90 protein-coding genes and 1 riboswitch (1 of these 91 running past the window's edge) are annotated in these 115,343 nt (G+C 37.2%); of the genes, 35 read left to right on the top strand and 55 right to left on the bottom strand.

All coding sequences use genetic code 11. The annotated features are described in order from the left end of the window. The 14 genes from IEV85_RS09025 to IEV85_RS08960 form a co-directional block, all read right to left on the bottom strand. Window positions 1-335: the start of an alpha-N-arabinofuranosidase gene (locus tag IEV85_RS09025; protein ID WP_188462468.1), read on the bottom strand. The gene continues 1,219 nt to the left of window position 1, outside the view; only the first 335 of its 1,554 coding nucleotides appear in the window; it begins with the start codon at window positions 333-335; its stop codon lies off the left edge, out of view. A 251-nt stretch (window positions 336-586) separates the two neighbouring features. Then, the gene (locus IEV85_RS09020; RefSeq protein ID WP_188462466.1) at window positions 587-2,608 is read right to left on the bottom strand and encodes an alpha-L-arabinofuranosidase C-terminal domain-containing protein; all 2,022 of its coding nucleotides are present in this window, start codon (window positions 2,606-2,608) and stop codon (window positions 587-589) included. A gap of 232 nt (window positions 2,609-2,840) precedes the next feature. Beyond that, window positions 2,841-4,598, bottom strand: a complete 1,758-nt coding sequence (locus tag IEV85_RS09015) for a RagB/SusD family nutrient uptake outer membrane protein (protein WP_188462464.1) — start codon at window positions 4,596-4,598, stop codon at window positions 2,841-2,843. A gap of 26 nt (window positions 4,599-4,624) precedes the next feature. Continuing rightward, on the bottom strand, window positions 4,625-7,822 hold the full coding sequence (locus IEV85_RS09010; protein ID WP_188462462.1) for a SusC/RagA family TonB-linked outer membrane protein: 3,198 nt from the start codon (window positions 7,820-7,822) through the stop codon (window positions 4,625-4,627). Between the two features lie 25 nt (window positions 7,823-7,847). Next, window positions 7,848-9,575, bottom strand: coding sequence for a hypothetical protein (locus IEV85_RS09005; protein ID WP_188462460.1), 1,728 nt, complete (start codon window positions 9,573-9,575; stop codon window positions 7,848-7,850). 20 nt (window positions 9,576-9,595) lie between these two features. Further along, window positions 9,596-9,847: a hypothetical protein gene (locus tag IEV85_RS09000; RefSeq protein WP_188462458.1), complete on the bottom strand. Its 252-nt coding sequence runs from the start codon at window positions 9,845-9,847 to the stop codon at window positions 9,596-9,598. Between the two features lie 205 nt (window positions 9,848-10,052). Further along, window positions 10,053-14,474, bottom strand: a complete 4,422-nt coding sequence (locus tag IEV85_RS08995) for a two-component regulator propeller domain-containing protein (protein WP_188462456.1) — start codon at window positions 14,472-14,474, stop codon at window positions 10,053-10,055. A gap of 35 nt (window positions 14,475-14,509) precedes the next feature. Then, window positions 14,510-16,843: a glycoside hydrolase family 127 protein gene (locus IEV85_RS08990; RefSeq protein ID WP_188462454.1), complete on the bottom strand. Its 2,334-nt coding sequence runs from the start codon at window positions 16,841-16,843 to the stop codon at window positions 14,510-14,512. 200 nt (window positions 16,844-17,043) lie between these two features. Beyond that, the gene (locus tag IEV85_RS08985; protein ID WP_188462452.1) at window positions 17,044-18,663 is read right to left on the bottom strand and encodes a sodium:solute symporter; all 1,620 of its coding nucleotides are present in this window, start codon (window positions 18,661-18,663) and stop codon (window positions 17,044-17,046) included. 3 nt (window positions 18,664-18,666) lie between these two features. Continuing rightward, window positions 18,667-19,323 carry a fructose-6-phosphate aldolase gene (gene fsa / locus IEV85_RS08980; RefSeq protein WP_188462450.1) on the bottom strand — a complete coding sequence of 219 codons (657 nt, stop codon included), beginning with the start codon at window positions 19,321-19,323 and terminating at the stop codon, window positions 18,667-18,669. After that, window positions 19,320-21,353: a transketolase family protein gene (locus IEV85_RS08975; protein ID WP_188462448.1), complete on the bottom strand. Its 2,034-nt coding sequence runs from the start codon at window positions 21,351-21,353 to the stop codon at window positions 19,320-19,322. The genes fsa and IEV85_RS08975 overlap by 4 nt, the downstream gene beginning before the upstream one ends. Further along, a complete protein-coding gene (gene araA, locus IEV85_RS08970; RefSeq protein ID WP_188462446.1) occupies window positions 21,353-22,849 on the bottom strand; it encodes an L-arabinose isomerase in 1,497 nt (498 codons plus the stop codon). Before araA ends, IEV85_RS08975 begins: the two co-directional genes overlap by 1 nt. 8 nt (window positions 22,850-22,857) lie before the next feature. Further along, window positions 22,858-23,559: an L-ribulose-5-phosphate 4-epimerase gene (locus IEV85_RS08965; RefSeq protein ID WP_188462444.1), complete on the bottom strand. Its 702-nt coding sequence runs from the start codon at window positions 23,557-23,559 to the stop codon at window positions 22,858-22,860. Window positions 23,560-23,564: 5 nt separating this feature from the next. Continuing rightward, the gene (locus IEV85_RS08960; RefSeq protein WP_188462442.1) at window positions 23,565-25,229 is read right to left on the bottom strand and encodes a ribulokinase; all 1,665 of its coding nucleotides are present in this window, start codon (window positions 25,227-25,229) and stop codon (window positions 23,565-23,567) included. A 175-nt stretch (window positions 25,230-25,404) separates the two neighbouring features. Between IEV85_RS08960 and IEV85_RS08955 the strand changes: the two genes are divergently transcribed. Both IEV85_RS08955 and IEV85_RS08950 read left to right on the top strand, forming a co-directional pair. Continuing rightward, window positions 25,405-26,121, top strand: a complete 717-nt coding sequence (locus tag IEV85_RS08955; protein WP_188462440.1) for an NrtR DNA-binding winged helix domain-containing protein — start codon at window positions 25,405-25,407, stop codon at window positions 26,119-26,121. Window positions 26,122-26,130: 9 nt separating this feature from the next. Beyond that, window positions 26,131-26,784, top strand: coding sequence for an HAD family hydrolase (locus tag IEV85_RS08950; protein ID WP_188462438.1), 654 nt, complete (start codon window positions 26,131-26,133; stop codon window positions 26,782-26,784). Here the strand turns inward: IEV85_RS08950 and IEV85_RS08945 are convergent. From IEV85_RS08945 to tilS, 4 genes are all read right to left on the bottom strand, one after another. After that, window positions 26,776-26,994, bottom strand: coding sequence for a VF530 family DNA-binding protein (locus tag IEV85_RS08945; RefSeq protein ID WP_188462901.1), 219 nt, complete (start codon window positions 26,992-26,994; stop codon window positions 26,776-26,778). The two genes, IEV85_RS08950 and IEV85_RS08945, sit on opposite strands and share 9 nt — an antisense overlap. Window positions 26,995-27,079: 85 nt before the next feature. Then, window positions 27,080-28,000, bottom strand: coding sequence for a malate dehydrogenase (gene mdh, locus IEV85_RS08940; protein WP_188462436.1), 921 nt, complete (start codon window positions 27,998-28,000; stop codon window positions 27,080-27,082). Between the two features lie 109 nt (window positions 28,001-28,109). Beyond that, window positions 28,110-28,640: a cyclic nucleotide-binding domain-containing protein gene (locus IEV85_RS08935; protein WP_188462434.1), complete on the bottom strand. Its 531-nt coding sequence runs from the start codon at window positions 28,638-28,640 to the stop codon at window positions 28,110-28,112. Between the two features lie 54 nt (window positions 28,641-28,694). After that, window positions 28,695-30,035, bottom strand: a complete 1,341-nt coding sequence (gene tilS / locus IEV85_RS08930; RefSeq protein ID WP_188462432.1) for a tRNA lysidine(34) synthetase TilS — start codon at window positions 30,033-30,035, stop codon at window positions 28,695-28,697. Window positions 30,036-30,099: 64 nt separating this feature from the next. Here tilS and IEV85_RS08925 point away from each other — a divergent pair, with 64 nt between their 5' ends. From IEV85_RS08925 to IEV85_RS08890, 8 genes are all read left to right on the top strand, one after another. Next, a complete protein-coding gene (locus IEV85_RS08925) occupies window positions 30,100-31,728 on the top strand; it encodes an OstA-like protein (protein ID WP_188462430.1) in 1,629 nt (542 codons plus the stop codon). Between the two features lie 143 nt (window positions 31,729-31,871). Next, window positions 31,872-32,528, top strand: a complete 657-nt coding sequence (locus IEV85_RS08920; RefSeq protein WP_188462428.1) for a T9SS type A sorting domain-containing protein — start codon at window positions 31,872-31,874, stop codon at window positions 32,526-32,528. 63 nt (window positions 32,529-32,591) lie between these two features. Next, window positions 32,592-33,434: an outer membrane protein assembly factor BamD gene (locus IEV85_RS08915; protein ID WP_188462426.1), complete on the top strand. Its 843-nt coding sequence runs from the start codon at window positions 32,592-32,594 to the stop codon at window positions 33,432-33,434. Between the two features lie 6 nt (window positions 33,435-33,440). Next, window positions 33,441-33,752: a DNA-directed RNA polymerase subunit omega gene (locus IEV85_RS08910; protein WP_188462424.1), complete on the top strand. Its 312-nt coding sequence runs from the start codon at window positions 33,441-33,443 to the stop codon at window positions 33,750-33,752. An 11-nt stretch (window positions 33,753-33,763) separates the two neighbouring features. After that, the gene (coaBC, locus tag IEV85_RS08905) at window positions 33,764-34,957 is read left to right on the top strand and encodes a bifunctional phosphopantothenoylcysteine decarboxylase/phosphopantothenate--cysteine ligase CoaBC (RefSeq protein ID WP_188462422.1); all 1,194 of its coding nucleotides are present in this window, start codon (window positions 33,764-33,766) and stop codon (window positions 34,955-34,957) included. Beyond that, on the top strand, window positions 34,958-35,854 hold the full coding sequence (gene porD / locus IEV85_RS08900; protein WP_188462419.1) for a type IX secretion system protein PorD: 897 nt from the start codon (window positions 34,958-34,960) through the stop codon (window positions 35,852-35,854). It abuts the gene before it with no gap. A 68-nt stretch (window positions 35,855-35,922) separates the two neighbouring features. Next, complete coding sequence (gene recN / locus IEV85_RS08895) at window positions 35,923-37,575, top strand: DNA repair protein RecN (protein WP_188462417.1); 1,653 nt, start codon at window positions 35,923-35,925, stop codon at window positions 37,573-37,575. A gap of 629 nt (window positions 37,576-38,204) precedes the next feature. Then, on the top strand, window positions 38,205-38,876 hold the full coding sequence (locus tag IEV85_RS08890; protein WP_188462416.1) for a hypothetical protein: 672 nt from the start codon (window positions 38,205-38,207) through the stop codon (window positions 38,874-38,876). Between the two features lie 133 nt (window positions 38,877-39,009). Here the strand turns inward: IEV85_RS08890 and IEV85_RS08885 are convergent, their stop codons facing one another. Next, window positions 39,010-40,017 carry an acyl transferase gene (locus IEV85_RS08885; RefSeq protein ID WP_188462414.1) on the bottom strand — a complete coding sequence of 336 codons (1,008 nt, stop codon included), beginning with the start codon at window positions 40,015-40,017 and terminating at the stop codon, window positions 39,010-39,012. A gap of 12 nt (window positions 40,018-40,029) precedes the next feature. On the opposite strand from IEV85_RS08885, the gene IEV85_RS08880 reads away from it, so the two are divergent. After that, entirely contained in the window at window positions 40,030-40,755 is a 726-nt protein-coding gene (locus tag IEV85_RS08880) for a hypothetical protein (RefSeq protein WP_188462412.1), read from the top strand. A 692-nt stretch (window positions 40,756-41,447) separates the two neighbouring features. Here IEV85_RS08880 and IEV85_RS08875 read toward each other — a convergent pair. The 18 genes from IEV85_RS08875 to IEV85_RS08790 all read right to left on the bottom strand — a co-directional run bounded on the left by IEV85_RS08875 (window position 41,448) and on the right by IEV85_RS08790 (window position 60,572). Further along, a complete protein-coding gene (locus tag IEV85_RS08875; RefSeq protein ID WP_188462410.1) occupies window positions 41,448-41,993 on the bottom strand; it encodes a YetF domain-containing protein in 546 nt (181 codons plus the stop codon). A 97-nt stretch (window positions 41,994-42,090) separates the two neighbouring features. Then, a complete protein-coding gene (locus IEV85_RS08870; protein ID WP_188462408.1) occupies window positions 42,091-42,255 on the bottom strand; it encodes a hypothetical protein in 165 nt (54 codons plus the stop codon). Window positions 42,256-42,912: 657 nt separating this feature from the next. Then, entirely contained in the window at window positions 42,913-43,644 is a 732-nt protein-coding gene (locus IEV85_RS08865) for a CPBP family intramembrane glutamic endopeptidase (protein WP_188462406.1), read from the bottom strand. Window positions 43,645-44,110: 466 nt separating this feature from the next. Beyond that, window positions 44,111-45,361, bottom strand: coding sequence for a beta-ketoacyl-ACP synthase II (gene fabF / locus IEV85_RS08860; protein ID WP_188462404.1), 1,251 nt, complete (start codon window positions 45,359-45,361; stop codon window positions 44,111-44,113). A gap of 3 nt (window positions 45,362-45,364) precedes the next feature. After that, entirely contained in the window at window positions 45,365-45,796 is a 432-nt protein-coding gene (locus IEV85_RS08855; RefSeq protein ID WP_188462402.1) for a PaaI family thioesterase, read from the bottom strand. A 1-nt stretch (window position 45,797) separates the two neighbouring features. Next, window positions 45,798-46,352 carry a TetR/AcrR family transcriptional regulator gene (locus IEV85_RS08850; RefSeq protein WP_188462400.1) on the bottom strand — a complete coding sequence of 185 codons (555 nt, stop codon included), beginning with the start codon at window positions 46,350-46,352 and terminating at the stop codon, window positions 45,798-45,800. 148 nt (window positions 46,353-46,500) lie between these two features. Beyond that, a complete protein-coding gene (locus IEV85_RS08845; protein WP_188462398.1) occupies window positions 46,501-46,965 on the bottom strand; it encodes a hypothetical protein in 465 nt (154 codons plus the stop codon). A 60-nt stretch (window positions 46,966-47,025) separates the two neighbouring features. Next, window positions 47,026-47,784, bottom strand: a complete 759-nt coding sequence (gene qatD / locus IEV85_RS08840; RefSeq protein ID WP_188462396.1) for a Qat anti-phage system TatD family nuclease QatD — start codon at window positions 47,782-47,784, stop codon at window positions 47,026-47,028. Continuing rightward, on the bottom strand, window positions 47,781-49,112 hold the full coding sequence (gene qatC, locus IEV85_RS08835) for a Qat anti-phage system QueC-like protein QatC (protein WP_188462394.1): 1,332 nt from the start codon (window positions 49,110-49,112) through the stop codon (window positions 47,781-47,783). The genes qatD and qatC overlap by 4 nt, the downstream gene beginning before the upstream one ends. Further along, window positions 49,102-49,944: a hypothetical protein gene (locus IEV85_RS08830; protein WP_188462392.1), complete on the bottom strand. Its 843-nt coding sequence runs from the start codon at window positions 49,942-49,944 to the stop codon at window positions 49,102-49,104. Before IEV85_RS08830 ends, qatC begins: the two co-directional genes overlap by 11 nt. Continuing rightward, window positions 49,945-51,822: a KAP family P-loop NTPase fold protein gene (locus tag IEV85_RS08825; protein WP_188462390.1), complete on the bottom strand. Its 1,878-nt coding sequence runs from the start codon at window positions 51,820-51,822 to the stop codon at window positions 49,945-49,947. 487 nt (window positions 51,823-52,309) lie between these two features. Then, window positions 52,310-52,738 (bottom strand): VOC family protein, encoded by a 429-nt coding sequence (locus tag IEV85_RS08820; RefSeq protein ID WP_188462388.1) that lies wholly within the window; start codon window positions 52,736-52,738, stop codon window positions 52,310-52,312. A gap of 469 nt (window positions 52,739-53,207) precedes the next feature. Next, window positions 53,208-53,939 (bottom strand): hypothetical protein, encoded by a 732-nt coding sequence (locus IEV85_RS08815; RefSeq protein ID WP_188462386.1) that lies wholly within the window; start codon window positions 53,937-53,939, stop codon window positions 53,208-53,210. A gap of 88 nt (window positions 53,940-54,027) precedes the next feature. Then, entirely contained in the window at window positions 54,028-54,576 is a 549-nt protein-coding gene (locus IEV85_RS08810; RefSeq protein WP_188462384.1) for a hypothetical protein, read from the bottom strand. 79 nt (window positions 54,577-54,655) lie between these two features. Then, window positions 54,656-55,531: a leucine-rich repeat domain-containing protein gene (locus tag IEV85_RS08805; RefSeq protein WP_188462382.1), complete on the bottom strand. Its 876-nt coding sequence runs from the start codon at window positions 55,529-55,531 to the stop codon at window positions 54,656-54,658. 62 nt (window positions 55,532-55,593) lie between these two features. Then, the gene (locus IEV85_RS08800) at window positions 55,594-56,847 is read right to left on the bottom strand and encodes a gluzincin family metallopeptidase (protein ID WP_188462380.1); all 1,254 of its coding nucleotides are present in this window, start codon (window positions 56,845-56,847) and stop codon (window positions 55,594-55,596) included. Between the two features lie 630 nt (window positions 56,848-57,477). Continuing rightward, window positions 57,478-57,915 (bottom strand): hypothetical protein, encoded by a 438-nt coding sequence (locus tag IEV85_RS08795; protein WP_188462378.1) that lies wholly within the window; start codon window positions 57,913-57,915, stop codon window positions 57,478-57,480. A gap of 206 nt (window positions 57,916-58,121) precedes the next feature. Beyond that, a complete protein-coding gene (locus IEV85_RS08790; RefSeq protein ID WP_188462376.1) occupies window positions 58,122-60,572 on the bottom strand; it encodes a PAS domain S-box protein in 2,451 nt (816 codons plus the stop codon). Between the two features lie 481 nt (window positions 60,573-61,053). Between IEV85_RS08790 and IEV85_RS08785 the strand changes: the two genes are divergently transcribed. Next, the gene (locus IEV85_RS08785; protein ID WP_188462374.1) at window positions 61,054-61,332 is read left to right on the top strand and encodes a TIGR03643 family protein; all 279 of its coding nucleotides are present in this window, start codon (window positions 61,054-61,056) and stop codon (window positions 61,330-61,332) included. On the opposite strand, the gene IEV85_RS08780 is transcribed toward IEV85_RS08785, so the two are convergent. The 3 genes from IEV85_RS08780 to lpxK all read right to left on the bottom strand — a co-directional run bounded on the left by IEV85_RS08780 (window position 61,329) and on the right by lpxK (window position 64,919). Beyond that, window positions 61,329-61,922 (bottom strand): MiaE family protein, encoded by a 594-nt coding sequence (locus IEV85_RS08780; protein WP_188462372.1) that lies wholly within the window; start codon window positions 61,920-61,922, stop codon window positions 61,329-61,331. The genes IEV85_RS08785 and IEV85_RS08780 overlap by 4 nt on opposite strands. Window positions 61,923-61,993: 71 nt before the next feature. Continuing rightward, entirely contained in the window at window positions 61,994-63,835 is a 1,842-nt protein-coding gene (locus IEV85_RS08775) for a putative porin (RefSeq protein ID WP_188462370.1), read from the bottom strand. Between the two features lie 34 nt (window positions 63,836-63,869). Then, window positions 63,870-64,919, bottom strand: coding sequence for a tetraacyldisaccharide 4'-kinase (gene lpxK / locus IEV85_RS08770; RefSeq protein WP_188462369.1), 1,050 nt, complete (start codon window positions 64,917-64,919; stop codon window positions 63,870-63,872). Between the two features lie 406 nt (window positions 64,920-65,325). Here lpxK and IEV85_RS08765 point away from each other — a divergent pair, with 406 nt between their 5' ends. The 4 genes from IEV85_RS08765 to IEV85_RS08750 all read left to right on the top strand — a co-directional run bounded on the left by IEV85_RS08765 (window position 65,326) and on the right by IEV85_RS08750 (window position 71,053). Continuing rightward, window positions 65,326-67,788: a 3-hydroxyacyl-CoA dehydrogenase/enoyl-CoA hydratase family protein gene (locus IEV85_RS08765; protein ID WP_188462367.1), complete on the top strand. Its 2,463-nt coding sequence runs from the start codon at window positions 65,326-65,328 to the stop codon at window positions 67,786-67,788. A 138-nt stretch (window positions 67,789-67,926) separates the two neighbouring features. Beyond that, window positions 67,927-69,099: a thiolase family protein gene (locus IEV85_RS08760; protein ID WP_188462365.1), complete on the top strand. Its 1,173-nt coding sequence runs from the start codon at window positions 67,927-67,929 to the stop codon at window positions 69,097-69,099. 72 nt (window positions 69,100-69,171) lie between these two features. Then, window positions 69,172-70,269 carry a Nif3-like dinuclear metal center hexameric protein gene (locus tag IEV85_RS08755; protein ID WP_188462363.1) on the top strand — a complete coding sequence of 366 codons (1,098 nt, stop codon included), beginning with the start codon at window positions 69,172-69,174 and terminating at the stop codon, window positions 70,267-70,269. A gap of 4 nt (window positions 70,270-70,273) precedes the next feature. Further along, complete coding sequence (locus IEV85_RS08750) at window positions 70,274-71,053, top strand: zinc ribbon domain-containing protein (protein ID WP_188462358.1); 780 nt, start codon at window positions 70,274-70,276, stop codon at window positions 71,051-71,053. Between the two features lie 662 nt (window positions 71,054-71,715). Here IEV85_RS08750 and IEV85_RS08745 read toward each other — a convergent pair. Continuing rightward, complete coding sequence (locus IEV85_RS08745; protein ID WP_188462355.1) at window positions 71,716-73,221, bottom strand: DUF4301 family protein; 1,506 nt, start codon at window positions 73,219-73,221, stop codon at window positions 71,716-71,718. A 24-nt stretch (window positions 73,222-73,245) separates the two neighbouring features. Then, window positions 73,246-75,069, bottom strand: coding sequence for a glycosyltransferase (locus IEV85_RS08740; RefSeq protein ID WP_188462353.1), 1,824 nt, complete (start codon window positions 75,067-75,069; stop codon window positions 73,246-73,248). A 256-nt stretch (window positions 75,070-75,325) separates the two neighbouring features. Here IEV85_RS08740 and IEV85_RS08735 point away from each other — a divergent pair, with 256 nt between their 5' ends. The 3 genes from IEV85_RS08735 (at window position 75,326) to IEV85_RS08725 (ending at window position 80,105) form a co-directional block, all read left to right on the top strand. Beyond that, window positions 75,326-77,755 carry a glycoside hydrolase family 31 protein gene (locus IEV85_RS08735; RefSeq protein ID WP_188462351.1) on the top strand — a complete coding sequence of 810 codons (2,430 nt, stop codon included), beginning with the start codon at window positions 75,326-75,328 and terminating at the stop codon, window positions 77,753-77,755. Between the two features lie 144 nt (window positions 77,756-77,899). Further along, window positions 77,900-79,105: a glycosyltransferase gene (locus tag IEV85_RS08730; RefSeq protein WP_188462349.1), complete on the top strand. Its 1,206-nt coding sequence runs from the start codon at window positions 77,900-77,902 to the stop codon at window positions 79,103-79,105. A 1-nt stretch (window position 79,106) separates the two neighbouring features. Continuing rightward, window positions 79,107-80,105, top strand: a complete 999-nt coding sequence (locus tag IEV85_RS08725; protein ID WP_188462347.1) for a polysaccharide deacetylase family protein — start codon at window positions 79,107-79,109, stop codon at window positions 80,103-80,105. On the opposite strand, the gene IEV85_RS08720 is transcribed toward IEV85_RS08725, so the two are convergent. Continuing rightward, window positions 80,102-80,893 (bottom strand): DUF547 domain-containing protein, encoded by a 792-nt coding sequence (locus tag IEV85_RS08720; protein ID WP_229712543.1) that lies wholly within the window; start codon window positions 80,891-80,893, stop codon window positions 80,102-80,104. The two genes, IEV85_RS08725 and IEV85_RS08720, sit on opposite strands and share 4 nt — an antisense overlap. A 51-nt stretch (window positions 80,894-80,944) precedes the next feature. Between IEV85_RS08720 and IEV85_RS08715 the strand changes: the two genes are divergently transcribed. After that, a complete protein-coding gene (locus IEV85_RS08715) occupies window positions 80,945-81,685 on the top strand; it encodes a TIGR04283 family arsenosugar biosynthesis glycosyltransferase (RefSeq protein ID WP_188462345.1) in 741 nt (246 codons plus the stop codon). Window positions 81,686-81,733: 48 nt separating this feature from the next. Here the strand turns inward: IEV85_RS08715 and rimK are convergent, their stop codons facing one another. From rimK to IEV85_RS08675, 8 genes are all read right to left on the bottom strand, one after another. Continuing rightward, window positions 81,734-82,645, bottom strand: a complete 912-nt coding sequence (rimK, locus tag IEV85_RS08710; protein WP_188462343.1) for a 30S ribosomal protein S6--L-glutamate ligase — start codon at window positions 82,643-82,645, stop codon at window positions 81,734-81,736. A gap of 61 nt (window positions 82,646-82,706) precedes the next feature. Next, the gene (locus tag IEV85_RS08705) at window positions 82,707-83,906 is read right to left on the bottom strand and encodes a homoserine dehydrogenase (protein ID WP_188462341.1); all 1,200 of its coding nucleotides are present in this window, start codon (window positions 83,904-83,906) and stop codon (window positions 82,707-82,709) included. After that, window positions 83,893-84,906, bottom strand: a complete 1,014-nt coding sequence (locus tag IEV85_RS08700) for a homoserine O-acetyltransferase family protein (protein WP_188462339.1) — start codon at window positions 84,904-84,906, stop codon at window positions 83,893-83,895. Before IEV85_RS08700 ends, IEV85_RS08705 begins: the two co-directional genes overlap by 14 nt. Continuing rightward, entirely contained in the window at window positions 84,893-86,221 is a 1,329-nt protein-coding gene (locus IEV85_RS08695; protein ID WP_188462337.1) for an O-acetylhomoserine aminocarboxypropyltransferase/cysteine synthase family protein, read from the bottom strand. Before IEV85_RS08695 ends, IEV85_RS08700 begins: the two co-directional genes overlap by 14 nt. A 348-nt stretch (window positions 86,222-86,569) precedes the next feature. Continuing rightward, a riboswitch (SAM riboswitch) is annotated at window positions 86,570-86,663 on the bottom strand. A 100-nt stretch (window positions 86,664-86,763) separates the two neighbouring features. After that, the gene (locus tag IEV85_RS08690) at window positions 86,764-87,438 is read right to left on the bottom strand and encodes a lysoplasmalogenase (RefSeq protein ID WP_188462331.1); all 675 of its coding nucleotides are present in this window, start codon (window positions 87,436-87,438) and stop codon (window positions 86,764-86,766) included. A 144-nt stretch (window positions 87,439-87,582) separates the two neighbouring features. Next, window positions 87,583-87,972, bottom strand: coding sequence for a T9SS type A sorting domain-containing protein (locus IEV85_RS08685; RefSeq protein ID WP_188462329.1), 390 nt, complete (start codon window positions 87,970-87,972; stop codon window positions 87,583-87,585). 195 nt (window positions 87,973-88,167) lie between these two features. Further along, window positions 88,168-89,661 carry an NAD(P)H-hydrate dehydratase gene (locus IEV85_RS08680; protein ID WP_188462327.1) on the bottom strand — a complete coding sequence of 498 codons (1,494 nt, stop codon included), beginning with the start codon at window positions 89,659-89,661 and terminating at the stop codon, window positions 88,168-88,170. A gap of 26 nt (window positions 89,662-89,687) precedes the next feature. Continuing rightward, window positions 89,688-89,849 (bottom strand): DUF2256 domain-containing protein, encoded by a 162-nt coding sequence (locus IEV85_RS08675; RefSeq protein WP_188462325.1) that lies wholly within the window; start codon window positions 89,847-89,849, stop codon window positions 89,688-89,690. A 139-nt stretch (window positions 89,850-89,988) separates the two neighbouring features. On the opposite strand from IEV85_RS08675, the gene IEV85_RS08670 reads away from it, so the two are divergent. The 4 genes from IEV85_RS08670 to IEV85_RS08655 are packed head-to-tail and all read left to right on the top strand — an operon-like array spanning window position 89,989 to window position 93,746. After that, window positions 89,989-90,783 carry a thymidylate synthase gene (locus IEV85_RS08670; RefSeq protein ID WP_188462323.1) on the top strand — a complete coding sequence of 265 codons (795 nt, stop codon included), beginning with the start codon at window positions 89,989-89,991 and terminating at the stop codon, window positions 90,781-90,783. Between the two features lie 18 nt (window positions 90,784-90,801). Further along, window positions 90,802-91,899, top strand: coding sequence for an acyloxyacyl hydrolase (locus IEV85_RS08665; protein WP_188462320.1), 1,098 nt, complete (start codon window positions 90,802-90,804; stop codon window positions 91,897-91,899). Between the two features lies 1 nt (window position 91,900). Beyond that, entirely contained in the window at window positions 91,901-92,641 is a 741-nt protein-coding gene (locus IEV85_RS08660) for a GIN domain-containing protein (RefSeq protein ID WP_188462318.1), read from the top strand. Window positions 92,642-92,645: 4 nt separating this feature from the next. Beyond that, window positions 92,646-93,746, top strand: coding sequence for an alanine racemase (locus IEV85_RS08655; protein WP_188462316.1), 1,101 nt, complete (start codon window positions 92,646-92,648; stop codon window positions 93,744-93,746). A 30-nt stretch (window positions 93,747-93,776) separates the two neighbouring features. Here IEV85_RS08655 and IEV85_RS08650 read toward each other — a convergent pair whose 3' ends face one another. Next, window positions 93,777-95,078 carry an amidohydrolase gene (locus IEV85_RS08650; protein ID WP_188462314.1) on the bottom strand — a complete coding sequence of 434 codons (1,302 nt, stop codon included), beginning with the start codon at window positions 95,076-95,078 and terminating at the stop codon, window positions 93,777-93,779. Between the two features lie 43 nt (window positions 95,079-95,121). Further along, the gene (locus tag IEV85_RS08645) at window positions 95,122-95,709 is read right to left on the bottom strand and encodes a hypothetical protein (protein WP_188462312.1); all 588 of its coding nucleotides are present in this window, start codon (window positions 95,707-95,709) and stop codon (window positions 95,122-95,124) included. Between the two features lie 196 nt (window positions 95,710-95,905). On the opposite strand from IEV85_RS08645, the gene IEV85_RS08640 reads away from it, so the two are divergent. Genes IEV85_RS08640 through IEV85_RS08615 form a run of 6 tightly spaced genes read left to right on the top strand, consistent with a single transcriptional unit; the run spans window position 95,906 to window position 104,217 of the window. Further along, the gene (locus IEV85_RS08640) at window positions 95,906-98,338 is read left to right on the top strand and encodes a YfhO family protein (RefSeq protein ID WP_188462310.1); all 2,433 of its coding nucleotides are present in this window, start codon (window positions 95,906-95,908) and stop codon (window positions 98,336-98,338) included. 4 nt (window positions 98,339-98,342) lie between these two features. Next, a complete protein-coding gene (locus tag IEV85_RS08635; protein ID WP_188462308.1) occupies window positions 98,343-99,251 on the top strand; it encodes a glycosyltransferase in 909 nt (302 codons plus the stop codon). Window positions 99,252-99,253: 2 nt separating this feature from the next. After that, on the top strand, window positions 99,254-100,162 hold the full coding sequence (locus IEV85_RS08630; RefSeq protein WP_229712542.1) for a hypothetical protein: 909 nt from the start codon (window positions 99,254-99,256) through the stop codon (window positions 100,160-100,162). Continuing rightward, the gene (locus tag IEV85_RS08625) at window positions 100,155-101,042 is read left to right on the top strand and encodes an N-acetylneuraminate synthase family protein (protein WP_188462304.1); all 888 of its coding nucleotides are present in this window, start codon (window positions 100,155-100,157) and stop codon (window positions 101,040-101,042) included. The genes IEV85_RS08630 and IEV85_RS08625 overlap by 8 nt, the downstream gene beginning before the upstream one ends. Further along, window positions 101,039-102,199 carry an acylneuraminate cytidylyltransferase gene (locus tag IEV85_RS08620; RefSeq protein WP_188462301.1) on the top strand — a complete coding sequence of 387 codons (1,161 nt, stop codon included), beginning with the start codon at window positions 101,039-101,041 and terminating at the stop codon, window positions 102,197-102,199. The genes IEV85_RS08625 and IEV85_RS08620 overlap by 4 nt, the downstream gene beginning before the upstream one ends. Beyond that, entirely contained in the window at window positions 102,196-104,217 is a 2,022-nt protein-coding gene (locus tag IEV85_RS08615; RefSeq protein ID WP_188462299.1) for a polysaccharide pyruvyl transferase family protein, read from the top strand. Before IEV85_RS08620 ends, IEV85_RS08615 begins: the two co-directional genes overlap by 4 nt. 207 nt (window positions 104,218-104,424) lie before the next feature. Here IEV85_RS08615 and IEV85_RS08610 read toward each other — a convergent pair whose 3' ends face one another. Together IEV85_RS08610 and IEV85_RS08605 are read right to left on the bottom strand one after the other, a co-directional pair. Then, a complete protein-coding gene (locus IEV85_RS08610; RefSeq protein WP_188462297.1) occupies window positions 104,425-105,588 on the bottom strand; it encodes an FG-GAP repeat domain-containing protein in 1,164 nt (387 codons plus the stop codon). A gap of 484 nt (window positions 105,589-106,072) precedes the next feature. Then, window positions 106,073-107,428, bottom strand: coding sequence for an alanine/glycine:cation symporter family protein (locus tag IEV85_RS08605; RefSeq protein ID WP_188462294.1), 1,356 nt, complete (start codon window positions 107,426-107,428; stop codon window positions 106,073-106,075). A 264-nt stretch (window positions 107,429-107,692) separates the two neighbouring features. Here IEV85_RS08605 and IEV85_RS08600 point away from each other — a divergent pair, with 264 nt between their 5' ends. The 5 genes from IEV85_RS08600 (at window position 107,693) to IEV85_RS08580 (ending at window position 114,878) form a co-directional block, all read left to right on the top strand. Further along, entirely contained in the window at window positions 107,693-110,065 is a 2,373-nt protein-coding gene (locus tag IEV85_RS08600; RefSeq protein ID WP_188462292.1) for a TonB-dependent siderophore receptor, read from the top strand. Window positions 110,066-110,157: 92 nt separating this feature from the next. Beyond that, on the top strand, window positions 110,158-111,306 hold the full coding sequence (locus IEV85_RS08595) for a PepSY-associated TM helix domain-containing protein (RefSeq protein ID WP_188462291.1): 1,149 nt from the start codon (window positions 110,158-110,160) through the stop codon (window positions 111,304-111,306). A gap of 202 nt (window positions 111,307-111,508) precedes the next feature. Next, the gene (locus tag IEV85_RS08590) at window positions 111,509-112,327 is read left to right on the top strand and encodes a DUF3108 domain-containing protein (protein ID WP_188462289.1); all 819 of its coding nucleotides are present in this window, start codon (window positions 111,509-111,511) and stop codon (window positions 112,325-112,327) included. A gap of 14 nt (window positions 112,328-112,341) precedes the next feature. Further along, window positions 112,342-114,036 carry a 2-succinyl-5-enolpyruvyl-6-hydroxy-3-cyclohexene-1-carboxylic-acid synthase gene (gene menD / locus IEV85_RS08585; protein WP_188462287.1) on the top strand — a complete coding sequence of 565 codons (1,695 nt, stop codon included), beginning with the start codon at window positions 112,342-112,344 and terminating at the stop codon, window positions 114,034-114,036. Continuing rightward, window positions 114,033-114,878, top strand: a complete 846-nt coding sequence (locus IEV85_RS08580) for a 1,4-dihydroxy-2-naphthoyl-CoA synthase (RefSeq protein WP_188462285.1) — start codon at window positions 114,033-114,035, stop codon at window positions 114,876-114,878. Before menD ends, IEV85_RS08580 begins: the two co-directional genes overlap by 4 nt. Window positions 114,879-115,343: the final 465 nt, after the last annotated feature.

Below are 115,343 nucleotides of genomic sequence, written 5' to 3'. Positions count from 1 at the left end.
GGTCTTTCATCTTTAGGCCCAATACCATCCATCCAGTGGTAAGTATCTGCGAAACAACCACCCGGCCATCTTAAAACAGGAACCTTCAATTCCTTTAAAGCTTCAATCACATCATTTCGGACTCCAGCAGTATTAGGGATTTTTTCGTTGTTTTCACCTACATAGAACCCACCATAAATACACCTGCCTAAATGCTCAGCAAAATGTCCGTAAATATTTTTATTAATTATATGTTTTCCCTGATCTGCGTTGATGAAAACGGATGTTTTATGCTGCGCTAGTGCTATTAATGCAGTACAACTAAGGAGACAGATTAGGTAGATCTTCTTTTTCATAAATTATATTTTAAGTATGTTATTACTTCAATTTTTATTCTTGTTATTTACCAGTATTCCCGTTGAATAAAGAGTGGTCATCGTAATTCTTTACCTCGCCATTAGCCGGAAGCTTACCCACTGACTGAAATGATAAAAAGCAAGAATGAAGGGAAAAGCCTAAACTTTTCACACTTCATTCCGCCAAAACTAACAAAGTTTATCTTCCAGATATTTATTCACTAAATGGTATTTTATACCTTGTATTACTATTATTGAACTACTGTTTTTACTCGAATTACAGACAATGAATAAGGTGCTAAGTTTACAGTAAGCTCATTCCCTTTCAGGGCTATTTCCTGTTCCTCCGGAGCAATTGCTACAGGTGATTCAAATGAATTTACAACATCAGTTTTGTCACTCTTGAGCACAGTTAATCTTCCTTTTGAGGCTAAACCATCAATTCCATTTAGCTTAAATTGTGTGTTCTGTTCATCAGAGGAAGCATTTACTATTTTGAAAATTACTTCTCCTGTATTTTCGTCTTTTGCGGCTGTAGCATACAATTTCTTCTCTCCTGTTACTGGTTTACCATTTTCTGTAAGAGATAACACATGTGTTCCTCTATTAGTAGAAAAAAGCTTCTGTACGTAATAATTAGGTGTTCCGTAAGAGCTAAGGTTGTTAAACCAAATCAGGTCAGGAGTCCATTGCCAGCCTTCAGAATGAGCCATTAACGGAGCGTAGGAAGTAAGGTGAACTACCTCAGCGTTTCTTTCTAAACCGGTCATAAAAGCAGCTTCAGAAAGTGCTGTCATCCAACTATTTTTATTATCAGGGCTCGCTATAGCTACCGTTTGAGCAGCATATTCCCCGGCAAACACTTTCGGTCCATTTCTGTCATAGCTATCATATCTGTCAGCATTTTCCAAAAACCACTCCGGACTTCTATAATAGTGCTCATCTATTATTTCTGCACCCAATTTCTTGAGCTCTTTCATGCCGTAATCAAACATCTCTCCATCAGGAAAGGGTCCGCTTCCGGATACAATAATCATATCCGGGTATTTAGATTTTATAGCCGCTTCAAAAGCTTTGTACCTTTCAATGTATTGCGGCCCCCATTGTTCGTTTCCTACACCTATGTATTTCATATTAAATGGCTGAGGATGCCCCATGTCGGCACGAACTTTACCCCAGGCAGTATTAGAATCACCATTTGCAAATTCAATGAGGTCCAACGCATCCTGCACATAAGGACCTAATTCATCCATAGGTACAAGCTCTCCTGTATTAAACTGACAGGCTATTCCGCAGCTTAATATGGGCAGTGGCTCCGCTCCCATGTCTTCAGCCAGCTGGAAATATTCAAAGAAACCCAGTCCGAAGCTTTGATAATAATCTGGTGCCGGACGATGTGCAAATTCTGTGTTCCATCTATTGACAAGCGTAGTTCTGTCTTCTATTGAACCTACCGTTTTCTTCCACTGGTACCGTCTGGCTAAATTTCTACCCTCCACAATACAGCCCCCTGGGAACCTTAAAAATCCGGGATCAAGGTCATCCAGAAGTTGTACTAAATCGGCACGCATACCTTTAGGCCTATTTTTCCAGGTATCTGAAGGAAATAAAGAGATCATATCCAGATCAATTACCCCTTTCCCTTCAAATTGAATGTTCAAAACTGCCTTCATTTCTTCTGATGTTGCAGTAAAAGAAGAGGTATACTCTTTCCACTCAGAAGCATCAGGATCAATTGTTGTTTTTCCTAACACCTTTCCTGTGCTGTCAGCCAATTGAATATGCATTTTGATATCACCTGACTGATTCCGGGCCATCATAGAAAAGTTATACTGCAAATCCTTCTTTACCCCCATGCCTTTAAAGCCTTCATTCCTTAATACATATCCATTATCGGCTTTTACCTCTACCCTCAGAAAATTAGCATTGGGTTCATCAGAATCTGTTTTAATAACAGAAGCAAAACCAGATTTTTCATTCATTGAAAAGCGGTCGCTATTAGGCTGTAACCAACCAATCATCGGTAAATCAAACTCAAAAGATCTGTTTTTCACCATTTCCGCATAAATTCCACCATCTGCAGCAAAGTTGATATCCTCAAAAAATATTCCGTACATGGTGGGTTGTATGGGTGCAATGGGCTCACCATAATTAACTTGAAAAGTAACAGGGTCTGATTCTGCTCGTTTATCGTCTGACGCAGCGGTGTTACAACCATAAAAAAGTGCAGCTCCTGCCCCTATTCCTAATATGTGATTCAATATTCTCTTCATTCGTTATTATATTTCTTTATATGTCTGTTTAGCTTAGATGCCTCCCTGTCTACTTCTCGTTCTACCTATAATTCTGTATCGCCAATTGTAAGTACATTAATTGTAAGATGGAAGAACCAGATTCCTATTAAAACCAGTTTCTTCATTATTTTATTAATCTATCTGTTTAAATACAAGTGCCTCTTTAGCATACATAAAACATCTATGATAAAGAGACACTTGGTTATACAAATTATTCTAATTCTACCACTGGGTGAACAGAGTAGCCATTGGCAAAGAATTTAGTTGAGTTATCCTCGTTTTTGTTTGCCGAATTTCCTTCCAGATTTGGATTGGCATTCAGTGTACCCTGAAATATCGGGAAGTATTCATTTCCCGGAGTATAAGTATTAAATGACGAGTTACTGGCGGTAGCGGCTGTTAGCAGGTCAGTATTAGCTGTACCATCTGTTACGTAATATCCATGCTCAATTAACTGCTGAAGTCGACCTTGATCATAGAAAAATCCCCAACGAATGAGATCTCTTCCCCTACCGTTTTCACAACCAAATTCTTTAGGGCGTTCAACGTTGGCTATCTGCTCGAATAGATGATCCGCTGTAGGGAAATCAGCCAGCTGAAGATCCGGAAGAGCTACTCTTCTACGTACTTCATTGATGTAATCAATCGCTATTTGTGTAGGTCCGTTAATCTCATTTTCACACTCTGCAGCTCTTAACAAGACATCACTGTAACGCATCAGTCGTAGATTCACACCACATTGCAAACCATTTGTAATAGAAGCATAAATATTGGTTCTGGCATTGGTATGTTTGGCGATAGAAATACCACCCTGAGCATTATTGGAAAGAGGTGTTTCTGTTAATTCTTGCTGGTAAGCAACATTGGTACGTGGGTCACCATTAGGATATGCTGCAGTATTCTGATTAGTATATAGATCATATTCATCTTCATAAGTCACTAATGTCCAGTACAAGCGAGGATCTAATCTTCCATCAGTAGAGCTTTCTGCCTTAAATAGGTTATATAACCAGGGAGCTCCTGCCAGATCGCCCCAGCTTCCCAATTCCTGTGAAGCAAAATTACTTTCTATTGCGTGCCCCTGCGTTGCATCAGGACTTATATTAACCGGGGTCCACTCTTCATCTGTTCCACCAGTGCCAAAGTTCATGAATTGAACTTCAAACAGACTTTCATCATTGTTTTCTGTACTTTCTCTAAAGTTATCACCATAATCACTCATTAGTCTGTAACTACCGTACTTACCGGCAATGATATCCCGCAGTATGGGATAAGCCTCATCGAATTTATGACGGAACATCAATACACGCGCCATATAGCCCGCTGCAGCACCACTTGTAGCACGACCCAGCGCCCATTCACCCCCTTTATCTTTAGAGGGCAGCAAAGTCATGGCCATGGAAAGGTCTTCTTCAATTTGGTCTAAGACCTCCTCTTGAGGACTGTTAGCCTTATATAGTTTCTCTAAATCTGAATAATCTTCATAGTCTGTAATTAGAGGTACATCCTGATAATAAGTAGTTAAATTATAATAAGCCAAGGCTCGCAGGAAACGTGCCTGTCCGGCAATTTCATTATAGGAATCCTCAGGCATGTCCACCTCATCGATATAGGTTGTTATAAAATTAGCTCTATTCACTACATGATAATTATCTCTCCATGGCCATTGGTCACCAATATCAATAGTGCCGGGAGAGTTCAAATTATCATATTCCAAATACCACTGCTGTGAAGAATTCCATACCTCATCACCACGTACAGCATCTAAGGCATAGCCTACCCTTGCGAACGTACCTTCTAAACGAATACGGTTGTAGCAAGCAATAACTACCTCTCTAAAATCCGATTCAGATTTCCCAAAATCAGCAGTTGTTGGATTATTAGGATCCTCCACTATCAACTCATCTTTGCAGGCTGATGCAATAACAATCAAAACCAACATTGTAAGAATTATTTTTAAATTTTTCATATTGATACTAATTTTTGGATAGTTTTTTAAAATGAAAATTGAGCTCCCACTGTTAATACGCGAGGTTGTGGATATGAAGCATAATTATAGCCAGGGGTAAAAAGACCTCCGGAAAAGTCAACATTATACCCAACATACTGAGAGAATGTTACCAGGTTTTGCCCTGTTACATAAAGACGTGCATTGCTGACGTAATCACCAAACCACTTATCAGGGAAGGTATATCCTACCTGAATATTAGCAATTCTCAAATAGGATGCATTCTGAATAAAACGACTACTGAAAGCATCGTTAGTGATGTCTCCATTTGGTCTGTTCGCTACACGCGGTACCGTAGTGCTTGGGTTTTCAGGTGTCCACGCATCCAGTAATTCCACACTTTTATTCAAGGCACCATATGAACTACGTAAAGTCACATCAACAAAATCCACTGCTTTAAAACCACCGGCTCCAAATGCAAATACACTTAAGTCTATCCCTTTCCATTGGGCACCGACATTAAATCCAAAATTAAAGTCCGGTAAACCACTGCCTAAATAAGTCTGGTCTTCATTGGTTATTTGGCCATCATTATTGATATCAGCATAAGCCACATCTCCTGGTTGAGCGCCATTCTGAATAACCTTTTCTCCTTCTGAATTCACTCTGTTGAGTATCTCAGTTTCATTCTGGAATATCCCCTCGTAAACATAACCATAGAATCGGCCGATTTCTTGTCCCACCTCTGTACGAGCGTTTCCGTCAGTTCTGGGTAAATTATTCACTCCTAACTGGGTTACTTCATTATTCAGCGTAGTTAAATTGGCTGAAACATCAAATGTAACCGGACCTTCATCATGATGATAAGCTGCAGTAAACTCAAGGCCAGAGTTGACCATTGTAGATGCGTTAAAGTTTTCACTTTCATTAGTAAAACCTGCTTGTGCCGGGATAGGTATTCCGTAGTGCCCACCCAAAGTTTCTGCCCGGTAATAATCAAATGTAAAATCTACTTTACCGTTTATCATGGCAAGATCCAAACCAACATCAGTTGTTCTCCTCTTCTCCCACACTAAATATTCATTATTGAAATTTGATCTGGCCGATCCGTTCACCTTGGTATTACCAAAGCTGTAAGTATAATCCTGTCTCGCCATCACATCTACGTAGCCGTATGGTCCCAACACGGAAATATTACCCAGTTCACCATAACTACCTCTGATTTTGAGCAAGCTTATCATTGATTTTGAAACCTGGAAGAAATTCTCCTGATCAATACGCCACCCAGCAGAAACTGCTGGAAATACATCCTGATTTACCTCTGGAGTGAGTCGGCTGGAACCATCATAACGTACTGTTGCAGATAGGTAATATTTCTGATTAAAATCGTAATTCAACCGACCAAAATAAGACCATAATACAGTTTCCTCCTGGTAGCTATCCGCATTAGTCTGTAATGAATTATCTACCTGTAAAAAGTAAGGTTCCGTTAAGTTCACGCCAACAGCATTCACTGTTTCGCTGGTTTGCCTTTGGAATGCAGTACCTGCTACCAGGTTAACATGATGGAGACCAAAATTACCATCATACGTCAGAAAGTTTTCAGCCAGCGTCATACCTATACTCAAATTCGATTTGGTGAGCATCTCATTACTCTTAGTCAGGTAATTTGTTGTACTTTGAATAAATGCCGGTACAAATGTTAAAGATTTTACAGCAGTTGTGTTATATGATAAATTCAAGTCATATTCCACCTTATGGTTGCTACTTTTTACTCCAAGCATTTCAAAAAAATCAACTTTTGCATTAGCAGACCCTTGCAGACGATCAACTTTTGAGTTTCTCGTTAATATGTTATTGGTTAGCAGCACGTTGGTTATACGCAAATCACCGTGAATGTCATCATAATACGTGCCATAGCCATACGAATCATATCTGTACTGGGAGGCTGCAGAAATTCTGTCATCAAGCACCCAGGTTGAAGGATCGTATGCTTTTATAGTTGGAGGAGTAATCAAAGCAGAAGCCATTACCGGAAATTGTGCACCGTAAAGCCCCTGTACAAACTCATTCGCATTACTTAATGCCATATTATCCTGATCGCTTTTACTATAAACCAGACCTGTTTTTAAGGTGAGGAATTTCACATTCATTGTATTATTTAATCTGGCAGTATAGCGTTCCAGATTAGGTCCGGCCCCTACTATAGTACCTTCCTGATTAAAGTAATCAAGTGAAAGATTATAGGTATTGTTCTCACCCCCTCCGGAAAGGTTTAAGTGGTGATTTTGGCGGACTCCCGTTTTAAATGCTTCATCCTGCCAATTGGTATTTACTACATTCGGATCAATATAATCTTCATGATTTGGATCATAACCGTTAGGAACCTCCATACCGCTGTTGTTAAATGCCATGGTAATGTAACGACCATACTGCTCAGAATTCATTACATTATATACACCATCCGGCACTTCATCAACCCCAACATAACCACTATAATTTACTTTTAAAGGTTGATTTCTTTTACCGCGTTTGGTGGTAATAATTACCACTCCATTTGCTGCCTGGGCACCATAGATGGCAGCAGATGCGGCATCTTTAAGTATTTGTACTGATTCGATATCATTTGGTGAAAAGTCACGAATAGCATTAGTGATTACTCCATCAACAACATACAGCGGATTGGTATCTCCAAACGAACTAATACCTCTAATTCGAATCTGTGGATCTGCTCCGGGCTGCCCATCACCAGTTACTCTAACCCCTGCGACTTTACCCTGAAGAGCTGATGAAACATTCGAATTAGATATTTTTTTCATCTCATCAGTATCAACAATGGCCACAGAACCTGTAAGATCAACCTTACGCTGTGTACCATAACCCACCACTACTACCTCACTAAGCTCTGACAAATCAGCCACCATTGTGATTTCACCTAGTTGTGTTCTTCCTCCCACTTCAATTTCAGTAGTCTTGAATCCTATAAATGAAATAACAATAGTAGATTTGTCCGCTACGGATAGTGAAAAGTTTCCATCAATATCAGATACTACACCATTACTAGTACCCTTTTCCATGATTGTAGCACCAGGAAGGGGTACTCCGCCTTCCTCTACAACTCTACCTTGTACGATTGTCTCATTTTGCTGAATTATGGCCATCATAATGCTGTTGGAGCTGCCTCCTGCATATGCCATTGGTGCCAACGCCAAAAGCCCTATCAGTAATGTATATAAGTGTTTCATATTTTAATATTTTTTAGCGAGTGATTTAGTTAAGAAGCACGATGTAGGCTCCTTCAATTACGAGTGTGCAATTAAGATCAGTACTGTCCACAGTTATTCCAGTATACTCCTGAAAATGTGTGTCACCATTAGCATAAGTTACATCATAGCGTATATCAGCTGTATCATCTCCATTGTTTGTAACAGTAATTATTATATGCGAGCCGCTTATATTTGAGTTAAAGAACTCCACATCAAAACCTTCACTATTTGTAACCCAATCATTTGAGAGAGTGGCTGTGCTATATCCATCACCCCATCCAAAATTATCCATCCTCGTTACGGCATATTCAGCAGAGTTATCGGCTCTTCGAAGAATTGTACTAGGACTTTGATAAGGCAAGTTACCGGCAGAGTAACAGTACATTTCAAACATTTTACTCTCCCCTGATGATACGGTAAAATCATTAGAGAATTCTAACCACCAAGGTGTAGAAAAGTTAGAAGCCCCTACCTGACTATTTCCTTGAACAAGTGTAATAGGGCATGTAGTTGTTACTATGCTGGTTGCACCTTCATAAGCAATACCGACATTTTGTGCACCTGCCACTGCGGCAATGGAGTCAAATTCAAGATTTACATTATCCAATGTTCCACTACTACCATCGGCATAGGTTGCTGTTACAACCATTCCTTTTGGATTGAAAACGATAGAATCGCTATCAAAGAAATAATACGTAGTTATGTCCGGTAGTGTAGATACCTCCAAACCAGTTATTGCATTCACTACGTTCAGTGTATAAAAGTCTGAAACTGATTTAGTAAATACACCTTGCTTAGTTTTGTTGTAAGCTACTAATACCGTTTTTTCTCCAACAGTAGTCAAATCTGGAATTACATTGAAGGATAAATCTGCAGAGTCTATTTCAGAAGAAGAGCCATCATCATAAGTTACTGTGGCAACAGCATTACCCCAAAAGTCTTCACTACCTATCTCTACCATAGCTGGTGTTCCAGTAATATCCAGAGAAACTGGGTTAGCATCTGCTATTTCAGTTACCTGAGAAGGCACTAAGTACGCTTCTTCCATTTCAAAATAACTACCCTCAGCAACTAAAAACACATTGATAGCTGCAGTAGCAGAAACTGGTTGATTGTATGTAATAACCAGCTCAGTCCCATCAGTACCTACCGCTGTTCCTGTAATGAACGCATAGCCAGAGGAAGAGTGATCAATTTCAAGTGTTACATGAGCACCATCCATGATTGCCCTAAAATTAGCCCAATCTTCATCAGTTGGGTCTGACTCAAGATTCGAAGCATAGTTAGTGGAAATAACTCCTATGTCAAAGTCTCCATTACCCCAACCATAAGCATCCGAGCGTAATGCGAAGTACTCGGAATAACTTTCGGCCTCACGATCTCCTGCCTCATTACTAACCAACAAAACCCAATTTTTAAAGTTATCCGGACTGCCTCCATTGTGGTTAATAAACTCCAAAGTCAGTTTCTTACCTGGGGGTACAGCGAAGTAATCAGAAAAATCTGTCCACCACGGAGAACTAAAATCTTCTTCGCCAACAATTGCAGTTGAGATTTCTATAAAAGTTGTGTCTCCGGTATTTTGAGCTGCCTTAGCTGCAGCAATTGAATCTATTCTGGCTTGTAAATCGGCAGGAGCATTAATTGTAAATGGCTCCAAATCATCCTCACATCCATATGACACCATAATCAATATGCAAAAAGCATATCTTATCAGTTTAGCTATTTTCATAAAATTAGATTTTAAAGAGTTCATGCTTTTATATAAAAAGGATAGTGCATTTTGATTTCTCTTGTTATAGCTCTCGCCATAACAATATGTCTATCGACTACTGAAATGTTTTTAACACCCGTCTCAAAAATGTTGATGCTGACAAGGGGTTGTTCTATTGCTTTGAAGGGTATAGTCTTCTCAAGTACCTTCTCCAGTACTAGTGCTATAGTAAAAGAGAGTACAACCACCATTGTAACCAAGAAAAATTCTAGTTTCGTAAACGTTTGCATACATAGTAATTTTAATTAAAATTAAAGTTATATTTTAATTAGCTGCTTTGACTAATTACAGAGGCAAGGTGCACAGACAAATTAGCTATCAGGTTGACTATTGTGTAAATTTGGTGGACACATTTACACAATAGCTTTATTAGCTAATTAAGCCCATTTTAATGGCAAACGTTTGCTTTTAATTGTTAAAAAAAGCCTTTTCATACTACTTAATCATAAAATCTTTAGGGCTTTTGCCAAAGTACTTATTAAAAAGTCTCGTGAAATATTTTGGATCGTTATACCCAACGGCATAAGCTACTTCCGAAACGTTTAACTCGCCTTCTTTAAGTAATTGCTTAGCACGTTTCATCCTTAAATGATTGATAAACTCAGCTGCAGACTGATCGGTAAGTTTTTTTAGTTTTTTATGCAGTAAACTTCTGGAAATTCCCATGGTGTCAACAAACTGCTTAACACCGAATAAAGATTCCTCCATGTTCTCTTCTACTATTTTAATGGCATGCTTCAGAAATTTTTCGTCCTTGGGATTAGTAGTTGCATCATTAATTCTAAAATCAGAGACTTCAAGAAATTTCTTTCGCAGTTCTTTTCTTGATTCAATAAGGTTTATCACTCTTGCTTCTAAAAGTTCAAAATTAAAAGGTTTGGCCAAATACTCGTCAGCTCCTGTCTGTAAACCCTCAATTTGATTTTCCACTTCACTCTTAGCTGTTAACAGAATAATAGGTATATGGCTGGTGGCTAAATTATTTTTTAAGGTAGCACAGAGTTCCAAACCACCAATTTCAGGCATCATCACATCACTGATAACTAAGTCAGGCCAATGCTTAAAGGCTAAATCAATGCCTACTGATCCATTTGGTGCCTCAATTACATCATAAGTTTTATCAAACCTATGGGCTATAAATTTTCTCAAATCTGTATTGTCCTCTACTATCAAAATAGTGGCTCTTGTTCTTTCAAAAACAGAACTTACCTCCGGCACAGATTCTTCTTCGCTGTAATCATTTAAGAACTCATTCTTTAAAATTTCAACCTGTTGCGTTATGTTAACTTCGTCATCCAACTTCTCAGATAGCTCATTAAAGCTGTAATAATTCTTCAAACATGGAAATTGAATTTCGAAAGTTGATCCCTCCCCGGGCACACTTTGCACAAAAATATTACCGTGGTGCGCTTTTACTAACTCCTCGGTAAGTGCCAGGCCGATACCTGAGCCTCCTATTTTAAAAGCCTCTTCTGATTCAATCCTATAAAAACGCTTAAAAACCAGTGGCAGGTTTTCTTTACTAATACCAACACCTGTGTCCTGGACTTTAATACTGATAACTGACTTTTCCTGATCCCCTGCTTCTACATCTAGCTTAATATTAGCCTCTTCTTTTGTAAGCCCCTTTACCTCAAGGTTAACGTTACCCCCTGGATTGGTATATTTAAAGGCATTGGACAAAATATTATAAAGTACATTTTCCATATTGCCCTTATCAAACCACACTTCTTCCGGCAAACTAAATTCCTGATAAGCAAATTTGATATTCCGTGCAGTGGAAAGCGGTTCAAAAGCTTTAAAAATATTCTTACAGAAACCACTTATACTGCCCTGAGCCACTTTTAACTCCATTCTTTTTTGTTCAATTTTTCTGAAATCCATAATCTGATTAACCAGATGGAGAAGCCGTTGGGCATTTCTGTTCATGACATTAAGTGAGTTTTTTACCTCTTTGCTCAAGTCGTGTTGTTTAAGTAAATACTCAATTGGACCAAGAATTAATGTTAATGGTGTTCTAAACTCATGGGATATGTTAGTGAAGAAACTCAGTTTTAGCTGGCTCACTAACTTTAGCTTATTATTTAATTTTTTAAGCTCATTATGCTGATTTGTTATTTCCTTATTTTGATTTTCTAAAATAAGATTCTGGCCCTCAATCATCTCTTGCTTTTCTTCCAACTCATTGTTATTATTTAAGAGTTGTAAGGCTTGCAATGACAAAGCTTCTTTCTGCAGGCTAATTTTTTCAGTACGCTCTTTTACCTGCGCTTCCAAAATAACTTTCTGTTTATTTAAAGAATATGTTCTGTACCTGATGTACCCTAATATTATTCCCACTAACATTAATCCGCACAGAAACTTAAACCATAGTGTATCCCAAAATGGAGGGGCAATGGATATAACTATGGATGTAGGGGAAGTATCAAACTCTCCGTTACTACCGGATGCCTTCACTTTAAAAGTATACTCGCCGGGCTTTAGGTTGGTGTAAGTTGCATACCTCCTGCCGGAAGAAACATAATTCCATTCGTTTTCAAATCCTTCCAAAATGTAAGCATAGCGAACCATTTTGGGCTGACGGAAATTAAGTGATGAAAACTCTATCCCAAAAACTTTCTCTTTATAAGATATATTGATCTTTTCTGCAGTGTGAGGGCTTTCTTCTAAAACAACCACTCCATTATATTCTTTGTCCTGTGCTACTGACTCATTTAAGATTTTAATGTCCGTGATAGTCACCTTGCTTGATTCAAAATCATCTTTAATCCATTCAGGATAAAAAGCATCCAGCCCTTCCATTCCTCCAAAGTACAACTTACCATCTTCACTTTTATGAGTAGCGGACCAGTAATACTGATTGTTTAACAAGCCATCTACTGTATAAAAATTCCTGAAATCTTCTGTTTCCGGATCAAGACGAGAAAGACCAAAATCCGTGCTAAGCCATATGTTCTTTTCGTTGTCCTGCTCAATACCGTAAATTACCGTATTGCTGAGACCATCCTTTGTTGTAAAAGATTTAAAGTGAATAGAATTACCTTTTTTAATTAGTTTGTTGAGCCCCTGCCCATACGTTCCGAACCAAAGCCCACCTTCTGAATCTTTCAACATTGATATCACATAATTGCCACTTATAGAAGTGGTATCATTTCCGGAGCTTGTAAACACATCGATGATAGTATTTTTTGGCTCAAAAGTGCCATCAGCCGATTGCAATCGATAGAGGCCATTTCTGGTTCCCAGCCACAGGGTGTTTTTATTTTCAAAAAGTAAACAGCCTATATTTGAAATTTCAATGGTATTATCTGAGGGATTGTAAGGATGGTACTCATCCTTTTCAATGTCATATTTTACGAGCCCCCCTAATGTTCCAATCCATAAATTTCCGTAAGCATCCGCTACTACAGAGGATATAAAATTACTGGTAAGTCCTGCTTTTTCAGGTGCAGCATGACGGATAAACCTATCTGAAACTTTATCAGTTTTCGAAAGGATATTTAAACCCCAGCCCCAGGTTCCAATCCATAATCTATCGTATTTATCTTTACTAATGGTGGTTATAAAGTCGCTCGAAATACTTGCAGGATCCTCAGGATTGTTTCTGTAATGAGTAAAAACACCTGTTTCAGGATTATATTTATTCACCCCCCCACCGGCTGTGCCTATCCATAAAATGGCTTCCTCTTTAAAAACTGAATTTACCGTACTGTAACTTAAGCTATTAGAATTGTCGGGGTGGTACTCAAAATGTTCCACAACATTTTGATTGGTATTATAGAAATTAACACCTCCCCTTTCCGTACCGATCCAAACATTATTTTTATCATCCAGCAACAAGCAGTTTACAAAATCATTACTTAAGCTGTGTTTAACATTATACTCATTTTTGTAATTTGTAAATTGGTTAGTTTGCTTGTCCATCACACTTAATCCACCTAATGTGGCAATAAGTAAATTACCGGAATTATCTTCAATAATATCCATAATGGTATTATGCACTAACCCTATATTTCCATCACTTACAAATTGAATAAATGAGTTAGTGGGTTGGTTCAATTTATTCAAACCATATTCTGTTCCTATCCATATCTCTCCATTGCCGGATTCAAAAATGGAAAGTACCTGATCAGAGGAAAGACCTGAAGATGAGGTATTGAAATATTTAAAATCATTATTGTTTGAAGGAATTACTGTAATACCAGCATTGGTTCCTATCCAAATGTCATCTACAGCATCGGTAGTTAGCGTATTTACAACTGTTCCTCTTATATTTTTATCATATATACCTAAAGTATAGTTTTTAATAAGGTTTAATTCTCCTCTGGAATTTGCTATTTCAAATAAGTACACATCATCATTAGAACCTACAACTAAGTTGCCATTTGTTGTTAATGCTAGAGAGCGTATATTTTTATCCTTTAAATCAGCACCTTTTGCACGCTCATCATCTATAAAAATGAATTCTCCATTTTGGTGCAAATACACCTGCAAACCCCGGTGAGTCCCTATCCAGATATTGCCATAAGCATCTTCCAATAATGCATATATAAAATTATCGCGGATGGACTTCCCTTTTGAACTTTGGTTATCAAAAACTTCAAAAGTGTATCCATCATATCTACACAGACCATTCCAGGTACCAAACCAAAGGAAACCATGGCTATCTTGAAGCATACAATCCACCATATTTTGGGGCAGCCCATCATCTATGGTCAAATGCTGAAAACGGGTATTTCTGGTTTGACTGTACCCACCTGTATTGAATGACGCTATCAATACTACTGAGAGAAAAAGAGAGAAGAAAAACTTCTCCCACATAATTACTTTGTAAATTCCCCTTTTAACTAGTGACATCCCAATTGATTAGAATTCCGGCAAAATAGAGAAAATTAGTTATCTGTTAACAACCGTATATCGAAAATGCGAGGCATTCTTGCCTGATCAACTGACCGGAAGGATACTTCATACCGTCCTGATTTAGAAGAATGTGGCCATTTAATTTTAAACAGTTCTTCTCCTCCGGAAGCCTCAAATCTTTTCAATAGTTCACCATTTACCAATACATCAAAAGATTCTCCTTTTCTGGCCATAATTCCTATCTGAAAATAGCTGGCTTTCTGACTCGGGTCTCTTAATTCATAAGAAAACCAACCAGTTCCGCTACGCCAGTATTTTTCCTCACTATAGCCCATAAAAGTTTCTTCACCTTTAAAAAAGTGATCCGCTTCCGGTTGTTGCTCTCCCGGTTTTACATAATCTACAGTTATTGCTTTTAAAGCTAACCTTTCCGACTCTTCCTCCTTCATTTCAGCTTGCATTTTTTCCAGCCCCAGGGAGTCTGTCACCGGCCAGTACATCATATAGCGTGCTTCATGAATTTGATAGAATGGAACAAGTGAAAGATTACTATATTCTGGCGCATAATATTTACCTTCCAGAGAATATTGCAAAGGAGCCACGGAATCAAGCTTTGTTAATGACTCATCATCACCTACTAAAACCGGGGCCAGGTTGATTGGATAAAAATCACCATCAGCTACATGTCCCATCCGGCTGTCATCTGCCCAAAGTCCATCCAGATCAGTGGTATCAGTAATAGAAGCCATTAAAATAGGCCCATGCATATAGGCAGCCCAATTACTACCATCAGGTAAATACTCCAATCTGGTATCCATAGGTAGGTCTATTGTAATTTTGTCTCCGCTATTCCAATTCCTGGTAATAAGGTAGTAGCCATCGGCTTGTTTATTATTGATGAGTTTGTCATTCACCTTAATAGTAGCTTCTCTATTGAGCCATTCCGGTTTTCTCACCTTAAAAGTAAACTCTGAGGGGTCTTTTATTTCTTTTATTGTAAGTGCTATTCTTTCTGAAAGAGGAAAATCTGTTACCTGCTCTAATAGAATACCTCTGTCTTTCCATTCCAAAACAGATGGAATAAATAAATTAACCAGGATATCATTTCCCTGATGGGCGTAGATCATCTCCCCATATTTGGTGTGGTTTTCAAGCCCTGAGCCCACACAGCACCACATTCCCTGATGAGGTTGAGAGTAGACACGGTAATGCCTGGGTCTTGCAGGAGTAAAATACACAAAGCCACCATCTGGGTGTTGAGATGAAAGGATATGATTGTACAGTCCGCGCTCATAATAGTTCATATACCTGGTTTCTCCCTCCTCCAAAAAAAGAAGATGGGAAAGCCTGAGCATATTGTAAGTATTGCAAGTTTCCGGCCCCTGCTCAGAGCTTATCATAGATGAAAAATCATCGCTGTTGTGGAAATGCTCCCGAACACTATTACCTCCGAAGGCTACTGTTCTATTATTTACTACCGTATTCCAAAAGAATGAAGCAGCTTTATTCCACTGTATTGAGGAGTCTAAAGCTGCTATGCGTTCGTAACCTATCACCTTTGGGATTTGCGTGTTGGCATGCATACCGGTAAGTGAATCTTCCTCTTTCATTAAAGGATTGAGCAGTAATCGGTGTGAGAGCTTTTTAGCCATTGTTAAATATTTTTGCTCACCTGTTTCAGCATATAAATCGGCAAACACTTCATTTAAACCACCATGCTCACTTTTAAGCATTTGCTGAAGCTGGTCTTCACTTAATGATTCTGTTGTATCCAGCCACCAATCGGACAGGTTTTTCCAAAGGATCAAAGCCTTCTCATTTCCTGCATATAAATAGGCATCTCTCAAACCTGCAAAAATCTTATGAATATTGTAGAGAGGAACCCAGCCACCATTCAATGAAAAATAATCTGCATTAATATTACCATTCGCTATTTCACTCCAAATCCTATCACTTTGAGGCACACCTCCTACATAACCATTTCCATTAGCCCGCTGACACTTCTCCAGCCAATCTACCATGTAGTTAAGGCGCTCTAACATTTGCTCATTACCCGTTGCCGCATACATCATTGACAAAGCTGAAAGATAATGCCCCCCAATGTGGCCATTTAATCCATCTCCCTCCCAATTGCCATAATTTACTTTTACAGGTGCTAATCCCGCCTGAGTAAGATAAGGTGCCAGCAACCTGTCCACATCCATTTCCTGAATGTACTGCAAATCTGTTTGCTGAGCCTCGTAAAAAGGGCCAGGCAGCAACTCAACCTGACTTAAATGGAAAGGTTGAATCGCTGCTTTTTCCTGTGTTGCAGGCTGACAGGCCCAGGCAAATATTGACAATATAAAAATGACTTTAAACCTCATATTTCATTTGTTTAATTTCATTAAAACCACCATTGGCCTTAAATCCACTTTATAAGTGTATAAGAATTTTCAGGAGCAAGCGGCTCCTGCTTAAACTCAGGATGTACCTTTCCATCTCTTATCAGGTAGACTGGAAAAAACTTCTAAAACGACATTTCAAAACTTTATGTAGTTTAAGAGTATACACATCCTTCTACATTTTATTTACCGTTGAAAAAGATCATTACCGCTACTACAATGGCTATAATAAGGACAGATGCCACAATATCTTTCCAGTTATAACTCATCTTATTTTCTCTGATATCCTCCTCAGATAAGGTACCGTAGGTTAAGCCGGAAATTTTTACCGGATCAGGTTTTTCAGAAATTAAGCTGATAACTATGGTAAAGACAATACAAATCAGGAAGAACCACGCTCCAAAGGTAAGGAAGTTCACGCTACCTATAGTGTGTAATACAGAACCAGGAGTTAAACTACTTTGAACCAATTCCAGCACTATTCTAAGAGCACCCACAATAAAACCAACTACCAGTGTAAGATACGCTGCCTTGGCATTAATTCGTTTATAGAAGATACCTAATAAAAATACTGCAGTGATAGGTGGTGCTATGTAGGCCTGAACTTTTTGTAAATATTCATATAAAACGCCTGATATATTCTGCATAATAGGAATCCATAATATCCCTAAAACTACCACTACAAGAGTAGCAATTCTTCCTGTAGTTACCAGTTTCTTCTCTGAAGCCTCCGGCCTCATTTTCTTGTAAATATCCACAGTAAATAAGGTAGAACATGAATTGAAAACAGAAGCTAAAGAACTCATTAGCGCAGCCAATAAACCTGCCGCTACCAAACCTCTTAAACCTGAGGGCAACAAATTACTCATTAATACAGGAAAAGCCTGATCAGGGGTATCCCAGTTTAAAAGGCCTTTTTGCTTTAAGGTTAAAGCTATTATACCCGGAACCAGGAATAAAAACACCGGTAATAATTTCAAAAATGCTCCAAAAATAGCTCCTCTTCTACCTGCCTTAATATTTTTAGCGGTTAATGTTCTTTGAACAATGTACTGATCGGTACACCAATACCATACACCCACGATTGTACTGGTTATCAGCAAGCTGGGCCAAGGAAAGTCAGGATCTGTGGTAGGACGCCACATATTGAAATATTCAGGACCTAAAGTGGCTTTCATTTCACCCCAGCCACCCACATATTCAAGGCCTATAAAAGTAAGTGCTGCGGCTCCAAATACGAGTACTATTGCCTGCAAAGTTTCGGTATACACCACGGCACGCATTCCTCCAAATATGGTATAAATGCCAGTTAAAACAACTGTTGCAATGGCACCCACCCAAAAATTAATACCTAAAAGAGCCGAAACAACCACTCCTCCAGCGTAAATGGTTACTGAAATCTTGGTCAATATATAAGCTACCAGAGAAACTACTGATAAAAACCATCTTGATTTTGCACTAAAGCGCTTTTCAAGGAATTCAGGCATCGTAAAAACGCCACTCCGGGCATAGAAAGGAAGAAAAACCCATCCTAAAATCAGCACCACCCATGCTTGAATTTCATAAATTAACATAGGTATTTTATCCCCTGCACCTGCTCCGGCCAGACCTACCACATGTTCCGAACCAATATTAGAAGCAAATATAGATGCCCCTACTACAAACCAACCAACATTTCTGCCTGCAAGAAAGTAATCTTCTGTATTTTCATTCTTCTTAAAGATTACCCAAAGTGCCACACCAAAAAGAATGGCAAAATAGATGGTAATAAATACCCAATCTAAAGTATCTAGCTGCTTCATATGTTAACTATTTGATTTTTTATGATCCTCCAGGAATTTAGCCAGTCCGCTATCTGTTAAAGGATGTTTTAGTAAGCCGGTGATTACGTTCAATGGGCATGTTACTACATCAGCTCCTGCTTCTGCGCACTGAATTAAATGCATGGTATGCCTTACTGAAGCTGCCAAAACTTCAGTTTCGTAACCGTAATTCTGATAAATCTGAATAATTTGCTCTATTAAAGCCATTCCATCGTGCGAAATATCATCTAAACGGCCAATAAATGGGGACACATAACTGGCACCGGCTTTGGCCGCTAAAAGTGCCTGACCTGCACTAAAAATCAACGTACAATTGGTTCGGATGCCCTCAGCAGTAAATTGCTTAATAGCTTTTATCCCCTCTCTGATCATCGGCACTTTTACAACTATCTTATCATCCAGTTTGGCCAATTCCCTACCTTCCTTCATAATGCCTTCGTAATCGGTAGCTATGACCTCTGCACTTACATTGGCTTCTACGATATCACAAATTGCTTTATAATGTGCCGTAACATTTTCAGCTCCTGCAATACCTTCTTTTGCCATTAAAGAAGGATTGGTGGTTACTCCATCCAAAACACCTAATTCATAGGCTTCTTTAATATCTTTTAGGTTAGCTGTATCAATAAAAAACTTCATAGATTTAATTTTTTGTGAAAGATTTTAACTTTTTTGTAAATTTCTTCTGCTGTAAAACCGAACTTCTGATCCAGTACTTCTGCCGGTGCCGAATAGCCGAAATGATCTAATCCGATGACTTCGCCATTCCAACCTACCAGAGATTCTAAAGTGGCAGGCAAACCTGCAGTAAGACCAATGAAAAATTTCCCGGAGTTTAATACACTTTTCTGGTAGTTCTGCGACTGACTTCTGAAGAGTCCTTCGGAGGGAACTGAAACTATATCAACAGAGATTCCGTCTTTTTCCAGCAGTTCGCTTGCTTCAAAGAGTGTGCTTACTTCGGAACCATTACCTAAAAGAATAATTTTGGCATCCTGTCCCTCCTTCACCACATATGCTCCTTTTTTTGCTCCTTGCGCCTGTGTATACCTATCCTCATGTGGCAAATCTTTAATTGCCTGACGCGATAAGATCAATCCGGTAGGTGTAAAGGTGTTTTCCAATGCCATTTGCCATGCTACTGTAGTTTCATGTGCATCGGCAGGACGAATGGCTAAAAAACTTTTATTACCGGAATGATTTTTAAGTTTCTCCATCAGCCTGATCTGGGCCTCCTGCTCAATAGGTTGATGAGTCGGGCCGTCTTCCCCTACGCGGAAGGCATCATGGGTCCACAAATAAATAACCGGCAGTTCCATTAAAGCAGAAAGTCTGAGTGCAGGCTTTTGGTAATCTGAGAATATGAAAAAAGTACCTACAACCGGAATGACACCTCCATGCAAAGCCATTCCATTAGCCAATGCGGCCATAGAAAACTCTGCTACACCCGCCTGAAGAAAATGCCCACTGTAATCATGGTATTTGAAGGAAGTGGTTTTCTTAAGAAAGCCATCCGTTTTATCACTATTGCTTAAATCTGCCGAAGCAACAATCAGGTTTTCTACGTTATCTGCTAATTCGGCTAATACAACAGATGAAGCATCTCTGGAAGCTGAGTTAGCTTTTTGAATGATAGTAGAGTAATCAATAGGTGGGGTTTTACCACTGAGGAAAAGATCCAGTTTATTAACTAAGTCAGGATTATCTTTTCTCCATGTTAGCTCTTCCTCTTTTTTAGAGGCCGCCTCTTTCCTCTTACGCTCCAAAATAGATTGATAATACTCTGTAACTTCCTGAGGTACTAAAAACGGATTCTTAGAGTCAGCACCTAAATTAACAAGTGTTTTCTCAAATGAAGCCCCTGTTTTGCCCACAGGTTTACCATGAAGTTCAACAGCTCCTTCAAAAGATTTACCTTCACCATCTACACAACCTTTTCCCATAATAGTCTTTCCTATTATCAGAACAGGTTTTTCTTGCTCATCCTGAGCTTCCTTTAAGGCTTTTCTGATTGCATCATGGTTGTGCCCATCTATAGTAAGCACTTTCCATCCCCATGCTTCATACTTCATGGCGGTATTCTCGCTGGTTACATCTGCCGTTACGGTAGAGAGCTGCACATCATTGGAATCAAAAAACATGACCAGGTTATTAAGTCCCAGAAATCCGGCTATTCTCCCCACTCCCTGTGATATTTCTTCCTGTATACCTCCATCGGAAATGTAAGTATAAATAGTATGATCCAACCATGAACCAAAGCGCTGTACAAGAAATTTGGCTGCAATAGCGGCACCAATTCCCATGGCATGTCCCTGGCCTAAAGGACCAGAGGTGTTCTCAATACCTCTGTCTTTATCTACTTCAGGATGACCCGGAGTACTTGAGCCCCATTGTCTGAAGTTCTCCAGATCATATTTACTATACTTGCCTAAAAGATGAAGTTGACTGTAAAGCATGGCAGATAAATGACCGGGGTCAAGAAAGAAACGATCTCTGTTATGCCAGTTCATATCATCCGGATCAAACTTTAAAAATTCTGAATACAAAATATGCATAAAGTCGGCTCCACCCATTGGGCCGCCCGGGTGTCCGGATTGTGCTTTTTCTACCATCGCAATTGATAAATAGCGAATAGTATCAGCACTTCTTAAATCAATATTTTTTTCCATCACAGTTTATTTTGAAAAAGTTGATAATACACTTCATTCCACTTTAAAGTCTCTTTAAAACCTCTTATTGTAGTATCACTATCAATGATTAAGGTCTCTATGCCGGCCATTTCAGCGAAATCTTCAAATACTTCCGTGGGAAGCGATTTGCTAAAAACCGTATGATGCGCACCTCCGCCATAAATCCATGCCGATGCAGCCACTTTTAGGTTTGGTTTTGTATCCCACAGTACTCTGGCTACCGGTAAATTGGGTAAATCGTGAGGAGGGGTTACCGCTTCTACTTCATTAATCAACAACCTGAATCGGTTTCCCATATCAATCAATGAAACATTCACGGCAGGGCCTGATGCCACATTAAACACTAACCTTGCGGGGTCATCCTTGCCGCCAATTGATAGCGGATGGATTTCGCAAGTAGGCTTGTCTGAGGCAATAGATGGGCAGATCTCAAGCATGTGAGAACCCAAAACCCTTGCCTTATCTTTTCCAAAGTCATAGGTGTAATCTTCCATGAAAGAAGTACCACCTGCTAAACCTTGTTCCATTACCTTGGAGGCACGCAACAGTGCAGCTGTTTTCCAATCACCTTCAGCTCCAAAACCATAACCTGCTTCCATTAACCTTTGAGTAGCTATTCCGGGTAATTGAGGGAAACCATGTAAATCTTCAAAAGTATCCGTGTAGGCTTCAAAACCTCCCTCTTCTAAAAAGGCTTTTAAGCCAATTTCTATCTTAGCTGCATCCCTGAGGTTTTTATGAGAAAGCACAGACTTATCAATAGTATAGGAGTCAGCATATACTTTTACTAAATCATCTATTTGCTTTTCCGTTACTTTATCAAGGTATTTCACCACATCTCCTATTCCATACCCATTCACAGAGAAGCCAAACCTCATTTGCGCTTCCACCTTATCGCCTTCGGTTACAGCCACCTGACGCATATTATCGCCAATTCTGGCTACTTTCAATGTCTGGAAAGTATACCATCCGGCTGCAGCCCTTGTCCAAAACCCAAGTTCCTTCACCGCTTCTTTGTCTTTCCAATGGCCTACAATTACTTTCCTGTTTTTGCGCAGTCGGGTCATCATAAACCCGAACTCCCTGTCTCCATGTGCAGATTGATTCTCATTCATGAAATCCATGTCAATCTCTCCCCACGGAATTTCATCATTATATTGTGTATGAAAATGGGCAATGGGTTTTTGCAGTAACTGTAAACCTTTAATCCACATTTTAGCAGGTGAGAAAGTATGCATCCATACCACCATTCCAATGCAGTTTTCCTGGGTATTAGCTTGCTGACATATTGCATAAATCTCATCAGGAGTAGTGGAAAGCCCTTTATAAACTATTTTTACAGGAATATCTTCACTTCCATCCAATGCATTGGCAATCTCTTTGGAATGGTTGGCTACATTTTTCAGGGTTTCTTCGCCATAAAGATGCTGGCTACCTGTTACAAACCAAACCTCATAATTTTTAATATCTCTCATTTTAATAATTAATTTTGACCGTAGTATGAATTTTTACCGTGTTTTCTATCGTAATGCTTTTTAATTAAAGCATCTTTTAATCGTGGTGCCTTTGGGTTGATTTGCAGACTGATGTAAGCCATCTTTGCCAATTCTTCCAGGACTTTACTGTTGTACACTGCCTTTTGAGCATTCTTTCCCCAGGTAAAAGGGCCGTGGTTGCCTATCAGCACCATTTCCACCTCCTGGTAAGAAAGCTTTTTATCATTAAAGCAATCTAAAATCTGCTGGCCTGTATTATGCTCATAATCACCTTGAATGAGTTCATCCTTCATAGGTGGTGCACAAGGAATATCCTCTGTAAGGTGATCTGCATGAGTGGTTCCCATAATCGGAATATCCATTTGTGACTGTGCCCAGGCAACAGAATAGGTGGCATGTGTATGTGAAATGCCTCCTATTTCAATCCAGTTTTTATAAAGGAAAGAATGCGTTTTAGTGTCAGAGGAGGGTCTCATCTTTCCTTCAAGCACATTGTTATCAAAATCAAGGATAACAATATCATCTTCTTTCAAAATCTCATAAGGTACACCACTTGGTTTAATGGCAAATACTCCTTTTCTCCTGTCTACACAACTCACATTTCCGAAAGTATATATCACTAAATCCAGCTTGGGAAGCATCATATTGGCTTCATAGCACTCCTTTTTTAAAGCTTTATATTCTGACATTTCTATTATTTTTCAATTGTTGATTTTTCGATGTAGGCACCAAAAGACTGATACTTTTTAAATTGTTTTTTATAGTGAACAACATGCTCTTTAACAGGAAGATATATTCTATCAAAACCATTCCCCATCTTTTCCGAAGCTATTGATACAGAAGGGTAAATACCCGAGGCTACGGCAGCATACATGGCTGCTCCTAAAGCGGGTGCCTGTTCAGAAACAGCTATTTGGATTGGACGATCGAGCACATCCGCTAACGTTTGCATTATGAATGCAGATTTTTTAGCTACTCCTCCTATCCCAACTACAGATTTTATCTGTACACCTTCCTCTTCAAAGCGGTTGATAATTTCCTTTGCCCCATAGCAGATCGCTTCTACCAAAGCTCTGAAAATCAACGGAGCTTTAGTACCCAGGCTGAGGTTCATAATAGCGCCACGAAGTGCCTGATTAGCATCAGGAGTACGTCTTCCATTCACCCAGTCAAGCGCCAGCGGTGCATTCTCTGATAAAGGAGTTTTTTCAGCTGCTTCAGAAAGATCTGCAATCATCCTGTCCTTGAAAAGCTCAACTTGCTCTACAGTAATAGGCAAATCTGTATCTGGCAGTCTGTTGAGTGGCCATGAAAGCAAATCAACATACCATGCCAGTAAGTCTCCAAAAGCAGACTGCCCAGCTTCCAAACCAACCATACCGGGAATTACTGATCCATCTACCTGTCCGCAAATTCCCTTCACGGTATTTTTACCTATAATATCAGAAGAGCTTACAATGATATCGCAAGTGGAAGTACCCATTACCCTCACCAAAGTATTCTCTTTTACTTCAGCCCCTACAGCCCCTGCATGAGCATCAAAAGTACCTACTGCCACAATACAATCGGTAGATAAGCCTAATCTCTCAGCCCATTCACTATTTAAATTACCTGCCGGCAAATCTGAAGTATAGGTGTCTTTATATAAGTTCTTCTTCACGCTTACCAGATAAGGATCTAAAGCTTCAAAGAATGCATCTTCCGGTAAACCTCCCCAGCTCTCGTGCCATAATGCTTTATGACCGGCTGCACATCTGCTTCTTCGGAATTGCTCAAGATTATCTTCTCCTACCAGTAAATAGGTCATGTAATCACAATGCTCCATCCAAGAATAAGCAGCATTTTTCACCTGTTCATCTTCCCTGCTAATGTGCAGGATTTTGGCCCAAAACCACTCTGAAGAATAAATACCGCCTACATACTGCATATAATCAGGCCCATTCCATTCACCAGCCAATTTGTTCATTTCTTCTGCTTCCTTAATGGCAGTATGGTCTTTCCAAAGCACCATCATGGCATTAGGGTTTTCTTCAAAACCCGGTTGTAAGGCCAGTGCCTCTCCTGATTTGGTTACCGGAAGTGGAGAAGACCCTGTGGTATCTATACAAATGCCCTTTACAAGACTTGCGTCTATTCCGGAATCTTCCAATACTCCTTTTATAGTATTCTCAGTGCCTTCTATATGATCCAGTGGATGCTGACGAAAACGATTGCATTCAGGATCACAAAATTTCTTATTCTTCCATCTTTTATACCAACTTACACGGCTAGCCAACGTGCTCCCGTTATCGGTATCCACCAGCACTGCCCGAACTGAATCAGTACCGAAATCTAAACCTATAACATATCTCTTACTCATGTTTTTCAATAATTTGAGGTATTTAAATCACTTATATCCAACTGATTTTCAAACCATTAATCCATTTTTATTTCATTTATCGTCAATATGACGTTTAATATTAATCGTCAATATAACAGTTCTTTATTTTTATTTAAAATATCGCTCGTTATTTTTACAAAAAAATTTAATGTTTATGCCGGAAGTCAAAAATTCTGCAGTGAGCAGTAGTTACAAAAACAAAGAAGCTATTCTACTGGCTGTAGATTGCATTATATTTGGTTTTGACCATGAAGGCCTTAAGCTTCTGATATTTAAAAGAGAGTTTGAGCCCTTGGCTGGGCACTGGTCATTAATCGGTTCTTTTGTGAATAAAAATGAGGATGTTGAAGATGCCGCTTATAAAGTGCTAAAGGAAACTACCGGACTGGAATCACTTTTTGTTGAACAGCTACATGCTTTTGGTAGAATTAACAGAGACAAAGGCGACCGTGTGGTTTCTATAGCTTACTGGAGCCTGATTAAGTTAAATGAGGAAAACCGTAACCTTAATGTAGCCAATCACGAAGCACATTGGGTTGATTTCAAAGAAGTGCCTGAACTGATTCTCGATCATAACGAGATGGTTGCAATGGCTCTGACAACATTGCGGGAAAGGGCTCGTTTCAGACCCATTGGCTTTGAGCTACTGCCTGATAAATTTACGCTTCCCCAGTTATTAAATCTGTATGAAGCTATTTATCAAACTAAATTTGATGACCGAAACTTCAGAAGAAAGATTCTTAAAACCGGTTTGCTCATTAAACTCAACGAAAAAGATAAGTCTACCTCTAAACGAGGAGCCCTTTTATACAAATTTGATTACCAACAGTATGATAAACTATCGAAAGATGGTTATTTATTCGAATTATAAAATTACAATATGCACAAAAAAATAGGATTACTTTTCGATATGGATGGCGTAATTGCCCATACCAATCCTCATCATAAAACAGTTATAAAAGACTTTTGCAAAAAATATGATATAGATGTAACTGATGAATTTCTTGAAAAAAAGGTTTATGGCAGAACCAACAAAGAGTGGATTCCGGAAGTTTTTGGAGATATCCCGGAAACTAAAATTGAAAGTCTGGCAGACGAAAAGGAATCACTTTTCAGAGAGCAATATAAGCCGGATTTAAAACCGGTAGACGGCTTGCTTCCTTTTCTGGAGGCTATGCAAGCGGCTGATGTGCCTATGGTAGTGGGTACTTCTGCGCCTTATGAAAATGCTGATTTCATATTAAGTGGCTTACATATCAAAGATTATTTTACTGCCATACTAAGTTCCGCTGATGTAACCATTGGCAAACCTCACCCGGATATTTATTTAAAAGCTGCCAAAGCTATTAATCTGGAAGCAAACAGCTGCGTAGTTTTGGAAGATTCACTTGCCGGAGTGGAAGCAGGAAAAGCTGCCGGAGCCAAAGTAATTGGCATTACTACTACGCACTCTGAGAAAGAGTTGAGTGATTGTGATTTGGTGATTTCAGATTTCAAAAACCTGAGGTATTCAGATATTAAAGCTTTATTTTAAGCTTTTGAGATATAATCTTTCTACTTTTTCCCGAGCCCAGGGCGTTTTTCTTAAAAAAGTAAGGCTCGATTTAATAGAGGGATTGGTATTAAAGCTGTTGATTCTTATCCTATCGCCTAACTCATCCCAGCCATATAACTCTACTAAATGTTCTAAGATGGCTTTGAGCGTTACGCCATGCAGTGGATTGTTGGGTTGATGTTCAGGCATCATGTTATTAGTTAGATTAAGAAAATGAAAAGCACCTTTTTGAAGGTGCTTTCATTATTCTCTATGCTTTTATTAGAGCAGTTAATTATAGTAAATCATTGGTTTTGCGAACTGCATCAGCACTTTCAGTCAATTTAGACTTCTCAGCATCATCCAATTCAATTTCAACAATTTCCTCAACACCATTTCTACCGATAATGGCAGGAGCTCCAATGCAGATATCTTTCAATCCGTACTGCCCCTCAAGGAAAACGGAACAAGGAAACATTTTTTTGCTGTCCAATGCAATAGCCTGTACCATAGCAGATACAGCTGCACCCGGAGCATACCATGCTGAAGTTCCTAACAGTTTAGTTAAAGTAGCACCTCCAACTTTAGTTTCTTCCTTTACATATTCTAATTTATCATTGTCTAAAAACTTAGAAACAGGTACACTATTTCTGGTAGCCAATCTTGTCAAAGGAATCATTCCCGTATCGCTGTGTCCGCCAATTACCATACCATCAACATCAGATGCAGGACAGCCTAAAGCCTCAGACAGTCTGTATTTGAAACGCGCTGAATCCAAAGCACCACCCATTCCAATAATTCTGTTCTTTGGCAAACCTGTTGCTTTATGAGTAAGATAAGTCATTGTGTCCATCGGGTTAGATACTACAATAACAATTACATTTGGGGAATGCTTAATTAAGTTTTCGGCTACTGACTTAACAATACCTGCATTGGTAGAAATCAGTTCTTCACGCGTCATCCCTGGTTTTCTTGGAATACCCGATGTGATAACAGCTACATCGCTATCAGCTGATTTTGAGTAATCGTTGGTTACTCCTGTTATTTTTGTATCAAAGCCATTTAAAGAAGCCGTTTGCATTAAATCCATGGCTTTACCTTCGGCAAAACCTTCTTTAATATCCACTAAAACTACTTCTGAAGCAAAATTTTTAATTGCTATGTATTCTGCACAACTGGCTCCTACAGCGCCTGCTCCTACTACGGTAACTTTCATTTGATTTATTTTATAGATTAAACAATATTAATTTCTGATTTTAAAATTACAAAAGATAAATTCTTGTTTGAATACTCTCTATCTTTTTTAAATACTTTATTTATACTAATTAGGTTATTTTACCATATACATGTCCTAAATCGAAAAAGCCGAAATTTGTTTTATAGGTAGTAAATAGCCTGCCCATATAATCATTTTGTTGCTTTAAATAGGATTCCAGCATTTTAGCTTTTATTTTAGGATAGTGCTCAAATATCTCAAAAATATTCACCTGCGGAATTACATAAATCTCAGCTTTCTCACTAGAAACGATTGCATTATAAATTCGTTGAGCATCCGGTACCAGTACATTGTCCCCAAAAGATTTCCCCTCTCTTAAATGCCCGAGGTTTTCAAAGCGCTCTTTAATATCTAATGTCAAATTTATTTGTCCTTCATCCAGCAGGTAAAGCGCATGACTGGGATCACCTCTAAAAAAAACTACTTCATTCTCTTTATAGATTCTCAAATGCATAAATGGAATAAAATGAGACAGTTGCTCAAAAGTTAACTGCTCAAACAATGTTATTTTCTTCAAAAACCTGAATAGCGCCAGTTCTTTATTACTGTAAGATTTTTTAAAAGGATTAAGTAGTTTCATTACTATAAATTATAGATGTATCAATAAATTAAGAACCGGTTTTGTTATCAAATTTTAATCAATTTCTTTGTACTCCACTTTTAAAACCTCTCCCCCCTTAGGAGAAATTTTAAATTTATCTGAGATCCTATGGTTAACTAACCACGCAATTTCATCTCCTGATAGTAAAACAATTTGTTTCTCCTTATCCGGCAGGGAAATTTTTTCATCAATTAGAAAATCGCTTACCTTCTTTTTGCCTTTCATCCCTAAGGGTTGAAACTTATCCCCCTCTGCCCATTTACGTATAAAAACCGGCTTCTCAAGGACTTTTGCATCCAGGAAAGCGATATTTGGCTCTTGTGAAAAATCAACTTCTTCTCTGTAACATAATCTCCAGCCCAAAGAAAACTCATTTCCACCTATTTTGCCACTCAGTTTACCTTCATTATCTTTTATTTCATATGTTTTACCTATGCTCTCATCAGGAGACTGCGTAAATACTATTAATTTGTCCCGATCCGCCACCAGGCAATAAGAATCGTTCTGTAGCCGGGCACCTGAGTTGTTAAAGGAAAAAGCTTGTAAGTGTTGCAGGGAAAAACCAAATGGCTTCAATATCTCCGCCAAATAAACCCTTCCAAACTTCAACTCAAGCAATCTTTTTTCAATAAAAACCTGCTCATTTTGCACTTGAACATACTGAGATTTAAGATGATTAACTTTATCTTCAAAAGCATCCTCTGCAGCTCTTAATTTTAATGAAGTATCACCAAACACTGAAAATAAATTTGGATTCTGATCAAGCAACCTTGGCACAACATGGTGTCTGATTTCATTTCTCCTGTAGTTATCAGATTGATTGGAAACATCTTCTCTCCAGGTTAAATTTTCTACTTCTGCAAATTTTTTAATACTGACTTTATCTGCAAAAAGCAGTGGTCTGGCTATTTTAGCATGCATAGGCAAAATACCTCTTACACCTTTAATACCTGTTCCTCTGCTAAGGTTCAATAGCACTGTTTCAAAAGAGTCTTCAGCATGATGAGCCGTAAGTAAAAAATCGTATCCCTTCTCATCCATTATTTCTTCAAACCATTGATAGCGCAAACTTCTCGCCTGCATTTGAGTAGATTCTCCCCCTTTGGTTTCATCTTTCAGAATTTCCACTTTCCGAATATGGCAATCAACCGAGTATTTCTCAGCTAATTTTTCAACAAATGCCTGATCTTTTTCAGAATCCTCTCCTCTTAGCTGGAAATTCATGTGAGCTAAAGCAAATGAGTAACCGGTTTTGAATAAAAGGTGTGCTAAAACAACAGAATCAACTCCTCCACTTATAGCAAGAAGTAATTTACTTTGCTTTGAAAACAGTTTTTCTTTGCTGATAAAATCTAAAAATGAATCAGTAAGCATAATTCTTTGTTAGAATTTGTAGTTTTGCACAGATTTTGCTCATAGAGCAAGCAAAAGTAAAAGTATGAAGTTCCAGCGAATAATATTCTTAAGCCTGCTATTAATCTCAACATTTTCTCTTTACGGCCAACGGAATGGTGTAAAGTATGGATCTGAAGGATATTCTGAAGTAGTGAACAGAGGAGCCGACAGATTTACCCGCCTGGTTAAAAATGTATGGTTTGATATTAAAGAAAAAGACACTTATATAACAGGAGATTCTGCCTTGTACTATGACAAGCAGGGAATAATGATCGTGTTTGGTGATGTAAGAATTAAAAAAGGCGACTCGGTAAATATTACAGCACATCGGTTGAATTATTACATGAAGGACAATAAAGCGGAGTTGAGAAATAATGTAGTTTATAATGACAATCGCATAAGACTTACCACCAATTACCTGGACTATTTTACCAATTCCGAGGATGCAAGATTTTACAATGGTGGAACTATTGTGGATGGGGAGACTACCCTGAAAGCACAAGATGCCTTTGTAATTAATGCAGAAAATCTCATTAAGTTTTATGAAGATGTTTCCTTAAAAAGCCCGGAGTATGATCTGGAAACAGATACGCTATTCTATGACCAAATCACGAAAATAGCCACCACTTTTGGACCTACCCAAACAATTATGCAAGATGGAGAAATAATTGATGCGGAAGAAGGCGGCCGTTTTTATACTGATAGCAAACAAGTAAACTACATTGATGGAAAAATCACCACAGAGAATTACGAAATATTTGGTGACGACCTGTTTTTTGATGATATCAGACAGGAATCCCGCGCAAAAGGAAACGTAAGGGTGATTTCTGAAGAGGATAATATTATTATACTGGGAGATATTGCCACCACTAAAAAAGATTCGGGAATTACTAAAATTTGGGGCAACCCTGTAATGAAGCAATTGGTGGAAGGTGACACTTTGTACATGACCGCTGATACGCTTATATCAATTGATTCCAAAATTGATTCATTAAGCAGGCTACTGGCTTACAAGAATGTAAAGATTTTTAAAACTGACATGCAGGGTGTAGCGGATTCAATGGCTTACATGATGTCAGACTCTGTCATTTTTCTCTACCGTGATCCCATATTGTGGAATGACGGGAATCAGCTTACTGCTGATACAATCTCTATGGAAATGAAAAATGGTAAATTGAATAAAATGCACATGAAGAACCGTGCTTTTACGGTCAACAAGGATACCATTTCCAATTATAATCAAATTAAAGGCAGGGACATGACCGCCTTTTTCAAAGATGACCAAATGGACAGGATTATGGTGTATGGCAATGGTGAAAGCATTTATTTTGCACTGGATGAAAAAACCAACACCGTTACAGGTATGAATAAGATTTTATGCAGTAACATGAAAATTCAATTTGTGGACGGCCAGATGAATGACATTACCTTCTATAAAGATCCTGAAGGGAAGTTTATCCCGCCTCATGAAATTAGTGAGCCGGAAACCAGATTAAAAGATTTTAAGTGGCAGATTGACCGGAAGCCTGACCTGAATGAAGTTTTAGGTAAATATGCACCAAAACCAGTAACTACGGAAGAAGAAGTAGTTCAAGACTCATTGAAAAAAACAAAACCTGAATCAACTCAACTAAAAAAAGAGCTAAAAAACAGGGCGCAAAACGAAAATTAAAATAAATTATTATATTTCTTCAAAGATTTTATTAAAAATAACTAGACATTCCAATAACTTTATTATATTTTTACTGTATAAAACAGTATTTCATCCAGATGATATAAATGAAGTTATTGATTACCATATGTTTAACCTTTGTAATGAGCTCTTTAGCGCTGTCACAGGATTTTGCAGTGGAAAATCTTAAAAAATCACTCTCAGTAGCCCATCAGAAGGAAGTCACCAGTGCTTTTTACATCAAAAATTTTACTAATACCACCAAATCATTTCAGGTAAGCATTAACCGAAACTTGTTGCAGAGTGGAAGCACAGTAAGAATTTGCCAGGGTGGCATCTGCTATGATGAATCTTTCAGAATAGCCGTTTCCCCGGAAAGCACATCAAAAGAAATACAAATTCAGTTTATAGGTGGGCTTTCCAGCTTTAAAAGTTCGTTAATTATTGAAGTGAAAGACCTTGAGAAGTCGAGTATTTTTACTCAGGAGATTTATGCAGAGGTTACCAGCCAGAAAAATGATGACATTCTTTACCAAAAAGATGATATCAAAATAAGCAACTTCTACCCCAACCCTGCAATAGAAGCTGCCAGCCTTGAATACAGTATCAATTCCAATGAACGCAATGCTAAAATCATCTTACAAAATGTTTTAGGAAGCATTGTTGAAGAATATCCTTTAGATCCCAGAGAGAATAAATTAAGGCTGTTAACGGAAAAAATGAGCCCCGGAATTTATTTTTATACACTCTTCATTCGTGATGAAGGCTTAGCTACAAGAAAATTAATTGTTAAAAAATAACAGCCCTTCCAATCTTTGCTGAAGCTAAACGTTACAAATAAAATTGTTCATTCCACAAAACAAATGTATCTTTGCACCCTTATGCATATTTTGAAAAAGAATATACTCATAGTTGGCTTTTTTATGGTCGCGTTAAGCGCCTGCAGTGATTTTAGGAAAATTCAGAAAAGTGACGATTGGGAGAAAAAATATAATGCTGCTATTAAATATTACGAAGAAGAAGAGTATTATAAATCCTCTATTCTATTTGAGCAGATTCTACCGATTATAAAGGGTTCTGAAAAAGCTGAAAAAGCGAATTTCCTTTATGGCTATACTTATTATTATCAGGGCCAGTATTTGTTGGCATCTCATTACTTCAAAACTTTTTACGATACTTACAATAGAAGTGAATTCGCAGAAGAAGCCAGATTTATGCATGGATATGCTCTTTACAGGGATTCACCTCGCTATAATTTAGAGCAAACCAGTACCAAGCAGGCTATAGTAGCACTACAAAGTTTTATTAACCGGTTTCCTCAGTCAGAGTTTGTACCCAAAGCTACCTCTGCATTGAATGATCTACAGGTAAAGCTTGAAAAGAAAGCATATGAAAAGTGCTTGCTTTACTATAAGCTGAAAAAGTATCAAACCGGTGAATACCTAAAAGCTGCTTTGGTAGCATTTGATAACTTTCAGGATGACTACCCTGATTCAAAATACGTAGAAGAAATAAGATTTTTAGAAATTGAAGCCACTTATAAGTTGGCTGAAGTGAGTATTTTCTCTAAGAAAAAGGAACGTTATTCAGAAGCAATCCGTTTTTACGAGGACTTTATTGAAACCTATGAAAATAGCGAGTATTTAAAGAAAGCAGAAAAAATTTACGAGAATTCATTAGAAGAACTTAGAAGTTTAAACATTTAATATAATATGGCAAATCCATCAATTACCACAAGAAGTACTGAAGAGTTAGTTAAAGAAACAGGTAATATCTATGAAACAGTAGCTGTAGTTTCTAAAAGAGCCAGACAGATTTCAAGCAACATGAAAGAAGAATTGAGCAATAAGTTAGCTGAATTTGCTTCTACTGTTGACAATTTGGAAGAGATTTTTGAAAACCGTGAGCAAATAGAAATTTCTAAATTCTATGAGAGAATGCCAAAGCCAACCATTTTGGCAATGGAAGAGTTTCTTGAAGAAAAACTTTATTACAGAAAAAGAGATCAGGAAGAAAATTCATAATCGTCTCTCACTTGCTTAAAGGTAAGAAAATAATTTTAGGTATAACGGGTAGTATTGCGGCTTATAAAGCTGCAACACTTACCCGTTTGTTGGTTAAGGAGGGTGCTGAAGTTCAGATCATTATGTCTGATGCTGCCAAAGAGTTTATTACTCCCCTTACACTAAGCACTCTTTCTCAAAAGCCTGTTCTTTCTGACTTTGTAAAGGACAAAACAGGCACCTGGAATAATCATGTGGAATTAGGACTGTGGGCCGATCTTATCATCATAGCTCCCGCAAGTGCCAATACCTTGGCTAAGTGTGCCAATGGTATTTGCGATAATTTATTATTAGCCACCTATCTTTCTGCAAAATGTCCTGTAATCTTTGCACCTGCCATGGATCTGGACATGTACGCCCACCCTACTACTGCTGAAAATCTAAAAAAATTGCAATCATACAGTAATCAGATTTTAGAAGCTGCATCCGGTGAATTAGCCAGCGGGCTGGAAGGCAAAGGTAGAATGCAAGAGCCGGAAGAAATTCTTATTTTCGTTCAAAAGCATTTCAATCAAAGCAAACCATTTGCAGGTAAGAAAATATTAATTACCGCAGGTCCCACTTATGAGGCTATTGACCCTGTAAGATTTATAGGCAACCATTCGTCCGGCAAAATGGGTTATGCGATTGCACGATCATTTGCCGATCAGGGCGCAGAAGTAACCCTGATTTCAGGACCTTCTAAACTAGAGCCGCCTTCAGTGGTGAAGGAATTTATTAAAGTTACTTCCGCAAAGGAAATGCTGGAAGCTTGCGAAAAGCGTTTTCCTCATACAGATATTGGCGTAATGGCTGCAGCTGTAGCTGATTACAGACCAAAAACAGTGGCAACAGAAAAAATTAAAAAAGAGGAAAAATCAATGGCTTTGGAAATGGAGAAAACCACTGACATTGCCAAAACTCTTGGAAAAATAAAAGCACCACATCAGTTACTTATTGGCTTTGCCCTGGAAACCAATAATGAAGAAGCCAACGCTCAGCAAAAATTGCGAAATAAAAACTTCGATCTCATCGTTCTTAACAGTCTGAATGATGAAGGCTCCGGTTTTAACCATGACACCAATCAGGTGAAGATTTTTGATAAAAATGGTTTAAGGCATCAATCAGAACTGGAGGCCAAAACCAAAATTGCTGAACTGATACTGGAACAAATAGCCCAACTGTAAATGAAGAAGCTCTTATTCTGTTTATTGATATGCCTGCCAGCGCTGACGCTTAGTGCTCAGGATCTATTTTTTGAAGTAAAAGTAGATGTCACCACCGCCAATACTTCAGAAACAAGGGTGTTTACCAATATGGAAAATTCCTTCCGCCAGTTTTTTAATGAAAGAAAATGGATGGATAATGAAATTGACCTGTTTGAGAGAGTTAAGTCAGTTTTTGTGGTGAATATTACCGGAATTCCCAGAACAGGCCGTTATGAAGCACAGGCTCAGATTCAGTCTGTAAGACCTGTCTACGGAAGTGCGTACGAGTCGGTAATGATAAACCTGGCCGACAGAAACCTCAGGTTTGATTATACGGAATCTCAGCCGATGGTGTATACCCCCAACAGCTTTAATGACAACCTGGTTAGCATCATGGCTTTTTATGCGAACCTGATTTTAGGTTTGGATTTTGACAGCTTTTCCGAATTAGGTGGTCAGCCTTATTATGATGAAGCCTTAAATATTGCGCGTTCAGCTCAACAGCAAAATCTTGGAGTAGGCTGGGAACAGTTTGGTAACCAGGAAAGCCGCTATGCATTAATTCAGTCTATTTTAAATACACAACTGGAGCCTGTAAGAAGAGGGCTTTACCTGTATTACAGAAAAGGATTGGATGTGATGCAGGAAGATCCGGATGCAGCAAGAGAATCCATTTTAGAAGCATTAAAGAATATTCAAAAAGCCAACAAGCTGAACCCTAATTCGCCATTCATCACTGTATTGATACAAAGTAAGTCGGATGAGATTGTTTCCATCTTCACAGAAGGAGATTTACAGGTACGAAGACAAGCCTACGAAATTATGCGGGAAATAGCCCCTGCGAATTCAGAGAAGTATGAAGTGATGATAAAATAGCAGACATTATTTACTTCCTTTATTTTTTCAGTAAATTTGATGCTGAACTCTAAAACATACGCACAAGTATGCTGCAAAAGCTTTTAATCAAAAATTACGCTTTAATAAAAGAACTGGATATTACGCCTTCAGCCGGGTTGAACACTATTACAGGTGAAACCGGGGCCGGTAAATCTATTATGCTGGGTGCAGTGGGGCTATTAATAGGCAAAAGAGCTGATACTAAAGTGCTCTATGAAGAGGATAAAAAATGCGTGGTAGAGGGTATTTTCCGCATCGAAGATTACTCCCTGAAATCATTTTTTGAATCAGAGGAATTAGATTATGAAGCGGAATGTGTTATCAGAAGGGAAATAAGTGCCAGCGGAAAATCAAGAGCTTTTGTAAACGATACGCCCGTTACCTTGGATGTGTTGAAAAATCTGGGAAATTACCTGATGGATATTCACTCTCAGCATGAAACCCTGCTTCTGGGTGATCAGGACTTTCAGTTACAATTAATTGATGCTTATGGCCAAACTCAGTCACTTTTAGAGGAGTATCAGGCAATCTACTCACAATATTCCACTGCCAAAAAAGAGCTCAAAAAATTTACAGAAGCTTCTGCTGATTTAAAGCAGGAAAAAGATTACCACCAGTTTCTGTTTGAGGAATTGGAAAAAGCCCAGCTAAAACCTAATGAACAGGAAGAGTTGGAGCACTCACTCGAAATTTTGGAAAATGGAGAGTTCATTCAGCAAAAACTGGCAGAGGCTTATGGTGCGTTAGATCAATCGGAATTTGCAGTAAATGTAATAATGCACGAGGCCGTGGAAGCGCTAAAAACCTTGCAGAACTTCAGCCCTGCCTATAAAGAATTGTATGAAAGACTCAACAGTGCTTTTATAGAAGCCCAGGATATCGCCAAGGAACTGGAAATTGAAAATAACCAGTTTGAACATGATCCTGCACAACTGAAGTACACTCAGGACAGGCTTAGCTTAATTTACCAGCTTCAACAAAAGCATAAAACTGACAGTATTACAGAATTGCTGAAAATTAAAGATGAACTGGAAGAAAAATTGTTAGCTGCTGAAAATGCAGATGGCGATTTAGAATCCCTTCAACTTAAGTTAAAAGAAGTAACCAGGCAATTGAATGATACAGCTTCAAAATTAAGTAAAAGTCGTTCAAAACATTTTGCTCAATTAGAGAAAGAGTTAAAAGAACTACTCAGTGACCTTGGCATGACAGATGCCACCATCAATATCACCAACAATAAAAAGGAAGCAGATAAAACAGGGGTTGATGACATCAAAATTCTCTTCAGCGCCAATAAAGGAATTAGCCCTCAGCCACTCAAAAATGTAGCTTCAGGTGGAGAATTCTCTCGTTTGATGTTTGCTCTGAAGTATATAATGGCTGATAAAATCGCCCTGCCTACCATCATCTTTGATGAAATTGACACTGGTATTTCAGGAGAGATTGCCATTAAGATGGTGCACATGATGCAGAGAATGGCTGCCAGCCATCAGGTAATTACCATTAGCCACCTTCCACAAATAGCGGCTAAAGGAAAGCACCATTATTTTGTATACAAAGACAACTCAGCAGATAAATCGGTGAGTAAGGTGAAGTTGCTTTCTGAAGAAGAAAGATCACTGGAAATAGCTAAAATGATTGGTGGCGATAAACCAAGTGAATCGGCCATTCAGAGTGCCAGGGAGTTGTTGTCAAATTAATTACGTTGGCTAGTTAGCAAGTTGTTCGGTACCATTAATATTATTCGATCAGAAAACACCACTGTAGACCCTTCCAAGGCGACAACTCTCATTGAAACCGTAGAAAACATTACTCTTCATTTCTTTTAATTTCTAATAATTAATTAAAAAAAATGAGATTACAAAGAAATCTCTACCCACTTACTTAGATAACAAAGACAAGTTAATTTAGTAAGACAACCTTCCTTCTCTAATAGTAGAAGGATTAAAGTGGTAGATTTATAACATAACCTACACTTTATTGGTAACATGATTGGCGAGGACAGGCCAAGTAAACTGGTTATTCAAAATGCAAAAGAGTATTAATTAATTAATTAGATAAATTTTAATTTCAAAAACGCCAAAGTATCTATAAACTTATGATAATATTTTTAGGCTTCACAATAACAAACATGAAAAGAATAGAATTTATCATCAGTTAAATGAAGTTTAACCAATAAGATTCATGAAAATTTCAGCCTTTATCTACAGAGAGCTAAATTCCCGCCAATAAATACATGCGTAATAATTTAGTAACATTAATGTAATAAGAGCCACTTACACTTTTAAAATATTTTCTTTAAATTTAATAAACCAAAAATGAAAAAGTCATGAAAAATTTAAGAAGCCTAGTATTTGTTTTTTTAATATGCCTTTTAGGATGTAAAGATGATGAAATTACCTTAGCCAATGAGACTTTAAGAGTGAGTGCATCTTTAGATGAATTATTAGAAGTAGATTATTTTGACTCCAATTCAATCGAGTATAAGTATACCGCTGAAGATATAGAAGTCATCGAAAATACCAATCTAGATATATTTTATATTAAAAATCAAAAATTTCAAGTACAGGTAAAGAATTCTGTATACAACAACCCTTATTCAAGGAAATCCTCAATCACTAAAATACTTATGATTACACCAGTTAGTGATAATCAAACTACTACTAGTATCAGAACTTGGGCCAATATCGTCAGAATTAATTCTACCACCGGTGAAACCATTGACTCAAAGTTAACTGTTAATACAGGCTCTCTTCAAGATGTAGTTCAGTCTTCTAGTAGCCTTAGAGGTGGATCAAATGATACATATTGGGTTACAGGTAAAGTAGAACGATTGACAGTAGGAAATGGAACATCTATTATTGTAGAATTATTGGAGGAATCTCAACAATTGGTTCAGACAAATTGTTCCCAAGAATCGATAGCGAGATGTAATTCGACTTACGTTCCTAATAGCACTTTTTATCCCGATGTCTATATTAACATAGGCTGTGATGACTAATCTACTTTTTTCTGCAAAAAAATTAAATTTTAAGGAAGAAATGAAATTACTTAAGAATATTTCATTTCTTCCATTAGTTAAGTGACAGCTATAGTAGTTAAATCAGTATTTAAATTTAAATCTAGAAATCTCATTAATCTAGTAATAGATTACAACCTCTGATATCCGAATGGTCGAAGCGGCCATACACCTGGAAGCTTCCGTCTTCATTTACAGAGCCTACATCCTTGGTTTCTATAAAAGCACAGCTGTCGATGTTGGCCAGATCTATTATATTTATTCCTCCTGACCTATTGGAAGTACTAGAAATTTGAAAAGGATCATTAACTTCCCTCACTAAAACTTTCATAGCGGTTGAAGGGTGAAACAAACCGTTCCCTTTACTGTAACTTTGCGATAACAGCTCTGTCATACCATATTCAGAATGAATTACCTCTACTTGAAAACGCTCACATATGAAGCTATGCAGGGCTTCCCTGATCATCTCCTTCCTCCTACCCTTCATTCCACCAGTTTCCATCACAATGCAATTACTAAAATCCGGTTGGTAGTTTTCAGCAAGGTCCAACAAAGCAAAGCTCACACCCCAAACCACTATTTTCTTTTCCTGATGCGCTTGTTTTAACACTTTTACTTTTTCAATAAGTTCTTCCTGATTATACAAGTAGAAGCCGGAATCAGGTGATCCTGACTGTTTAATAAAGTAATTGACCATGGCCACTAAAGAAGAATGCTCCCTTTCTAAATAAGAGGGTAAAAGAGCCAGAAAAATACAGTTTTCCAAAGGACCATACTCTGCCTCAAAGAGGCGTTGACTGTGTGCCAGGTAAAAATTTAAATCTCTTACATAGTGCTTACTTACGGAGCCCAATCCTGTTCCACTACTTTCAAAAACTGCTTCAAAACTTTCATTTTGACCAAGTGAATTAATTACCTGATGGTTTTTGAAAAATTCTATCGGTAAAAAGGGAATTTTTTCAAGTGAATTTATCTTATTAGGAGAAACCCTGAGGTAATTAACAAATTTTTTATAAACAGGATTGTTAGTATATTGAAACCGAAAGAGCGACAATGCAGCTTCAGAAAAATTTTCGGGGCTGATAGTATCAATCTGATTAAAAAAACGTTCTCTTTCTGACATTGATAAATAGTTATGCGCTACAATATTAAATATAAGAAGGCTCAAGTCATACTTTCAGCACCTTTAATTCTTTTGGCCTTTATTTTAACCGGTTGTCCTGAACCACCAGAGTTTGACAATACCCCTCGTATAGCCTTTGAAAGTTTACAATTTGAAACAAGAACGGATCCTGACCAACCTAATATTACCGAAGATGTGCTGAGCTTAAAATTGTATTTTGAGGACGGTGATGGTGATTTAGGCTTAAGAAGTGATGAAATCTTTGACCAATACAGACCTTTCTTTTGGCAAAAAAATGATGAAAATAAGCTTATTCGATTGAACAGTATTGACACACTTCCACCATACAATCCGTTGGATTATTTTACTGTGCTTGAAGAGGATGATACAGTAATAGTTGAAAATGAGCTTATTACAATAGCTGATACTCTTTACATAAAGAGAAACCCGCGCCATTATAATATATTTATTAAAACTTTCTACAAGCCTGGAAACGAATTTATTGAATATAAGTGGGAAGAAGCGCCTTACTATCAGACTTTTAATGGTAGATTTCCTATACTTAATACTGAAGATTACGACAGGCCTATTAATGGTACTTTGGACTATGATATCACCTCTTTGGGTTTCAGAATAATTTTCAGGAACTACCCGATGTTTGTTCAGGCCCAGATCTGGGACAGAGCCGGTAACAAAAGTAATATCATCAATTCTGATACCATTCAGATAATACAATAGCTGATCTTACGAATTAGTAATACCAAACAGTTCTTAACAGGTATTGTATAAGCAGTTATGGTTTGAATACATGGTGCATGTATCTCACTTGTCCCTTTATATTTTTCAGCGTTCACTGAATATATTACGGCCCTTAACTGGTGCAAGTGTCCGACTTGTACCTTTATACCCTTCAGCATCCGCTGAATTTATCCTAGCGGACGCTACTTTTAGCAGGTTCCAGGCGAAACGTTTGAAACAGTGAAGAAAGTTTATTGATATTAAGTTGTTGTGGCGATTGTTAAATATTCATAAAACCTTATTCTTTATCTTTTGCCTACTTATATAACAAGATTCTATTTTCTCAACTGATGCCATTTCTATGTTGCTCCAAAACACCCCTGTAGTCCCCTCTAGGGTAACACCCCTATAATCCCCTCAAGGGGATAGCCTCACAGATGTAAGTAAGCAGTAAACTAATCAGCTTTAGCTCTATCTTCCAATATAGCAAAAGTCCTGTTATCTCTTTTGAGGTTCAGTTCCAAGGCTGCGATGCCTTGATGCAAAAGAAACAAAAAATCAAGATAAAAAGATGCTCCTTCCCTACATTTCAGCGCAAACCTCGCCTTTTTATCGGCCAGCCCGCTCGTTCTTAGCTACCATTATTTTCTTTCCAGACAAAGCAGTTGTTCTCATCCCTTCTTGTACTTAGCTCACTTATCAGATTTGTTTTTGCCGGGTGGAAAGTTATTTACATCATCCAGCACGCCCGTATTTTCTGTTTTAATGGAAGGTACCACAGTAAAATCACCTGTAGTTTCCAGGATAATCGCATCTACTTCCTCAAGAGAACTGATGCCCTTTTTCCTGATGGACAAATTAATTTCTTCAATCGTAATTCTTTCTTTTTTAATCACTCTGTGCTGTAGCTCTCCCTTGTAAAGTATTAATACCGGCTCACTGGTAATCAGGTGCTTTATGCGTTTAGACCTAACCGAAAGCCAGGTAATAGCATATTGCAAAAAGATAAGGGTAAAAAAAGCCACTGCACCATCAGCCAGGGAAACTGATTTGTTCAGTATGAGGTTGGCGAAGGTAGAACCCAATGCAATGGTAATAACAAAATCAAAAGCATTCATCTTTGATAGGGTGCGCTTACCTGAACTCCTCAAAAGGATAATTAAAACTATATAGGAAAGTACTCCTATGATAAATGTTCTACCTATACTTTCCCAATTGGTAAAGAGTATTTTATCCATAGTGGTTTTGAATGAGTAGTTAAAGGATATGTGTAATTTTAAGGCTAATCGCTTTCGGGTAATTGGCCGTGGACTGGAATTTTATTATTTAATAAAATTAACTTTTACGCTTTCTTATAGCATAAATAGCCGCAACAATAATTAAAACAACTACCAAAAAAACACCTACACCCAACCCGGTGGCGAAGATTCCGCCTATAACCTCGCAGCCGGTTAAAAACATAAGGGCTAAAACTATAAGGGGAAATGTGTGATCCTTCATTACAACTGCTTTTGGTTGACCACAAAGGTATTTGAACCGGAAGAAAGAGTTATTACAGCTTCATTACTGCTTGTTATAAGATTCATGGATTAACCATACCGTTGTAGATTAAATTATGGTTATTCTATTTTCTAAATAACACCCCTGTGGTCCCCTCAAGGGGACAGCTACCGGACTTAATTTAGCAGAAAGACAGAAGCTTCAGTGGTATTTGGTGTTGTGGTAATTGGTTTTTGTACAAGTAAGATACTTGCACCATAATAAGTTGGTTAATGAGAACACTCGACAAAGTGATATCGATTCAATTAATATGGAGAGTTTCTTCAGAATTAGCTCCTCCGATTTCGCCTGAGGCGAAAAAGCGGGTGGACGGGATCCCGAAAGCTTTCGGGAGGCGGGCCAGCGTAGGTTTTTGCGGGTAGGAGCATCATTTTACCTAGTCCCGATAGCTATCGGGATTGCATACTTTTTCATCAATGGAAAAAGTATGAATCATCAATTCTTGTACCTTAGTGAGTTTGTTGGTGATAACACCTAACAAATAGAGCTGAGGATACTTGCTGTAAAGATAGAGTCCTATAACGTTTAGTACTACTCCATAAAGAAAACACCCCTGTGGTCCCCTCGAGTAGACAGCTCTTCAGTTTGAAGGTGTAATTATTGTTTTTTCTGTTTCAACAGTTTTCTTTCCCACGTAAGAATCATTACTCCCCAAATCAAAAAACAAATTATAGTAACATATAAATTTTTACTAATTAACAGCGCATGGATTGATGCAGCCACTAAAATGGAATTTGTTTTGGTGGTGGCATACCCTATAATAAAAGAAACTATGACCGATAAAAGTAAAAAAATATGAAATCCACCCCATTGATTAAAATTTTCAAATACCAGTAGATGCCAAATGGACCATACTATTCCTGTAATGACATATTTTACTGCCAGGTATTTAGGATGTAGCAAATCATTTAAATAGCCTCGCCAAAACGACTCTTCCAGTACATCATACATGAGTGTTAAAGAAACAAATATCAAAGCCCATAAATGAGGGTTAATGCCATATTTATTTGAAATGCCCGCTATTGAATAAGATACCAAAAGGATGAAGCCAAAGATTAAACTCCTGATTCTGTCATTCCCTAAAAATGTAGTCTCCCTTTTAGTTTTAAAAATACTATAACCTGCTAATGCTGCAAGAAGTAGTGCAATACCGTGGTTCCAATTAAAAGGCAACTTAAAATCAAATAGAAACAAGCTGATTTGCTGAACTAAATTGGGGAGTTGAAGAATTAAAAAAGTAAGCAATAAAGCAATTCCGTAAACAAGAATTAATTTTATAGCTATTGATTTAATTGAGGCAGGATCTACCTTCTTTACATTATTAGTCATTTAAGCTGTAATTTTCATCAAGCATAGTCAGTAAAAGAACTTATAGTTACAGTGATTAAACTTAAGGTATAATTTCATTGAATTCAAATTATCACATAAAATAGTTCTACTTTGAGTGCTACCTATAACCCTCCTAATTTATACCTGAAATTCTTACACATTGTAAGGAGCGGGTACAAGTGAGGCACTCACACCATACCTATTGAATTTGTGGATAAAAACACTCAACAAATGAGTTATTCTACTTTCTAAATAACACCCCCCTGGCCCCTCAAGGGGACAGCTCCCAGATCCAATTTAGCAGAAAGACAGAAGATTCAGTGCTATTTGGTGTAATAGCAATTGATTTGATGGTTAAGTTAAGGTACAAGTGAGACACTTGCACTTTATCATTGGAGAGGTACCAGCGGTATAAAACAGCATCCCCGCTAAGGCGGAGACGCTATTTTTATCAATTGAACTCAGCTTATTCAGTATACTTTTTGAAAATGGCAGTAGCCACATGTCCGCCAAAGCCGAAGGTATTGCTCATGGCATAATTTACCTCCTTCTGCTGGGCTTTGCCCAAAGTAAGGTTAAAGCGATCCTTATATTCAGGCTCAATGTCTGTTGCATTAATGGTAGGCGGCATCAGGTTATGCTGAATGGCTTTAATAGAAGCAATAGCTTCTACAGCGCCGGCAGCGCCCAACAGATGGCCTGTCATAGATTTTGTTGCACTTATATTAAGCTTGCCTAACTTACCTGAACCAAAAACCCGCTCCGTAGCAAGTAACTCACTGGTATCTCCGGCAGGAGTAGAAGTAGCATGCGCATTAAGATAGTCAATTTTATCAGCCGTAATTCCTGCGTCTTCCAGAGCTGCCATCATACCAAGGTATGCCCCTTCCCCTTCCGGGTGGGTGCCGGTGAGGTGATAGGCATCAGCAGCCATCCCGCCTCCTGCTACTTCAGCAAGGATGGTGGCTCCTCGTTTTTTAGCACTTTCAAGGTCTTCCAGGATAATAGCACCTGCGCCCTCCCCCATTACAAAACCATCTCTGTTGACATCAAATGGCATGGATGCTTTTCCTGGGTTTTCATTGTTGGTGGATAACGCCTTTGCCGCACCAAAACCTCCGATGCTGCTTTCTGTGATGGCGGCTTCCGAGCCTCCCGTGATAATCATATCCGCTTTGCCCCACCTGATGTAATTAAAGGCATCAATAATGGCAGTAGTGGAGCTGGCACAGGCTGAAACAGTGGTAAAGTTCACCCCACGCAACCCGTATTTAATGGAAATAATGCCTGAAGCGATGTCCACAATTATTTTAGGAATAAAGAAAGGGTTGAAACGTGGCGTTCCATCTCCCTGCGCAAATTCCGTTACCTGCTGCTGGAAGGTATCGATTCCGCCATTACCGGACCCCCAGATTACACCAATGCGGTTTTTATTGAGTGGCTCAAAATCTATATTGCCATTTTTCAGGGCTTCTTCCACAGCAATTAAGGCATATTGTGTAAACAAATCATACCTGCGGGCTTCTGATTTCGGGATAAAATCCTGAGGATCAAAATCCTTCAATTCGCAGGCAAACTTTGTTTTAAATTTTGAGGTATCGAATTTGGTAATGGGAGCTGCCCCACTTACGCCTTTGACAAGCGACTGCCAAAAATCTTCTGTATTATTTCCTATAGGAGTTAATGCTCCCATACCGGTAACTACTACTCTTCTCATCTATTATCTTTTAATTTCTGTTTTATATAAATTAGAGGTTCCTCTGGCCAAAAGCCTGCTTTTTTCGCTATCCCAAATATCGCATTGGGCATTAATGAACTGTTTCCCGCGCTTAATAATCCGGGTTTCAGCAATTATCTTATCCCCTCTTTTGGCGGTGGAAAAGTAATCGACCACATTATTAATGGTGGTGAAAAAGCTCGGCTCGTTTAAGGAAAACATGGTGGCACCTAATATGTCATCCATTATTGCAGCAGTAACACCACCGTGTAAATTGCCCACGGGGTTCAGCCACTCTTCGCGGATAAGGTATTCAAACTCCAGGTGGCCTTCTTCCGCAGTGCGCACTGTGGGCTTTAGCCATTGCATAAATGGCGAAGGAGAAGAGGTAAACTCTTTCCCTATAAAGGTTTTTAATTGTGATAATCTATCCATATTATTTTTTCAGTAATTCTTTTTTGATAGCGGCCTTTACCATGGCAAAGTCCTGCTTATGGGTAAGCCTTACCAGTTGCACAATGGCCAGCATGTGAGATATCACCATTAATGCCTTGCTTCTTGGCTCTTCCTCAAACTCAAAAAGGCCTTCATTTCTGCCGGTTTCTAAAAAGCCACTGACCCAATGGAGCATGAGGTCAGAAAATTCTTTCAGTTTTTCCTGTACCCTGGCATCCAGGGTATTGAAATCAGTAGCCAATGATCCCACTAAACATACTTTGTTTTCCTTATGGAGGTTATCATAAATAGAAAAAAAAGCGTTGAGTTGTTTGACCGGGGATTTGCCCTCATGCTCATGAATTAAACGCTTAAGACCCTCAATATGCTGATTGATAATGGCCACACCTAAGTCGGATTTAGCCGGAAAGTGGTAATGGATAGAAGCCGTTTTTATTCCTACTTCCCTGGCGATATCATGGTAGCTAAAGGCATTGTACCCTTTTTTGCGCAACATGGTATCGGCCAGCTGAATAATTTCTTCCCGCTTTGACATGGTTTTAAGGTTTGTTTATACAAACATACATACCTACTACTTGATAGGCAAATTTTTAAACGATTATTTATGGGTTGGGCTGTAGTTTGGGGATTAAAAGGAATGGAAAGACTAATGGTGTTTTGAATTGAAAGTGATGAAATGATGTTTAGACTTTATTTGCAGCTACTTTTAAGTTGATAAATCGCTCTTCGATTTCCTCTATAGTCAACAAAGCTTGTAGTTCTTTCACTTTTAAGCGGCTTTTCTTCCAAAACGGAAAGAGCCATGTCATTATTTCCCCGAAATAGTAAACATTACCCCGATTGTCTATGACATCAAATTTTCCTCTATAAAAAAAATTACCTTTATAATAAGCAGTTATACGAATATTTTGGGTTAGGAGTGTTAAGAAACGCCATATCGCCTTTTCGAGTTCTTCTACCGGATAGTATTCTTGTACATTGGAAATTCCTATTTTCACTTCCTCTAACTCATAATTTAAAGTAAATATTGGGAACTCATATTCTTTATGAGACACACAAAGAATTAAATCGTCTACTCTTTCTACATCCAAATTTTGTTTTAGCTGTAGAAACTCTTGAATATCTTTTAGGTATTGTTCAAAGATCATTTTAAAATGCACCTTAGTTTAAGTTTAAGCGGAAGGAAACGACCTATATAAACGGTCGTTTTAATGCCGTTTATATCCTGTTGTGCTTTCGTGTTTAATTTGGTTAACCAATTTTTTAAAGTTTGAGACGATTAAATTATTTACCTCAGAGACTCTGCAGTTATAGATAGTTGACAAGTGAGTTAAAACTGTTTCTATATCCTTTGGTTTTACAGGTTGATTATTTATATCTATAAATGGTCCATCACTTTCAGTTAAAATGAATTCCTTTGGTATTCTTTGTATTATTTTTTTTCCAGATTCTGAACGAATCATAGCAGGGTTAACAGATAAAAAGTAACCAGAATCAACAATCTGATCTATAAGTTTTAGCCCTCCAGAATACCAATGAAATATTGCATTTCGAATTTGATAATCCTTCAATAACTTAAGTACCTCTTTTTCTGCTCTCCTTGAATGAATACTCAGGATCTTAGGCTTATCCCCTACTGCTTCAAGAATCTTTTTAAAACTATCAATTTGTTGGTCTTTTGTTTTAATTCCTTCTCTGGAAAAATCCAGACCTACTTCTCCAATGTATGAAGTTTTATTAAAGCACTCATGAAAAATTGGAAACTCTTCAGAATGATTTTCAGCCATTAAAGGATGCATACCCAAAGCCAACCTAGTTTTTTTATAACCTTTTAAGTGGGGCTGTCCCATTTTAAAATGGCTCGGAAGATTAGTCATTCCAATTGTAATAATTCCTAGGATTTCAGATTCTTTGACAATCTCCAAGGGATTTGGATAAAGATCAATATGACAGTGAGAATCAATCATGGAATTCCTGCGCTATTCTTCACAGCAGTATTACCAAAACTGCCAACCCAACTCTTCAATTCGGACCTTGTCCGATCTACTAAATCCACATATCTATCGATTTTGGAAAAATCCCTAACCCCATTAACCATCAGCTCTTGTTTAATTTCAATAGAACTTAACGGTGTTTTTAAAAATTGTAAAAGTGCACCCATATCCTGACTCTTTTTGGTCTTAAAAGGAGGTAGCCCGTTAATATCACAACCATATGATGTTGAATCTCCAGCATTCACTAGGGAAGCTCTTCTGTAAATACATGGCATGCAGACACCACAGTGGGTTGCATTTCTATCTAGATCCCAATGCGCAACATGTCCTCGTTTTCCGCAAGAATTAGATTTATCGATTGCATAGGATAAAACTGAAGGGTCAGCGCAATTATCCACCATTTCACCTTTCGTTGAAAATTCGTACGGATTCTCTATTTTAGTCAGAACGCCTAGCTCCCTCCAAATACTTTGAATTTGATTAAGTACGGCAGGATGTGTTGTCCTTGTGCTACACGCACTCCTTCTGGAAGAACTTAGAGGGTAATTCAACGAAACGGATCCATTTTCAGGGACGACAATCAGTGGTATGGATTTGCCGTCAGCTATTAGTAACGCTAAACCAACAAATAAGATAGAACGACTCCTGAATGTCGATTCCCTCGAAATTGTAGAATCAGTGAGTGAGACCTTAATTGAGGGTATTTGCAAAAATCGATTTGGATAATTAGCAGTTAGCACTGGTAACAAATCAATTTGGTCTTTTTTCACGCCCCTCATATGAGGGTCGTATTGGGAAGCAAAAATAACACTTTCATTTGGTTTTGACTTTAAAAAATCAATTGCACCAATAAGCGAATCCAATCCCCCTGATAACAAACTTACCTGCGAAAAATCACCATTATATTCATCTGATAACGGTTCGGCTGGCAATTCAAGACTCGACTGATAAAATTCAACTGTCCAATAATCACCAGTCAAAAATGAAAGAAGTGAATTGAATTCTACAGCAATAGCATTCCACTCATTTGGATTTTGAACTGGAAACTCCACTTCAAACTCTCTTGACCAGCCGTCAACCGAATTTCTCCTTCGTTGGACAAATCGATCAATACCGTAAATAGCTGATGAAAAGATAAAGAAATCTGTAACGTTTTCGTTTGCTATGTTAATGAATGGCAACAGTGGCTTAAGGCTGATTTCTAATGTTGCCCTTTCATTAGTTTGGGTGGTTAAGACAATCGTACCTTTTCCACTATCTGAGTCATACACAAGAGGCTGAGCCTTTATTTTAGTGGTCATCACAAATGATATTTATTATTGATTCGAAAATTGATTCTATTTGATTTTCACCTTCAGTTCCCTGCCAATTAATAGTAGCTACAGGTCTACGGTCGTTTAAAACTTCAACTTGACCGATAATATCATCTCTGATGATTTGAAACGTTTCCTGACTTACTTCTTCGCCTTTTGTTTGCCTAATTTTCTCTTGAAAGCGCTGAGATAGATGTTCAAAAATGTAAACACCCCAAAAGCGGCAAAGTAAATCCGCGAGGCCTTTACCTTCAGCATAGTCTGCAAGTAATTCCTCGAACTTGCCAAGGTCATTATCTGCTTGCTCAGATAGTTGATTTAAGACTTCCAACATTGCCTTGTTTGCTGCCGTATCATCCATTCCCGCACTTGACTCAGATGAATAATTGAGTAGCAAATCAATTACATCACTCAACCTTTTACCCGTTAAGTCACCGAGACCAATAGATTTTAGTTGTTCTTCAAGTCCGTGATTTGCAACTCCAGTTACAAACCCAACTAAACGAGAAGCAGATTTACGACCAGCACTTCCAAACGATCGTGACCGTCCTTTTTTAACGCTTTCGCGTCCTCCGCTAGCTCTAATGAGGCTGTCAAATGCAGTCTTAAGGTGTTTTTTTCTTCTTTCGGTTAATTTGGCAACGGCCGTTGCGTATGCCGTAGCATGCTGTTCAGTGTCAGTGTCTTCCTGATCATTTTCCTTTTGTTCTAATTCCTTCTCCTTTTCAACGGTTTTTGAGATATGAGTAATTGAACGACTTAAATCTGCCCAATTTGGTTCTCCAGTCACGCCAGGTACAATTCTTTGTGTAGTTCCCATTTATTTCTTTGGATTAAGTGCTTTATAAATCCTCGACTCTGGTTCAAACTTGGCATATATCTGTTTTATTTTTTGATTCTTCTTTTCCGCGAGAAACAAGTTATTCCGTAGACTGAAGGGGATTTTCTTATTGTCGATATGTCTCAACATTCTCTCATACGATTCTACTGAATCATCAATCTTGTTCTCCATTAGCTCCACATAAATTTGATGAAGCCAACTACTACCAGGCGTCTTTTCTAATTCTTTATTCAATAGTGAGTAGAGCGTGTTTAAATCTTCTTCTTGTAATTTGTCCTTTACTTCTGTCGACACAGTTGTCTTTAAGATACTGGCGGAACCACTTTCCAACATCTTTTTAAATACCATTCGCACATGCATTGGAATTAGTGATGAGCCACTGATTGAATCTGTTAGCCGGTCTCTGGAAATCCAGTAATAATCTCGAAGGTCTATGTCGCTTAACGCAGGTTCAGCATTAAGCCATGTGATAATTTTTGCCAGAGCCCATCCCTCGCCAAACTTTTCTTTAAGTCCTGCCTTGTCTTTTTCACTGGCAAAAAATTCCAGTTCTTTCAACTCAGCAGAGTAACCACTTTGCATCGACTGCCAAGTGTACAGAGTGTTAAAAAGACTTGGTTCTGAGTATTCTAATACCATCAGCTTCGCCAACACCTCAATTTTAAAATCAGGAATTTTTGCAACCTCAACCAGCCTGTTTCTTAGCGTAAATGTGTTTAGAAAGCGCTTTATCTGTCGAGGATTCCCATTCAATCCTTTCGTGATTATGGGTGATAACGAGGCAATTAACGAAACTTTTTCAGCAACTCGCTGCTGATCATTCTTTTCAATGACACCTTCGAGATTACCAAATCCGAATGTTCCATACCTATCCGAATCTCTGAATTTTTGATATGCCTCTAAAACTTTTGAGAATTCGCCACCAAGTTCTTTTTTGCAAAACAAAAGAGTGATGTAGGTCTCAACTTCATTGCTGGATAGGCGAGGAAGATTATATGGCACTTGAATTAGTTTCTCAAGATAGTCGCTTACTATTCGTTTATTCCGACTATTTGGGTCATCCGCGTTTTGTATCTGATCGGTTTTATATCTGAACTCAATCGCATGCCTCACTATCCGAGGATCCGCACCAATTATAAATGCGGTTTTCTCAACATTAAGGAACAGTTTGATTGCTTCGAGATTTTCAATTAATCGTTCAGGCGTACACCTATCTAAATCATCGATAATAACCACAAGCTTTTTGATTTCTGACTTGTCTATCATCTCCTTGAAATCCTCTCGGAATTCTCGAACAAGTGTAGTGTCTTCATGTTCATTTTTCTTAATAATACCACTTAAGAAATCTTCTGCATCCTCTCCTTGTAGTTTGTCTCCAAGTTCCTTTGGATCAAGCTTGGAAAACTCGCCCATGAAGCAGGGAATTAGAGACAATCCGCCAGTGGAATAGGCCATGGCTCCTGGTATGATTATTTTTTTGAAACTGAGACCAAGAACCCTCATCCAATCAACTGACTTGAGAAGCTTCGTTGTTTGATCTTTTACTTTATTCCCAATGGTTTTATGTTCTCTGAACTTTTCAACAATTGACTCAAGCAAAGCGGCCTTCGCATCATCATACCCTTCAAACACCCAGCCGTTGAAATACAATACAAGGGTCTCATCTCTTAAGTCATCACCTTCTCCAGATAATTCGTCCTTAACTATTTTGAGGATACTAGACTTGCCGCTACCCCAATCTCCAAACACTCCAATAGTTACTGGGAGGACAGATTCATCGTTAATTACATCTATGAGTAAGTCCGCATGTATTTTAAACCCTAAGAGGTCTTCCGATGTTTCGTTATCTGACCACATATAATTCTGTTTTATTCATGAAGCACAACAAGCGGACAATGACATAAAAGTTGTTATTATATCCGCTATATTTTTATTTAACCTACAACAAACAACTATGAAACACTTACAAATATTTATTGAGTTTGTTGTTATTCAAGGACTTAACATACTCCCTCCTCCTATCATATCCTAATATTTCATCGAAAAGGAATGAAAAATACCTACTTATAGGTATTTTATTTTACGGAATAGTCATATAAAAATAAATAAAGTGCAAAATAGCGATTTAGTGGCTTCAATAACTTGTCAAGCTATTTCAGGAATTGCCAGCATAAGCAAAGCAATTTCTACTTAAACTATTTGGGTATTTAATTATTATTTATAATTAAGTCATTATAGTATAACCAAGCTAAGTAAGGCGCGTTACTAAAATTGAGGGTGACATAGCCGTTAGATGGGAATTTGACGGCTAATTCTTACTAAATTCATATAATCAAAAAGGTTATTAATTGCGAGTGGAATCATATTCTATCATCCACTCAATGCCATATTTATCTCTGAACATACCGAAATAGGTGCCCCACGGGCTGTCGGAAATAGGCATTTCAATTTGGCCTTCTTTAGAAAGTCCCTTAAATAATTGATCCGCTTCTTCCTTACTTTCTGCACTCACAACAATTTTGCTTCGGTTCTCATTTTCATTGGTTGGCCCCAATACTTCCGGTACATCATTGGCCATTAAAACACTTTTACCAATGGGTAAGGCAATGTGCATGAGTTTATTTTCTTCATGTTTAGCCACCGGAAATTCATCGCTTGCCAGTTCTTTAAAACGCACTATTTTTGAAAACTCACCGCCAAATACTGACTGGTAAAATTTGAATGCTTCTTCTGCATTCCCGTTGAAATTAATGTGTGGATTGATACTTGCCATGTTGTTATTTTTAAGTTGTATAAATCAGGTACCATAAGCTTTACTCTTTATCGCTCTTTCAATTTCTCAAAGCTAAGCAGCTCAGCGGAAATAGTTCATACACGGATGCGTCAATGTTTGGGGCGTATTACGACAAAAAGGTTTGACTGCTTATGACAGCGGTGATATTGGATAGTTTAAGGATGGATATTGCTCTCAGGCAAAGGGGTTAAGTTAAATGAAGGAGGTGGATTTGCACAGCATGTTAACCCTACTAAGAGACTTTCCGGAAAGAGTCAAAGGCGTTCCCTCACTAAACTGCCATTGTATATAGCTCAGAATATTGAACGCTGTTTTATTTAAATTTTTCTAGTGTAATTAGTGAATCAAAATCTATGTTGTCCATCTCAACACCCATGGGTAATTCCGCTGATTCCGTAGTTATCAGAGGGAATTTATAAATTTTGTATATTGGAACAGTCAGAATATATCAGGTCACATTATCAATGAATTTTCCTTCATGTTTAATCACTGCCATATCAGAATTAACAAAGTAAAACTTCATTGTTTTTATGTCATTACTTTGCACATCTTTAAAATCAATTTTTATTATATCATTCCCAATTGAATCAATCGATTCGTATTTATAAATGTAAGGCCCATCCATAAATGAGTTGTCATAGATTAGTGAGTCCGTGAACAAATAATACCCACCGTTAAAATCTCCGGGGTTATAAAATGTTAGTTCATTTTCGTAATAATGAATTGGAATCCATTGGTTAAGTATGTTATCAAATTTATTTTTTAGAAGTGATTTGATTGAATCAGCCGTTTTCTCCCAAGTTTCAGGCGAATCATAACTTGCATATTCAAGCTCATTATTTAGATCAAAAGATAAAGCTTCGAAATATTTTTTGTGAAATTCAGATGAATCCGACAATACTTTAAATGCATAATCAAATACAAAAAAGTCTTCTAATTGCTCTTCATAAAACGTGATGACTTTTATTTCTGCATTAGTTTTTAACTGTTGCTTAATACGGTTTACTTTTTCCCTGTTGGTCAAGGAATCCTTTAAAAGCCCGTATGGTTTTGTTGTGTCCTTATTTTTGACTTCTTTGATTTCATTAACTTGGCTTTCACTTACTTCATTGCTTTTTTGGGTCTCAGTTGTACATGATGTAAATAGAAGAGCAATTAAAATTAGATTAAAACTTTTCATGTTTGATTTTATGGCCTAAGACGATTTTTGTAAAATGTCTTTCATACATTTTTAGTGTTATATATTGTTCATTCACTAATCAGCAAATTTATTCCTTACAGAAGTTTATCCGATCAACATCGAATGTAGTAACTTCGCCATTTCTGTAAACTAAAATTTCTGAGCTCCCAGGTATTTTATTAATGCTATCACTTGGATTGACAAATTGATACAATCCGTCAACGAAATAAGTCACTTCATTTTCTACTTGACCATTGGTTAAATTAAGTGTTTTATAAGCATGATTTTCCTTGTCAATATACTTAGTTGCTATTACACCATTAACGCCATAACTTAAATAATCATTGTACCTTTTGCAACTGTGACTTTCAAATGAGGAGAATTCAGAGGTCGAAAAAAACAATATAAATATTAGAATAATTGCAACTATAATAGAAATTAATACCCCTCTATATTTAATTCTAGTACCTGGGTTATCCGCTAACTTTATTACGCTCACTGCATTCTGTAAATCCTTCAAATGTCCCCAGAAAAAACTAACTTCGTAGCCTTTCTTATTTAAGTCTAACTTTAGCCAAATCCAGAGTAAATTAGCTAATGCTAATAGAGTTACTAATATTACATTAAAGTTATCCATATATAATTTATGTACTGTAACAACTAGTATAACAAGCTTAGCCTGTCGATAGGCTTTTAAGATTTGTTATACAGCCTGGCTACTTTTTTAATATCTCTTTTGCTTGTTCTTTGAATTTTTCAAAATCGGATTCTATTTGAATACATTTTGCTTTTGCATCTTTATGGTATTTTGAAAAACTTCTTTTTCCTTTCCCAAGAGGTATATATTCATCCTCTCCCCAATCCGAAATTGGTGACCAAGGAGTATGTTTACCATGTGCTCCACATTTCACATTAGGTTTAGCGACTTGAATAAATGCATACTCTTTTGTGTCAAGAGTTCCCAGGCCAATCTTAATCCTCTTTAAATTTTGCAATTCAAGAATTGGCATAAAAGCTGGATATTCTTGCTGAACTTTTACAAATCCGAGAGCAAAAACTTCTAGATTTTGAAGTCCTTTTAAAAATTCAAGATTCTCTATTGGCTGACTCCAATCTAATGTTCCGTCTAGATGTAAATAACGAAGAGATAAAATTCCACTTAATCCTTCAAAATTTGAAACTCTTCTTAAATTTTCAAGATGCAAGGATTTCAATTTAGTCAAATTCCCTAAAGGTGAAAGGTCAGAAAACCCTGAAACATATTCCAGTACAAGTTCCTCTATATTTACTAGTTTTCTTATGAATTCAATATTATTTGCTCTATAATGGGATATACGTAATCTTTTAAGATTCTTAAGTTCCTTTATTGATTCTACTTGCTCTTTACTTGGCTCGTGTAGGGTCAGCTCTACCAACTTGGGTAAATTAAAGATTTGCTTCCAGTTAGAGTTGTGCTTATTTACGGTAACTATATGAGCATCGTTCTTATCATCTATTATTTCATCTGCTAAATAAGCATATCTCTCAATGTTGGGAACAATAGTCCAATAATCATCTTCTCTATCAAGTAAATCAGCAAAATGATGTTTCATTATATCTCTTAATTGCAGGTAACAATATATCAACATTGCTGATATATATTATCATCAAACCTCTATTCAAATTCCCGTGCCCTAAGTTGAATTAACTTTTCCTCAGCTGCCGTGCCCAACTGCTCTCTAACTAATACCAGAAGATTTTCGGTAGTGGAGATTCTTTGATTAATCATTTCTTGAATCAGCATCTGAAATTGCTCTTTCCCAACAAACTCTTCAAAATAGTGTAGAATTAAAGGGCCGGTAAAATACATTGCTAAATGAGAAGGCCTGCCCCTGAAGGAGTCAAGTGATCGGGGATCACCCTTTACTCTTTGAAGCTTGTTTTGTAAGTCAGCCTCATAAACAGCTTCTCCATACGCTTCCCTCACAAAAATCATTGACACAAACTCCGCAAAAGACTCATTAAGCCAATGATCCTGGCTTTGTGAATTGGCTGTTGAAAACCAGAAATGAGCAAATTCATGTGCAAGAAAGCGGGACAAATAAACCGAATCCATTCCATTTAATTTACTAAGCACCACATAGTTTTCCCTTGCATAGCCCACTTCCTTCCTGGGAGATTCAACAACAATGCGTTCCTGCTTAAAATCATCAGGCCTTTTAATATATCCTTTCAAAAAAGATATGGCTCTCTCGGAGAACATTAATAAAGAATCCAGATTGGTAAAAGAATTGGTGGTATAAATGGAAGAATAATTTCCTTCAATGCTATAAAAATGCTTCGAGGCGGAAAAGGAAATATCTATCCTTGGAATAACCGATTCAATCACTCTTTGCTTCGTCCTTTTACCAATACTTTTCACATCATCTCCTGTGAGAATCCGGTAGCTTTTATCCAGATCAGTAGTCAACTGGTAATGAAACCTTGAAAAAGAGGTAAGTACCGGATGCCAGAAAGAGTCGATATTAAGCTCAATCCAATCCTTTGTAATCCTGTTTACTTGATGATCAGCGGGAATAGTAACCGTATATTTCATACTAATCGATACTATATCCATGGGAAAGTCCTTAAACTTTAGCGTATAAAAAGAGAGGCCTGGCCCGGCCTCTTCTTTGTTGTAGCTGGAAAGGTGGTCTCCGTTTAATTGGGCAACCTGGGCATCTGCTGAAAACAAAAACGATAAAGAATCGCCCATTAAAAGATTTACCGGAACATCTAACTTAAGTGCTACGTCCGCAGAGCCTGCTTCAGGCTTAATGCTGACATGCAACTCGTAAAAGGGTTTGAGGTCTGATGCTATAGAAGGTCGTGGAAGAATGCTTAAAAAAAGTAAGATAAAGCTTGCAAGTGCTTTCGCGATAAGATTCATGGTATTCAAATTTTGTAATTCCAATATATTAAGCTTTAAAATTACGAAACAATTAAATACATGTTAAAACACTATTTATATTAAAGGTTAAACGGGGTTATAACTTGCTCCACCTGGGCTTAAATGTGATTGCAGGCGCTAAATACTGGTATAAACAGATAGTATAAGTATGTTATTATTATAATTATTTAATTAAATACTAAAATTTTTATTACATTAGTAAAGATAATTACAAAAAACTTTTCTACATTTATGGCATCTTATAAAGGTCAATGACTTTGTTAAGGTTTTGGTTGAAAATAGCCGTTAGGTGGGGACCTAACGGCTTCTTTTTTTTTAACTTTTACCTAATTTACTTTAAATCTGAAATAGTAAGAAATAACCATTTAGGAGTCAGTTAACAATCGACTCCCTATATATCTTTTTACAATTTCATCCAAATTATAAAAAGCTATATAGTAGATGCAACTTAATATTTAAGTTACACTATTAACTCTCCCGACTGTAAAATCATTTAAGATTTATCATGTAAAACTTGCTGAAAGTCTGAAAAGAAAAAGAAATATAACTTAGTATTTAGAACCCCTTTCATATCTCACTAAGTTGTAACGCGATGTGTTACAATATCGATTAATCGGATGAGAGAACAATGCTATGAGTCGCAAATCCACTACCACTTTTATTTATAGCATCAACCTCTATTAGGCCATTTCCTGAAAAATCTTCATTGAACTGAATAGTCGCAATAGATTTTGCAATCTTACCTTCAATAGCTTTTTCCACATTCAGAATTTGCATCCTACCTGATTCTATATTCCACAAAAATTCGCACGTAGAAGGATCATCATTTGCGGAATAAAATGATGAAGCAAATATTATTACTTCATTGGCCCCGGCAGAATCAATACCATCTAAACAAATCGCTACCAATGTAGTAGAATCAATTTCCAATTCACAATTTAGTGTATTATTTGAATTAATAGGTACAAATTCAGCTGATTGATCTTCATCAGTACAGGAGACGAGAAGAATAGCAAGGAATAACGGGGTAAGAAGTAATTTTTTCATAGATAGTATATTTAAATTGTTCTTTACTATACATACAATAAATTAAATCATTAAAAGATACAGAATCTTTGACTTTTCTTGTCTTAGTAATGTAAATAGGGTGGTATAATATGATTACCCTCACTATGATATCCCTTTATCCCTGACGTCTATTTTACTTAGAAGAGAAATTAAATTCTTACCATTATTACTTCAATAATTATTTCTTACTTAATATAAGGCAGAATTACATTAAAGGTAGCGCCATTTCCAGAGCTTCCTTCTGCGTTGATAATCCCGAGATGATTCTGGACAATTCGCTTGCACATAGCTAAACCTATTCCTGTTCCTGAGTAATCAGCTTTGCTATGCAGCCTCTGAAAAATATTGAATATCTGCTCCTGAAATTCCGCTTCAAAGCCTATACCATTATCTACAAAGCTTAGTTTGATGTAATTGCAGCTGGTATCCAATCCATTTACATACTTATCATCAAAATTCAGCTCTTTTGCCTTTACCTGAATCACTAATGGTGTTCCATTTTTGCTGAATTTTAACGCATTCCCGATCAGGTTTCCAAACAGTTGCTCCATTTGAAGAGGAATGGCATTAATTGCGGGCAAAGTATCATATTCTACCCGTGCCGCTTTTTCTTCTATCAATAATTCATAATCCAGGATGGTATTTTTAATTATCTCGGTCAGCTCCACTCTTTTAAAAGCCCTTACCTGGTTCAACAACTCAGAATAGGTGAGTACATCCTTAATCATATTGTGCATTCTATTGGATGAAACTCTAATTTTACTAAGGTAGTTTGCCGAAACCTCATCTACCTTATCACCCAACCCACTTTCAAGCATTTGTGTAAAAATGGCAATTTTCCTGAGAGGTTCCTGAAGATCATGAGAGGCTATATGAGCAAATTGCGCCAGTTCAGCATTTGATTTTTGTAAGCTGCTATTAGCTTCCGCCAATTCCCTCGTTCGTTTACTTACTACATCCTCAATTTTTTGGCGCATTTTAACCTGAGGAGTTACATCAGTGGCTATGGCCATAATATTGGAAACTACACCATCTGCTGAGTGGTTGGCCTGGTACACAAAATCTACGTAAACTGTTTCGGCTTCTCCCTTCCTTGGTAGTTTTACAGGCACTCCTTCAGCAGAAACGGTTTCTCCTGTGGAAAGTACTTTATTTAGCAGCCCTTCCAGTCCTTGATTTTCAGCCTCTGGAATACCATCAAAAACAGGTTTACCTAAGATATCTTCTCTTTTTACTCCCCAAAGCTCCAGCATTTTATTATTAGCTAATTCCACTATATAGTTTGGCCCTTTCATAATGCAGATAGCTACAGGAGCCTGGAGTATGGTATCCTGCAAATGTTTTTCGTTCTGTTTTATTTTTAGGTTAGCAAAGTTAATGTCAGTAATATCAGCAGCGGTATTCATCACACCATATACCTTCCCGGCAGCATCAAAAAGAGGTGTAAAACTGTAATTAAAGTAATGTTCCTTTAGTTCACAATTAACATTTAAAAAAATCTTCTGGTTTTTTGCATGAAAGGGTTCTCCACTATCATATACTTTCAAAAGCTTTTGATAAACCTGCTGGTTCTCTAATTCAGGTAGAACCTCAAAGTAGGTTTTGCCCACTATATCATACCCCCTGGACCAAACATCCATAATTGACTTATTTGCCAGCACAATTCTCATCTCCCTGCCTACATAAACACCTATAGGAAAAGGGGCATTTTCTACAATACTTGCCAGCCTTTGTTCACTTTTCACAAGGTTTTGCTGCGCATTTTTCATTTCAGTAATATCAAGGCAGGTACTTAAAAAGCCTTTAAATACTCCATCATTACTAAAAAGGGGAGGTATTTTAGCTAAAATCCATCTATATTCATTATTTTTATTTAAAAGCCTGAGTTCTATTTCAAGCATTTCCCTATTCTCAAATGCCTTGCTATAAGATGTCAAAAATCTCTCCTTGTCATCAGGGTGCAACAAATCCCTCCAACCTTCGGTGATTAGTTTTTCCACGGACCTACCGGTAAAGTCTTCCCAGGCTTTATTGAAATAATCAATCCGTCCATGTTCATTGCTTGTAGCAATCAGCAAATCGGCATTCTCCGCCAACAACCTAAATCTCTCCTCACTCTCCTCCAAAGCTTGACGGGCTTTTATTTTACTGGTAGTTTCAGTGCAGACCACCAAAACACCTTCCACATTCATATCGGAAGAAAAAATTGGGCTATAACCAAAAGTCCAGTATACATCTTCAAGCTTGCCATTTCTGTAAATGGGAAGCAGTTGATCTTCGCTCCAAGTGGCCTCTGCAGTTGTTCTCACTTTATGAATTAGAGGATAGATGGTATCCCATATTTCAGGCCAGCATTCTTCAGCTTTCTGACCAAGCGCTTTCGGATGTTTTCCTTCATTGCCCAAACTGGGGCGGTAAGCATCATTGTAAAATTGAATTAAATCATCTCCCCACCATAAGAACATAGGAAATTTTGATGACAAAATCATGGAAAGAGTCAATTTTAAACTTTGTGGCCAAAGCTTAGGAGGCCCAAGAACAGTCTGGGACCAATCGAAGGTCCTTGTCAACTCGCCCATTTCCCCACCTCCTGATATAAAAGACCACTCCTTGTGATCTTCAGAAGCCTTATTCATAAAAAAAATTATAGTGTTAAGTTAAAAAATTTAAGTTAATAAACTAGTATAAAGTCAGTGGGACATGTTATTTTCAATAATGAATTGCCTAAACTGTACAGATAAAAATCAATAAAACAGCAAAAGGATAGCACTTAAAGAATATAGCTTTAAGCTTTCTTTTCTGCAGTTAATAAATGCTTTAAAGCTTTAATTAGTACTTTTTAAAAGGAACACACCTCCTCTTTTAATTTTTAAAAATATGTAATAAGTTAAGAACAATCAAACCACTTACACAAAATAATAATGACATACTTAAAGAACTAAAATAAAAGCATGTTACCTCACATATCATTTACATACACAACAACCTCTTCTGTATATAATACAATTACAAAAATTAACATATTGATTTGTTACAGGTAAAACCTATCAGGATAAGAAAGCTTTACCACTTTTTCTCATTTTCCGAACATTCCGGGTACTCCTGAGTTTTTACTACATGTCGAAAATCAAAAACTTAAAAGCCGAAGAAGTAGATAGAATAATTGAAATGGCATGGGAAGACAGAACTCCTTTTGAGGCTATCTCCCAGCAATTTGGCGTTCCTGAAAAAGAGGTGATTAAAATTATGAGAAGAGAAATGAAGCCTTCAAGCTTTCGCATGTGGAGGAAAAGAGTGCAAGGAAGGGCCACAAAACACATCAAACTCAGATCCGAAGAGGTAAAAACCTTCAAATCAACCCGTCAGAAAACTATTAGTCTGAATAGATATTATTAATGTATTCTATCAGCTCTTGGTTCCAGGTTTTTCATAATTTCTCCCTCTCCTTTTAAAAGTTCTTCCCACCTTTTTCTCACCACATCCTTAGGCATATAAGTTTCTGCCAGCTCAAGAAAATTTCTATAATGTCCGGCTTCCGAAACCATTAGCTCATAGTAGAATTTCTTTAGCTCTTCATCTTTCAGGTGCAGGTGCAACTGCCTGAACCTTTCGCAACTTCTGGCCTCAATTAATGCATTGATCAGCAATTTTTCCATTACCTGATGCTTCCTGTTGCCTCCTTTAATTTCCAGCTTCAACAACTGCACAACATATTCGTCTTTCCTGGGGAAGCCCAGTTTATAACCTCTTTTATTCAGTTGTTCAAGCACCCGTTCAAAATGCGACCATTCTTCTGCCACTACCGGGGTAAGCATGTCAACCAGTTCTACCATATCAGGAAATAAAGTGATTAAACTAATACACGAGCTGGCTGCTTTCTGCTCGCAGTAAGCATGATCAACTAAAATATCTTCTACATTTTTTTCTGCAATATCCACCCAGCGAGGGTCTGTGGGTAAAGTAAGGCCTAAAGTAAATTTCTCCATTGCTAATTCTATAATTTCTAAAAGCTATAGTGCAGTTACTGATTATTAAATAACGATTTGCGAAAATTCATTTAATCAAAAAATGACCAGCTAACTCCCAAATCAAAGACGCTCTGCTGACCTGTGTAATAAGGTGTAGTAAAGTATCCATCAGCATTTAAGCCCTGGTTAAAGTGGCGGTACTTAAGAAAAAAGCTGGCTGTATTGATTTTAAAACTAAGGTATACATCCCCAAAGAAATATCCGGGAATTTCAAAATCGTTTTGCAGGAAAAATTGTTGCGTCACGGGGTCATAATCATCAGCAAAATAGGCGGACTGATAATGTGCATCTATCCCAAACCTGACATATAAGTTTTTGATCAGGTTACGCTCATAATAGAAGTTAGCTGTTAAAAAATGCTCCGGAATCCGGAATAAATTGGCATCGCTTCCTTCAATGGTGGTAAAAATATAATCTGCATCTAAATGGAAATAGGAAAAACGGCTTTTTACCTCCAACCCGGGATGTAACATGGTAGCCGTTCCGCTACTCTGCTGAGGCATTGCCTCTGTATCAAAATACATATGGTTAGTTACCACTTTTATCTCCGCTTTAGGGTTGAGCTGTATATTATCTTTCCAGTTAAATTTAACCCTTCCCGAAAGTTTTTGAATCTGCTCACTCCCAAAACTGTTATCCCAGTAGTCGTGGTTTCCGAAGTATCTTTCATTAAAAAATGGTGCAGGGAATTGCATTGATAATGCCTTCACCTCTAGAAAAGGGATATTCAAGGTGCCTTCCAGCTTATAATTCCCGCTTAATTCAGTCTCTGCAGAGGCTTCCAGTTGCCAACCTTCCCTGGGAGCCAGGCGGATATAACCTCCACCATAATTTTCATCCAGCGGATTCACAGAATCCAGATATTTTACCGCATAGCGGATATCCTTCCGCTTCAGATAAAAGCGATAAAAAAGCTTAGAAAGGTCTCCTTTAAGCCCTACTTCATTTTGAACATAGTAATATTTAGTAAGATCAGATGTGGTATCGGTTCGGATTAAAAAGTTATCAAAAAAATCCACATCATCAGCCCCATCCGGATCGGTATCCCCAAAAGTATTCATCCGTTTAGTACGATCAAAAGTATGATAGAGCTGCACTATATTATTGATTTTATACTGTTGGTAAATATGGTACTGCTGCCTTAATTCCCCTGCCTGAGCATTTCTAAGGTTAATATCTGCATCTTCGTAACCAAATAAGTTATCATAAATAACTTCTGAATCATCCGTTCTGATACCACCTGTTTCATTGACCTTGTGATAGGTTCGGGCAAAATTAAAAAGCACTCTGTATTTTTTATTCGGGGTCTGGTAATCGGTAAAAAAATCGTAAGAATGAGAGATCGCATTCAAATCGCCCCGGCTTTGCAGTGGCCCGATTTGTTTATCTACTGTCCAGCGCCTGAAGGAGAAGCCTGCATTCCAATTTTCCGTTATATTTCTTGAAAAATCTATGCCTATATACGCCCGGTAATTTCCTCCGATTACAGATCTCAATTTGGTATAAGGTGATTTAGTATCGTAATACCTGAAATCATCAGGAGTTTTCATATAATAGTCAAAAACGCTGAAACCGCTTCTTTTTCCAATAATTTCCGGAGCATCAGTAAATATGGGCTGCATTGCAGTTCCCACAGTGCCTAAATTTTGATAGTAATAGCGTTCTTGTTCTACAGGATCCCACAAATGCACATTATCCAATGTAGTATCTACCACCTGGTATTTAATATTATTATTCTTAATAGCTTCTTCAGTGGTGTAAAGTGTGGTTTCAAACCCATACACCAACTTGGTGGAGTCATCAATTACCTGGGAATAGGCAGCCCTTCCTCCCAGAAAAAAAATCGATATGAAAAGTAGTCTTTTAATCAAAACAGTTGCGAAATTAATTATAATAGTGGATTTTCTATTTGTCTTTCAAGGATTCTTCAAGCAATTGTTGAAAAGACTTCTCCTGCTCCAAAAATTGTACCATCATTGGCATGTAAAACAGATTGTTTTTCAAAGATGAATCAAATAACTCATGATTACTTAATTTAACCCAGTCTTTCTCGGTAGTAATCACATCCAAACCTTTTTGCTGAGCAAATAAAGATATTTCTTCTATTTCAGTAGACGAAAAGAAATGGTGGTCCGAATATTTAAAGTGCTTCACAACGGTATACTCTTTCTGAAGGAAATCAATAAAAGGAGCAGCATGTGCAATTCCGGTAACTACTGCAATTTCTTTTTTTATCTTTCTTTCAATAAAAGGTGAAAAAGCATTCTGGTAGCTAATTCCTGCAAAATACACGGGCTTGTTTAAAAAATACTTCGAGGCTGACTGCCTGATTTCCTCTTGCTCTTCCCGGGAGAGATTCAAAGGACATTTGGTAATCACCAGCGCATCTGCCCTGTCAATCCCTTTTCTGCTTTCCCGCAGCCTGCCGGAAGGCAATACATAATCCTTATAAAACGGATGCTGGTAATCCGACAGTACGATGGATAAATCAGGTTTTACACTTCTGTGCTGAAAAGCATCGTCTAAAATAATCACTTCGTTTTCCGGGTGTTCATAAATTATAGTAGGAATGGCCAGAACTCTCTCCTCGCCTACTGCTACCCTAACTTCCGGAGTAAATTTGTTATAGATTTGATAAGGTTCATCCCCCAGGGTTAAAGCAGTATCTGTTTCTTCTGCCAACCTGAAACCTTTTGTTTTCCTTCCATATCCACGAGACAAAACAGTTGTTTTTCCGGCATACCCCAATTGAAGTAAATGCCTGCAAATATATTCCACCATAGGGGTTTTTCCTGTACCTCCCACAGATAGGTTGCCCACAGAAAACACTTTTGTTTCAAACTCAAATGAAGTTTTTGACCCTATATTGTACAGGTGGTTTCTAAACTGAGTTACCCACTTATACAATAAGCTAAAGGGCGACATTACTAACTGCCAATATTTATTATCGAACACGCACTATTCTTTTAGCTTCAAAAGTAATTATAAATTCCCCCTCTTCAAATATGAGAATTACATTTCAATAGAACGGCATGCTATAATGAGCTTCTTTTATGATGAATTTTAGACGCATATATAAACAATGTGAAAAGTGGATCGTAAAACTAAAAACAAGCAATTTCTATTACCGCGCAGAAGGTTACTATTTATACAACTAACCTTCTCATTTCAGAAATGTATATTTTTTAGTGATTTGATTGTTCAGGCATAACTGACTTCTTATTTAAAATCAGGTTGAACCAACTACCTTTTTAAGGTTAAGATTTTTACATTAAAATAATTGAGAAGGCTATTTAAGAATATATTCAATTGCTAAAACTCCTGAGAAATTGTGATAGTGAAAAACTGCAACTAAAAAATTATGGATAGAATTATCAAAAAAATAGCAGTATTAGGGTCAGGAACAATGGGAACCCAAATTGCCTGCCATTTTGCCAATATAGGTGCAGAAGTCCTCCTGCTGGACAGAGTGCCTCCGGAATTTACAGAAGAAGACAAAAATAATGGTTTAAAAGAAGACAGTACCTCATTTAGAAGCAAATTTGCCATTAACAATCTTAAAAAAGCGGTAAAAACACAACCATCCCCACTGTTCACTTCAGATTTTGCTTCGAGAATTAAACCTGGGAATTTTGAAGATGACCTGGATAAAATAGCAGCGTGTGACTGGGTGCTGGAAGCCATTATTGAAAAGCCTGAACCTAAGCGAAAGTTGTATGAAGAAGTAGAAAAGTACCGAAAAAATGGCACTTTGATTACCAGCAACACCTCAGGAATTGCTATTAGTAAATTATCGGAGGGCCGATCAGAAGATTTTCAGAAACATTTTTGTGGTACACACTTCTTCAATCCACCACGTTACCTGCAATTGCTGGAAATAATTCCCGGAACTAAAACCAGTGAAGATGTTATACAATTTCTCCAGTCTTTTGCTGAAATACACTTAGGTAAAACTGCCATTACCTGTAAAGATACTCCTGCATTTATTGGTAATCGAATTGGTGTATATGCTATCATGCTCACTATTCAGTTAATGCAAAAAATGAATCTGAGTATTGAGCAGGTAGATGAATTGACAGGCAAAGCGGTAGGAAGACCCAAAACAGCTACTTTTCGCACCGCAGACCTGGTGGGCCTTGATGTGCTGGCTGATGTGAGCCATGGTTTGTATGAAAACCTAAAAAATGATGAAGAAAGAGCCGTTTTTAAACTCCCCGATTTTATGCGAAAAATGCTGGAAAATGGATGGATTGGAGATAAGGTAAACCAGGGATTCTATAAAAAGGAAAAAGAAGGTGGTGATACTAAACTATACACCTTAGACCCTGCTAAAATGGAATACCGACCAAAAGAAAACCCCTCCTATTTAATTGTGGAAGAGCAAAAGAAACAGGAGAGCCTGGAAGACCAGTTTAAATCGATGGAAGCAGGAAAGGTGGAAGAAACTAATTTCCTAAAAAAAATATATCTTAAAGTAACAGGTTCAGACAATGATAAAGCTGTCATGTTCTTTAAAGAATTTTATTACCGGCTTTTTGCTTATTGCTCTAACAGAGTACCTGAGATTACAGAAGAAATATACAAAATTGATGAAGCAATAAAAGCCGGGTTTGGCTGGGAAGCCGGTCCCTTTGAAATATGGGATAGCCTGGGCCTGGAAGAGACTACCAAAAAAATGAACATGGCCGGCTACAAGCCCGCTGGATGGGTGGCAGAAATGATTCAAAAGGGCCATTCCTCTTTCTATTCCCACCACAATGGCAGAAAAAATTACTACCATCTCCAAACAGAAGAAAAATTACCGGTTCCTCTAGCCAGGAGGCTTATTATATTAGAAAATTTTAGAGAAGATAATACTATTTGGCAGAACGCAGGCTGTAATGTTATTGATGTGGGTGATGGTGTATTGGTAGTGGAATTTACCTCCAGAATGAATACCATTAACATGGAAGTGATGGAAGGCATTAACAAAGCGATAGACCTCGCAGAAAATGATCCCCGGTTTAAAGCTGTAGTGATAGGAAATGATACGGATGATTTTTCTCTTGGAGCTGACTTAGGGATGATAGGTAAAAATGCGGTGGTTCGAAATAAAAGCACCATCGAGGATGCTCTACATGAATTCCAGGACCTGATGTTAAGGATCAGGTATTCTTATATTCCTGTAATAGCTGCCCCCAAAGGCAAAACTTTAGGAGGAGGATGTGAACTTTGCTTATACACGGATAGAGTGCAAGCGGCAGCTGAAACCTATATGGGTTTGGTTGAAATCGGTGTAGGGTTAATTCCTGCAGGAGGAGGTACCACGGAAATGGTAAGAAGGGCAAGTGCTGAAATGGTGGATGAAGCCCCGGACTCCCCGCATCTGCAGTCATACCTGATGAATATTTCCACTGCTAAAGTAAGTACTTCTGCTGAGGAAGCTTTTCAAGTTAAATATTTAAGAAGAGGTGTGGACAGAGTAAGTATGAATAAAAAAAGGGTTTTGACGGATGCCAAACATCTTGCTTTGGAACTGGCTGAAAACTATCGCCCCCCTGTAAAAACCAAATCGATAAACGCATTGGGTAAAAATGCCCTCAGCTTTTATCTATCAGGAATAGCCAATATGCATACAGGTAATTATATGACCGACTATGATAGGGAAATAGTAGAAAAATTAGCTTATACCATGTGCGGAGGTAGTCTTTCAGGAAAGAATACGGTAGAGGAAGAATACATGATGAGGCTGGAAAGAGAAAGCTTTTTAGAATTAGTCACTAACATGAAAACCATTGAAAGAATGGGCAGCATGCTACTAAAAGGCAAACCTAAAAGGAACTAATCAGGAATGAAACAATTATAAAATGATTGCTTCCTAATGACCGGTTCCCAATAACTAACTCTTAATGACCGGTTCCCAATGACTAATTCCTAATGACCAGTATAATAAATAAGAAAAAGAAATTAAAAAAACAGCGAGATGAACAGCGCATACATTGTAAAAGGATATAGATCAGCAGTTACAAAAGCCAATAAAGGTAGTTTTAGAGAAACCAGATCGGACGATTTAGCTGTGAGCGTGATAAAATATCTTGTAGAGAATACAGAAGGTCTTTCTGCAAAAGATGTAGATGATGTGATGGTTGGCTGTGCTGTCCCTGAAGCTGAACAAGGCTTACAAATGTCGCGCTGGATAGCACTCATGGCATTAGGAAAAGAAACTCCCGGTGTAATAGTGAATAGATATTGTGCTTCAGGGCTTGAAACCATAGCCATGGCAACTGCCAAAATTAATATGGGTATGGCTGATGTAATTATTGCAGGAGGCACTGAAAGTATGTCAATGCTTCCTACCAGAGGGTGGAAAACATCTCCTAATTATGAAATTGCCAAACACCATTCGGACTACCTGATCAATATGGGGCTTACAGGAGAAGAGGTAGCTAAAGATTATAAGATTTCACGGGAAGAACAAGATAAATTCGGGCTCAAATCACATCAAAACGCTATCAATGCAATCAAAAATGGATATTTTAAAGAGCAGATCGCTCCCATAGAAGTGAAAAGAAACTACGTGGAAAATGGGGAACCTAAAGAAGAGGTATTGAACGTCACAAAGGATGAAGGACCTATGGCTAACACTAATTTGGAAAAAATGGCCAAATTACCTCCTGCTTTCAAAAAGAATGGGACCGTAACTGCCGGTAATTCCAGCCAACGCTCCGATGGAGCTTCCTTTGTAGTGGTAATGTCAGAAAAAAAAATGAAGGAGTTGGGACTTGAGCCGGAAGCACAATTAATAGGATGCTCAGTAATGGGAGTGGATCCGCGGATAATGGGAATAGGTCCTGCCTATGCTGTGCCAAAAGTACTAAAGCAAACGGGGTTAAAGTTGAAAGATATTAACCTTGTTGAGTTAAACGAAGCATTTGCAGCGCAATCAGTTGCTGTAATTAATGAGCTTGATATGGACCCGGAAATCGTGAATGTAAATGGAGGTGCCATTGCTTTAGGGCATCCATTGGGTTGCAGTGGAGCGAAACTGACTGTACAAATCATGCATGAACTTAAAAGAAGAAAGCAAAAATACGGTATGGTAACGGCCTGTGTGGGTGGCGGCCAGGGAATAGCCGGAATAATTGAACGTTTTTAAGTATAATCATATCAGTAAAATTGCGTTGCATATAAAAGTTAATAACTTTGAAAGAATACTTGTTAAATATATATGGTTAAAATTAAAGAGGTCATCAACCACTTAAATTCCATAGCTCCAATGGCTTACCAGGAAAGTTATGATAATGCAGGGTTAATTGTGGGAGATGCCAACAAAGAAGTTAAAAACATATTAATTACTTTAGATGTAACTAAGGCTGTTGTTCAGGAAGCAAAAAATAAAAACTGTGAGTTAATAGTTGCCCACCATCCTATTATTTTCAAAGGGCTAAAGAAGCTCACAGGAGCTAACTATGTTGAAAGAACAGTGATTAAAGCTATCCGGGAGGAGGTGGCCATTTATGCCGCCCATACCAACCTGGATAATGTAAAGCATGGAGTAAATGCCAAAATCTCAGAAAAAATTGGTCTCCAAAATTTACAGATATTAGTTCCTAAACAGCAGCAGCTAGCAAAATTGAGCGTATTTGTCCCTGAAGAGAAGGCTCCTGAGCTCAAGAAAGCACTTCATAATGCAGGTGCAGGTCAAATTGGAGAATATAAAGATTGTGCCTTTGAAAGCAAGGGAACAGGTAGCTTCTCCCCCTCTGAAAAAGCAAATCCCACCATCGGCACTAAAGGAAAGCCTGAAGAAGTGCAGGAAATTAAAATTGAAGTCATTTTTCCTCTGCACTTAAAACATTCAGTATTGGAGGCCATGCGAAATGCACATCCTTATGAGGAAGTGGCTTACTATTTACATCAACTGGAAAACGATTATACGGATGTAGGTTCAGGAATGATAGGTGAATTAGCCATCCCTTTACCGGAGGAAGATTTTCTGAGGCATTTAAAGGAAACGATGAACCTTCAGGTTATAAAACATACCCACTTTATAAATAAAAAAATTCAAAGAGTTGCGGTTTGCGGTGGGTCGGGCGCATTTTTGATTAAAGCAGCAAAGGCACATAAAGCAGATGCCTATGTATCAGCAGATATAAAATACCATGAGTATTTCGATGCTGAAGACAAACTATTAATAGCCGATATTGGACATTTTGAAAGTGAGATATTCACAAATGAATTATTTTATGAGATTTTGCGAGAAAAATTTGCTAATATTGCACTCCAATTAGGAGAGACTGTTACGAATCCGATAAAATATTATTAATTGCATGGAAAGTACTGTAGCACAAAAGCTTGATGCCTTAACAAAATTACAAGGCATAGATTCAAAATTAGACGAAATTAAGAAAGTAAGAGGTGCACTTCCTGATGAAGTTCGCGACTTAGAAGATGAAATCGTAGGATATGAAACCCGTATCGAAAAATTTGACGAGACGGTAAAAGCAATACACGATGAAATTGAAGCCAGTAAAAAAGGCATCAAGGAAGCAGAAAAAATGATTGCGAAATATGGTGAGCAGCAAATGACTGTTAGAAATAACAGGGAATATGATGCTATAACTAAAGAAATAGAACTTCAACAACTTGATATCCAGATTCTTCAAAAAAGAATTAAGGAAGCAGAAGCTAAAATTGAAGAGAAAGTTTCCGGTATTGAAGAGACGAAGAGATTACACGAGGATCGTCAGAAAGACCTCGAAAACAAAAAATCAGAGTTAGAAAACATTAATTCTGAAAGTGAAGAGGACGTTAAAAAGCTGGAGAAAGACAGAGAAAAAGCATTAAAAAACCTGGAGGACAGGTTGGCAATTTCTTACCAGAAATTAAGAAACAATGTGAGAAATGGTTTAGCTGTAGTACCGGTAAAAAGAGGTGCTTGTGGCGGTTGTTTCAATACAGTTCCACCTCAGAAGCAGGCAGATATTCGAGACAGAAAGAAAATCATAGTTTGTGAACATTGTGGTAGATTATTAACCAACGTTGAAGAAGAGGTAGTTGAAGAAAAGCCGAAAAAGAAACGTACTGTAAGAAAAACAGCTTCTAAATAAGCTAACAATTTCATTTACAGAAAAAGGCCTGAAGGTAATATTGCTTTCAGGCTTTTTTTATGCATACAGGAAAAAATAACCAAAAGATTTTGCCTTTAACTACTTAGGCACATTTTATCTCAATAGGACAAAATGATATACACAACAATTCGGCATCCATCAGCTACGCACAATCCTCCATTATTGCTCTAAGGGTTCTATTGCTTAGCCGCTAAGATGAATTCAAAGCTTCAGAGCGCTCACATTGCTCAGATGGTACTGTTATGAATTTGTCGCTGTAATAATATTGGCATAGTGGTTCTTGTGCTATTTGTTTTCATGACCAAAATACCTACTATGCCTAAGCTGGAAGACAGACTCAGTTTAACCCCCCAAGAAAAAAGTCAACTCAGTGCTAATTCAAACCTGAAGAAAATTTGTACATAAAAAAGGTGCCAAAGAATCACTTTGGCACCTTTTGTTTGAATCAAGAAATTATTTTTTTTTAGAATTTCAGTCTATATTTTTGCATCATACAGGCACCTCATTAAATAAATCCCGACTACAAACCCTGTATTTCTTTTGCCTTTATAAACAAAGGTTATTTGACCTGTGAATATTGGAGAATATATAAGAGTGCTCTGCAGAATCTAATGTCTGGTATCTAATATCTGCTCCCTAATCTATACTCCCTGATGCTCTTTCCTCAAAAGGTCATTCACTGTTTTAACAGGATTAAAAGTCACTAAAGGTACTTCTACAAATAAGGTGATCCAATTTGACATAGCACCATTCCATAAACCCGGCAACTCCTGTGCTTTAAGCGCCTTCCCATCTTTCGACTTTTCTGTTATAAATCCTGTTTCCGGATCTATGTATTTTAATAAGTCGAATTTCCTTCCATGTAAATCCTTCAATCCGCAAACCACATCTACAGGGTTAAAATGGGTAGCTGACTGCAAAGCTTGTTGCGCTGTGGGGTCGTTAGGGTCTATCTGAGAAGTTTCAGCAATTTGAAGAGATAAAGAGCCATCTGACTCGCTTACCCAAAATGGCCCACCACCAGGCTCTCCTGTATTAGGCACCATTCCACAAACACGGATAGGTCTGTGAAGCAAATATTCAACGTACCCTACTTTTTCTGCAAAAGGCAAATCGTCATAGTCATTTTTGAAAATGATATTTAATTCCTTCTTGGCAAAATTCTCTATTTCTATTAATTCCAGTTCATTAATGGTGCGCTCAAGTTGGTTTTGATAAGAAAATATCTTCAACTGCACATTCATCAATAAACCACCCAGTGCCTTTTTATACCTGATAGTTTCCGACTTCAAGTGGTCAGGTACTACATTATCAATATTTTTGATGAAAACGATATTTGCATCAAGGTCATTCAAATTCTCGATTAAGGCGCCATGTCCTGCCGGCCTGAAAAGAATTGTTCCATCACTTTCGTAAAATGGCTGATTGTTCATATCCACCGCAATGGTATCTGTTTCCGGCTTCTGCTGAGAAAAAGTAATCTCAAAATTGGCAAAACCTTTATTAATTTTATCTACATGTTCCTGAAAGGCTTTTTGATGCTCAGGAGAAACAGTAAAGTGTAATCTTACCTTATTGTCTTTCCCTTTGGCATAATTCTCGCCCTCTGTAAAATGCTCTGCTACAGGAGTTTTAGCTTTATCTCCATATTTATGAAATTCCAAAAGCCCCTTAGGTTGCTGCCCATAATTTAAGCCTTCTTCAGTTAATAAAACTTTCACAATACGGTGATAATCTTTGTTTTGTAGAGACTCCTGCAACCCTGAACCATGGGCTTTTAAAGCTTTATCCAGGCTGGGTGCAAAGGCAAATTTGTTAATATTTGTAAAAAATTTGATAAGGAATTCATCTGTTTCAGCTTTTGAGGCATCTTCATCTAAAAAGGCAAATAAATTTTTGAACATTCGGCTGGCTGCACCACTTGCAGGAACAAATTTACAAATCTCATAATCAAGAGCGCGCTTTTCATAAAAAGAAATGAAATGCTCCATGCTATCATCGCTTAGCTTAATAATCCCATCCTCAACAGTGGCCGCTCGTTGAATGGGTAAATAAGGAAAACCTGATTCAAAGCGTCTTAACTGCTCCTCAATAGTATTTAAATTTTTTCCAGATTGAGTTATTTTATCTTTTACTTCTTGGTTCATGTGTGGTTTTTAGTTTATTATATATTAAAAAAGTGTTTTTAATGCCATTTTATAGCTTTTCTCATAGGCTGAGTACAGGTTTTTCCAATCAAATGCTTCGGACAAATCTTCTGATTTATTTCTCATATCTATTCTATCTCTGCCACTTATTTGAATAAATCTCCACATCAGATCTGTAAGATCCTCGGCTGCTTCATCAAAACTACGCTCTGCCCTTTTTACCAGGTACAATCCATGTGCTTCATCAGCAATAGGAACATTTTTCAGGTAATCACCAAAGCCCGATAGATCAGAAGTAACCGCGGCTACTCCCCTTGCCAGACATTCGATTGGCGTATAGCCCCAGGGCTCATAGTAACTTGGAAAAATACCCAAATGACAAGCTCTCACAAAATCATCATACTCCATTCCGAACAATGGATTAGTGGAAGAAATAAAATCCGGATGATAGACTATTTTCACATTGTCTTCCTTCTTATTGACCAAATTTGATTTTCTGAGAAAATTCAAAATCTGATCATTTGCATCGTCCACTAAATTGTGGGTAACTACCGGGGGCAGCTCATCAGATTTCCATGATTGAATGGTTCTTCTGTGCCTCAACCGCCAATAATCATCCACCATTACGTTCAGGTTAGGTAATTTATGGTCTCCCTTACTTGCAGCAGCCTGTCTGTATAATTTATTCTTTATCTGATCAACGATAGCATCGCAATTATTGTTGATCTTATCTAACATTGCTCTTGCATTTAATACCTCCGGATTAATAGAATGAACCGGCTGTTTGGTAATAAAGAACATAACCACTGTCAACGGAGAATTTGCTTTATTAAGCCTGTGGTTCAGTCTTGCCAGCGCCTCTAGCGTGAGATCATACCCTTTATTGGAAAACTCAAACCTTCCCGAAGTGAAGAAATACATGGTTTTATTGAGATCAAATGAGTAGCTCTTAAAAAAGTGCCCCATAATGAATTGTTCCAGCTGCTGCTTGTATTCATGGTGCAGGTTTTGCACTTCATGCAACACTGAAAACCGTTCAATATTAAGCCCATTGGGCAATATCAGGTCAGGGTTTCTTCCCAGCAAGTGAAAGCACTCTTTTCCTGTAACTTCACTTACGGTGGTAAAAACATGGGCACCGTGTACACAGGCTCTTTCAAGCTTTACATTTGCCTCAATATTAAAATGATTAGCTTCCTTATTCCAATCCAAAAATGGTAAGTGATCATAAAATTGAGGATCATTCATTGCTAAATACCTGCCTAGCAAAGTGGCATGCGTAGTAAAAACAGTTTGAAGGGGCACCTGATCTCTTCGCAAATCAGGGATAGCACTTCCTGCCATCCATTCATGAAAATGAGCCAGAGGTTTTAATTTATGATTTAAAGCTGCTCTTGTAAGTTCTGACAAAAATATATGTACCATATAACCAAAAGCTAAAACTTCATCCATTAAAGGATCATGCTTTTTAAAATCGATTGCATGGTGTTGCCAGTAGTAATATTTAATATTACCCAGTTCATGAAACATGGCTTTGTGATTAAAAAGCAATGTTTGAGGCCTTCCTGAGACCAGCCAATGTCCGGATTTTATATCCAGCCCATTATCTCTGCATACTTTTAATGCTTCATTTACTACAGGGTGGTCTAAATCTGATTCCTCAAAGTCAGTAGAAGCTTCTTTAGCAATGTAAGGACCTATTAAAAAATAATTATCCCCCCATTTTTTAACCATTACAGGTGCTTTTGACCTAATTACAGTATAAATCCCTCCTACCTGATTACAAACTTCCCAGGCAACCTCTGTCAGAATATGATTATGAGTATCTAAAACTGCTGTCTTCTCCATATATTCTCAAATTCTAAAAATGCGCTTTTGTCATAAATAATTAACCTATATTTTATAATACGTATTAAAGAATAAATGATCAATTAGTCTTTAATTTATAAAATGATTTTGATTTCAGAAGACAATCTGAAGAAAAAGAAAAAAACAGATCAAAAAATTTAATTACATACTTAGTGTATAAGATACAATAAGTATGTAATTTGTGCTTTAATTCACTGCAGGTGAAATACTTGATTTCTTAAATCAAAGCAAAAAAATGGAAGAAAATAAAGAGAGCGTCCAGGCAAAAGATAGCAATTTTGAAGGGAATTATATAGAGAAATTTACAGAGAGCAAAGAAGAGGAGTTTTATCCGGGTAGCATCATTAGCTGGAAACAGAAAAAAAATAAAGTTAAAATATATGCGGAATTTTCTACTTTAGAAGTAAGCATAATTAGTGAAAGCATTTTAAAGTTCAGGTTTGCTAATGACGGCTACTTTGAAGATGATTTTTCCTATGCAATTGATCCTGAATTTGAAATAAAAGAAACTGCTTTTAGCTTTAAGGAAAAAGGGGAACACCTGGTAATAAGAACGGCTAATCTTCAATGTTTTATCAATAAAGCTGATAGTAAAATTAAAATCTCCGATTCTTTTGGTAAAGTTTTAGTAGAAGATGAGAAAGGCTATCATTGGAAAGAGGAAAAACGTTTTGGAGGCCATGTGGTAATTTCCACGCTTAAGTCAGTAAAAGAAAATAAGTATTATGGCCTGGGTGATAAAACCGGGAAGCTTAACCTGAATGGCACCAGAAAAGAACTTTGGGGCACCGACTGTTATGGTTATGGCAATGAAACCGATCCGGTTTATAAAAACATTCCGTTTTTTATAGGTTTAAACGGAACAGAGGGTTATGGCATCTTTCTGGATAACACCTTCAGGACATTCTTTGATTTTGGAAGCGAGCGGCAGGAAGCATTAAGTTTTTGGGCGCAGGGAGGCGAAATGCGCTACTACTTCATTTATGGTCCTCAAATGACAGATGTAGTAGAAAAATATACTGATCTGACAGGTAAATCGCCCATGCCACCAAAGTGGGCTTTAGGCTATCATCAAAGTAAATGGAGCTATTACCCTGAAAGCACAGTGAGAGAGCTGGCAGCCACTTTCAGAGAGAAGAAAATACCATGCGATGTAATCCACCTGGATATTGATTATATGGATGGCTACAGATGTTTTACCTGGAATCAGGAAAGATTTCCCGAGCCGCAAAAAATGATCAGCGATTTACGAAAAGATGGTTTTAAAACTATAGTCATTATTGATCCGGGCATTAAAATAGATCCGCTTTACTCCATCTACCAGCAAGGAGTTTACCATGATTACTTCTGCACAAGAATGGATGGAGCGAGGTTTAAAGGAAGCGTTTGGCCCGGTCCGTGTCATTTTCCTGACTTTACCAATCCTGCAGCCAGAAAATGGTGGTCTGGCTTATTTTCAGGTATTATTCAGGACGGTGTTGCCGGAGTTTGGAATGACATGAATGAACCTGCCGTATTTGAGGAAGGTACCTTCCCCAGAGATGTGCGCCACGATTATGACGGACATCCCTGCAGCCACAGAAAAGGCCATAATGTGTATGGTATGCAGATGGCAAGGGCTACTTACCGTGGACTGGAACAGTTTGCCGGCAATAAACGAAGCTTTACAATTACCCGGTCTGCTTATGCAGGTATTCAAAGATACAGTTCCGTGTGGACAGGTGATAATATGGCCTCCTGGGAGCACTTGCATATTGCCAATATACAGTGCCAGCGGTTGAGCAGCTCAGGCGTATCATTTGCCGGCTCTGATGTGGGAGGTTTTATAGGCTCTCCTGATGGTGAACTCTATACAAGGTGGATTCAATTGGCTACTTTTCATCCATTTTTCAGAACACACTCCTCAGGCGACCACGGAGATAAAGAACCATGGGTTTTTGAAGAAAAGTTTTTAAATATTGTGAGAAGATACATAGAGTTCAGGTATGAACTTATGCCTTATCTTTATACATGCTTCTGGAAGTATTCCGAGTTTTCTACTCCAATGCTCAGATCTATCAGCCTGGCCTACCAGGATGACCGAGAAACACTTGACAGAGAAGAGGAATTTTTACTGGGAGATCACCTACTGATTTGTCCTGTATCTCAGCCAGGCGTTTCCTCCAGAATTATGTATCTTCCTGAGGGTAACTGGTATAACTTCTGGACAAACGAGATGGTAGCAGGAAGAAAAGAGATTTCGGTTGACACACCTCTGGAGCAAATACCACTGTTTGTAAAAGAAGGGGCAATTGTTCCTTTTCAACCAGTAATGCAGTATACTGATGAATTTGTACCTGAGTTTATTACGCTCCATGTGTACAAAGCATCAAATAAAACGACCTCTCATTTCTATGAGGATGATGGTGAAAGTTTAGATTTTGAAAAAGGAATTAACACTGTACGTACTTTTACTCAAGAGGGTTTAAAGGATAAAGTTAAGATAACGCAGAAGAAGGAAGGGCTGTACGATGCCGGGAACAAAGGATATAAATTAAAATTACATGGGTTTAGCAGTGAAATCAACAAGGTATCGGTAGATGGAAATGAAGTAAGCTGGGAATTAGAGGATAACTTACCCATTTTAAATATCTCCAAAGACTTCAAATCAATAGAGATTATTTAAATATATGGTCGCTTGAGCTACTCCTTATTAAAACAGATTTTTTAGCCATTTCTTTAGTGGCAAAATTGACATCATTTGAATTTTTAGTCCGTTTAAAAGTACTTAATGTAAGAATTGACTATCAACTTATAAACTAAATTACATATGAAGATTCTGATGATTGGTCCTGGTGAGCCAAGCCGCATGAATAGCGGAATGGGAGTTGCATGTAATCATATTGCTGAAGAACTATCCCAAAAAACCGATTTAAAATTATTTTCTCCTGAAACTTTAGAACAGGGTTCAAAAAATACTGCTCATAAAAAAAATACAGTAAAAATCCATATAGATAATGAGCTTCAGGATATCCAAAAACTAAATGCGGATATAGTTCATATTCAGATTAAGAATAGTATCAATCCTTACTTCTATCTATCCCAAACTGAAGAGGAACTTTCTGAAGAAGAAAATAATCAGATAAAAGATTCATTAGACAGTTACACAGAAGGATTAATTGTAGAAGGAGAAAAAATAGAATTTGATCTTATTTACGCGCATGATTGGATGTCAATTTCTGCGGCAATTGCCTTAAAAAAGAAGTTTAAAAAGCCAATGGTGTTGCATATCCATGCATTGGATTATGACAGAACAGGCAAGAGAAGTAATTCGTGGTTATATAAGTTGGAAAAAGAAGGCCTAACTGAAGCAGATGCCATTATAGCGGTGAGTCAGTATCATGCTGATATTATTACAAAAAATTACAGTATCTCAAAAGAGAAAATACATGTAGTACACCATGGGGTTACCCCGGCACAATTAAAGCCTTTTAAATCTCCTTTTAAAGAACCAATTGTTCTGTTTGCAGGCAGGCTCTGTGCCCAAAAAGGTGCAATGGATTTTGTGGAAGCCGCAAAAATACTCCATGTAAAAAAGGAGAACCTACGATTTGTAATGGCGGGAGAAGGTGAATTGCTTCCTGCGCTGATTAATAAGTGTACAGAAGATGGTATGATGGATAAATTTCACTTCACTGGCCATCTTACACAATCGGAATTATTCACTTTGATGTCTGGCTCAGCTATTTTTGTTATGCCTTCCACATCCGACCCATTTGGTTTAAGTGCATTAGAAGCAGCCAATGTTGGCTTACCTGTTATTCTATCGGACCAGTGTGGCGTAAAAGAAGTACTACCTGCTGCAGAAATAGTCAGTAAAGCTGACCCTAAAATTTATGCACAGAGAATTATTAAACTGACACAAAATAAAGAAAGCACAGAAGCACATATTAAAACCAACAAAGAAGCTTTAAAAAATCAAAGCTGGAATAATTCTGTAGCTCAAATTGTTAAAATATTTGAAAATAGTATCTAAAATGGACAATTACCAAATCATACATTTTCATCATCCGCTTAAGCTAAAAAACTTATCGTTTCTTGAAATCAGCAAAAAAGCGAAGCATATCGATAAAGAGGCCTCCGTGGATGCATTTAACCTTCAGTACCAGGATAACATTCAGCCCCGTTTGAGAACTTTACTTAAAATGGCTGATACTCAACGTAATCCTCTGGTATTCTTTAGTATTTCCTTTTTGGAACAACTGGAAAGTACAGATCCTGACATGCTTTTGGAATTGCAGGAAAATGTAAACAAAGAAAAAATTTCGCTTATCGGCTCTTGTGCCTACCACTCCTTCAGTTATTTATGCTCTCATGAGTTGTTCAAGGAAGAGGCAATGCTCCATAAGAAACTACTGAAGAAATTCTTTCAGCCTTCTCCAGAAATTTTTATTAATACAGCATGTTTATTCGATGATGAGATAGCCAACATTGTACAACAGTTAGGATACAATTCAATAGTGGCTACAGCCAATACTTGGCACCTGGCAGGCAAACATTCAGGCCAGTTGTATAGGGCTAACACAACGGATGACTTTAATATTTTACTTGCCAATGGTGATGATAAAGAAGGTTTCCAAATCAGCCTGATAAATGGTTACGGAAGTGCATATGCCAGCAATCAAATAGACGACCAGATAAAGAACGATGTTAAAATCAATCAGTTGTTTATAAGTACCAGCGGAAAGGAACAGCCTGTTTATGCAGTAAGTATGCCTTTAACTTCTCCTTCATGGCAATATAAAATACCTGATTATACTAATAATCCTTTACAAAAAGCCTTGCTTCAACAAATAGCAGATTTATTCAAAAATAAAGGTAACATTAAAGATCCGGAGGATTTAAAGGTGCTAATGCTTCTTTGCCAACCAGATCATTTAATGAGCATCAATCAATTCAGTAAAGATAATGGCTATAATAAATTCATCAGCAGCATGAATATTCTTACCGATTTAAGTCTTAAGTATAACAACTAAGACTTTAAATCGGTAAAGTTTCCCAGGTCCAATGTCCAGTCATAATCTTTATATTCCACATCAGGGTCAGCATTTTGAGGGATAATGTTATAGCTTTTGAGCACCCCTAAAACGCCTCCTCTACTAGAGAAATCACCTTTGAACCAACTGAAAAGAGTTGTAACTTTCACCTCGTCCTTAGAATATATGGTAGTTCTTTCAAGAAATTGACTGGCAATAATGTCAAGTTCTTCATCAAGATTAACTGCACTGTAAATAGCGATATACGGACAGCTTTTTGCTCCACAATTTAATGCGAAATGCACCCTTCCATCCGTTTCACTCACTCTAAATTGCTTCTCAATTTTACCTGCAAAAGGATCTTTCAGAAAACCCATGGAAAGTTTTACTTTGGATCCTCTGATAATTCCATGCTCTATAAAGTCAAAACTCATCATTTCACCTCCTATATTGACTTGGTCAGCTTTAAAAAAAGCATTCCTGTCTTTAAATAATGAAGGTTTCTCTGTCAGCAAAATCTGGATATATGCATTGTAAATATTAATCCAAAAAGCTTTTGTCTTATTATCAGTATCTAATGATTTGGATAGTTTATCCAGTGACAGCTCTTTTAGTTGTTTAGTATAAGTTTTGTAATCCTGGTCATTTTTAATTGCTCCTAAAAGCTTCATACTTAGCTGAACATATTCGTTTTTCTCATTTTTGATGTTACCTTGAGCATTTATTGAATGATTTTTGACCAAAACCAGTGTAGCGATAATAAAGGGGATAAATATAAATCTTTTCATGTTAGTTATTTCGTACGTTTTGATCAATTTACGCAAATTTAACCAGTATAGATGTCTTCCACTAAACATAAGAAATTATCTGTCATTATCCCGACTTTGAATGAGGAGAAACTTATAGGTAAGTTATTGCAGCATATAACTTTAAACAGCAATGGCCATGTAGCTGATGTAATTGTGGTAGATGCCAACAGCAAAGACAATACTGAAAGCAAAGCAATACAACTTGGAGCAAATGTCATAAAAAGTGAGGAAGCCAGTAGAGCACTCCAAATGAATAAGGGAGCCGAAATGGCAACCGGAGATATATTATATTTTGTTCATGCCGATGCCTTTCCGCCCGTAACTTTTGCTGAAGACATTTTACAAGCTGTTGATGAAGGTATAGATTTTGGATGTTACAGGTTTCGGTTCAAATCCTCGAACCCTCTATTAAAGATCAATTCATTTTTTACCAGATTTAAGTTCTTATGGTGCCGGGGGGGTGATCAAACACTTTTTATAAAAAAGGATATTTTTGAAGCTGAAGGCAGGTTTAATGAGAAGTACGTGGTGATGGAGGATTTTGAACTCATTCAAAGACTGTGGAGAAAGTATAAATTCACAGTATTGCCTAAATCGGTAATAGTTTCCGCCAGGAAGTATAAAATCAATGGATACTTTAGGGTAAATATCGCTAATTTGATAGTGTTCAGGATGTTTAAAAAGGGGAAAGCTCCTCAAAAACTTAAGGAAAAATATCATCAGTTAATTAGACATCCTAAAGATCAGGAACCGGGTGAGCAGGGCTCTTAGAATCCTGCTCACCGTTTATAACAAAACTAAGTAGTATCTTATTGATTATCAGGCTTTCACTTTATCTTTAGGAAGCCTTTTTTTGTCTTTTCCACGCTCAACATATTCTATAATCTTTCCTGCAATATCAAAACCGGTGGCTTTTTCAATACCTTCAAGGCCAGGGGAAGAATTTACTTCAAGAATCAGTGGTCCTCTTGATGATTGTAACATATCAACACCAGCGATAGCTAAACCCATAGCTTTTGCGGCAGTTAATGCAGCCGTTTTTTCAGCTCTGCTCAACTTAATCACATTTGCTGAACCACCCCTATGTAAATTACTACGGAATTCCCCCTCCTTTCCCTGTCTTTTCATAGAGCCTACCACTTCACCATCCACAACAAAAACACGTATATCTGCTCCGCCAGCTTCTTTTATAAATTCCTGCATAATTACTCTTGCCTTCAACCCTTCAAAAGCTTCAATTACTGAAACCGCTGCTTTCCGCGTTTCCGCTAATACCACACCTAAGCCCTGGGTGCCTTCCAGCAGTTTCAAGACTACCGGGGCCTTGCCCAAATGCTCTAATATATAATCACCGGCATTTTCAGAAGAATTGGTAAAAGCGGTTCTTGGCATTCCTAACCCACTTCTGGATAAAATTTGAAGGCTTCTTAATTTATCTCTAGACCTCGTAATAGCAAGAGAATCAATGGCGCTAAAAGTTTTCATCATCTCAAACTGACGTACCACTGCAGTACCATAAAAGGTAACAGATGCCCCAATTCTTGGGATGATGGCGTCAATCTTATTCAATTGCTCTCCATGGTAATAGATAGAAGGCCCATCCTCATCCATAATAATGTCACAACGCATATGATCAAGAATTACTGCTTCATGACCTCGTAGTTCAGCCGCTTCAATAAGCCTCTGTGTTGAATATAATTTAGGATTTCTGGAAAGGACTGCAATTTTCATTCTGCTGATTTAAATGTTTTGATTTTGAAGCCCGAAAGTAATATAAAATAGTTCGACTAACCTAAATTATTGCATGTGTATTGGCAAGTTTTTTCAACAGGCTTTCGGGTAAATTTATGATTGATAACGCAGCACCTTCTTTAGATGTTTCCAACAAAGTACCTAATGATGCTTTCACAATCTTATAATTTGTTTCACTTACCAAAATTTCCTCCACATTTAAGTGATGTAATACCTCTTCATTCCCTGCCACGTAATAGTAATCACTAGTAGGTTCTATTTTTTTAAAAGTGGTGAGAGATGCTGGTAATTGATATCCCCTATTATAAATAATATCTGATAAATTAGAAACTACCGCAGAACTGGTGGGAAAACTACCTGCCCCTTTACCTTTAAAGAACTGTCGATTAGCATATTTTGCATCAATCTGAACTGCATTATATTCTTCATCTACAAAGAAAATATCTTCACTGGCCTCCACAAATTGTGGAATAACAGAAGCCGACAAGCTACCATTTTTCTGAATAGCCTGACCTACTAATTTGATCTTTACTTTATTTTCAGAAGCGAATTCAATTGCAGAATCATCAATGTGCTCAATACCTACCATAGGAATGTCATCCGCTTTAATGTGTACCCCAAAACTATGAAGTATGATAATTGATAACTTGAATCTGGTATCTTCACCACTTACATCGGAGTAAGGATCTAATTCTGCAAAACCTAAATTCTGGGCTTCTTGTAAGGCTTTAGTATAGCTCCATCCTTTGGCAGACATTTGGGTAAGAATATAATTACAAGTGCCATTTGCAATAGTAGTCACTTTATTAATTTCATCTGCACCAAACTGCTGATCCAATAAGCGAATAACAGGTATGCTTCCACAAACTGCGGCCTCATACAAAAGTGTTCCATCGGTTTCCGAACTTAGTTGTAGAAGTTCCTGATGATAAAGGGAAATCATTTTCTTATTGGCAGTTACTACTTTTTTTCCATTTCTTAATGCTTGAGATACTATTTGAAAAGCCTCGTGAGGATCATTGATCAGCTCTATAATAATTTCCAGAGACTCATCTTCCAGCAACTCACTTGCATCCGTATAAATTTTTGAAGCATCCACCTCTATATTTCTTTTCTTTCCAGGATTTTTTACGGCTATTTTCTCGATGCTTATCGGGAAATCTTTATTGTTTGAAAGAGTTTGAAACACTCCACTCCCAACAACTCCTAAACCGAATAAACCCGCTCTATATTTTTTCATTTACTACTTTATTAAATTTTTTATTGATTAATTCACTAATCAGGTTGCCTTCCAATAAAAATGCGTCATGGCCTTTATCTGAATTGATTACTTCCAGGCTGGCATTTGGAATCTGATCACTTATATATTTTTGCTCCTGCACAGGAAAAAGGAAATCTGAATTTATCCCTATGCAAAGTGTTTCAGCTTTTACTTTTGATAATACCTCTCTATCTGTAGCCTCTCTATTTGCGGAAATATCATGAGCATCCATCATCAGAGAAAGAATTTTGTATGCATGGGAATTAAACCGCTTATTAAATTTCTCTCCCTGGTACTTCAAATAAGAGACAGCTTTATGATGGTTGTCTGCCCCTCGCCCACTTTGCTTCAACTCGAAATCCGTGTAAGACCTGTAACTTAGCATAGCAATTCCCCGGGCTACAGAAAGTGCTTCATCCACCTTCTCCGGGTTATCCCCTCCTAGTTCAATTGCTCTTCTTTGCAAATCGTTAAAAGCTATTCCCCAGGCAGAATGGCGTGCGTTGGAAGCAACTATTACTTGCTTTGCTATAATTTCAGGTTCTGCAACAGACCACTCTAATACCTGCTGCCCTCCTAATGACCCCCCGATAAGATAATCTATCCTGGAAATGCCTAAAGCTTTTCTTAGATGTATAAATGAAGTCACAACATCCCTGTTATTCAGAAGAGGAAAATCGGCCTCGTAAGCTTTACCCGTTTCAGGGTTTATAGAAAGGGGCCCTGTGCTGCCATAGCATGACCCTAACATATTGGCGCATATTAGTACATGTTTATTTAAATCAATGAACCCTCCATTTTCTTTAAACAAAGTAGGCCACCAATCAATAACTGTGGCACTTCCTGTGAAAGCATGACACACCCAAATAATTTCTTTTCCAGGCAACACCTCACCTGAAATTTCATAATAAAGAGAGGCGTTTTTCAACACCTCTCCATTTGCTAATGTAAAAGACTCCGGTAATTTATGCTGTGGCATATGAGTTCTGATGGATTTTTTGAAAAGATTGCTGAAGATCGTCTGTAATATCATCGATGTGCTCAATACCCACAGAAATCCTTAGCAAGTTAGGTAAAACACCTGCAGCAAGTTGTTCCTCGTTGGAAAGTTGCTGATGAGTGGTAGCTGAAGGCTGTATAATAAGCGTTTTGGCATCACCAACATTTGCCAAATGACTTACAAGTTTTAAGTTATTAATAAAAGCCTTGGTCTCTTCTTTGTCGCCTTTAAGTACAAATGAAAGCACACCGCCATAGCCATTTCTCAGGTATTTCTTGCCTAACTGATAATATCTGCTGGATTCTAAACCAGGATAATTAACTTTTTCTACCAATGGATGTTTCTCTAACCAGTAAGCTAGTTTTAGTGCATTATCCACTGTTTTTTGAACCCTCAAAGAAAGCGTTTCCAAACCTTGCAACAATAAGAAACTATTAAAAGGGCTTAATGCTGGTCCGTAATCTCTTAAACCTTCTACCCTTGCTCTTATGGCAAAAGCAATATTAGGCAAACCTAGTGGATTATTATCCCCGAAAGTTTCCCAAAAGTTCAGTCCATGGTAACCTTCTGACGGCTCTGAAAATTGAGGGAATTTGCCATTACCCCAATTAAAATTACCTGCGTCAACAATTACACCACCTATAGAAGTGCCATGGCCGCCTATCCATTTAGTAGCTGACTCTACTACTACATTGGCGCCATGTTCAATAGGCCTGAATAGATAACCACCTGCACCAAATGTATTATCTACAACAAAAGGGATATCATGTTTTTTAGCCAGAGCTGAAATAGCTTCAAAATCAGGAATGTTAAATGCAGGGTTACCGATCGTTTCAACATAAATAGCTTTTGTTTTACCATCAATCAGCTTTTCAAAAGCTTCTACAGATTCATCTTCTGCAAACCTGGCATCAATTCCCAAACGTTTAAAAGCTACTTTAAACTGGTTATAGGTGCCCCCATATAAAAATCGTGTGGTAACAAAATTATCTCCGGCTTCTAAAATATTATTGAGAGCAATAAACTGAGCAGCCTGACCGGATGCAACAGAAACAGCCGCAACCCCACCTTCCAATGCTGCTATTCTTTTTTCAAAAACATCATTGGTAGGATTCATGATTCGGGAATAGATATTTCCAAACTCTTTCAATGCAAAAAGATTGGCTCCATGATCTGAATCGTTAAAAACAAAGCTTGATGTTTGATAAATTGGCACAGCACGTGAATTAGTTGTACTATCAGGCTCTTGTCCGGCATGTAACTGTAGTGTTTCGAATCTTAAGGAATTAGACATAAGTATAAAATTTATAATGTGTGAAAAATGAGATTATTAAGATAAAGCAAGCTCAAAACAGAAGAAGCTGTAGAACCTCAGAATGCTTTTAAACTTGTGTTTTTTTTGAAATTGATATTAATGTCTGTTTAGACCATTTCAGAGAGTGTGGGCCAAAAAAGAATTTGACGCTTATTACTCCTGAAGAATGAAGGGGTTGTTGTCAGCAACAACAACGCATGCACATTCGCATGTAAATATTTGCTGAAATTGAATTGTTGATTTTGGAAACTAAGGTCTTTGAATTAGAACCTTTAACATTTTTGAACTCGCTGGATGCGATGCTTTTCCTGTGTGTCATTGTCTTCTTATTTATATTTCCCTTTGTTGGGCAGGATTTGGCACCTTGAATCAGGTTGCCAGAGGATCACAGAGCCTGTCTCTCACCTCTTCGTTATAAATTGAATTATGCCTCAAATGTATGAAAAGCATTTCGAAACAAACAACATTTTTACTGAAAAAAATTTCAGCAATTTTTAAACAAAAACATATATTATTAATAGTCAAACAGTTGACTCATATTTCAACAAACCATTAACTATTAACCATTGTGCAGAAATATATGTAACCATGACTAATAAGCCGGCAAAAGGAATTGTCTCTGAAAATCTGTTAATGGCTAAAATGGAATCTGAAATCACAAAAAGGATAGCTCCTCCGAAGACCCACTGAAAGCTCGCTCTGGTGGTTTGCCCTTTTCTATACCAGGCAAATATGAGCATGATAGAAATTACAGTAGTATACAAAGCAACAGGGATCTGGATTACGCCATCAGTGTATGGAATGATTAAAAAACCCATTAGCACTGCATAGCCAATGATAATTAAAGGGATAAAAGAGAAGCCAAATTTAATTCTCCCATGAAAAGTAGCTTTCCAATAAGCCAAAATATAAAATACATGGGCCACCAAAAAACCTGCTAAGCCTGCAAAAAAGAAAAGAAAATTTTTATCAGTAAAGAGTAACATAATATCTGCTACCCAACTGAAAGCTAGAGCTAAAGTAACATGAAAAACCCACTTATCACCTTTTTGAGCTTCCGATCTATCCCAGAAATAAATTAGTAAAGTTAGTACAAGTAGAGGTTTACATATTTGATGCAATAACTCTATATCGAAGAGCAGAGCTATGATTTCGCCCAGCGCTGCAAGAAAGAAAAAATACTTTTTAGCAATCATTCCAATTCATTTGCTAGAAAAGTAAGTAATTATTCCTGCTTAATAAAAGAAATAGATAAGTTTTGTAGGAATGGTAACTTTAACTGAAAGAAAAAATTAGATGAGAGTATTCTTATAGATTCTATGAAGACATAAAAGCAAGAATTACTTTTTAATAAATTTTTTGATATGCTTCTCCGTACCTACACTTAATAACACATAATAATGTCCTGAAGGCATATTACGAATATTCAACTTATACAAACCACTATTGATTTTTTCTGAAGATGAATTCATTTTATTTCCTATGAAACTCATTACATCCAGCTTAACATCTTTGCCACTATTGTTATCTAATTTCACATAGATATAATCTTCTGCAGGATTTGGGTAAACATCTATGTTTAGAAGAGTAAATCCTGAATTTTCTTTAGGTACAATTTCTAGCACGTTTTTTCCGTTGTGTATACCAGAACTCTCAGCAAGTGCGTGATGACCACCAAATGGTAAAAGAATAGAAAAGAAAATAAGATATATAAGTAAATTTTGTTTCATGTGTTACATTCTTTAAAGTTAACCCCCATTTCATCTGAGTAAACTGTAATCTTTTTAACATAGGCTTTTTATTTCACAAATTCAGCATTATTTGAATAAATGTTGTTTATGAATAACATTGCTTCCAATGCTCTGTTAGCCCATTACTTGTTTATAGGATTACGTAGGTCATTAGTTAAGAGTTGTATGTTTCTTTCACTCATCCAAATTCATTTCCGCAAAGGAAAGGTAATCTGCAATATTTGAAGGAGTCATAAAATTTTCTCCCAAATAACTCTTAGCCAAATCTCCAGCTAACCCATGCAAAAATACTGCCAATTTTACTGTTTCAAAAGTATTTTTTTTACGAGGATAAATTCCTGCGATAATACCACAAAGTAAATCTCCGCTACCTCCTTTTGCCATTCCTGAATTCCCTGTAGAATTGAAGCTAATTTCCCCCTTAGCACTACATACTGCTGTATATTTCCCTTTAAGAACTGTTATCACCTGATACTTTTTACAAAATGATTGAAGAAGCTCTATTCTCTCAAAATCATTTTCGGCCTTGCCAACCAACCTGCTGAATTCCCCCGGATGTGGCGTAAGAATGGTATTTTTAGGAAGCATCTCCAACATCTCTCTATTTTCAGCAAGAATGTTTATTGCATCTGCATCAAGCACAAGTTGTCCATTATAACTTGAAAGTACTTCTCTCAAAAGTATACAGGTTTTATTAGCATTACCTATTGCAGGGCCCATAACCAATACATCCTGATTGGAATAATCATGCAATGTTCCTAAAACATAATCGTTTTCATCCTGTAAAATTAATGCTTCTGGCACAGCTGTTTGTACCACATTTACACTTGGAGGGCACACCTGTGCGGTGAGTAAACCGATACCGGAGTGTAAAGCTCCTTTTAACACCAGAAGAGCTGCTCCCATTTTGCCGAAACCTCCTGCAATAACAGTGGCTCGTCCGCGAGTTCCTTTATGGCCGAATGGTGTCACAGCCTTCTCCCTATAATCTCTAGCTTCAAAGTAGGATTTATCAGTATCAACTTGCCTGAGGAATTCCTGACTTAACCCAATATCCAGAATATGCCATTCGCCAACAAAAGGATAATTTTCCGGCATCATAAAAGCTAGCTTAGGAGTTTGAAAGCTCAAGGTATGATCTGCTTTAAATATTGATTTACCAGTAGAATGTTTATCTGCATAAATACCGGAAGGGATATCAATAGCCAATTTCACCCCATAATGTTGATTAATTGTATGAATAAGTTCTGCCGGCTCTCCCTCAATATCACGTGACAAACCTGATCCAAAAACTGCATCAATATAAATTTTTTCACCACTTATACCTTCAAAGTCCTCAGCTTTTGAAACAAAATTTACAGATGATAAATTTTTCAGCCTATCCAGATTTTCATTAAAATCATCAGAGCCTGCGCCTCCCAAAACCAATAAAACATAAACTTTATAGCCATAACCATTTAAAATACGGGCAACTGCCAATCCATCTCCTCCATTATTTCCGCTTCCGGCAATTATACATACTTTAAACTTTTTTGAAAATCTGTGCAAAACCCACTCAGCCACTTTTTTGCTGGCTCTTTCCATCAGATTTATGGAAGAGATAGGTTCGTTCTTAATAGTGTATTCATCAGCTTTTCTTACTTGCTCAGTCGATAGAATCTTTATCATAAGAATTTAAAAGTTTTAAATGATCATTAAACAACATCCTGAACCTTCTTACCTGAAGATTTCCTGCATCTTTCACTACAGTATTTCACATCTCCCCAATCTCTTGCCCATTTTTTCCTCCAACTGAATGGCCTTCCACAGGTTATACATTTTTTCTCAGGTAAATTGGCTTTCTTAACTCCCTTCATCTTTTATTATGTACTTCAATATAATTTAAATGTTATTAATTTCTTTGCTCTACTTATATACTGCCTCCGGAAATAAATAAATTTATGTTATGCTTCTCAGGAAGAATGATTAATTTTGAAATTAAAATCATCTTCAGTTATGCAGCAGTACCACCAATTAATGCAACATATTTTAGATAATGGAATACAAAAAGGTGACAGAACCGGCACCGGAACAAAAAGTGTATTCGGTTATCAAATGCGTTTTGACCTTCAGAAGGGCTTTCCACTGGTTACTACTAAAAAAGTACACCTGCGCTCTATCATTCACGAGCTTTTGTGGTTTTTAAAAGGTGATACTAATATAAAGTATCTAAGAGAAAATGGTGTTTCCATTTGGGATGAATGGGCTGATGAAGAAGGTAATTTAGGACCGGTTTATGGTTCACAGTGGCGAAACTGGCCTACACCTGATGGTCAACATATTGATCAAATCTCTGAAGTAATAGAGCAGATAAAAAATACGCCTAATTCCAGAAGAATGATTGTGAGTGCCTGGAATGTTGCTGAAGTTCCTAACATGGCTTTGCCTCCCTGCCATGCATTTTTCCAATTCTATGTGGCAGATGGAAAGTTATCCTGCCAGCTTTATCAACGCTCAGCTGATGTTTTTTTAGGAGTTCCTTTTAACATTGCTTCTTACGCGCTATTAACTATGATGATTGCGCAGGTGTGTGGACTGGAATATGGTGATTTTGTACATACATTAGGAGATGCGCATCTTTACTCAAATCATATGGAGCAAGCAAATTTACAACTTTCAAGAGCACCCTATCCTTTGCCCCAAATGAAAGTCAATCCGGAAGTAAAGAATATTTTTGAGTTCAAATTCGAGGATTTCGAGCTGTTGAATTATCAGCACCACGCTCATATTAAAGCACCTGTGGCGGTTTAACATCTTCTTACTTCTAACATGTTTAAGTCAAAAATCATTTTCTTGCTGCTGGCAGGAGTATTGTTATCTGGTAATTGTCATTCGCAATCGTATGATTGGTGGATAAATGCTCAGGCCATAAAAGGTTTTATATTGCCTCATAATAAAAAAATTAACCATTTAATTAGTGGTCACCCTGAAGGATTGGAGCTTAATATACAGCAGGAATTAAATGGAAAAAGATATTGGGAAACTATTTACAACAAACCAGTAGTAAATTATGGTCTTTCCTATTATAACCTCAACAATGATGAACAATTAGGCAGGTTATTTATTGCTTCAGCTGCAATGGATTTACCCCTTTCACGAAAGCAAAACACTGCTTTATTCATTCGAATTGGCACAGGGCTAGTCTATTGCACCAATCCTTATGACCGAGAAGCGAATAACCAGAATACGATGATTAGTAGCACCATCAGCTACCTGCTACAAACAAGGCTCACTTACGAGATTAAGCTTAACGACAATTTTAAGCTGACTCCAAACCTTAATATCACTCATGCCAGCAATGGTGCTTTAAAATCACCCAACAGAGGAATTAATTTAATTACTGCTAATTTAGGACTCTCTTATAGGGTTATTAGTAAAGATGAAACACAAGATGAATCTGTTTTAGCTATTCCTGAAGAGGCTCCTTATAAGTTTTATATTTTGGCAGTTACCGGCAAGAATACAAAGAGTTTACAAATAAGGGAGCCTCAAATTTTCTTTAACATCATGTTAATGGGACAAAAAACACTTAATCATAAAAGTGATTTGCAATTTGGAATAGACTATTCTCATAATAATGGATTGAAAGAGGAAATAAAAGGCTCATGGTTTTTAACAGAAGAAGAAAAGAAAGTAGATTTCAGAAGAGTTGGTCTATTGATAGGCCATGAATTAAAAGCTGGAAATTTGGGCTTCATTTCACAATTAGGCATTTATGTATACAACCCAAGTAACTCAAGGATGCCCGTTTACCAACGTTATGGATTAAAGTATCAGTTCAGAGAACATTTAATTATTCAAGCCTCTTTAAAAACTCACGCAGCTACAGCTGAACAGGCAGAAATTGGTTTAGGATGGAAATTTTAAAATGAAAACAAACTTACATTATATAGCACTTTTACTTTTTCTGATTGCTAATGCATGCAGTTCAGAAAATGCATTTGATTGCATAAAAAAAACTGGTGATATTAAAACTATCCTCGTAAATGACTTTTCGGAATTTAATGATCTGGTTATTCATGATGATATTACGCTGGAACTAATAGAAGATGAAAGTGAGTATTTTGAGGTAATTTACGGAGAGAATTTAATTCCTAAAATCAAATTTGTTTCTGATAAAGACTCTCTTCTTATTTATAATGAGAACTTCTGTGGCTGGACAAGAGACTACCAAAAGCCTTTGGTAAGATGGCATACCACTAAAGAACTGGTAAATATTAAATCCTTAAGCTCGGGTAATATATTTAATAATGATACTCTTGGAGTGAACCTGCAAATAGAGGCTAAAGATATCTCGAATAAAGTGGAATTAACGGTAAATTCAGAAAATATTCTTTTGATAAGTAATTCTATTTCAAATTTTAAAGTGATAGGACATTGTCAAAGACTCACAGTCCGGTCTTATTTCAGTGACAGCCATTTTGAACTAGGCCAATTGCAGTGTTCAAGAGTAAATGTACTTCAAAGGGGCTATAATGACATCATAGTGAATCCTTCAGACAGTTTAGTAGGCAGTATAGAAAATGCCGGCCGCGTGATGTACTATGGCAGCCCTGGTATAAAAATGGTGGTTGAAAACGGAGGAGAATTAATCAAGTTAGAAAAATAATCGCATGAATGTTGTCCAACCCACTTTATTGCTTGACGAAGAAAAATGTAAGAAAAACATTCTTAAAATGGTTAATAAAGCACAGGAGAGTAAGAGTGTTTTGCGGCCTCATTTTAAAACACACCAATCAGCAGAAGTTGGAGAATGGTTCAAAGAAGCCGGCATTGAAAAATGTGCAGTTTCTTCTTTGGGAATGGCTGAATACTTTGCTCATGCAGGATGGAAAGATATTACAGTAGCTTTTCCCCTAAATGTTCTGGAAAAGGAGAAAGTAAACAGACTAGCTAAAACCATCACATTAAACTTATGCATTGAATCTACTGAAACAGCCAGGATTTTATCTGATTTCGTACAACATCAGTTAAATGTGTTTGTTGAAGTAGATGCGGGCTATAACAGGTCAGGCATTTCTTCTGAAGATTACGAAGAAATTGCTGGAATTATTGACATAATTCAACAAAATAAGTTACTCCATTTTACAGGGTTTCTTCAACATGCTGGCCATACTTACCAAGCCAAAGGAAAATCAGAAATTGATGAAATTCATGCTTTCACTAGCGATAAAATGCGCTCTTTAAAAAATCATTTTCAAAAAAAATACCCCGAAATTATAGTTTCCAATGGGGACACACCCACCTGTAGTGTGAGTGAAAATTTTGAGGGAGTTGATGAAATGAGGCCCGGCAACTTTATTTTTTATGATGTAATGCAAGCCGAAATTGGATCTTGCAGTTACGAAGAAATAGCAGTGGCATTGGCCTGCCCTGTCGTAGCGAAATATCCTGAAAGAAATGAAATTGTCGTATATGGAGGTGCAGTTCATTTCTCTAAAGACCGGATTGAAAATGAATCAGGCACTAGCATGTATGGGCTAGTTGCACAAAAATCAGCTTACGGATGGGGCAATCCAACACCTGGCTTATATATGAAAAAGTTGTCGCAGGAGCATGGAACCATTCATGCAACTGATGAATTTATACGGCAGACCAAAATTGGAGATATCCTATACATCTTACCCATTCACTCTTGTTTAACCGCTAATTTAATGGGTAAATATTTTACTTTAGAAGGCAGAGAATTGGGAATGTATAGGTTTGGTTTTTAATAATAGATAAAAGTTTCTTTAAACTTCAAGTTATTTAGTTATTTCCATGTAATCAAGTGTCAAATTTAAAAAGGCTTTCACTCCTGTAATCATTCCTGATTCATCAATATAGAAATCCGGTGTGTGATGCCCCCCCAATGCTTGTCCTTCCTTTTTGCTGGCTGGTTGTCCGCCAATAAAGAAATATAGCCCGGGGATTTCATTTTGAAAATAAGAGAAATCTTCTGCTCCGGTAATGGCTTTCATTACATGTACATTTTCAGCACCAGCTGTTTTTATTAAAGAAGGAACCATTTTGTTAGTTAATTCAATATTATTGTAAGTGAGAGGTGCGTTTTCCTGAATTTCGACCTCTACTGTGGCCCCTGCTATTTCAGCAATATTTTTGGCAGTAAGTCTGATTTTATCATGAATTTTCTTTTGCATTTCTTTATCCAAAGTACGAATTGTACCTTCTAAATGCGCTTCCTCGGGAATAATATTAAAACGAACTCCAGACTGCATAATCCCAACTGTAATTACCGCTGCTTCTTTAGTCAGCTCGGCATCCCGGGAAATAATATATTGCAACCCATTAATGATCTGTGCTGAAACCGCAATAGGATCTACGCTGGCCCAGGGAGTAGAGCCATGTGCCTGTTTCCCATGAATTTTAATGGTAAACCGATCAGATGCAGCCATTATGCCTTCGGTTTTATATTTAATATGGCCCACAGGGGTCCCCGCATTAATATGCAATCCAAAAATAGTCTCCACGTCAGGATCTTTCAATACTCCTTCTTCCACCATCATTTTGGCTCCTCCCCTTTCTCCTGGTGGCACGCCCTCTTCTGCTGGCTGGAAAATGAATTTTACTGTACCCGAAAGTTCCTTCTTCATACCTGCTAAAACTTCAGCCACCCCCATCATTATAGCTATGTGAGTATCATGACCACAAGCATGCATTACCCCTGTTTTCTGCCCATTGTACTCTGTAACTACTTCTGATTTAAAATGCAGGTCATTTCTTTCAGTAACAGGTAAAGCATCTATATCAGCACGCAGACCTATAGCAGGCCCTTTTTTCGCACCTTTCAAAATACCTACTACACCCGTATGTGCTATTCCTGTTTGCACTTCAAGCCCTAAGCTCTTGAGATGTGCAGCTATTTTCTCAGCTGTCTTAAATTCCCGATTTGACAATTCAGGATTTTCATGAAAATACCTTCTCCATTCAATTACTTTCTGCTCAATGGCATCAGCTTTTTGCATCGCTAATTGGTGAGCATTTTGGCTGTAAAGAGAATAAGTAATGCAGTAAAGAATGATGAATGGTAGTACAAATAATTTCATAAATGGAATGAATTAATATTTTTTACTCTTAAAGATAATAAATTTAGTTATAATCTGGAGAAATCATAATATGTGCTCGATGCGTACCAGGATCCATAATCCAGGGGCCGCCCGGCACCAAGGGCCTGATTGGTAAACCTGTAGATTCAGCAGTGGCAAATGGAATATACACAACATACCTTAGTCTGGCATTTTCCACTTCATCAGTCTCAGTATTATATTTAACATCATTTCCTCCGTATAGCACATGAAGCGTTGTAGGATTAGCTGGCATTTTAAGTGTTCCTGCTTTGGCCTCTTTCTCACGGATCGCAAAAATTTCATCCGGTCTTTTGCCTTCTTTTCTCAATTCATTCCCCCTGTTCATAAAAGGTTCTAAATCCCGATGGTAGCAAACCACCTGGAAGCCTTCTTTAGCCGGATCATCGGCAACACAAATCATCTCGTTACTACCTGCCCGCATCAGTACCATTTCACCTTGTTGATTATATCCATATACTTTAGCTGCTGCTTGTTTTTCAGGAGGAGCGGCCTTTACAGCTATTGCTATCTGCTCCCTGGAACTTGCAACCTGGGCTTCGGAATAAAAAAACAAAGAAGTACAAAATAAAAAAATGAAGAACCGTTTCATAAGCATAATTTTTAAGAGTGAAGTTTCAATTTACTCAAATATCCCATCTAAAAGAAGGGTTAAACTTTGAGTTGTTAGCTTTATTTCCCTTCTAATGACGTGTTAATTCAAATGTTAATTGTACTAAACCAGATTACTATAAATTTTGGGGCAATTTTATAAATGACTATTATTGCAACACAAAAGCCTTCTTACAATGAATCAGAAATTAAATCTCAAGAGCTTAGCTCCTCATATAGTTGCAATCATCGTTTTTATTATTCTGAATATAATTATGTATTGGCCACTGTTTATGGAGAATAAGACTCTTAATCAGAACGACATATTACAAGGTGCAGGCGCAAATCAAGATATTGTAGAATATAGAGAAGCTACAGGTGAAGAAGCCTTGTGGACAAATGGCATGTTTAGCGGTATGCCTGCCTACTTAATCAACGTTCATTGGTCAGGCGAATTAACCAGGTACATTAGACAAGCGGCAAGTCTGTGGCTTCCCACTCCGGCAAGTCAAACCTTTACTGCTATGTTGGCTTTCTATATTTTATTGTTGGTATTCAGAGTAAACCCTTATGTGGCAATTGCAGGAGGTATAGCTTTCGGTCTTAATACTTTCTTTCTTATAAGTGTGGAAGCAGGGCATATCTGGAAGGTAGCTGCTATAAGTTATATGCCTTTGGTTTTGGCAGGAATAATTTTGACTTTCCGGAAAAAATATTTGCTAGGCTTTACTTTAACAGCCGTTTCTATGGCCATGGAAATAAGCTCCAACCATTACCAAATCACTTATTACCTGTTATTGATAGTGATGATATTTGGAGTATTCAAATTAGTAGATGCAGTTAAAAATAAAACACTGCCAGGTTTCGGGAAAACAATAGGCATACTATTTTTAGCCGTTTTATTAGGCATAGGAGCCAATATCGGAAAAATTTGGACTGCTTATGAGTACGGAAAGTACTCAATCCGTGGAAAAGCTGAGCTTAGTTCAAATACTGAATCTTCAGGCGGGTTGGACAGAGATTATGCCTTTGCCTGGAGCAACGGAATTTGGGAACCTATGACCTTTCTGGTACCCAATTTTTATGGAGGAGCAACACAAGAAAAAATCTCCATGAATTCAGATTTAGCGGAAGGTCTAAGGAAGAAAGGAGCAGGTAGTGGGCAAATCAAGAGTTTTGTTAATTCTGTACCAACCTACTGGGGTGACCAGCCCTTTACCTCCGGCCCTTATTACATGGGAGCCATAATAGTATTCCTGTTTATCTTAGGGGCCTTTTTTGTTAAAAGTTATGTAAAATGGTGGTTAATAGCTGCATCAGTATTTGGCATCATTCTTTCCTGGGGAGATAATTTCTCTGCCTTCAACTATTTTATGTTTGACTATTTTCCCGGATATAATAAATTTAGAGCTGTTTCAATGACAGTAGCTATACCCTTCCTCTGTATGCCTCTTTTAGGCTTCATTGGCGTGCAAAAATTAATTGAAAGTGAGTGGAAAGAAAACAAAAAGCAGTTTTTGAAGGCCTTAGGAATTACAGCGGGTTTATGCTTGCTACTTATTGGGGTATCATTTGTGATGAGATTTAGAGGTGCTGTTGATGCTCAATTGGGAGATCAGGCATGGTTAGTTGATCTTATCAGGGATCAAAGAGCCAGCATGTTCCGTATAGACACTATTCGATCTTTCTTCTTTATAATTGCCTCAGGAGCCATTCTATTTTACATGAAGCAAGGAAAAATTAAAAAAGAAATTGCTTTGCTATCGCTTGCAGGGGTATTAGTTGCTGACTACATTCCTGTTGCTAAGAGATACCTTAATGAAGAAAATTTCAAAAGGGATGTAAAAGGAGCATTCTTTGCTCCAACAGAAGCAGACCAACAAATCCTTGCAGATAAAACGCATTATAGAGTACTAAACCTTAACAACCCTTTTAATGAAGCCAGAACTTCCTACTACCACTCTTCTATAGGTGGATATCATGGAGCTAAAATGAGGCGCTATCAGGACTTAATAGAGAATCATTTGCAAAGTGAAATAGGTACTGCCATAGAAATACTCCGTAGTGGAAGTACTGATTTTTCTGAGCTGAACGTACTTAATATGCTAAACACTAAATATCTAAAGTTTGGTGATCAGGCTGGACAAATTGTGCGGAATGAAGCGGCATTAGGAAATGCATGGTTTGTAAAAAAGGTGAAAAAAGTATCCTCTCCAGATGAAGAAATATCAGTGCTTGGTGAAATTAATACTAAAAATGAAGCTGTAATAAATTCAGAGAGGTTCAATATATCTGGCACTAATTTTTCTGATGGCACTATAGAACTAGCCAATTATACTCCTAATGATTTATTGTACAAAAGCTCAAATAGTAATGCCGGATTGGCAATTTTCTCTGAAATATTTTACCCTAAGGGATGGAAAGCATATATTGATGGCAATGAAGTAGATATTTTACAAACGAATTATGTTCTGAGAGCATTGGAAATACCAGCAGGAGATCATGAGATAAGATTTGAATTTAAACCTGCAGCGTACTATACCGGCAATAAAATAATGTGGGGAAGTTCAATATTACTCATCCTGCTAATAATTGGAAGCATTGTCTACAGCATCAAAAAACAGATTTAATTGAATGGTTTCAGTTATTGTATGCACTTATAATCGAGAAAAATATTTACCTGATTGTCTCGAGCATTTGTCTCGCCAAACAGCTGCTAAGGAGTATTATGAAATATTAATTATTGACAATAAAAGCTCCGACAACACACCAAATATAGCTGGCGATTTTGTAAGAAAAAATGATAGGAATGCTTACTATTTTCTAGAGGAAAATCAAGGCCATACTTACGCTCGAAACAGAGGGATTAGCGAAGCATCAGGAGAAATACTTACATTTATTGATGATGATGCTTTCGTAGGTGATAATTTTATAGAAAACATCCAAAACTACTTTGATACAAATCCTGAAGTACAGGCGTTGGGAGGTAAGATTGTTCCAGTTTATGAAGGCAAAGAACCAAAATGGATGTCCAGATACCTATTGACATTGGTCTCAGCAATTGATATGGGTAGTCAGCCAAAGCAATTTTCTGGAAATAAATTTCCCATTGGGGCAAATATGTCCTTCAGAAAGCATGTTTTTATGAGATACGGCTTATTCAACACAGAACTTGGCCGTAGAGCTGAGGGGTTGGAAGGAGGAGATGAAAAGGAGATGTTTTTGAGGATGAAGAAGAACAATGAAGTAATTCACTACGTGCCTTCCGTTACAGTAGATCACATTATACCAGAAAAACGGACTAAAAAGGAGTACATCAGAGGTTTAGGCATTGGTGTAGGAAGCAGTGAAAGAAAAAGGTTAAGAGGTGCAGGTCTTAAACAGTGGAGTAAGAAAGTATGGAGTGAACTTATAAAGATTGCCGCCTCAATAGCACTCTTTCTAGCCTATTGTTTGAGGCTCAAATTTAATGCTGCATTAATGTTGATTAAATTTAGAATTTGGGTAATTAAAGGCTTGCTAACCAGATCAAATATTTTTTAATAATGAATATTTTTAAGTCCCCAATACAACGAGTGTTTGAAAATATTTTCCTAACCACTTTTTCTATCCTGAAAATGATAATTTTGGTCCGAAAAAGAGGTAAAAGAATTACTGATCTCACCCATAAAAAACATTTTGTCATTTTAGGCAATGGGCCGTCCTTAGTAGACGAGCTCAAATCAATTAATAAAATACCGAATGAGACAGAAGTAATTTGTGTAAACCATTTTCCTTCTACAGATCAATTTGAAATAATAAAACCTAAATTTTACGTTACAGGTGCACCTGATTTGTGGCTGGATGATATTGATGTGAACTTTGTAGAAAACAGTAACAAGTTGTTTAATAATATAGCAACGAAAACTAAATGGGATTTTAATTTATTCATCCCTTTTGAAGCAAAAAGATATAAACGCTGGCAAGAGCCTCTTAAAAACAATCCGCACATAAAAATACAGTATTACAATAACAATGCTGTAGAAGGTATTAAAAGCTTTAACTATCTTTGCTATAGAAAACAGCTAGGCATGCCAAGGCCGCACAATGTGATGATTCCTTGCTTAAGTCTCTGCTTACAAAGACATATTCAGGATATTTTACTTTTAGGGGTAGGTCATACATGGCTGAGAGATTTAGCTGTAACAAAAAACAATGAAGTATTACTAAATCAGAAACATTTCTACGATAAAGATAAATCTGATGCTAAACCTTTAGATAAAAGAGGAAAAGGAAGTAGAAATCTTTATGAGGTACTTAGTAAATTTACTTTGGCTTTTTATGGTTATTTTGTTATAAATGACTACGCAAATAGCCTAAATGTAAAAATCTACAATGGAACAGAAGATTCCTTCATCGATGCTTTTGAAAGAAAAAGTATTGAAGACTATATCAAAACCTATAAAAATGAGTAAAGGATTTAATTTTAAGTATAAAGCACCGAAAACGGTTGCTGAGATTGGTTGTAATCATAAAGGTGATTTCGAAATAGCTAAAGAATTGATTGACCTTGCGAAAGAATGTAAAGCTGATTATGCCAAGTTTCAAAAAAGAAATAATAAAGAATTACTTAGCAAAGATCAATATGAAGCACCCCATCCCAATCCGGCCAACTCCTACGGTGAAACATATGGAGCACACAGAGAATATCTTGAACTTACAGTTGAGCAACATGCTGAATTAAAAAAGTATTGTGAGCAAATTGGCATAGGATACGCTACTTCCGTTTGGGATGTAACATCTGCCAGAGAAATAATTTCTTTACAACCAGATTATATAAAAGTTCCTTCTGCTTGTAATAATTATTATGAATTACTTAAAGTACTAAGAGATGAATACCAAGGCGGGGTACATATCTCTTTTGGGATGACTACCCACCATGAAGAGGAAGAAATAGTGTCATTCTTTGAGCAAACAGATCAGGCGAAGGACAGATTAGTAATTTATGATTGTACATCAGGCTACCCTGTTCCATTTGAAGATATTTGCATGCTGGAAATTAACCGAATTTATGAAAATTTTGGGCATAGAGTAGCTGAAATTGGATTCTCAGGACATCACTTAGGCATTGCTGTAGATATAGCTGCTTATACATTGGGTGGTAGATGGATTGAAAGACATTTTACTAAAGACAGAACATGGAAAGGAACTGACCATGCAGCTTCTTTGGAGCCAACAGGTTTAAAAAAATTAGTGAGAGACCTACATGCTGCTTACAAATCTCTTACTTATAAACCTACTGAAATATTACCTATTGAAGAGGTACAACGGAAGAAACTAAAATTCAGGAATTGAAAAAAATAGCTTTTATACCGGTACGTGGCGGGAGCAAATCAATTCCTTTAAAAAATATTAAGCTTCTAAATGGAAAACCATTAGTCTATTACATAACTGCTGCTCTGCAGGAAAGCGATTCTATAGATGAAATTATTGTTGCCACAGATAGTACAGCTATTGCAAATGTGGTAAGAGGTTTCCACTTAAGTAAGGTAAAAATCTACCATAGGAAAGAGGAAAATGCGGCCGACCATTCATCAACAGAGAGTGTAATATTAGAGTATATACAGGAAGCCAACGTTTCCTCTGACACTATTTTCATTTTAGCCCAGGCTACCTCCCCTTTCACAAAAGCTGTTGATTTTGATCAAGCATTGAAATTATACCAAAATGGTAACTACGACTCCTTATTAACCTGTGCACGCATTAAACGCTTTTTCTGGGATAGAAATGGACAACCTATTAATTATGATTATAAAAACAGGCCCAGGAGACAGGATTTTGAAGGTGATTTAATAGAAAATGGTGCCTTCTATATTAATACAGTTGCTAATATTATTAAAGACAAGAACAGGCTTTCAGGAAAAATAGGAATCTATGAAATGCCGGAATATACTCAACTGGAAATAGATGAACCATGGGACTGGCAATTAGCCGAACAGCTAATTCTCAAGTATAACAACTTGCCATCGGAAGATAAAAAACTTATTAAGCTTGTTCTATCTGATGTTGATGGGGTTCTGACTGATGCTGGTATGTATTACTCCGAAAACGGAGATGAATTGAAGAAATTTTCCACATATGATGGAAAAGGTTTCGAACTTTTGAGGGTCAGGGGCATTAAAACAGGTATCATAACTGCTGAAGATGTTGCTCTTAATAGAAAACGAGCAAAAAAGCTTCAATTAGATTTTGAGTTTCATGGCATTAAAGATAAAGCTTCTCAACTTAAGTCGATCATTAAAGAAACCGGGATTAGTGCAGATGAAATTGCTTACATCGGTGATGACCTTAATGATGAAGAAGTATTAAAAACAGTAGGAGTTGCAGCATGTCCTGCTAATTCAATATCTAGAATTAAGGAAATTCCTAACATAATCAAACTCCAAAAATCCGGTGGACAGGGAGCCTTTCGGGAATTCGTAGATGAACATATTTTAAAGAATTTTATATGAGTACCTGTATCATTTGCGGAAGCAAAAACATCAAGATATTTGAGCATATAACGAGAGACAATTTCCCTTTGGAGTTTAAAAAATGCGGCAAGTGTAATCATATTGAACAAATACCCCGAAAAGAAACAGATATTTATACCAGTGGTGAGTTTTCTGAAAAATTCAGGGATAGCGCTACCCCTTCTTCCAAAAAAATTAAAGAGTTAGATAAAAGAGCCCTTAAGAGATTTGATTTCTACAAAGACCATATTCCCGATAAAATTGATTTTGCACTTGAAATTGGTAGCTCCATTGGGTCATTTCTTCATATTCTAAAGCTAAATGGTGCTGAAGTAGAAGGGGTCGAGCCGGATAAAATTTTTGCAGACTATTCTCAACACCAGTATGGGTTTAATCAGCAAGGCGTAATGCTGGAGGATTTTCAAAGTTCCGAAAAGTTTGATTTTATCTGTTCATTCCACGTGATAGAACATGTTCCTGATCCTCACGATTTCCTGCAAAGATTAAAATCTGTAGCCGCTGAAGGGGCTACCATTTTACATGAATTCCCTTCTATGGAAATATTTTCATGGGGTGATTTGAAAAACACTTATTGGGAACCCCACCTGCAATATTTTAATGCGGCAAGTGTGTACCTCCTATTTTCACAATATTTCAAAGTAGAAAAAATAGGATATTATGGCGCGGCTCTCTTTGTGGTAGCAAAGAATGAGACACCTGAATTTAAGGAAGCTGCTTTTAATACATATAAAAGAAAAGCTGCCATAGTAAAGAATTTGATTAAAATTACACCCTCGCTAAAACTGAAAAAAGATATAAACCTGAAGGAATTTGGCTTTAGATTATTTACTGAAAAGAATGATTACCTGAAAAAAGCATCCTTTTTTGGTAAATATGCTTTAAAGGAACTTAAGTACGTTCGGAAAGAAAAAAATAAAGGTGGAAAGCATCTTTTTCAGCATTTGACTTATTTTAGGGGTTGGGAAAATGCAGGAGACACAGTATTATCAAAAACTGTGAGGGATACCTTTAATCAAAAAGTATCCATACAGTGGCAATTAAATAAAGTAACGGAAGAAGTCACTGAAAAATCTGTAGAACATTACAATCGAGCAGAACTCATTATAATTGGAGGCGGAGGCCTTTTTCTACCGGATACCAATAAAAATGATAAAAGCGGGTGGCAATGGCCCATAAGTGCCGATTTATTATCACAAATTACCGCACCTATTGCTGTTTTTGCTGTTGGCTACAACTATTTTCCAGGTCAGAAACCCAATGACTTTTTTATTAAAAACTTAAATGCTCTTGTAAAGAAAGTAAAGTTTATTGGCTTAAGAAACTCAGGTAGCATTGATGCTGTCAAGCAATTGGTGGATGCTGATTTAAGAGATAAGATAGTTTATCAACCTTGTACAACTACTATTATAAGGCAACTCACTCAAGAGCTACCTGCTAAAGTTAAGTCCCGGAACATAGCCATTAATATGGCATTTGACAGGTACGAAAAACGATTTGGATCTAAAATTTACGAAACCCTAGATCAGGTTGCGCTAGCCGTAAAGAAGTTAGAAACGATGGGTTTTAAAATCCATTTAACAGGTCATCTGCAAGAAGACAATAAGTTCAGGATTTCACTGGATAAACATGGTGTCTCTTATAAATCTCACACTCTCCAGTTTATGACACCTTTAGAGGTATACCGCTTTTACAATGAGATGGAGATAGTAATTGGGATGAGAGGACATGCTCAAATGATTCCTTTCGGCTTAAACTGTAAGATTGTTACTTTGTCGACCCATAACAAAATGAGGTTTTTTATGGAAGACCTTGGAACCCTTGAATTATTGGTTGACCTTAAAGTAGATATTACAAGCATTACGGAAAGAATCCTTCACTCTGTTGACTTATTAATAGGGAAGGAAGCTTACTACAAAGAACTATTTGATCAGAAACAACATGAATTCTATGTTAAAACTCAACAAAACATACAGCAAATATTAGGTGGGTATAATTAATTATTTTTTTATACAAATGTAATTTTTGCTTTAACGCATCAATATTTATTTTTAAGAAATTCACATCTGGAATTTTATCTAAAATAGTACTAGCGCCTTAAAGATCAAACAGGGATTAAATTAATATATTAAGTAATTTAAAATACAAGTAAAAAAAGGAGACCTCTCAAAGAAGTCCCCTTTTGACACATTAATTGCCTTTACTTATTATAAATTAGAGAAAGTCACATAAACCCCATCTAAATCAAATCCTATAATATCAGACTTGCCATCACCATTCACATCTGCTGTAACACGAGGTTGTAAAATAACATCCCAACCATCATTGTAACCAAAATTATTTGACCAGAGTTGACGATACTGAAATGAACTTCCATTAGAATATGCAACAAATACACCTTCATTGCCAAAACCCACTATATCAGCATTTCCGTCACCATTCACGTCTGCTACTGTTCTAGGATGCTTTGAAACTTCCCAACTGCCATTAAAACAGAATGTACTTTGACTAGAGGTATACCAGGGTTGTCTGTATGAAAATCCAGTACCAGTGGATAATGCTACAAATACTTCATCATTTCCAAAACCTACTATATCAGCCTTTCCGTCACCATTTACATCTGCTATTGTTCTAGGATGCTTTGAAACTTCCCAACCACCGTTAAAACAGAATGTACTTTGACTAGAGGTATACCAGGGTTGTCTATAAGAAAATCCAGTACCAGTAGATAATGCTACAACCACTTCATCATTCCCGAAACCAATTATATCAGCTTTCCCATCTCCATTTACATCTGCAACTTCTCTAGGATGCTTTGAAACATCCCAACCGCCCTCTACGCAGAAAGTATTTTGAGAAGAAGTATACCACGCCTCTCTATAAGTAAACTCTGAACCGGTAGATAAAGCAACAAACACGCCTTCATTGCCAAAACCGATCAAATCAGCTTTTCCATCGCCATTTACATCCGCAACTGCTCTAGGATGTTTTGAAACTTCCCAACCACCATTAACAGTAAAAGTTGGCGGAGTCCAATTAACCCAATTTTCTCGGTAAGTTGAACTTGTTCCATTTGATAAAGAAACATAAACCCCGGCATCACCAAAACCAATTAAATCAGCTTTTCCATCACCATTTACATCTGCAGACATTCTAGGATTTTTACTTGCAGTCCAACCTCCGGTATTATAACCAAAGGAATCGTTGAAGTAACTGATTTCATCATCTATAGAATGAACTACTAAATTATTATTTAATAGACTTTGGTTAGGTAAAGAACTTGTCTCTTCCAAATCATCACAACTACTAAAACTAAACAGGGAAATAAATAAAATACTCAATAGGGAAAAATTAATTTTTTGATCAATCATAATTGTAAAATTTAGGTTAAAACTTCACAAGTGTAAAATAATAATATTTATGATCAAAGGTTTTAATAATATATTAATACCGGTACAAAAGATAAAATAGCCAATATTGGCTTCATTATCTTATTGAAAGAAAATATTGATGGATAATACTTTATCATAGGCTACCAAAATTGTATTAAATCGGCTTTAGCAACAAGGTGCCAAGTTCGTTCAACCGAGCATCAACAGGAAGGCAATAATTTCCTGCACAAGTATGGTATTATTTATAAGTCAAACATTCTGTAGTTTATGACACTTAGTGAAGTATATCATTTTTAAAATGAAATGGAAATAGTAACTAGTATGCAAGGACATACCCAGATGATTTTTTCTGGCTTAAACTGCAGGTTTATTACTTAGATTTAAATATTGTAAATATCAATATAGAGGCCAAAAGTACAGAGCTTATAAATGAAATTTATTTTTCATAAAGAGCCTAGTTCAATTACAAATCAACTTTCTGAAAATAAACCTTTGCTGCCTTTATTACTTTAGGAGACAGTATGAGTGCCGAAATCATCGTTGGAAAAGCCATAAGCGCGTACATTCCATCAATAAGCCCTATAACTGCACCTAACGAGGTAACAGAGCCCCACACCACCATTCCAATATAAAAATACTGGTAATAATGAATATGCTTTGCCCCAAACAGGTAAGAGAAACATTTTGCTCCATAGTAAGAATAGCTGAATAAAGAAGTAATAGCAAAAATTAATAAAGCTATCATCAATATATATCTTCCACCTATTAGAGTATCGTCAAATGCTTTGATGGTAAGAGTCACACCACTTAAACCTTCTGTATGTTCCTGCCAGATTCCTGTAATTAAAATAGCTAAAGCAGTCATGGTACAAACTATAATAGTATCAATTGCTGGCCCCAACATGGCTACCAGCCCTTCACGAACAGGCTCATTGGTTTTAGCTGCACCATGAGCCATAGGAGCTGTACCTATGCCTGCTTCGTTTGAAAATGCAGCCCGCCTGGCACCCGCTACAATAATAGCCCCTACTGCTCCACCCAAAACTGAATTAGCAGTAAAAGCATCAGTAAAAATCAATAACAAATATTGAGGCACCAGCTCATAATTTAACAGTAAAATTGCCACTACAGCAATAACATAAATGGCTACCATCACCGGAACCATACTACCAGCTACCACACCAATTCTTTTTATTCCTCCTAACATTACAAGGCCTACAATAACAGCAAGAATAATACCTATGCTAATTCTAACACCGAAAGTCATTTCTATCCCCAAAGGAATCAATAACCCCTCTCCTAATGCAGCGGTTAGCTGATTTGACTGAAAACTAGGAATAGTACCGAAAATACCAGCAATACAGAATAGTATAGCTAAAGGCTGCCACTTTTTACCTAACCCTTCACGAATCACATACATAGGCCCCCCCTGCAGTTGGCCAAGAGAGTCTCTCCCCCGATACATCACTGCTAATGTGCAGGTGAAAAACTTAGTTGCCATACCAACAAAAGCACTTACCCACATCCAGAATATAGCTCCGGGACCTCCCATTGTAATAGCAACTGCCACTCCACTTATATTGCCCATACCTACAGTGGCTGCTAAGGCAGTGGATAGTGCCTGGTAATGGTTAATATCCCCTTCACTCTTTTCCCCATCATACTTTCCTCTAAGTATTTGAATAGCATGTTTAAAATATCTGAAAGGAAGAAAGCGTGAGTAGAGCATGAAAAATAATCCACCACCCATTAGGAGAATCAATAAAGGTGTGCCCCACATTCCATTGCCAAAGGCGGTAAGTAATTCTTTTAATGTCATTGATTATAAATTCGTAAAATGCTAAAGTACTAAAGAATTAAATATTAAGAGGTAGCATGGTACTGATAAAATGAAAATCAATTTATGTTTGAACTAAAAGAGATTTTAATAGCCATATTTCTTATTGATAGTAAAATTTAATTGCTTTCAATTTTCTTTATAGTATTTAAAAATAGCATTTACGTTTATTTGGATTGATTACAAATAAAATATAAGTTTGCATTGTTTTTAATCAATCTAAATAAATTCTATATCACTATAAAGATGCGTAAATTTTTACTACCGATATTTCTCTTAGTCGGAATGCACTCAATTTTTGCACAAAGCAAAATCACAGGTAAAGTAACAAATCCGGATGGCTCCCCGATTGAATTTGTGAATGTGGTACTGACGGAGGTTAACCTGGGAGCTGTAACCGATCAGGAAGGTAAATATACAATCACTTCTATCAAGCCAGGCCGCTATAATTTAGTAAGCTCTTTTGTGGGCTATCAGTCATCAGAAAGACAAATTCAGGTTCAGAAAAATGAGAATCTACAAATCGATTTTATTTTAAAAGATGATGCTCTACAATTAGATGAGATCACTGTAAGTTACACCCGGAAAAACAAATTCCACAAAGACAGTAGTTTTATTGTATCTAAACTACCTTTAAAAGATATAGAAAATCCTCAGGTATATAATTCCATACCGAAGTCAATTTTGAAAGAACAGGTAGTAACAAATTTTAACGATGCACTAAAAAATGCCACGGGAGTTATACGGCTGTGGGAATCTACCGGAAGAGGGGGAGATGGAGCCGAATTCTTTTCAATGAGAGGGTTTTCAGTGCAGCCCACATTAGTTAACGGAATGCCTGCCATTAATAGTGGAGGTTTGGATCCTGCCAACATTGAATCTCTGGATATCATAAAAGGGCCAACAGGAACTTTATTCGGGAGCCCGGTAATTTCTTATGGTGGTTTAATAAATGTCACCACAAAACAGCCATACGAATCATTTGGAGGTTCTATTAATTACATCACTGGCAGCAATGGCTTAAACAGAATTGCTACTGATGTGAACACAAAAATATCAGACAATTCATTTGCCAGAGTGAACATGGCTTACAATAAGCAAAACTCCTTTCAGGATGCAGGGTACAGTAAATCATTCTTTATTGCACCTTCTTTAAAATTTACTCCCAGTGAAAAGTTAACTTTCCTGGTAAATACGGAGTTTTTATCGAACGAGAGTGCTAATGCTCCTATGCTTTTCTTAAACAGAAATGCTGAATTATCTTACAACAACATCAATGTATTTCAGAAATCCTATACAAAATCATTCACATCCAATGATTTAAACATTAAAAATCCATCATTCGGATTACAAGCCCAGGCACTCTATAAAATTTCTGATAGCTGGACTTCCCAATCAGTAGTATCTCGAAGCAATACAAAGGCAAATGGATTCTACCAGTATTTATGGGATCTGACAGACGGAGAGAGCTTTGCCAGATATATTTCCAAGAGAAATACTGAAACGAATACAACTGATATTCAACAAAATTTTATAGGAGATTTTAAAATTGCAGGTTTAAGAAATAGAATGGTAATTGGATTAGATTATTACAACTCTCTACTTACAGATAACAGCTCTGCTTATGCGCAAAATGGAACTGTGAATATTCAAACTCAGGAAGATACAGGTATATTAACTTCTGCAGGAACAAATGCTTTATTGGAAGACGACTATTCAGGTATTAATGAGGCTTCAAATGAAGTAATAAGTGCGTACATTTCAGATGTAATCAATATAACGCCTGCACTTTCTGTTATGGCGAGCTTGAGATTAGACCGTTTCGGAGGCAAGCCTTCTATTTATGCTCAGGAAGAAATTGATCTGCAATATGCTCTTTCTCCAAAATTTGGCTTAGTCTACCAGGTATTAGAAGAGAAACTTTCAGTTTTTGGTAATTATATGAATGGATTTACAAACGTTCCCCCACAGCAGGTAACTGATGTTGATGGTTCAAACCCCAGAATTAAAACTTTTGATCCTGAAAATGCTAATCAGTATGAAGGTGGAATCAAATCAAACTTCCTTAACAATAGAATTAGTGCTACTGCCAGCTACTATCACATAACTGTTGCCAACAGACTAATGACTGATCCTGAAAACATCAACAATTCAATTCAAGGTGGAGAGGTTGTTAGTCAGGGCTATGAATTAAGTTTAGCTGCTAACCCTGTAAATGGCTTGAATATTATTGCCGGATATAGTTATAATGACAGTGAAGTAACGAAGGACTTTGAAGCTTCAGGGTATTTGGGATTGAGACCTGAAGAAGCCGGACCTGCAGAACTCATTAACTTTTGGGCAAGCTATACTATTCCAACTGGCTCTCTAAGAGGACTGGGGATTGGTTTTGGAGGAAATAGTGCAAGTGAATATAAAACCTTAAACAGAGCAGGTACAGGAACTTTCATACTTCCAGCCTACCAGGTTTTTAACGCTTCCTTATCTTATTCTACATTTCAGTATGATCTAATTTTCAAAGTAAATAATCTTAGCAATGAAAAGTATTTCTCCGGATGGTCAACCATTACACCTCAAAATCTAAGAAATGTCTCGCTCAGCCTGAATTTTAAATTTTAATTGAGAAGGAATAGTCAAATAATAAGATTAAATAGCTCGGGTGTGTACCCGAGCTATTATTGTTTGTAGTGGCAATAATTAACTTTAAATTGATGAAAAAAGTACTTGGCAAAATCCATCTTATTATAGGTCTGGCATCGGGTTTAGTAGTGTTTATTGTGGCAATTACCGGCTGCCTATGGGCTTTTAAAGATGAGATTAAATCATTTTCTCAGGAAGAATTGCGATTTGATCCATCTGATAAGTCTTTTATAAGCATTTCAGCAGCCGAGGAAATTGCCCACAATGTATTTCCTGGGAAATTGATTCATGGTATTTTATATGATGATATAACTAAACCTGTAGAAGTAATCTTTTATCAGCCGGAGCCTTTATTCTACAGTTCCATTTTTCTTCATCCCACTGAAGGAAATGTTCTGAAAACAGAGGATCATTTAAATGGTTTTTTTGCTTTTGTACTGGATGGTCATATTCACTTATGGCTGCCTGAAAAAATTGGAACGCAAATAGTAAAATGGTCTACGGTACTATTCTTTATTCTGGTACTAAGTGGGATTTACCTTTGGTGGCCTAGAAACAAGAAAAACTTAAGACAGCGATTTAAACTTGATTGGAAAAAAACTACAAAATGGAAAAGGAAAAACTTCGATCTACACAGCATCCTGGGTTTTTACATAAGCGTATTTGCTCTGGTTTTTATCTTAACAGGCTTGATAATGGCCTTTCCTATAGTAAACGAAGCAGCTTACCGCGTTATGGGTGGAGATAAAAAAGCTACATTTCTTATTCCGAACGCTTCCAAATATAATGGAGCACAGGAAGAAAAACCTATTGATCAATTACTTGTTAAATTACAGAAAGAGTATCCTAACGCAAATGATTATGAGATTCACTTGCCATATACTGATTCATCCTCTATTTATGTAGAAGTCTCTAATCAAGACGGAGTATTTTATAATTCCGACTTTGTATATTTTGACCAAAACACTTTGGAAGAAGTACCCTCGGACACCTATTATGGAAAGTATGATGAGGCAAGTGTTTCTGATAAAATTATAAGAATGAATTATGATACCCATGTAGGAGCCATAGCAGGCTTACCTGGTAAAATAATAGCATTTCTTGCAAGTCTGGTGGTAGCATCACTACCTGTTACAGGTAGCCTTTTATGGTATGGTAGAAAATTTAAGAAAAAAAAGAAAAGAAATAAGGTTCAGACTAAACATGTAGTTGAATTTTAACCTATACTCTACATCATCTTTTAAAGTATTAATATGCTGGAATTCTTTGCGTTTTTTTTACAATGATTTACATATTTAAGATGACTGGAATATTTAAAAAGCTAAGAAAGTTGCTACATACAACCAAAATCATGAGAAAAGGTCTCTATGAAATTATTCCTAAAATAAATAACAATATATTTACAAATCGTTTATTCTCTTTATGAGTAAGATTTCTTTCATTGTTATTATCACATTACTTCTTTCCCCACAGTTAAGTATTTGTCAATGTCTACCTCAATCAACCGCTTACAAAGCAGGTGAAGAGATATGGTATGATGTTAAGTACAACTGGGGAATTATTTGGGTAGATGCTGCTGAGGTAAAATTTGCAGTAGAAGATGCTAAATGGGAGGGCGAAGATGCTTATTGGTTTAAGGGCTATGGCAGATCAATGCCCAAGTGGGACTGGGTATATAAAGTAAGGGATTCCTTTGACGCGATTGGCACAATTCAACAATTAAAACCTCTTTATTTTCACAGAAATACCAACGAAGGAGGCTACAAGGTTGATGAAAAATACTGGTTTAAGGATGAGCAAAATATTATCAAATCCTCTATTATCACCAGTGAAAAGGATGAGAAGCAGGTAAAAACTTTACCCTATAAAGATTGCATCTGGGATGTTTTATCAGCTATCTATTATGCCCGCAACCTTAACTTTGAAGGGTTTCAACCAGAGCAAAAAATACCTTTTAATTTGATTGTAGATGGGAAAATTCATAACCTGTTTGTACGGTATCTTGGCAAAGAAGAATTGGAAATGCCGGATGGAAAAATCTACAAGACCATAAAATTCAGTGCATTACTGGTAGAAGGAACCATTTTTGATGGTGGTGAAGACATGACTGTCTGGGTTTCAGATGATAAAAATAAAGTCCCTCTCAAAGTGCAGGCCAAAATAAAAGTGGGTTGGGTAAAAGCATTCCTAAGAAGCACAAAAGGATTGAAATATAGTGAAATTGAACCGCTCAATCCTTAAATTGCATCTTAATTATGCAACAAGATATTATCAATAATATTGCAGAAATCTGCTATCGTCAGGGAATTTCTAAAGCAATCATTTCACCCGGTAGCAGAAATGCTCCCTTAACATTAGCGTTTGCACGCCATCCTCATATACATTGTTTCTCTATTAGTGATGAACGCTCAGCAGCATTTGTTGCCTTGGGAATGGCGCAGGCAGGTAAAAATCCCACAGCAATAATATGTACTTCCGGATCAGCTGCACTAAATTATGCTCCAGCTATTGCTGAAGCTTTTTTCCAGCAGATCCCTCTTCTAATTTTAACTGCTGACCGGCCTCCGGAGTGGATTGACCAGTGGGATGGGCAAACCATCAGGCAGGAAAACATCTTCGGAAAGCATGTAAAAAACTCATACAATTTTCCTGTTGACCTATCACATAAAGATGCTAAATGGCAAGCCTACAGAATAATTAATGAAAGTATTTTATTGAGCAAGGTAGAAAGTAAAGGACCAGTTCATGTTAATATTCCTTTTCGGGAGCCATTCTACCCGGCAAAAGAATTTGAGTGGAAATATGATCCCCATATTCCAATAATAAGCCAATTTTCAGGAATAAAAGAGTTAAAGGCAGATGCAAAAGCCCAATTGCTTGAAAAATTCTCAGCGTGCAACAAAGTGGCTTTTTTACTGGGACAGGAGGATTATAATCAAGACTTTCTACAAAAGATTGATGAAATTTCTCAGAAGCTGAATATTCCTGTTTATGCGGATGTAATTTCAAATGGACATAATTTAAAAAATGCCATCACCCTTACAGATACTTTGTGTATGTCGTTGGTAAAAGTAGCTGACGATAAATACGTCCCTGATTTACTGATTAGTATGGGAAAAAGCATTATTTCGAAAAATCTGAAGTTATTTCTAAGAAACCACACTAAAAGTCAGTGGCATGTAAGCGAAGCTTTGCAATTTATTTCAGATCCTTTTCAAACACTTCAACAATTGGTGAGCTGTACGCCCTACTCCTTTTTAGAAATTATAGGTGAGGCAGAAGCCAAGAACAATGAATTTCTATACTTGTGGAAGAATGATGAAGATAAAAAGCAAGTAAAGACTTCGGAGTTTTTAAATAGTAACACTTCTGATTTCAATGAATTATCAGCTTTACATCAGGTTTTAATTAACTTAAAGCAGCCAACGCAACTTCATTTAGCTAATAGCCTAAGTGTAAGGTATGTAAACTTTATAGGGTTAAAGAACTTACCAATAGAAAAAGTTTGGGTAAATAGAGGTACCAGCGGCATTGATGGTTCTAATAGTACAGCTATGGGGCATGCGATTACTAACAATCATAAGCAACACCTCTTAATAACAGGGGATGTAGCCTTTTTTTATGACCGGAATGCATTCTGGCACCAATATCCATATCGCAACCTGAAAATAATTCTACTCAATAATCAGGGGGGCTCTATTTTCAGAATGATACCCGGCCCGCGTGACCAGCCGGAACTTGAGAATTTTTTCGAAACCAAACAAACCCTTAATGCTCAATGCTTGTCCAATGAGTTTAACATAAAGCATTTGGAGGCTAATTCTTTCGAAAAACTTAAAGCTAAAATTGAACTCTTTCTTGAATCAGAACATACTTCCCTTTTAGAAATTAAATCAGATAGTATCACAAATCAAAAAACATTTGAAGCATTTAAAACATATATAAAATGAGCAAAATACAGTGGACAACAGTAAAAGAATATACTGACATTACTTACAAAAGAGCAGGAAATGTAGCCAGAATAGCTTTTAACAGGCCAGAGGTAAGGAATGCATTTCGACCAAAAACTACTTCTGAATTGTTTGATGCATTGTTACATGCACGTGAGGATGACGAAATAGGAGTTGTACTTCTTTCGGCTGAGGGACCCTCCCCTAAAGACGGTGTATATGCATTTTGTAGTGGTGGAGATCAAAAAGCAAGAGGAGAACAAGGATATGTGGGAGATGATGGTGTAGCCAGGCTTAATATCCTGGAAGTTCAACGTTTGATTCGTTTCATGCCCAAGGTAGTGATAGCTGTAGTGCCAGGATGGGCAGTAGGCGGTGGTCATAGTCTACATGTTGTGTGTGACATGACCCTTGCCAGTAAAGAGCATGCTATTTTTAAGCAAACAGATGCCGATGTCACCAGTTTTGATGGAGGTTACGGTTCAGCTTATCTGGCTAAAATGGTAGGGCAAAAACGAGCCCGTGAAATCTTCTTCCTGGGTAGAAACTATTCAGCGCAGGAAGCTTTTGACATGGGAATGGTAAACGCTGTTGTTCCGCATGAAGAGCTGGAAGATACAGCTTACCAATGGGCTCAGGAAGTACTGGAAAAATCACCACTCTCAATCAGAATGTTGAAATTTGCTTTTAATGCCACTGATGATGGTATGGTAGGTCAGCAGGTGTTTGCGGGTGAAGCTACTCGTTTAGCTTATATGACGGAGGAAGCAAAAGAAGGAAGAAATGCCTTTTTAGAGAAAAGAAAGCCTGATTTCAATAAGTTTAAAAGAGTGAGTAATTAGGGAGCAGAGATGAGATATTAGAGTCTGGATTTTAGATTCTGTAATCTAAGCCTCATAGTTCTGGTCTTATATAGTTTAGTACTTAGGGCGTACTTGATAATTACTTTAGCCAAAGGAAAACATAAGAGCTGGACTGATGAAGTTCAGCTTTTTTTATTTTGATCCTCGATGTTTAGGTGTTTAGATTCTTGGAAAAGTACAAAATTACAGATGTTTCTATTTGTAAATCTGAAGAATTTCCTATTTTGAATAGTATGGACACACTGATCCCATGACATTTTCCGACTTAAGTTTATGCAGCCTGAAGTAGGGGTGTTTTCTCTGATTTCCGTTTGCTAAGCTTAACAGCATTGGCCATCATGACAGCGAAGAAAACATGCATCATTTCTCGTTTCTCTCCCTTAACCTTGATTTTATTCAGGCCGTAGGCCGTTTTATGGGGTCCAAAACTTCCTTCCATCACCG

The organism is Marivirga lumbricoides (assembly GCF_014636295.1).
Classification (GTDB): Bacteria; Bacteroidota; Bacteroidia; order Cytophagales; family Cyclobacteriaceae; genus Marivirga; species Marivirga lumbricoides.
The sequence above is the reverse complement of the archived record's forward strand: the minus strand, read 5'-3'. Positions and strand labels throughout refer to the sequence as shown.

What these genes read in the sequence shown, in the direction of transcription:
- IEV85_RS08675 (WP_188462325.1), bottom strand. Translation starts at nt 89,849, where the DNA reads ATGAAGGGAGTTAAGAAAGCCAATTTACCTGAGAAAAAATGTATAACC.
- IEV85_RS08925 (WP_188462430.1), top strand. Translation starts at nt 30,100, where the DNA reads ATGAAGTTCCAGCGAATAATATTCTTAAGCCTGCTATTAATCTCAACA.
- IEV85_RS08850 (WP_188462400.1), bottom strand. Translation starts at nt 46,352, where the DNA reads ATGTCAAAGCGGGAAGAAATTATTCAGCTGGCCGATACCATGTTGCGC.
- IEV85_RS09005 (WP_188462460.1), bottom strand. Translation starts at nt 9,575, where the DNA reads ATGAAAATAGCTAAACTGATAAGATATGCTTTTTGCATATTGATTATG.
- IEV85_RS08685 (WP_188462329.1), bottom strand. Translation starts at nt 87,972, where the DNA reads ATGAAACAAAATTTACTTATATATCTTATTTTCTTTTCTATTCTTTTA.
- IEV85_RS08605 (WP_188462294.1), bottom strand. Translation starts at nt 107,428, where the DNA reads ATGACATTAAAAGAATTACTTACCGCCTTTGGCAATGGAATGTGGGGC.
- IEV85_RS08885 (WP_188462414.1), bottom strand. Translation starts at nt 40,017, where the DNA reads ATGTCAGAAAGAGAACGTTTTTTTAATCAGATTGATACTATCAGCCCC.
- IEV85_RS08760 (WP_188462365.1), top strand. Translation starts at nt 67,927, where the DNA reads ATGAACAGCGCATACATTGTAAAAGGATATAGATCAGCAGTTACAAAA.
- IEV85_RS08705 (WP_188462341.1), bottom strand. Translation starts at nt 83,906, where the DNA reads ATGAAAAAATATAGAGCGGGTTTATTCGGTTTAGGAGTTGTTGGGAGT.
- IEV85_RS08765 (WP_188462367.1), top strand. Translation starts at nt 65,326, where the DNA reads ATGGATAGAATTATCAAAAAAATAGCAGTATTAGGGTCAGGAACAATG.
- IEV85_RS08680 (WP_188462327.1), bottom strand. Translation starts at nt 89,661, where the DNA reads ATGATAAAGATTCTATCGACTGAGCAAGTAAGAAAAGCTGATGAATAC.
- IEV85_RS08655 (WP_188462316.1), top strand. Translation starts at nt 92,646, where the DNA reads ATGAATGTTGTCCAACCCACTTTATTGCTTGACGAAGAAAAATGTAAG.
- IEV85_RS08890 (WP_188462416.1), top strand. Translation starts at nt 38,205, where the DNA reads ATGAAAAATTTAAGAAGCCTAGTATTTGTTTTTTTAATATGCCTTTTA.
- IEV85_RS08730 (WP_188462349.1), top strand. Translation starts at nt 77,900, where the DNA reads ATGAAGATTCTGATGATTGGTCCTGGTGAGCCAAGCCGCATGAATAGC.
- IEV85_RS08985 (WP_188462452.1), bottom strand. Translation starts at nt 18,663, where the DNA reads ATGAAGCAGCTAGATACTTTAGATTGGGTATTTATTACCATCTATTTT.
- porD (WP_188462419.1), top strand. Translation starts at nt 34,958, where the DNA reads ATGAAGAAGCTCTTATTCTGTTTATTGATATGCCTGCCAGCGCTGACG.
- IEV85_RS08640 (WP_188462310.1), top strand. Translation starts at nt 95,906, where the DNA reads ATGAATCAGAAATTAAATCTCAAGAGCTTAGCTCCTCATATAGTTGCA.
- IEV85_RS08945 (WP_188462901.1), bottom strand. Translation starts at nt 26,994, where the DNA reads ATGCCTGAACATCAACCCAACAATCCACTGCATGGCGTAACGCTCAAA.
- IEV85_RS08935 (WP_188462434.1), bottom strand. Translation starts at nt 28,640, where the DNA reads ATGAAACTACTTAATCCTTTTAAAAAATCTTACAGTAATAAAGAACTG.
- IEV85_RS08845 (WP_188462398.1), bottom strand. Translation starts at nt 46,965, where the DNA reads ATGATCTTTGAACAATACCTAAAAGATATTCAAGAGTTTCTACAGCTA.
- qatC (WP_188462394.1), bottom strand. Translation starts at nt 49,112, where the DNA reads ATGACCACTAAAATAAAGGCTCAGCCTCTTGTGTATGACTCAGATAGT.
- IEV85_RS08645 (WP_188462312.1), bottom strand. Translation starts at nt 95,709, where the DNA reads ATGAAACGGTTCTTCATTTTTTTATTTTGTACTTCTTTGTTTTTTTAT.
- IEV85_RS09000 (WP_188462458.1), bottom strand. Translation starts at nt 9,847, where the DNA reads ATGCAAACGTTTACGAAACTAGAATTTTTCTTGGTTACAATGGTGGTT.
- IEV85_RS08615 (WP_188462299.1), top strand. Translation starts at nt 102,196, where the DNA reads ATGAGTACCTGTATCATTTGCGGAAGCAAAAACATCAAGATATTTGAG.
- IEV85_RS08815 (WP_188462386.1), bottom strand. Translation starts at nt 53,939, where the DNA reads ATGAAAAGTTTTAATCTAATTTTAATTGCTCTTCTATTTACATCATGT.
- IEV85_RS08715 (WP_188462345.1), top strand. Translation starts at nt 80,945, where the DNA reads ATGTCTTCCACTAAACATAAGAAATTATCTGTCATTATCCCGACTTTG.
- IEV85_RS08665 (WP_188462320.1), top strand. Translation starts at nt 90,802, where the DNA reads ATGTTTAAGTCAAAAATCATTTTCTTGCTGCTGGCAGGAGTATTGTTA.
- IEV85_RS08910 (WP_188462424.1), top strand. Translation starts at nt 33,441, where the DNA reads ATGGCAAATCCATCAATTACCACAAGAAGTACTGAAGAGTTAGTTAAA.
- fsa (WP_188462450.1), bottom strand. Translation starts at nt 19,323, where the DNA reads ATGAAGTTTTTTATTGATACAGCTAACCTAAAAGATATTAAAGAAGCC.
- recN (WP_188462417.1), top strand. Translation starts at nt 35,923, where the DNA reads ATGCTGCAAAAGCTTTTAATCAAAAATTACGCTTTAATAAAAGAACTG.
- IEV85_RS08875 (WP_188462410.1), bottom strand. Translation starts at nt 41,993, where the DNA reads ATGGATAAAATACTCTTTACCAATTGGGAAAGTATAGGTAGAACATTT.
- menD (WP_188462287.1), top strand. Translation starts at nt 112,342, where the DNA reads ATGCAACAAGATATTATCAATAATATTGCAGAAATCTGCTATCGTCAG.
- IEV85_RS08880 (WP_188462412.1), top strand. Translation starts at nt 40,030, where the DNA reads ATGCGCTACAATATTAAATATAAGAAGGCTCAAGTCATACTTTCAGCA.
- qatD (WP_188462396.1), bottom strand. Translation starts at nt 47,784, where the DNA reads ATGATTGATTCTCACTGTCATATTGATCTTTATCCAAATCCCTTGGAG.
- IEV85_RS08785 (WP_188462374.1), top strand. Translation starts at nt 61,054, where the DNA reads ATGTCGAAAATCAAAAACTTAAAAGCCGAAGAAGTAGATAGAATAATT.
- IEV85_RS08825 (WP_188462390.1), bottom strand. Translation starts at nt 51,822, where the DNA reads ATGTGGTCAGATAACGAAACATCGGAAGACCTCTTAGGGTTTAAAATA.
- IEV85_RS08965 (WP_188462444.1), bottom strand. Translation starts at nt 23,559, where the DNA reads ATGTCAGAATATAAAGCTTTAAAAAAGGAGTGCTATGAAGCCAATATG.
- IEV85_RS08830 (WP_188462392.1), bottom strand. Translation starts at nt 49,944, where the DNA reads ATGGGAACTACACAAAGAATTGTACCTGGCGTGACTGGAGAACCAAAT.
- IEV85_RS08810 (WP_188462384.1), bottom strand. Translation starts at nt 54,576, where the DNA reads ATGGATAACTTTAATGTAATATTAGTAACTCTATTAGCATTAGCTAAT.
- IEV85_RS08990 (WP_188462454.1), bottom strand. Translation starts at nt 16,843, where the DNA reads ATGAGGTTTAAAGTCATTTTTATATTGTCAATATTTGCCTGGGCCTGT.
- IEV85_RS08790 (WP_188462376.1), bottom strand. Translation starts at nt 60,572, where the DNA reads ATGAATAAGGCTTCTGAAGATCACAAGGAGTGGTCTTTTATATCAGGA.
- IEV85_RS08755 (WP_188462363.1), top strand. Translation starts at nt 69,172, where the DNA reads ATGGTTAAAATTAAAGAGGTCATCAACCACTTAAATTCCATAGCTCCA.
- IEV85_RS08660 (WP_188462318.1), top strand. Translation starts at nt 91,901, where the DNA reads ATGAAAACAAACTTACATTATATAGCACTTTTACTTTTTCTGATTGCT.
- IEV85_RS08960 (WP_188462442.1), bottom strand. Translation starts at nt 25,229, where the DNA reads ATGAGTAAGAGATATGTTATAGGTTTAGATTTCGGTACTGATTCAGTT.
- rimK (WP_188462343.1), bottom strand. Translation starts at nt 82,645, where the DNA reads ATGAAAATTGCAGTCCTTTCCAGAAATCCTAAATTATATTCAACACAG.
- fabF (WP_188462404.1), bottom strand. Translation starts at nt 45,361, where the DNA reads ATGAGAAGAGTAGTAGTTACCGGTATGGGAGCATTAACTCCTATAGGA.
- IEV85_RS08975 (WP_188462448.1), bottom strand. Translation starts at nt 21,353, where the DNA reads ATGGAAAAAAATATTGATTTAAGAAGTGCTGATACTATTCGCTATTTA.
- IEV85_RS09020 (WP_188462466.1), bottom strand. Translation starts at nt 2,608, where the DNA reads ATGAAGAGAATATTGAATCACATATTAGGAATAGGGGCAGGAGCTGCA.
- IEV85_RS08580 (WP_188462285.1), top strand. Translation starts at nt 114,033, where the DNA reads ATGAGCAAAATACAGTGGACAACAGTAAAAGAATATACTGACATTACT.
- IEV85_RS08590 (WP_188462289.1), top strand. Translation starts at nt 111,509, where the DNA reads ATGAGTAAGATTTCTTTCATTGTTATTATCACATTACTTCTTTCCCCA.
- IEV85_RS08920 (WP_188462428.1), top strand. Translation starts at nt 31,872, where the DNA reads ATGAGCTCTTTAGCGCTGTCACAGGATTTTGCAGTGGAAAATCTTAAA.
- IEV85_RS08630 (WP_229712542.1), top strand. Translation starts at nt 99,254, where the DNA reads ATGAATATTTTTAAGTCCCCAATACAACGAGTGTTTGAAAATATTTTC.
- IEV85_RS08870 (WP_188462408.1), bottom strand. Translation starts at nt 42,255, where the DNA reads ATGAAGGATCACACATTTCCCCTTATAGTTTTAGCCCTTATGTTTTTA.
- IEV85_RS08625 (WP_188462304.1), top strand. Translation starts at nt 100,155, where the DNA reads ATGAGTAAAGGATTTAATTTTAAGTATAAAGCACCGAAAACGGTTGCT.
- IEV85_RS08735 (WP_188462351.1), top strand. Translation starts at nt 75,326, where the DNA reads ATGGAAGAAAATAAAGAGAGCGTCCAGGCAAAAGATAGCAATTTTGAA.
- IEV85_RS08750 (WP_188462358.1), top strand. Translation starts at nt 70,274, where the DNA reads ATGGAAAGTACTGTAGCACAAAAGCTTGATGCCTTAACAAAATTACAA.
- IEV85_RS09010 (WP_188462462.1), bottom strand. Translation starts at nt 7,822, where the DNA reads ATGAAACACTTATATACATTACTGATAGGGCTTTTGGCGTTGGCACCA.
- IEV85_RS08695 (WP_188462337.1), bottom strand. Translation starts at nt 86,221, where the DNA reads ATGTCTAATTCCTTAAGATTCGAAACACTACAGTTACATGCCGGACAA.
- IEV85_RS08610 (WP_188462297.1), bottom strand. Translation starts at nt 105,588, where the DNA reads ATGATTGATCAAAAAATTAATTTTTCCCTATTGAGTATTTTATTTATT.
- IEV85_RS09015 (WP_188462464.1), bottom strand. Translation starts at nt 4,598, where the DNA reads ATGAAAAATTTAAAAATAATTCTTACAATGTTGGTTTTGATTGTTATT.
- IEV85_RS08635 (WP_188462308.1), top strand. Translation starts at nt 98,343, where the DNA reads ATGGTTTCAGTTATTGTATGCACTTATAATCGAGAAAAATATTTACCT.
- mdh (WP_188462436.1), bottom strand. Translation starts at nt 28,000, where the DNA reads ATGAAAGTTACCGTAGTAGGAGCAGGCGCTGTAGGAGCCAGTTGTGCA.
- IEV85_RS08595 (WP_188462291.1), top strand. Translation starts at nt 110,158, where the DNA reads ATGAAAAAAGTACTTGGCAAAATCCATCTTATTATAGGTCTGGCATCG.
- IEV85_RS08700 (WP_188462339.1), bottom strand. Translation starts at nt 84,906, where the DNA reads ATGCCACAGCATAAATTACCGGAGTCTTTTACATTAGCAAATGGAGAG.
- IEV85_RS08690 (WP_188462331.1), bottom strand. Translation starts at nt 87,438, where the DNA reads ATGATTGCTAAAAAGTATTTTTTCTTTCTTGCAGCGCTGGGCGAAATC.
- IEV85_RS08740 (WP_188462353.1), bottom strand. Translation starts at nt 75,069, where the DNA reads ATGGAGAAGACAGCAGTTTTAGATACTCATAATCATATTCTGACAGAG.
- IEV85_RS08600 (WP_188462292.1), top strand. Translation starts at nt 107,693, where the DNA reads ATGCGTAAATTTTTACTACCGATATTTCTCTTAGTCGGAATGCACTCA.
- IEV85_RS08670 (WP_188462323.1), top strand. Translation starts at nt 89,989, where the DNA reads ATGCAGCAGTACCACCAATTAATGCAACATATTTTAGATAATGGAATA.
- IEV85_RS08995 (WP_188462456.1), bottom strand. Translation starts at nt 14,474, where the DNA reads ATGTCACTAGTTAAAAGGGGAATTTACAAAGTAATTATGTGGGAGAAG.
- araA (WP_188462446.1), bottom strand. Translation starts at nt 22,849, where the DNA reads ATGAGAGATATTAAAAATTATGAGGTTTGGTTTGTAACAGGTAGCCAG.
- IEV85_RS08780 (WP_188462372.1), bottom strand. Translation starts at nt 61,922, where the DNA reads ATGGAGAAATTTACTTTAGGCCTTACTTTACCCACAGACCCTCGCTGG.
- IEV85_RS08820 (WP_188462388.1), bottom strand. Translation starts at nt 52,738, where the DNA reads ATGGCAAGTATCAATCCACACATTAATTTCAACGGGAATGCAGAAGAA.
- IEV85_RS08955 (WP_188462440.1), top strand. Translation starts at nt 25,405, where the DNA reads ATGCCGGAAGTCAAAAATTCTGCAGTGAGCAGTAGTTACAAAAACAAA.
- IEV85_RS08745 (WP_188462355.1), bottom strand. Translation starts at nt 73,221, where the DNA reads ATGAACCAAGAAGTAAAAGATAAAATAACTCAATCTGGAAAAAATTTA.
- tilS (WP_188462432.1), bottom strand. Translation starts at nt 30,035, where the DNA reads ATGCTTACTGATTCATTTTTAGATTTTATCAGCAAAGAAAAACTGTTT.
- IEV85_RS08650 (WP_188462314.1), bottom strand. Translation starts at nt 95,078, where the DNA reads ATGAAATTATTTGTACTACCATTCATCATTCTTTACTGCATTACTTAT.
- IEV85_RS08795 (WP_188462378.1), bottom strand. Translation starts at nt 57,915, where the DNA reads ATGAAAAAATTACTTCTTACCCCGTTATTCCTTGCTATTCTTCTCGTC.
- IEV85_RS08725 (WP_188462347.1), top strand. Translation starts at nt 79,107, where the DNA reads ATGGACAATTACCAAATCATACATTTTCATCATCCGCTTAAGCTAAAA.
- IEV85_RS08805 (WP_188462382.1), bottom strand. Translation starts at nt 55,531, where the DNA reads ATGAAACATCATTTTGCTGATTTACTTGATAGAGAAGATGATTATTGG.
- IEV85_RS08950 (WP_188462438.1), top strand. Translation starts at nt 26,131, where the DNA reads ATGCACAAAAAAATAGGATTACTTTTCGATATGGATGGCGTAATTGCC.
- IEV85_RS08800 (WP_188462380.1), bottom strand. Translation starts at nt 56,847, where the DNA reads ATGAATCTTATCGCGAAAGCACTTGCAAGCTTTATCTTACTTTTTTTA.
- IEV85_RS08865 (WP_188462406.1), bottom strand. Translation starts at nt 43,644, where the DNA reads ATGACTAATAATGTAAAGAAGGTAGATCCTGCCTCAATTAAATCAATA.
- IEV85_RS08915 (WP_188462426.1), top strand. Translation starts at nt 32,592, where the DNA reads ATGTATCTTTGCACCCTTATGCATATTTTGAAAAAGAATATACTCATA.
- IEV85_RS08720 (WP_229712543.1), bottom strand. Translation starts at nt 80,893, where the DNA reads ATGAAAAGATTTATATTTATCCCCTTTATTATCGCTACACTGGTTTTG.
- IEV85_RS08855 (WP_188462402.1), bottom strand. Translation starts at nt 45,796, where the DNA reads ATGGATAGATTATCACAATTAAAAACCTTTATAGGGAAAGAGTTTACC.